Raw genomic sequence first — 109332 nt, forward strand, 5'->3', positions numbered from 1 at the left:
CACGGCGCCCGCTCAGGCTCAAAGCCGGGAGGCCGAGCAGATCCACATCAGGGGCAGCGTGGTGAGCTTCAGCGCTTCGACGCTGAGGGTCAACACGCGGGAAGGCGAGACTGTTGACGTTGTCCTGGCTGATGGCTGGAAGATCTCCGGCGTCGCTGCTGCGAAGGTGGCCGATATCAAGCCAGGCGACTTCGTCGGAATTGCCTCGCTGCCGAAGGACAAGGGCGGGGACGGCGCTCTGGAAGTCCTGATCTTCCCGCCCGCGCTGAAAGGCGCAGGTGAGGGAAGCTACGGGTGGGATCTGAAGCCTGACAGCAGCATGACCAACGCAACAGTCGCCGATGCCGTCAAGGACGTCGACGGGCGCACCGTGACTGTTTCCTACCAAGGCAAGGAAAAGAAGATCGCGATCCCGGACGGCACCCCCGTCGTGACCCTCGCTCCGGCAACCCAGGATGATCTGATCCCGGGTGCCGTCGTCTTCATAGCAGGCGAGAAGGCCGCAAGCGGAACGATCGGTCATCAGGTCGTCGTTGGCAAAGATGGCGTGGTCCCGCCCATGTGAGCCAGGTCGCCGCTCGTTCGCAGGCTGTCGACCGTCACGGCGACGCTGGCGAAAGATACGCTGAGCGGTTCGGCGCGGACGAACGCGACAGTGAAGGCCTACCGCTCGTCCGAAATGCCGGAGCATTTCCCATGCACCGGGAGCGGCGCATTCGCCGACGGCTGTGGCCTGCACCTGGCGCCGCCTCTCGGAGGAAGGCGGGCGGACAGTGAAGGCTATGAGGGTGAAACAGCCCTCTTTGACAAACGCCTCGGCCACCTGTGGTCGCCGAGGTGCATCGGACAAACATTGAACCATACCCGAAGGATATCCAATGAGACGTGATCGCGTTGAAGTTGCTTCAAATGGCCAGGACAAGTGGCTCAAGCTGTATTACCTCGCCCGCGCGGCCTTTTCCGTCGTCTGGGTCGTGGCCGCTTTGACGGTCGGCCGGCAGTCGGCGTCCATCGCGGCTGTCTTGCTTGTTGCCTATCCTGTCTGGGATGCAGCCGCCAATTATGTCGATGCTTCCCGCAACGGCGGGCTTGCCGTCAATCCTACGCAAGCATTCAACATCGCAGTCAGTTCGGTGGTCGCCCTTGCAGTCATCATGGCGCTGGCCATGAACATGAATTGGGTTCTCGGCGTTTTCGGCGCGTGGGCAATCTTCTCCGGCCTGCTGCAGCTTGGAACCGCAATCCGGCGCTGGAAAACCGCCGGAGGCCAATGGGCCATGATCTTGAGCGGAGGCCAATCGGCTGTCGCCGGCGCCTTCTTCATCGCGCAAGCGCAGATGTCCGCACCGCCCTCGATCGCCAACATCGCAGGCTACGCTAGCTTCGGCGCCTTCTATTTCCTCGTCTCAGCCCTTTGGCTCACCGTCTCGCATTCGCGGCGCCGGAAAGTGGCATCCGTTCAAGTATGATCCACATTGTCGGTCTACTGCGTATCCCATCGTGGTCCGGCGATCGACATTCATGGCGGACCATTCGAGGTCGTCGCGCGCGACGGCGAGACCATCTCCCCTTCGGCCCGCTTCCTCGCCGACACGATCAATGTCGGTCCGGGCCAGCGCTATGATGTCGTCTGGACGGCGCGGCGACCCGGAAAATGGCTCATCCACTGCCACATTCCCCACCACGCGACGAACAACAATGTCGAGGAAAAGGGCGGCGGCTGATGGTCGTCATCGACGTCAGCTGACGCGGGCGCCGGAATTGGCGCTGTTGCGGCATCAGCGCCGCACTTGGCCAGGCGACGGCTGCCCAGAGGTTGGCCTCGACGCCCAGCGACGCAGGCAGCCTCGGAACACGGGCGGGCCCTGCACGTTGATCCCGAACCGCTCGTGGAGTGCACCATGCCAGATTGGATCGGGACTTGGCGAAACCAATACGGCTCGACCGTCATCATCGAGGACGATGCGGAAGGCGTCATCCGCGGCATGTTCAGGACGGCGTTGGAAGACAGCAGTTTCTTTGGTCAGGAACTTTCGATCCATGGCGCTGCTTGCGGCGACGTAATCGGCTTCACGGCTGCGGGACAGGGCAAGGCCGGGCCTGCGGCCGTGAGCTACACCGGTATTCTGCGGGAAAGTAAGCTCGAGATGCTTTGGCATACCGTTGCAGGGCAGACCCTTACCGCATCGGCGGAAGGGGCGCCTGCCAGGATGGTCAGAGTTGGGGCATGGCGCGCCTTCGGGACCAGCCTGGATGTGTTCGAGCGCGTGGAATGACCCAGCCTCTCGGGCCGGCGTGGCTCCATGGGCGGCTACGGAAGGCCGCCAGGCCCGCATATGCGCGACTGAAGGCGGCTTGCCGATCCTGAGCGATTTCGGCGGCGCTGTGGTCGAGCCGACCGGAGGACGGATGGGATGGCGGAAGAAGGCAACGACGCGCGGGTAGTCCTGCAGTGCATGACAACCGAGCACTTCGTGCTGCAGACCGCCCGCGCGGCCACCATTCAGGAGGCGATCAGCGCGCCAATCTGTTCCTCACGTCGGTCTCAAGCGCGGCGATCGCTCTGTCATTCGTGGCGCAGGTCACGAAAATGGGCACGCCGTTCGTGCTGTTCAGCCTGATCTTGCTGCCCTGCGTTTTCTTCATCGGCCTGGTCACCTTCGTCCGCGCCGTGCAGGTCGCCATCGAGGACATGGTGCACGCCCGTGGAATGGCGCGGATCCGGCACTACTACGTCGAAGTCGCGCCCGCCATGCAAAGCTACCTCGTTCATCCCACGCATGACGATCGCTCGGCGGTGCTCGTGGACAAGGGGCTCAGCCCATCGCCGTTGCAGTATTTCATGACCACGGCCGGAATGGTGAGCGTGATCAGCAGCGCCATCGCAGGTGTCTTTACGGGCATAGCCGCCACAGCGGCAGCCGGCGCCGGAATGGCTCTCGGTGTGGCAGCCGGGATGCTCGCCTTCGCTGCAAGCGTGTTCGTGCTGCGCAGCTACCACCTGCGGGCTTGGACGGCGGCCGAGCAAAGACTGACGGTTCTTTTCCCAGGCACGCGCGGGGAATGAAGCTCTGCGGAGCCAGGGATCGCTTGGCCGAGGTCCCATATACCATGCATGCCTTGTGACATCTTCTATTGCCGCGGCCCAAAGCCTCTATATGGCCGTAGCGGAACAATGGAAACCGTTTCCTGCATGCCGCTTTTGAACAGCGGAAGGGCATCGAGCACCGAGCGAACCTCTTCCTCCGCTTCCGCCTCCATGAGAAGACAGGCGCCGCCCATGTCGCCGCGATTCCAGATTTGTCGCACGGTGCTCGCCATGAAAAGTCGGCGAACGGCTTCGGCTTCGGCCTCCAGTCTCTCGGGCGTGTAGTCCGCGTCGTTGAAGCTTTCCGTTCGCCGACGTGTCAAGACCATGAACTGCATGTTCTTTCTCCTGCTGTATGAAGGTAGGGCTTTCCGGTTTTTCCCGCCGGGTGCTTGATGCCTGTCACGGTTATTTAGCGGCCATCGGCTCGAACAGGGCGGAAATGATCGGCTTTCCAGTCTCGGCCGACAACGTCGGCACGAGAAAGACCGATGTCTTGCAATTGCGAGTCCGTGAGTTCCATCAGCATGCGGTGGCTCTGGTGCCTTTCCATACCAGCTTCGACCCAGACCAAGATCGCCGCGACGCGCGCCATCAGAATCTGTAGAGCCTCGACTCCACGCCGCTGCGGTGCACTCCTTGTTTCGGCCCGCTCCACGGCGGCGCCGTTGACGACTGCGTCCATCGCATTTCTCCTTTTTTTCGCGACCGGTCGAACCCCGAGGCGAAGGCGGCGAATGAGCTCGCTGCTTTGGGGGTTCGGCGGCCGGAGCCGGTGTCTAACGGTTGCCGAAAAGGTCCCGGCGATGCTCGACCGCCGGATCCCGCGCGATGGCCGCGTTGGAGCCCGCATTGAGCAGTTCGTAGACTGCACTATGCGCGATCGAGGACGTGTGGGTGCTGTCGAGCTGTTCCCGGGCAATCGCATTGATGTCGGAGCCGCCGACCTTCGGGTTCTCGGCGAGTGCGGCGTCAGTGATGGCCAGGAACGCGGCGGCGGCAAGAGCGATCTTTTTCATGGAAATCTCCTAAGGTTGAGTTCTGGACTTGGTTCAAGAACAGGTCCTTGCCCGTTCGCCAAGAAGATGCATCTTGGACCCACCCATGATAATCTTCGAATATTGGAAAGGATCATCCGCCAAGAGCGGATAATAGGACCATGAGCGGGCGCGCGGCCTCAGCGCTGGCCCTCCCGGATCGAGGGTTTTGCCATGTCGGTGCTGGCAATCGCTCCGGCCCTTGCCGGCATGTGGCCGGCCAGAGATCAGAAGGCACATCAGCCCGCCGACTTTCCGGCGGCGGACGGTGTAACCGTCGTTCAGTACTTCAATTCCATCCACCTGCGGTGTTCGGCAAAGCGCTCGGCCAACAGATCGATGAAAGTCCTCACCTTGGCCGAGACATGGTGACGATGCGGATAGAACGCGTTGATCGCGAACTCGACTCCTGAATATTCCTCCAGCACCCGGACAAGGCGCCCGGCGCTCAGGTCGTCGGCCACGAGGAAGGGCGGCGGTATGAACAGACCGCGGCCGTCGAGAGCAAGGCGTCTGAGCGTCTCCTGGCTGTTGGTCAATAAGTTGCCATCGACGCGGACGGAAACGGGCTCGCCGTCGGGGTCCTCGAAACGCCACTCGTTACCGAAAGGATATGACGCATGGCGCATGCAATTGTGGCGTGCGAGGTCATCGGGCCGACGCGGTGTTCCATGGCGTTCGAAATAGCCGGGCGAACCGCAGACGATGTTGCGCCATGAGGTCAGCCGCCGGACGATCAGGCTTGAATCGGGAAGCGGCAGCGAACGCACGTCAAGGTCGAAGCCCTCCTCCACCATGTCGACCATTCTTTCGCCGACGGTGAGATCGACCGAAACAGCCGGATAAAGGTTGACGAATTCGGAAACGATCGGCGCCAGAAAACGGATGACGCTCATGCTGGAATGAAGGCGAAGCGTGCCTTGCGGCGTCGCCTGAAGTGCTCCCGCGACGCGGTCCGCCTCCTCCAGATCGGCGAGGATTTGTGAGGAACGCTGGTAGTAAGCCTGGCCGATCTCGGTCAGGCTCACCTTGCGGGTGGTGCGGTTGAGAAGCCGGACGCCGAGCCTGTCCTCCAGCGCCTGGACGTGGTTGCTGACCATCGTCGTCGACATGTTGAGGCGTCGGGCTGCCGCGGAAAAGCCCCCGCATTCCACAACGCGGCCAAACACCGTCAAGCTCGTGAGCCTGTCCATTTCGATTATCCGCTCTTAATGGATGATCCTTCCGTTCTTTCCTCGATTATCACATCAAGATTGCCGTTGCATCGTCCTTGCACCAATCGGCCACTCGGCCCGACCGTGAGAGGAGATTACGATGACCGTAAGCGTCAACCCCGCCACCTTGGAATACCCGGTTGAGGTAAAACCCGCGCGGCGGTCCCGCAAGACGATGATCAAGCGCACCGTTGTCGGGTTGGGCCTGGTGGCCGGCCTGACCGCGGCTGCGCTCTACGGCTATGACTATTGGACGGTCGGGCAGTATCTGCAATCGACCGACGATGCCTATGTCAAGGCCGACTATACGACTGTCGCGCCGAAGATCTCGGGCCACATCGCCGAGGTGCTGGTCGAGGACAACACTCCCGTCAAGGCGGGCCAGGTTCTGGCCCGCATCGACGACCGCGACTTCAGGACCGCGCTCGACCAAGCGCAAGCCAATGTCGAAGCAGCCGAAGCGACGCTGCATAACCTCGACGCCCAGATCGGCCTGCAGCATTCGGTGGTCGAACAGCAAAAGGCCAACGTCGCCGCAACCGAGGCGAAGCTCAAATTCGCGCAGCAGGAGGGTGATCGCTATAAAACCTTGCTGAAAAGCGGCTACGGCACCAGCCAACGCGCCCAGCAAGCTGCGGCGTCCCTCGGCGAAAACGAAGCCCAACTGCAGAGGGATCGCGCCGCACTGGTTGCTGCCCGCAAAGCGATCGACGTGCTCACGACTGAGCGCGGCAAAGCGGAGGCCGAGCGCGACAGCAGCCAGGCCGCCCTGCGTCAGGCGGAACTCAATCTCTCCTACACCACGATCACGGCACCCGTCGACGGCACCGTCGGGGCCCGTTCGCTTCGCGTCGGCCAGTATGTGCAGGCCGGCACGCTGCTCATGGCGGTGGTGCCGCTGAATGCGGTCTATGTCGTGGCCAATTTCAAGGAAACACAGCTCACTCATGTGCAGAGCGGACAGCCGGTCGAGATCGCCGTCGACGGCTTTCCCGGCGTGGCACTCAAGGGCCGCGTCGACAGTGTGTCGCCGGCCAGCGGTCTCGAGTTCGCGCTGCTGCCCCCGGATAACGCCACCGGCAATTTCACCAAGATCGTGCAGCGCATCCCGGTGAAGATCGCGATCAACGACGGCAGGCTCGCCGGCAAGCTGCGCGCCGGCATGTCGGCGGAACCGACGATCGACACGAAGGCAACCATCCTGGCCGAACGGGGTGAACCGGACAGCGGCCGCCGGATCATCGCCGGCTGGTAACTCGTAGCGGCTGCGCGAGGTTTTCCGAGACCTCGCATGGTGGCCGCCACGCCAGTGTCTCACGCGCGCTTCGTCAAACAAGGAATTCAGCCGTGCCCGCAACCCTCACCGCCAACCCCACGCCTGCGCCGATGGCAGCCAAAGCATCGAGCCTGGCGCCGACCGATGCCTCTTCCGCCCCGCTCAAGACCTGGATCGCCGTCATTGGCTCGACGCTCGGCGCCTTCATGGCGGTCCTCAACATCCAGATCGTCAACGCATCGCTAGCCGACATTCAGGGCGCCATCGGCGCGGGCATCGATGACGGCGGCTGGATATCGACCGCCTACCTGGTGGCCGAGATCGTCGTCATTCCGCTCACCGGCTGGCTGTCGCGGGTCTTTTCCATCCGCGTCTATCTTCTGGCCAATGCAATCCTGTTTCTCGCCTTCTCGGTTGCCTGCGCCTTCGCGCAAAACCTTCAGCAGATGATTGTCCTGCGTGCTTTGCAGGGCTTTTGCGGCGGCGTGCTGATTCCGGTCGCCTTCACCATCACCATAACCCTCCTGCCCAAGGCGAAGCAGCCGATCGGATTCGCCCTGTTCGCGCTGTCGGCGACCTTCGCACCGGCCATCGGACCGACAATCGGTGGCTATCTCACCGAGAACTGGGGCTGGCAGTTCATCTTCTATGTCAACTTGGTCCCCGGCGCGCTGATGGTCGGCATGCTGTGGATGTCCCTCGAAAGGGCGCCGATGCAGCTTTCGCTGCTGCGCCAGGGCGACTGGGCCGGGATCATCACCATGGCGATCGGGCTCGGCACCTTGCAGACCGTGCTCGAGGAGGGCAACAAGGACGATTGGTTCGGCTCGCCGTTCATCGTGCGGCTGTCCTTGATCGCCCTCGTCAGCCTCTCGCTTTTCCTGTGGATCGAGTTGAGAAGCGAAAGGCCCTTGCTTAACCTCAGACTGTTCGCCCGCTGGAATTTCGGTTTCTCCATCCTGGCCAGCTTCCTGCTCGGAATTGCGCTCTACGGGGCGGTGTTCATCCTGCCCGTCTATCTCGCGCGCATCCAGGGCTACAACGCCCAGCAGATCGGCATGGTGCTGGCCTGGACAGGCCTGCCGCAACTGGTGCTGATCCCGCTGGTGCCGCAGTTGATGAAGCGTTTCGACATGCGCATTATCGTCGCCTTCGGCTTTGCGCTGTTCGCGGCGAGCAATTTCATGAACATCGAAATGACGGCGACCTACGCGTCGGAGCAGTTCTTTTGGCCGAATGTCGTCCGTGCCGTCGGTCAGGCCCTGGTCATGGTACCCCTGGCTGCGGTCGCTACGGCCGGCATCGAACAGGAGAACGCCGGCTCTGCCTCCGCATTGTTCAACATGATCCGGAATCTCGGCGGCGCCGTCGGCATCGCCATGCTGCAGACTTTTCTGACCAAGCGCGAGCAGTTCCACTCCAACGTGCTGGTGCGGTCGGTGTCGCTGTTCGAAGAGAGCACTCGCGCGCGCATCGAGCATCTGACCCGGTACTTCCTGGCGCATGGCGCCGGCGATCGCGCAGCCGCGATGCACAAGGCCGTCATCGCCATCGGACAGATGGTGCGCAAGCAGGCTTTCATCATGGCTTTCAGCGACGCGTTCTATCTACTCGGAGCAGCCCTTGTCGTCGCGTTCTTCGCCACGCTGCTGTTGCGCAACCCGGGCCATGTCGAGGCGGGTGGCGCGCACTGAAAGATCGGAAAGAAGAACTACAATGATTTCAATCCCGAACTACGCCAGCGCGGCCCCGGAATGTGAGTCTGTCACGTGCACCGCCAGGAAACTCAGCAAATTTTCGAATGCTTGGCAGAGACTGTGCCGTTCCAAGTAGGGCACTTTAGCCCATAGTGCGATTTTGGCACCGGCTGCCGCCGTCTTGCCAAAACCGGCTGAATTCCGAAAATCAAGCCAGTGGCGTCGCGCTGGAAACGCCTGGAAGTCTATTGATTTCAATAGGATAAAATGGCGCGCCCGAAGAGATTCGAACTCCTGACCCCCAGATTCGTAGTCTGGTGCTCTATCCAGCTGAGCTACGGGCGCGCATCAGGTCATGCTTTCCATGACCCCGCGATCCGATCCTCGAGGACCGGCCGCGAATGTGTGCAGTTCCCTAGCGACTGAATTCGCGAAAAGCAAGCCGATCCGGCAAAAGTTTTGTCGTCGATGCGTCATCCGCTGGATCCGGCCGGAAATCGGGTTGTTCGAAGCGGCATTCAGGGCGAAGGGGGCCGGACCGGTTTGCGGGCGAAACAGCGCCCAAGCCTGTCAGGCCGGGCGGCGCAGCCCGTTGCGGGCCTGGTCGAGCCGCACCGGCTGGTCGGGAATGGTGACGGCGAAGGTGGTGCGCCCGCCGATCGATTCGACCAGCTCCACCGTGCCGCCATGCGCGCGGATCAGTTCATGCGCGATCGCCAGACCAAGCCCGGTGCCGCCGCTGCGCGCAGAGCCGCGGAACGCCGCGAACAGGTTCTCGCGCGCCTTCGGCGGCAGGCCGGGACCGGTGTCGGTCACGACAATGCGGCTGACGCTGCCCATGCGCTCGGCCGAAACCGCCAGCCGGCGCACCACGGCGCTCTCCGTGTCCGCCGCCATCGCCTGCACGGCGTTGCGGCACAGATTGGTGAGCACGCGGAACAACTGGTCGGAATCGGCGTCCACCTCGAACGCCTTTTCGACCGCGTTGATGAACTCGATGCCTTCCTCGATGTCGAGCAGGCCGTGCACGTCCTCGACCAGCTGGCGCAGCCGCACGCGCCGGCGCGAAGGCGGCGGCTCCTGCGTACGGCCGTAATGAAGCACGCCTTCCGAGTAGGAGACCGCACGGTCGAGCGCACGCAGGAGCTTCGGCGCGAAGGCCTGCACGGTCGGATCCTTGACCTGGCGCAGGCGGTCCGAAATGAGCTGCGCCGAGGCCAGGATGTTGCGCATGTCGTGGTTGATCTTCGACACGGCGAGGCCGAGGTCGGCCAGGTGCTTCTGCTCGGTCAGCATCTTCTGCAGCCGCTCCTGCATCTGCGACAGCTCGCGCTCGGCCACCCCGATCTCATCGGCGCGAGCGGCGGGATGAATGATCCGGCTGGGGTCGTCGGGGGCCTGCGAGAAGGACAGCATGGAGCGCGTCATGTTGCGGATCGGTCCGATCATGATCAGGTCGATCGCGGCATAGACCAGCATGGCCGTGAACAGCGAGATCAGCAGCGAGACGAAGGCGACGTTGCGCGAATAGATAAGCATCGCCTTGCGCAGGCTGTAGTCCGGCATGATCAGCTCGAACTCCTTGTCGCTGTCGCCGACCGGCCCGAAGACGCGCAGCATCCGGTCGCCGCCGAAAAACAGCGTGTCGAGCGCGCCGGTCATGCCCTTGACCATGCCGACGCTGGCGAGGTCGATGTGCTCGTCGACCTGCGGCGGCATATCGGCCACCACAAGCAGCCGCGACACGCCGCCGTCGCGCACCGCGATCGCCTTGGCGCCGATCGCCATAAGCACGTCGTTCTGCGCCGTGCGCGACAGCGAGGTCGGTTCGCCCTGCACCAGCACGATCGATACGGCAGCGGCGGTACTCAGCCGCTCCTTGAGCCAGGCCAGCCGGTAGCTGGCGATCCAGGGCAGGAAGATGAGCACCTCGGCCAAAAGCACGAAAACGATGGTCAACAGCAGCAGTTTTGTCGACAGGCCGCGCGACAAGGGTACGCTGCGGACGGCGGCTGGCGCTGGTCCTGTCCCTTCCTCGGCGTGCGTGGTTTCGCTCATGCGGTCCTGTCTTCACAATCGCTTGATCAGCCCAGATTAGGCGATTGCGGCTTTTTTGCCAATTTCCCCCTTGGTCGGAGAGATATAATTGCCGCCGAAAGTGCGCATCCCGGGCCCGGCGACACCGGCCCGGCACCGGCCGGCACCGGATTGACTTCCAAAACCCTTCTTTCTATAAGCCCGCTCACGCTCGGGCCATTCGTCCCGGCGCGGTTTCGATCGCGCCAAAGCCGGCCCGGCAAAGCTCCTGTTACAGAGTGACAGAATCAAGAAGGGCCGCACCCCGCGGTATTAAAACAAATGAAGCGTACCTACCAACCGTCCAAACTCGTCCGCAAACGCCGGCACGGTTTCCGTGCCCGCATGGCCACCAAGGGTGGTCGCGGCGTCGTCGCAGCTCGCCGCAACCGCGGCCGCAAGCGGCTCAGCGCCTGAGCGAGACAAGATCGTTGCCCGCAACCGGCAAGCCAGTGGGACAAAATCCCAAGCGGCTTCTGAAACGCGCGGAATTCCTGGCCGTCCGCCGTGGTGAAAAACGTCGCGGGCGGTTTTTCCTCGTCGAGGTCCTCGACCGCGGCGACGGCGGCGCGCCGCGCGTCGGCTACACCGTCACCAAGAAGGTCGGCAACGCGGTCGTGCGCAACCGCGTCAGGCGGCGGCTGAAAGAGGCCGTGCGCACCCATGCGGCCGATGACATGATGCCCGGCAATGATTATGTCATCGTCGGGCGCGATGATGCGCTCCGCGCCCCGTTCGGCCAGTTGAAGGTCGAACTCTCCCGCCGACTTCGCGGAACACGATAGGCCAAGGGCTCTCGATGGAAAACAACCGAAACTTCTTCATCACCATCGCGCTGTCGGTGCTGATCCTGACCCTGTGGCAGGTCTTCTACATGAACCCGCGCGTCGAACAGCAGCGCGAGGCGGCGCGCGTCGAGCAGCAGCGCGTGGAAGAGCAGAAGAAGGCGGCAGAGACAGCCAATCCGGGCGCGGCAACGCCGGCGCCGGCCGGCACCGCTCCCGGTGCCATCCCCAACGCGCCCGGCGGCGACACCGTCACCGCGGCCAGCCGCGACCAGGCGCTGGCGGCTTCGAAGCGCGTCAAGATCGACACGCCGAGCCTCGAAGGCTCGATCAACCTGACCGGCGCCCGTCTCGACGACCTCAAGCTCAAGCACTACACCGAAACCGTCGACAAGGATTCGCCCGAGATCGAACTGCTCAACCCTTCGGAGTTGCCCAGCGGCTACTTCGCCGAGATCGGCTTCGTCGGCAACGACAAGACGGGTACGGTACCGGGCGCGGATACGGTGTGGAACGTCGAAGGCAATCCGACGCTGACCCCGTCGACGCCGGTGACGCTGACTTACACCAGTGACAAGGGGCTGACCTTCAAGCGCACCTTCTCTGTGGACAGCGACTACATGTTCACCGTTTCCGACGAGGTGCGCAACTCGGGTTCGGCCCCGGTTACGCTATCGAATTACGGCCGCGTCACGCGCTACGACAAGCCGGCAGTCGCCAGCACCTACGTGCTGCATGAAGGCCTGATCGGCTTCACCGGTGCGGAAGGCCTGCAGGAACACAAATACGCGTCCATCGAGAAGGACAAGGAAGTCAAGCCGGGCAAGTCGACGGACGGCTGGCTTGGCATTACCGACAAATACTGGGCGGTGACGGTGGTCCCGAGCGAGAAGCAGCCGTTCCAGCCGCGCTTCGGCTATTTCGTGGACGGCCGCCACCGCTACCAGTCCGACTTCCTCACCGACCCGATCAATGTCGAGGCCGGCCAGTCGGCAACCGTCGAGACCGAGGTCTTCGCCGGCGCCAAGGAAGTCGCCAAGATCAATGCCTATGCCGAAGACCGCCACATCAAGCGGTTCGACCTGCTGATCGACTGGGGTTGGTTCCACTTCATCACCAAGCCGATGTTCTGGCTGATCGACACGCTCTACAAATTCCTCGGCAATTTCGGCCTGGCGATCCTCGCCACCACCGTCATCGTCAAGGCCATCTTCTTCCCGCTCGCCAATAAGTCCTACGCGTCGATGGCGAACATGAAGAAGGTGCAGCCCAAGATGCTCGAGATCCGCGAGAAATACGCGGACGACAAGATGAAGCAGCAGCAGGCGATGATGGAGCTGTACAAGACCGAGAAGATCAATCCGCTCGCCGGCTGCTGGCCGGTGGCATTGCAGATCCCGGTCTTCTTCTCGCTCTACAAGGTGCTCTACATCACCATCGAGATGCGCCATGCGCCGTTCTTCGGCTGGATCCAGGATCTGGCCGCGCCCGATCCGACCTCGATCTTCAACCTGTTCGGCCTTGTTCCGATCACGCTTCCGCACATGCTGATGATCGGCGTCTGGCCGCTGATCATGGGCGTCACCATGTTCCTGCAGATGCGCATGAACCCGACGCCGCCGGATCCGACGCAGGCCGCCATCTTCACCTGGATGCCCGTCATCTTCACCTTCATGATGGCTGGGTTCCCGGCAGGCCTGGTCATCTACTGGGCCTGGAACAACACGCTGTCGATCCTCCAGCAAGGCGTGATCATGAAGCGCCAGGGCGCCAAGATCGAACTGTGGGACAATCTGCTAGCGCTGTTCCGCAAGAAACCGTCGCCAGCGGAATAGAGGCGCCGGCTCACGATTCAAAAAACCCGGCTCGTCCGGGTTTTTTCTTGTGCGCCGGCATCGGTCCACGTCCGCCCGCGATGGGCGAAACTGCAAACGCGCGGCACCGTCCGATCCGGCAAATGCGCTTGTCCACCATCGAAGACTCGCTCCCGGGGCGATTGGTGCTATACGGCGGATTACGCTACTTTGACGAGGTGTGCGCCGACGCGGGACGCGTCCGCCAGCCAATTCCCGGACGAACCGCCATGACCGGACCCAATCCCGACATCAAGCACCCGATCCCGATGCACACGCGCGTCGGCTTCCTCAAGGCGCTGGTGAGCGCGACCAACATCGAGATCGGCGACTTCACCTATTATGACGATCCGGAAGGGCCGGATAAATTCGCCGAGAAATGCGTGCTGCACCACTATCCCTTCATCGGCGACAGGCTGATCATCGGCAAGTTCTGCGCCATCGCCGAAGGTGCCCGCTTCATCATGAACGGCGCCAACCACGCCATGTCCGGTTTTTCGACCTATCCGTTCAACATTTTCGGCCATGGCTGGGAAAAGGGTTTCGACCCCGCCACATGGTCGAAGGAGGTGCGCGGCGACACGGTGGTCGGCAACGATGTCTGGATCGGCATGGAGGCAGTGATCCTGCCGGGGGTGCAAATCGGCCATGGCGCCATCGTCGCGGCGAAGTCCGTGGTCACGCACGACGTGCGTCCCTATGCCATCGTCGCCGGCAACGCGGCCAAGGTCGTCAAGATGCGTTTCGACGACAGGACGGTCCGGCGGCTGCTGGCGGTGGCCTGGTGGGACTGGCCGGTGGACAAGATCAGCCGCAACCTCGATGCCATCAGGGGCGCCGATATTTCTCTTCTGGAGACAGCAGCTTGAACGCTCAATACAGCACCACGATCGGCACGGACCTGTTTACCCGCGGGTGGATCTTCATCCGCGGCGTGCCCGCCATGAAGTTCCTGCCGCCGGAAGGGCCGCCGGAAATCGCCTTTGCCGGCCGCTCCAACGTCGGCAAGTCGTCGCTGATCAACGCTCTGGTCAACCAGAAGGGCCTGGCGCGCACCTCCAACACGCCGGGGCGCACGCAGGAACTCAATTATTTCGTGCCGGACGGATTTTCGGGGGAGGGCGCCGACCTGCCGCCAATGGCGCTGGTCGACATGCCGGGCTACGGCTATGCCACCGCGCCCAAGGAAAAGGTCGACGATTGGACGAAGCTGGTCTTCGACTATCTCAAGGGCCGTGTCACGCTGAAGCGGGTTTATGTGCTGATCGACGCCCGCCACGGCATCAAGGCCAAGGACGACGAGGTGCTGTCGCTGCTCGACAAGGCGGCGGTTTCGTACCAGGTCGTGCTGACCAAGACCGACAAGATCAAGGCCGCCGGCGTTCCGCGGCTGATTGAGGAGACGCTTGCCAAGATCAAGAAGCGACCGGCGGCGTTTCCTTTCGTGCTGGCGACGTCATCGGAAAAGGCCGAGGGCCTGGAGGAACTGCGCGCCGCGATCGTGCTCGCGGCCAATGGCGGCTAGCGGCACAAAAAGCCGGGTTAAGCCTTCGCCTCCAGGGCGATCATCTTGTGGCTTTCCTCCGCGGCAAGCATTTCGGTGCCATAGGCCTTCAGGAACATGTCGACGCCCGACCTGACGATATGGTCGATTTCGTCCTGGTTCGGAGCCTTGGCGCGATAGGCGAAGATGCACTGCCGGAAAAGACCGGCCAGGCAGAGTTCTGTGAACTGATAGGCGGCAAGGTCGACATCGTCGATCTTGAGCAGGCCACGGTCGATGGCGGCATTGAGGAAGGTCATGACCTTGTCGTGGCCGCGTTTGGGGCCGCGTTCGTAAAACCGCGCGCCCATGTCGGGTATCCTGTCGGAGGCGCCGATCACCGTGCGCTGGGCCTGGATGACCTTGGCCGAGGTGATCTTCATGGACAGGACCTTGCCGAATTTCACCAGCGTCTCGCGCAGGTCGTCGGCACGGTCGAGCACGTCATACATGTTCTTGAAGATCGTGCCGCGCTCTTCCTCGATCAGCGCCTCGAACAGCTCTTCCTTGTTGGCGAAGTAGACATAGATGGTGCCTTTCGAAACGCCGGCTTCCCGCGTGATGTCGTTCATCGAGGCCGCCTCAAAGCCCTTGTCGATAAAGACCCGGCGGGCGCCATCGATGATCTGGCTGCGCTTGACCGGATCCTGTCCGGCTGCCGGGCGGCCGCGGCGCAAGCCGTCCAGCAGGTCGCCGCAATTGTCGTTTTCGACGTCGGGCGTTGTGTCGGCCATTAAAGTCGCACCTCGAAAATAATTCGAACCAAGCGGTTCGATTGCCTCTTGATATGGTCCTCTTTAGGCGCTATGTCAACGGCCGGATCGAACCGAACGGTTCAGTATTATAACTTAGAGAGATGTCATGTCCTCGAACGCGCCGTCCACCGCCGAAGTCCGTCCCTTCCCCAACGCCAAGGTCGCCCCGGCGACGGAAGCACCGGAAGTTCCCGTCCACCCAGTCGCCGCGCCGCCTCTGGCGGAAACTCCGGCGAAGAAGAAGCGTTCCGTGCGCTCTTTCCTGCTGCCGATCATCGGCGTCGCCCTGCTCGGCGCCGGCGCCTGGTACGGCTACGATTACTGGACCACCGGCCGTTTCATGATTTCGACCGACGACGCCTATGTCCAGGCCGACATGGCTTTCATTTCGCCCAAGATCTCCGGCTATGTCGATCAGGTCAAGGTCAGCGAGAACCAGCAGGTCAAGGCCGGCGATCCCCTGCTGACGGTCGATGACGGTGATTACAAAATAGCGGTCGCCCAGGCCGAGGCGCAGATCGCCACGCTGGCCAGGACGCTCGATCGCATCGATGCGCAGACCAAGGCGGCGCAGGCCTCCTTGCAGCAGGCGCAGGCCGCCAAGACCGCCGACCAGGCCGCGGCGGCCAATGCCGCGCGCGCCCAGCAGCGCGCCGCGCAACTGCTCAAGACCCATGTCGGTACGCAGGCGCAACTCGACGACGCCCAGACGGCGCTCGACCAGGCCAACGCCGCTCTCGTCGGCGCCGACGCACAGATCGCCGCAGCACAGGCCAATATCGGCGTGCTGGAGGCGCAGCGTGCTGAATCGGCAAGCACGCTGGCATCCTTGCAGCTCAGCCGCGACAAGGCCGCGCGCGACCTTTCCTTCACGGTGCTCAAGGCGCCCTATGACGGTGTCGTCGGCAACCGTTCCGTCGAGCAGGGCGACCTCGTGAGCCCCGGCCAGAAGCTCGCCGTCATCGTCCCGATGAACAAGCTCTACATCGTCGCCAACTTCAAGGAGACCCAGCTTGCCCGGCTGGTGCCCGGCGAAAAGGTCAGGATTTCGGTCGATGCCATCGACGGCGAGCCCATCGAGGGCACCGTCTCCTCGCTGGCGCCGGCCTCGGGTGCCGTGTTCTCGCTGCTGCCGCCGGAAAACGCCACCGGCAACTTCACCAAAGTGGTGCAGCGCGTCCCGGTCCGCATCGACGTGCCGGCCGATGCCCTGAAGAGCGGCAGGCTGCGCGCCGGCTTGAGCGTCGTTGTCGCCGTCGACAGCCGCACCGCGCCGGCCGCGACCAACTGAGCGCGCTCCGGGGAGCAACGCCATGGCTACCGCAACCCTGACCGCAGGAGCGCCGCCGGCGAGGCCGGCTGTGCCTGACACCATCTCGACGCGGCGCGTCATAGCCTTCCTGGCGATGGTGTTCGGCATGTTCATGGCCATCCTGGACATCCAGATCGTCTCGGCCTCGCTGGCCGAGATCCAGGCTGGCCTGAGCATCAGTTCCGACGAGATCCCTTGGGTGCAGACGGCCTATCTGATTGCCGAGGTGGTCATGATCCCCCTGTCCGGCTTTCTCAGCCGGATGCTGTCGACGCGCGTTCTGTTCACAATTTCGGCGGCGGGTTTTACCGCCGCCAGCGCGCTCGCTGCGACCGCTACCAACATCGACCAGATGATCGTCTATCGCGCCATCCAGGGCTTTATCGGCGGCGGCATGATCCCCAGCGTCTTCGCGGCCGCCTTCACCATCTTCCCGCCGTCGCGCCGTGCCGTCGTGTCGCCGATGATCGGCCTGGTGGCCACCCTGGCGCCGACAATCGGCCCGACCGTCGGCGGCTATATCAGCCACGCAATGTCCTGGCACTGGCTGTTCCTCGTCAATGTCGTGCCCGGCATTCTGGTGACGACGGCGGCCTGGTCGCTGATCGACTTCGACAAGCCCAACCTCAAGCTGTTCTCGAAGTTCGACTGGTGGGGCCTTGCCGGCATGGCGGCGTTCCTCGGCTGCATGGAATATGTGCTCGAGGAAGGCCCGAACAATGATTGGCTGCAGGATCAGGCGGTGTTCATCTGCGCCGTCGTCATGACCTTCGGCGCGGTGCTGTTCTTCTGGCGGGTGTTCACCGCCGAGGAGCCGATCGTCGATCTCAAGGCGTTCAGCAATATCAACTTCGCCTTCGGCTCGCTGTTCTCCTTCGTCATCGGCATCGGGCTTTACGGTCTCACCTATCTCTACCCCGTGTTCCTCGGACGCATCCGCGGCTACGATTCCATGATGATCGGCGAGGCGCTGTTCGTCAGCGGCCTGGCGATGTTCTTCACCGCACCGGTCTCGGGCATCCTGTCGAACAAGATGGACCCGCGCCTGATGATGATGATCGGCTTCTTCGGCTTTGCCACCGGAACATGGTGGATGACGCATTTGACCGCCGACTGGGATTTCTACGAGCTGCTCATCCCGCAGATCCTGCGCGGCTGTTCGATGATGCTGTGCATGGTGCCGATCAACAACATCGCGCTCGGCACGCTGCCGCCCGAGCGGCTGAAGAATGCATCGGGCCTGTTCAACCTGACCCGCAATCTCGGCGGTGCCGTCGGCCTCGCCCTGATCAACACGGTGCTGATCGACCGCAACGCCTTCCACTATGCAAGGCTCTCCGAGCACGTGCAGTGGGGAAGTGCGGCCGCGCAGCAGAAGCTTCAGAACATCACGCTCAATTTCGAGCAGACCGCCGGCCTGGATGCGGCCAGCGCGGCGATCTCGAAATTGTCGGGCATGGTCCAGCAGCAGGCGGCGCTGCTGTCCTTCATGGACGTGTTCTACATGCTGACGGTGCTGTTCGCGACGCTTGGCCTGTTCACCATGATGATCCGCAAACCGGCGGCCGCCGGCGGTGGTGGCGGCGGGCACTGACACCAGGGCAATACCGGAGAAACGATTTGCGTCCTGAATCGCGCTGGAAGCAAGGAAACACGGGCAGCCATTTCGGGAAGCTCCTCCAGTCCACGCCCGAAATGACTGACCGCTAAAAAACTCCGGGTCGCAAGCCCGGAGTTTTTTCATATCGCGGCCGCATGGTCTCAGGCTGTGGCGGGCTTGAAGCTCAGCGCCACGCCGTTGATGCAGTGACGCAGCCCGGTCGGCGGCGGGCCGTCGTCGAAGACATGGCCCAGATGGCCGCCGCAGCGGCGGCAGTGGACTTCGGTGCGAGTCATGCCGAGCGACCGGTCCTGCGTCTTGCCGACGGCGTTGGCGATCTCCTGCCAGAAACTCGGCCAGCCGGTGCCGGAATCGAACTTCGTCTCGGAGGAGTAAACCGGCAGGTCGCAGCCGGCGCAGGCGAAGACGCCCTTGCGGTGCTCGTTGAGCAATGGGCTGGTGCCGGGATATTCGGTGCCTTCCTTGCGCAGCACGTCGAAGGCCGCGGGAGACAGGATCGCGCGCCATTCGGCATCGGTCTTGGTGACTTCGAAGGTCTCCGCCGCACGTGCATCCTGCGATCCGCCCATGCGCAGCAGAGATGCCGTGCCGGCGACCACGCCGATGGCGGCGGCGCCGCTCAAGAGAAAGTCGCGACGGTTCATGGCCAATCCTCCTGCTATCTGTTTGCCACATTCAACGCTCGGCTGAAAATCAAAAGCCGTTGAGGGCCGAACGTTACCCGCACCAGCCTCCTGGATGGAGCCACAGTGCGGAGCGGACGCCTGCCGGCGCAACGCGTGTACGGAGCCGCGCACCGGCAGGAGAGCCTTGCTGCCTGTTCGCCGGCAGCGAGCCGTTCGTTACATCTTCGGCAAAAGAACCTTGTCGATGACGTGGATGACGCCATTGGACTGCCTGACGTCGGCAATCGTCACATGGGCGACGTTACCGTTCTCGTCCGTGACGGTGACCTTGCCCTTGTCGGCCTTGAGCGTCAGCTCGCAGCCGCCGGCGGTCTTGACCACATGCGCGCCGCCATCGGCCTTGGCCATCTTGGCGACGTCGGCGGCCATCGCTTTCGCCGCGATCACATGGCACGTCAGGACCTTGGTCAGCTTGTCCTTGTTCTCGGGCTTGAGCAGCGTTTCGACCGTGCCGGCCGGAAGCGCTGCAAAGGCCTCGTTGGTGGGAGCGAAAACAGTAAAGGGTCCGGCGCCCTGCAGCGTGTCGACCAGGCCCGCTGCCTTGACGGCAGCGACCAGCGTCGTGTGGTCCTTCGAATTGACGGCGTTCTCGATGATGTTTTTCTTGGCGTACATGGGTGCGCCCCCGACCATCGGATTGGCGGCATAGGCGATGGTGCCGAGCGCTGAGAGGCCGATCGTACCGGCGAGCAAAAGGGTGGCGAGTTTACGCATGATGTAAGTCTCCTCGGGTTGTTTTCCCCATCATTGGGAACGCGAGGAGATACGGGCCATGCAAAACTTAGTTTCGCTCCCTATGAAAGAATTATTTTCTTCCGAATGAGGTCCAGTGATTTCGGCGGATAGGCTGATCCAACCACGAGAATTTGGTCCGTGGTTATCCATACAAAAATAGACTTAAATATTTGTAAGGCGACGGTCCGGGCGGGGAGCCATCAGATGCCCTTCAGGTCGCCTGCCGCGACCACCGGTCCCGTCGGCTGGCCGGTCGGCGAACCGCCTGAAGGCTCGAGGCTGACCGCCAGCACGGCGCCCTGCGCAAGTTTCTGCTGCACGGCCGGCGAAACCGCCACATGCGCAGCCTTCCCGGCCGGGATGACGCCCATCGAAACCGGCGCGTTCTTGCCCACGATCACCCACAGTTCGAAGTCCTTGCCGGAGGCCCGCTCACCGGAAACGTGCGACAGGCCGACTTCATGATGCGCCGCGTCATAGACGACGAGGTATCTGACGTCGCTGCCTTCGGCGGCCAGCGAGGCGACAAGCTGTGGTTGTTGGAGCGGCGGGTTGATGAAAGGCAAGGCGATGTAGATCGCCAGCGCCGCGATGGCGGCGGCGGCTAGGCCGCGCCAGAAGGCAAGGCTCGACCATAGGCCGGCGCGAGGCCGCGAGGCGAACAGCCGGCGATCGATCGCCTCCTTGACCCTGATCGGAGGTTCTGTCCCGGGATAGGCGACGGCCAAGGGCGAAAAATGGGCCTCCCAGGCATCGACAAGCCGAGCGAATGCGGCGTCGCCATCGATGCGGCGGGACGCGATCTGGCGTTCTTCCGCTGTCAGGACGCCAAGAACGTATTCGGCGGCGAACAGGTCGTCGCCTCCACGTTCCGGTCCGTCGTCGTCTACCAGCGTCATCTTTCCAGACACTCTCTGAGCTTCAGCAGGCTGCGCCGCAGCCAGGTTCGCATCGTGTTCAGCGGCACGCCATGGCGCTCCGCCAGTTCGGCATAGCTCTCGCCGTTCAGATAGGCGCCCCGGACAGCCGCTGCCCGGCCCTTCTCCAATTCCTCGAGACAATGGTAGATGCGCTCGGACTCGCCACCTGCCACGGTCATGGCCTCCGGTCCCGGCGCCGGATCGGCCACATCGAGCGCGGCATCGACATAGGCGGCAGGTTCCCGCCGCGCCCTGATACGATCGATCGCATGGTTGCGCGCGATGGCCACCAGCCAGGAAATCGGGCTTAGATCCGAGACGGCGAAACGGTCCGCCTTCGTCCATATCTTGACGAAGACCTCCTGAAGCGCCTCTTCGGCATCTCCCCGGTCCTTCAATACACGAAGGCAGACACCGAAAAGTTTCGCGCTGGTCTGCCGGTACAGCAGATCGAACGAAGCCCGGTCCTTCATCGAAGTCCGGACAATCAGATTGCTGATCTCCTGTGGCGTCATGTCGGCAAATTAGGGGATTGCGATGTATTTGCAACGGCGCAAATTTCCGAGCACCCAAAGCTTTCCGCACCGCGCCGCACTCGTTCATCGCTCGATTGCCAACGGATTGGCCGCTGGTTACCTTGCCTGGATCGGGGGAGCGCGCATGTCGGTCGAACGAGTGCTGTGGGAAGAAGACGCCACCGGCCTTGCCACGTTGGTGCGCAAGGGCGAGGTTTCGCCGGTCGAACTGGTCGACGCTGCGATCGCGCGCGCCGAGGCCAGCCGGCCTGAAATCAATGCCACGGCCGAGACACTCTACGATGCGGCGCGCAGCCGGGCGAAGGGCATCGATCGTTCCCTACCGCTGGCCGGCGTGCCCTTCGCCATCAAGGATCTCGGCATCGCCATCAAGGGCGTGCCGTCGCATGGCGGCAGCCGCATCCCCGCCTGGATGCCCGAGGTCAGTTCGGTGCTGACCGAACGCTATCTCGCCGCCGGACTGATACCCATCGTCACCTCGACATCGCCCGAACACGGGCTGCGGCTGATGACCGAATCAAAAGCCTTCGGCATCACCCGCAATCCCTGGAACACCGGCCACACCAGCGGCGGCTCGTCCGGCGGCGCTGCGGCACTGGTCGCCGCCGGCGTCGTGCCGGTGGCGCATGCCTCCGATGGCGGCGGCTCGATCCGCGTGCCTTCTGCCTGCACCGGGCTGGTCGGCCTTAAGACCTCGCGCGGCCGCGTTCCGCTGTCGCCATCGGTGAGCGAAAGCTGGTACGGCATGGTGGTCGACCATGCCGTCACCCGCTCGGTGCGAGATTGCGCCCTGCTGCTTGACCTCACCCATGGCCCCGACCCGCTCGCGCCCTATGCCGCGCCGCCGCCGAAGGGTGCGTTCGCCGCGGCTGCCGCGCGCGATCCCGGCAAGCTCAAGCTCGCAATGTACCGGAACTCTCCGCTCGGCCTGCCGATTTCGGCCGAGACGCTGAATGCGCTCGATGCCGCGGTGGCGCTCGCCCGCGAGGGCGGCCACAGCGTCGAGGAAATCGATTTGCCCTCCATCGGTCGCGATTTCTTCGCCAATTTCTGCAGAACGGTTGCCTCGGCTGTCGCAGGCATGTTGCGGGCCGAGGCGGTGCGCCTCGGCCGCACCGTCACCGGCGACATCGAGCGCGCGACGCGGGTGCTCGGCCGACTGGGCGAAATGGTCTCGGCCGGCGAGACCTATGCCGGCTTGCAGCGGCTGCATGCCGCCTCGCGGCAACTGATTGCGGAGACGGCGCGTTACGACGCCGTGCTGATGCCTGTTATCGCCCACCCGCCGCTCGCTTGCGGTGCGATGGACCCGAAGGGTGCCGACGAGCTCATCGAGAATATGCTCGACAAGCTTCGCCTCACGGCGCTGCTCAGGATCGAACCGCTGTTCGGCCAGTTGATGGACAAGAGCCTGTGGTTCACTCACTGGCCGGCGATCCAGAATGTCAGCGGCCAGCCTTCCATCGCGCTCCCTGTTTACGTCACCGAAGCCGGCCTGCCGCTCGGCGTCCAGGCCGCGGGCCGCCCCGGTGACGAGGAGACGCTTTTGTCCCTGGCCGCGCAGATGGAGAAGATCTCCGGTTGGCTTGGCCGCAGGGCGCCGCTTATGGTGCCTTAAGTGATGACGAGGTCGTGAGCCGCCCGAATATGACAGCAAAGCCGTTTGCGGCCCGCGTCAATTCCCGCTAAGACGCCGCCGTCTTTACCTGATGCATGTCGCCAAAAATGCGCAGCGGTTTTGGGGCAACGACAGGCATGAAATCAAAAGCCAGGGAACCACGCCGATGACGGACATCGCCGCCACCGCCGAAATGCAGGCCGCCCTGCTGTCGCGGGCGCTGCCCTACATGCAGCGCTACGAGAACAAGACGGTGGTGGTGAAATATGGCGGCCACGCCATGGGCGACAGCGAACTCGGCAAAGCCTTCGCGCGCGACATCGCGCTGTTGAAACAGTCCGGCGTCAACCCGATCGTCGTCCATGGCGGCGGGCCGCAGATCGGCGCCATGCTCAACAAGATGGGCATTGAATCCAAATTCGAGGGCGGCCTGCGCGTCACCGACCAGAAGACGGTCGAGATCGTCGAGATGGTGCTGGCGGGCTCTATCAACAAGGAGATCGTCGCACTCATCAACGCCGAGGGCGAATGGGCGATCGGCCTGTGCGGCAAGGACGGCAACATGGTGTTCGCCGAAAAGGCGCGCAAGACCATGATCGACCCGGACTCCAACATCGAGCGCGTGCTCGATCTCGGCTTCGTCGGCGAGCCGGTCGAGGTCGACCGCACGCTGCTCGACCTTCTGGCGCGCTCCGAGATGATCCCGGTGCTGGCACCTGTGGCGCCCGGCCGCGATGGTCACACCTACAACATCAATGCCGATACCTTTGCCGGCGCCATCGCCGGCGCCTGCAAGGCCTCGCGTCTTCTGTTCCTCACCGATGTGCCGGGCGTGCTCGACAAGGACAAGAAGCTGATCGACGAGCTGACGGTCGCCGAGGCCAAGGCGCTGATCAAGGACGGCACGGTGTCGGGCGGCATGATCCCGAAGGTCGAGACCTGCATCGAGGCGATCGAGCGCGGCGTCGAAGGCGTCGTCATCCTCAACGGCAAGACGCCGCATTCGGTGCTGCTTGAACTGTTCACCGAGCACGGCGCCGGCACGCTGATCGTGCCCTGATATTTGTGGGCTGCCGCGCCCGGCGCTAGTCCGGCAGAGCGGCGATCGCCACGATCTCGATGACGAGATCGGGATGCGCAAGTGCGGCAACCCCGATTACCTCCGAGGGCGGCGGATTGTTGTAGCTGCAGTGTTTCGGGCAGTGCGCGGCAAAGAATTCGTCCATGACGTCCAGCCGGAAATTGGGGGAACTCAGAACGCCGCCGTCCGGAAATGGTCCTTTGACATATTGGGTGATCTTGACGAGATGCTCGAGCGAGCTGCCAAGCTCCTCCAGGTCCGATTTGATGGTCGTCAAAATGGAGCGCCATTGCGTCGCCGCGTCCCCGACGGCGCCACCTTTGCCCGTCGACGGGTCGTAATTTTCGGCCGTGCCCGTATTGCCGGCGAGAAAGACATAGCCCCTGGCGCCGCTGACGACGGTGCCTTTTCCCCAAGGCATCAGCCGGCCCTCTTTCATCTTTTTATGGGTGACAAGCTCCATCGCTTCCTCCTGCCGGACACCCTCTGCTTCCAGGAAGTAGCGCGCAGCCTGGTAACGGCCAGCGTGAAAAAGTCAGGCGCGGTGCGAATGCATGGCCGCGAGCACGGCAGGTTTCCATGCCGTCCGTTCGAACACCATCGATTGCTCTTCCGCGTCTGTGGCGCGCTCCGGAAATCGGCCATCTTTCATCCGGCCATCGCGCGTCAGAAATCCCCAGACTCGCGGACCAGAGCCGCCGTCCATCTGCGTATACCAGCGCATGGAGAACGAGCTTCATGGCGGGACCTCTTCATGGGTGATCCGCCCATGCTGGCCGGCGCCATCACCGCCGCAGATGTCCGAGCGGCACGTGGCCGGGTCCCTTGATGTTCTGCAGCACGAGCTGCGTGTGGACGTCGCGCACACCGTCAAGCCGCATCAGCCGGTGCATGACGAAGGCGTTGAGTTCGTCGACCGACGGCACCATGACATGCAGCAGGAAGTCGTGGTCGCCGGTCATCGTCCAGCAGGATGATACCTCGTCCATGCGCTGGACCGCGGCGATGAAACTCTCGGGCGAACCGTCGCTGTGGCTGACCAGCCGCACCTGGATGAACACCTCGACCGTCAGGCCGACGGCACGGCGGCTGAGCACGGCGGCAAAGCCCTTGATGATGCCGGCCTCCTGCAGCGCCTCGAAGCGCCGCGCGCAAGGTGTCGTCGACAGGCCGATCTCCTGCGCCAGTTCGGAGACCGGCTTGCGTCCGTCGCGCTGGAGGATATCGAGCATCTTGATCTCGAAATCGTCGAATTGAGGCATTTTCCCTCCGCTATGGCATATTCCGAGTGGATGTTATCCAAAAATCCTCATTCCGGCCATCACCAAAACCGATTTGCCTCCGCAAGTCCGGTTAACTTCGGGCACATCCGGAATTCAAGATTGGCGAGGAGAAAACCATGACGACAATGAGCGTTGCCGAATATGCCCGCGACTGCGCGGCTCAAGGGTTGCGCGGCGACTACTCGGTCTGCCGTGCCGATTTCACCGTGGCGCAAGGCTATGACTACAGCGCCGAGGAACAGGCGGTCTGGCGCACGCTGTGCGACCGCCAGACGAAACTGACGCGCAAGCTCGCCCACCATTCCTATCTCGACGGCGTCGACAAGCTCGGCCTGCTCGACCGCATCCCGGACTTCGACGAAGTCAGTGCCAAGTTGCGCAAGCTGACTGGCTGGGAGATCGTCGCCGTGCCAGGGCTCATCCCGGCCGCGCCCTTCTTCGACCATCTCGCCAGCCGCCGTTTCCCCGTCACCAACTGGCTGCGGACGCAGCAGGAGCTCGACTACATCGTCGAACCCGATATGTTCCATGATTTCTTCGGCCATGTGCCGGTGCTATCGCAGCCGGTCTTCGCCGACTTCATGCAGATGTATGGCCAGAAGGCCGGCGACATCATCGCGCTCGGCGGCGACGAAATGATCAGCCGGCTCTACTGGTACACGGCCGAATACGGCCTCATGCAGGAAAGTGGTCAGCCGCTGAAGGCCTTCGGCGCCGGTCTGATGTCATCCTTCACGGAGTTGCAGTTCGCGGTCGAAAGCAAGGATGCGCACCATGCGTCTTTCGACCTGGAAACGGTGATGCGCACGGGCTACGAAATCGACAAGTTCCAGCGCGTCTATTTCGTGCTGCCGTCCTTCGACGCGCTGCGCGACACATTCCAGACCGCCGATTTCGCGGCGATCGTCGCTCGCCGCATGGGCGAGCCCGCACTCGACCCGGCGACTGTCTAGAGCAGTTCCAGGAAAAGTGTGCACGGTTTCCCCGGTAAAAGCGCGCAGCGCTTTCCCTGGGGAATTGCGCAAAAACAAAGAGATAGAGCAGTTCAGCGTTCCATGGAACGGTGAATTGCTCTAGCCGGATTTGGATGGGCAGGGGCGAGCGAAACCTCGCCCTTCCTACAGTGCGGCATAGATGTTGCGATTGAACTTCGTCTCCATCACCACATGCGATGCGGTTTTGACGATGCCGCTGATTTCATTCAGCGCATTCACTTCCCGGTTCAGCTTCTCGAGCGTCTCGGCCGCGACATGGATGATCAGGTCCCACTCGCCGGTTATGGCATAGACCGCCTGGATCGAAGGCATCGCCTTGATCTTCCTGGAGACGTCCGGGTAGCTCTTGTTGTTCAGGGCGGCGAAGGTGAAACAGTGGACGGAATTCTGTGCCGCCTCCTTGGTCAGCCGCACCGCGTAGCCTTCGATGACCCCGCCCGCCTCGAGCTTTTGTATGCGCTCCTGCAAGGCAGTCCGGGATACGCCGAGCTGACGCGCCAGTGATGCGACCGGCTCACGCGCGTTCTTCTGCATCAGCGCGAGCAGCTGGCGATCTTTTTCGGTCAATTCCACAATCAATCCTCTCCTTCGATCCGCCCTGGAACCCGTCCAATCGCTCGGCGCGATCCTATCGGCTGAACCACCGCCGCGACAATCCTCAGGAACCGCCGGTGCAGGCTGCGCAAGGCGCAAATATCCGGCATTTTGCCGCCTCACGGCACGTAATGACTGCATGGCTGCCATTATCCGGCATTTCGCCGGGTGGAACCCTGCTTTTCGCGACCTGAGTGTCAACTGTCACAAACGCCAGTCCATGAGGGGGAACAGCTTCGGCTGCGATGGACGCAAATCGACACCGAGCCGCGTTGGACTTGCATCCGCAAGCCGAACGCCACGGTACGCCGCGGAGACGTCGCGGACGAGGCCGATCGAAACAACCACTGGTGCCCGACGCAGGTACCGTCATTTCAGCTGCATCCATAAGGGAGGATAACTTTGAAAAAACTGCTCGATTTCGCCATTCTTGCCGTCGCGACATTCGCGATCACGACGGCGGCCATGGCCGGAGAAACTTTGGATCGCGTCACGTCGAAGAAGGCGATGGTCGTCGCCACCAACGCCGCCTGGCCGCCGCAAAGCTTTCTCAATGACAGCAACGAGCTCGCCGGCTTCGACATCGATGTCTCGCGCGAGATCGGCAAACGGCTGGGGGTCGAGGTCTCGTTCGAGACGCCCGACTGGGCGACCCTGACCGGCGGCCGCTGGCAAGGGCGCTACGACCTCGGCGTCGGCTCGGTCACGCCGACCAAGGCCCGTTCCAAGGTGATCGATTTTGTCGGCATCTATTACTACAGCCCCTATGTCTACGTCGTGCACAAGGACAGCACCGCGAAGTCGGTCGCCGATCTCAACGGCAAGGTGATCGGCGTCGAGACGGCCACCACCTCGGAGGATTTCATCCGCCGCAAGCTTGAGATCGACGCGCCCGGCCTGCCTCCCGTCGAATACAAGCTGGAGCCCGGCGAGATCCGCACCTTCGCCGATTCCATGCTTCCCTTCGATGACCTGCGGCTTGGCGACGGCGTCCGCCTGAATGCCGTGATCGCGCCGGAGCAGACGGCGCAGAACGCCATCAAGAACGGCTATCCCGTGAAGATCCTCGAAGGGGAATATGCCTTCCGGGAACCGCTCGTGGTCATCGCCGAGAAGAACGATCCCGAGTGGACCGCAAAGGTTTCGGGCATCATCGCCGAACTGAAGAAGGACGGCACGCTCGCCGCGCTGACCACGAAATGGTACGGCAAGGACTACAGCGCCAAATGACCTTGGATTGCTCGCCGGCTGCCGCTCGGCTGCCGGCGGGCAACACGCGTCAGATGCTGGAGCGGTTCAGCGTTTGAAACAATCGCCACCCCTCTCTAAACCTTTGTTCTTGCGCAATTCCCCAGGGAAAAGCGCTACGCGCTTTTCCTGACTCTGAGCGGGATGCAGTTGAAAGTCGCCGATGGCCTATCCGGACACCTATTACGCCCGCACCATGACCGACCGGAAGATCAGGCCCCCGCTCCGCGGCGAGGCGCACTGTGACGTGGCCGTCGTCGGCGGGGGACTGGCCGGCCTGACCACGGCGCTGCAGCTGTCGCGCTCCGGGCTGCGCGTCGCCGTGCTCGAAGCCCACGTCGTCGGTTTCGGCGCCTCCGGCCGCAATGGCGGCTTCGTGACGCCTGGCTTCGCCACCGGCGGCGACACCATTGCCGCGCGTGTCGGCAAGGAGGCCGCCCGGCAACTGCACCGGCTGTCGATCGAGGGCGTCGAATTCGTGCGTCACACCATCGAGGCGCTCGACATATCGGCCGCCATGCCGCGCGACGGGCTGGTCAGCGTCCTGCGCTACGACGATGGCGACGCGCTCAAGGCCTATGCCGACCAGACGGCGCGCGACCACGGATACGAGCTTCAATATCTGCGTAGAGAAGACGTCCGTTCGGTGCTTAAATCGGCTCGCTACTATCAGGGCTTGCGCGACCCGAAAGCCTTTCACATCCATCCGCTCAACTATCTGCGTTCCGTGGCCGAGGAGATCGAGCGGCTTGGCGGCAGCATCCATGAGAGCTCCGAAGTCGTGCAATGCGATCTGTCGGGGCCGCAAAAGATGCTGCGTACGCGAGAGGGCACGCTTCGGGCACCGCGCGTCGTGCTGGCTACCGGCGGCTACACCGGCCCGGTATTCACCCAGCTCCACCGCGCCTTCCTGCCCATCGCGACCTATGTGATGGTTTCCGAGCCGGCGCCGCGCCTGATCGCGCAAGCCGTTGCGACCACGGACGCGGTCGGCGACAACCGGCGGGCCGGCGACTACTATCGGCTGGTCGATGGCGGCAATCGCCTTTTGTGGGGCGGGCGCATCACCACGCGCGCCGCTTCTGCCTACGCGCTGGCGTGCGAATTGCGCCGCGAGATGGTCGGTACCTATCCGCAGCTTGCGGACCTCAAGACCGAACTGGCCTGGTCCGGATTGATGTCCTATGCCCGTCACCTGATGCCCCAGATCGGCGAATTGCAGCCGGGCGTCTGGTATTGCACGGCTTTCGGCGGCCATGGTCTCAACACGACGGCCATCGCCGGAAAAGTCGTTGCGGAAGGCATTCTGGGCGTTTCGGACCGGTACCGGCAGTTCGCGCCATTCGGATTGAGCTGGGCCGGCGGCGCCGCCGGCTTGGCGGCCGCGCAGCTCACCTACTGGAAATTGCAGGCGCAGGACTGGTGGCGAGAACGTCATGCCGCCACGAAAGACAAGGTGACGGCATGATAGGCAGGCTGATGCTCTTCTATCCGGGGATCACCCGCCGCGCAGTGGGGGCGCTCGTGCTGGCGCTGTTGGCCGCCGGCCTTTACGCGATGGGCATCAAGTCAAGCTGGATCGGCTCGGTGATTCCAGTTGCATCCGGCTGGCTGCAGGCCAACCCTGCCCTGTCGCGCGCGCTTTCCGCAGTGCTGATCGCGCTCATTGTGCTGGTGAATTGCAAGCTGCTGCTGCTTTTGCCCCGGCGGCAGCAGATCGTCGGCGTCTGGATCGAACTGTTCGTGCTCCTGATGCTGTTCTTCTATTCCTTCGACCTTTCGCTTGCCTTCATCGCCAGGAAGATCGGCTTCCTGATCACCCAGGGCGTCACCACCACGCTCTACATTTCGGCGATCTCGATCCTGATCGCGACAGCCATCGCACTTGTCGGCGCGATCGCCAAACTGACCGGAAACGGCATTGTGTACGGGCTGGCCACTTTCTACACCTCGTTGTTCCGCGGCCTTCCTTTGCTGATGCAGATCTACATCATCTATCTCGGCCTGCCGCAGGTCGGTTACGTGATCGGCGCGGTGCCGGCCGGCATTCTGGCGTTGTCGCTGTGTTATGGCGCCTACATGACCGAGATCTTCCGCGCCGGCATCGAAAGCATTCCGCGCGGACAGAGCGAAGGCGCCACCGCGCTTGGACTGAGCCCCGGCCAGACCATGGCGCTGGTCATCCTGCCGCAGGCCATGCGCGTCATCATCCCGCCGACCGGCAACCAGTTCATCGCCATGCTGAAGGACTCGTCCCTGGTGTCGGTCGTCGGCGTCTGGGAGATCATGTATCTCGCCCGCACCATGGGCCAGACGGAGTTCCGCCATATCGAGATGTTGATCACCGCCTCGATGATCTACTGGATCCTGTCGATCACGCTGGAGTTCGGCCAGGCCTATCTCGAACGGCGTTTTGGCCGGTCGGAGCGGCGGGCGTAGGACAATTCCAGGAAAGCTGCGTCGCCGCCGTGCCGGTGCGCATCTCCACGGCTTTTAAGCCGCTCCGGCGGCCGCGCCATTATGTGACGCGGCTTTGCCGGGATGAGATGATTTAGTGGGGACTGCGGAACCCTCAGGCGGCGACCACCTTGCCGAGATGCTCGCCGAGCCGGCAGGCCAACGCCGTGATCGTCGTCGTCGGGTTGCATTGGCCCGAGGTGCAGAACACCGAGGAGCCGCCGACATAGAGATTGTCCATGCCGTGCACCTTGCAATTGGCATCCACGACGCTCGTGGCGACATCGGTGCCCATGCGCGTGCCTCCCATGTGGTGGTGGCCGGCCGTCTCCTCGTCCGTCGGGTAGTCGCCGCCGTTCGAAATCCAGTCGGCTATACGCACCCGGCCCAGATTCTTCTGGGCTAGCGTCGTCCCGAAAAGCCTCAGCCCTTCGAGCAGCGTGCGGCGTTCCAGGTCCGATTTCTTCCAGTGCAGCTCGATGCGCGGCACGCCGGCGTGGTCGACCACGGTCTTCGACAGCTCGACCCGGTTCGAGGCCAGCGGCGCCTGCTCCCAGGCTACATAGAGTTGGGCCGCGCAGCGCAGGTTCTGGTTGAGCCTGCCCGATAGCCACTCCGCCATGTTGGGCGCCGTACAGGCGAGATCCGCGATCAGGTCCTTGACGCCGGGATAGGGCGTCTCGATCAGCCTGATGCCGAAATTCATGATCCGCAGCCGCTCCATCGCGGCCGGCATCGGCGAGAAGAAGGCCTCGTTCACCGCATCGACCTCGAATGCGCCATAGTCGGCCAGGATGGCGTTGCCGCCCTGGAAGGTCGGGTGTTCCATCCAGTAGCGGCCAAGTGCCGTCGCGTTCGGCACGACGCCGCCATTGAAGCGCTGGTTCGACCACAAAAGCAGCCGCGAATTCTCCAGCCCGCCGGTACAAACGATGAAATAGTCGGCGCTGAAGAAGTCGGCATCCTGCCCCTGCGACCACAGCCTGGCGCCCGTCACGCGTCTGCCGTCGCCGGCAAGCTCGGTGGCACAAGTGTTGAGCACGACAGCGATGTTCCTGCTCTTGTCGAGCTCGTCGGCGTATTTTTCAGCGAAGCGCACGGCACCGCTCTTGATCAGCTGCACCCAGCGGATGTCGTCCGAGACCGGCGCGTCCGGCCGGAAATCCGGCAGTTCCAGGATGTCGCGCACTTCGCCCAGATACGGTTCGATGTCGCTGCGCCGGATCGGCCAGCCCGTGTCCGGCACCCACGCCTTCGGCTCGAAATCCTGTTTGTCGAGCACGCGGCACCAGCCGGCCCAGTGGTTCGAGCTGCCGCCCATGAACCGCAGCCGGGTGATATCGAGATCGAAATAGAAATCGCCGACTGTGGTGCCGCGGTAGAAATCCTGCGAGGTGTCGCTGAACTCCCTGCCGCCGGCCTCCAGCACCACGACCGGTATGCCGGCGGCACCGAGCTTTCTGGCGATCGTGGTGCCGGCCGGGCCGGAGCCGAGAACGCAGACCCTAGGCGTGAAATTCGCGGCGCGAAACGCCTCATAGCTGTCGAAGATCATGCCAGGTCGCTCCGCTTCAGGATCCAGCCATTGATCTCGACGATCTCATCGGGGGCGGCTTCGGAAGAACCCGCATCGGGCAATTTGCGGAACAGCGACAGGGCAGGCACCGCGATCAGCGTCTGCATGATCATTCGGCGCGATATCTTCTTGATAAGGAAACTCATGACAGGTCTCTCGACGGGGTCTCTATCCAGGCATGTTCCCTGAACATCCAGGCATGGTCCCTGAACGGCACATGCTTCATCATCGAAGCCAGAAGCGTGCCAAAACTGGTTGCAAGCCGGAACAATGCGCAGCCGAGTGCAAACAGGGTTAGAGACTCCTTAACAGGCCGATGTGCTGGATCGGCCCGTTCAGGCCGCCTCGGAGATGTCGGTGTCGAGGATCACCAGGTTGCGTCCCCGATGTTTGGCCTGGTAGAGGCGCCGGTCGGCGGCCCGCATCAGCTCCGACACGCTGGCGCTTTCGTCGCAGAGGGTTCCGCCGATGCTGACGGTCAGCGGAATGGTCCGCTCGTCCACGGGCCGGAAGCGGATCAGCTCGACTTCGCGGCGGATGTGCTCGGCGACGCGCTTGGCTTCCCGTTCCGTGGCTCCGACCAGCAATGCGCCGAACTCCTCGCCGCCGATGCGGCCGAGGACGTCGCCGCCGCGCACCCCGCGCTTGATCGCGCTGGCGATCAGGAGCAGCGCGTCGTCGCCGGTCAGATGGCCGAAGCTGTCATTGATCATCTTGAAATGGTCGGCATCGATGATCAGCAAGGCGCCGCGATCGGGCTTGTGCCGGGAGCCGTTGAGCACGGCAAAGAAGCTTTCCCGGTTGAGCATGCCCGTCATGTCGTCGCGGCAGGCCTTTTCCGCCAGCCGGCGATGCGCTGCGGCAAGCTGGGCGTGCGTGCGGGCAAGGTCGCGATGCGCCGACTTCAGCCTGTCGCTGTGCCAGAACGTGCTTGCGCAGGCCGCCCATGCAAGAACCAGCGGACACAATGTCGAGGTCAGCCAGATCATGCGGTTGACCGGGAATCCCATGGCGGGGACGATGATCAGGGTCAGAAGGAGCGAAACCGCGACGGAGACGAAAGCAATGGTGGCGGACTTCAGAATTATACTGCTCATCGCTGGCTCCCACTGGACCGCCTCTGTGCCAGCAAGCCCTGAAGGCCACCTTTCCAGGATGCCTAAAATTTGAACGGTGAGACTGTTCTGCCACTTTCGGCGCGTAGAAGTTGTGGATAAAGCCCCTTCAAGATCGTCCGTTTCGTGCCATAAGGGGCGCATGGCTACACACCCCGACCCCGCTCGCTTCGCCCATGTCACCGACTGGGTGTTCGACCTGGACAACACGCTCTATCCGCATCATTCGAATCTGTTCTCGCAGATCGACGTCAAGATGACCGCCTATGTCGGGGAACTGCTGTCGCTGCCGCGCGAGGACGCGCGCAAGCTGCAAAAGGAACTTTATCGGGAATATGGCACGACACTGAACGGGCTGATGACGCGCCATGGCATAGACCCCGACGATTTCCTCGAGAAGGTCCACGACATCGACTATTCCTGGCTGGTGCCGGATCCCGTCCTCGGCACCGCCATTCGCCAGCTTCCCGGCCGCAAGTTCATCTTCACCAACGGCGACCGCAGGCATGCCGAGCGCACTGCGCGCCAGCTTGGCATCCTTGATCATTTCGACGACATCTTCGATATCGTCGCTGCCGGGCTCAACCCCAAGCCTGCGCGCCAGACCTACGAGAAATTCGCCGAACTTCACGCCGTCACCGGCCACAATGCGGTGATGTTCGAGGATCTCGCGCGCAACCTGTCCGTGCCGAAGTCACTGGGCATGACGACGGTCCTGGTGGTGCCGCGCAATTTCGAGCCGACATTCTCCGAAATCTGGGAGCGCGATCCGGCGCAGGAAGATGATGTCGACTTCGTCACCGACGATTTGGCCGGGTTTCTGACGGAGATAGTCGTGGGGATAAGGCAGTAGGGCAGTAGGGCAGTAGGGCAGTAGGGCAGTAGGGCAGTAGGGCAGTAGGGCAGTAGGAAGATGAGGGGCGCTCTCAGCCCTTGATTCTAGATATACTGCCTTACTGCCCTACTCCCTTACTCCCCTAACTTATAGAACCGGCTGACGATGCCCCAGGCCTCGTCGGCGGTGTCGACGAAATCGATGATGTCCTGGTCGCCGGGACTGATCGTGCCTTGCTCGGCGAGGAAGTCGAGATCGATCGCCCGTTTCCAGAAGGATTTGCCGAACAGGATCACCGGCACGCGCTCCATGCGCCCGGTCTGGATCAGCGTCAGCGTCTCGAAGAATTCGTCCATCGTGCCGAAGCCGCCGGGAAACACCGCGACGGCCTTCGCGCGCATGACGAAATGCATCTTGCGGATGGCGAAATAGTGGAAGTTGAAACAGAGTTCCGGCGTCACATAGACATTGGGCGCCTGCTCGTGCGGCAGAACGATGTTAAGGCCGATAGAGGGCGCGCCGACATCGTCGGCGCCGCGATTGCCCGCTTCCATCACGCCGGGCCCGCCGCCGGTCACCACGACATATTCGCGGTAGTATGAACTGGCCGATTGCTGCGAGCAGAGGCGGGCGAATTTGCGCGCCTCCTCGTAATATTTGCTGTTTTCCTCGAGGTTCTTCTTCTGCGTCTCGTTTTTGGCCGCCCAGGCCTCGCCGCCGGGTTCAGGCAGCCGCGCGCCCCCGAACAGGACCACGGTCGAGCGGATACCGCGCTCGGCCAGGATCATCTCCGGCTTCAGGAGTTCGAGCTGCAGCCTGACCGCGCGCAGTTCGCGCCGCGTCATGAAGTCGGGATCGTTCCACGCCAGGCGGTAGGTCTCGGCGCGCGTCTGCGGCGTGTCCGGCACGCTCCTGGCCCGCTCCAGATCCTCGTCCGAATGCGGCAGCGGCGTCCAGCCCGCCTTTTCCATGGGTGTCATGATGTCAGGTCCGTCCATTTCATTCACTTGCGCCGTCCCATGGCGCAGTCGCGATTGACCCCTACTCTGCCTTCACATAGGGTCCGCGCGATTTTCAAAACAGGTTAAGGCTCAGCCCCTTAACAGCCTGGTAATGGAGCGAATTCATGTCGAAGCCGGATCTGGCGAGCCTCGAAAAGACCATCGACAAGGCCTTCGAGGAGCGTGACGCGATTTCGACGGCGACCAGAGGCGAGACACGCGACGCCATCCAGTCGGCGCTCGATCTGCTCGACCGCGGCACCGCCCGCGTTGCCGAGCGCCAGGCCGATGGCCAGTGGCATGTCAACCAATGGCTGAAGAAAGCCGTCCTTTTGTCCTTCCGGCTGAACCCGATGGAGATCATCAAGGGCGGTCCCGGCCAGGCCGTGTGGTGGGACAAGGTGCCGTCGAAGTTCGACGGCTGGAGCGCCGTCGATTTCGAGAAGGCCGGTTTCCGCGCCGTGCCGTCGTCGATCGTGCGCCGCTCGGCCTATGTCGCGCCGGGCGCCGTGCTGATGCCGTCCTTCGTCAATGTCGGCGCCTATGTCGATTCGGGCACCATGGTCGATACCTGGGCTTCGGTGGGCTCCTGCGCCCAGATCGGCAAGAATGTGCACCTGTCGGGCGGCGTCGGCATCGGCGGCGTGCTGGAGCCGATGCAGGCCGGTCCCACCATCATCGAGGACAATTGCTTCATCGGCGCGCGCTCGGAAGTGGTCGAAGGCTGCATCGTGCGCGAGGGCTCGGTGCTCGGCATGGGCGTCTTCATTGGCCAGTCGACCAAGATCGTCGACCGCGCCACCGGCGAGATTTTCTACGGCGAAGTGCCGCCGAATTCCGTCGTCGTAGCCGGTTCGCTGCCGGGCAAGCCGTTTCCGAACAATGAGCCGGGTCCAAGCCTCTATTGCGCGGTCATCGTCAAGCGGGTCGATGCCAGGACCCGGTCCAAGACCTCGATCAACGAATTGCTGCGCGATTGATCTTTTTGGAAAGCGGGCGCACCTTCCGCCGGCGCGACGATCGGTCGCGCCGGTTCAACATGGAGGGTGGCATGGACTGGAGATGTCTGCTGACGAGCTTCGACGGCCGCATCGATCACGCCAAGTTCTGGGCCGGCATCGATATATTCATCGTCATCGGTATTGTTGCCTTCATTCTCGATGCGATTCTCGGCACGCGCTTCACGACCGCAGGCGGCGGCAGGATCGGCATCATCGGCATGCTCGTCGCGCTGGCGTCGATCTATTTCGCGATTGCTCTCTATGGAAAACGCTGGCACGACCGCGACAAGTCGGGCTGGTGGACGCTGATCGGTCTCAGCGTTCTCGAAGGCGCCCAGGGTGTCAATCAATATGGACGGGACCCGCTTGCCTGACAGATCCAACCTTACTTGGCTTTTCTTCAAGACATCGGGCCGCGTCAGCCGCGCGGCCTATTTTCTTGGTGGGCTGCTCGTGGCCATCATCCAGGCCTTCCCGCTCTATCGTTTCACGCTGGTGCCGGAAGGCTCGCCCGAGAGCAACATGTGGTCGTTCGTCTTCTTCATCGCCTTCGTCGCCTCGCTGTGGTCGAACATCGCACTGGCGGTGAAGCGGCTGCACGACCTCGACAAGCCCGGCATCGCGGCGTTGATCCTGTTCGTGCCGGTCGTCTCGATCGTCGCCTTCGTCGTGCTTTGCCTGTTTCCGGGCAAGCCCGGACCCAACCGCTATGGCAAGCGCACCAATGCACCGGCCGAACCCTGAGCGCCCATCATCGCGATGCGCTACTGACGGTATGCATGAAAATGAAGGCCTGATCCGCGTCGCCTGAATTCATTCAGACGCGACGCGCTTCAGGCGCGGCGACCTGATCCGCGCCGAAACCGGGCGATCCGCGGCCGGCCGCTTCCGCTTCACGCACCAGGGCGATGATTCGTCGGACCGTCGGCGCCGGCGTGCCCGCTTCTTGCGCCAGGCGAAGAACGGCGCCTTGCAAATCGCCGATCTCCGTCGGCCGGCCGCGCTGCAGATCGTCCCACATGGAGGAACGCGCCTCCGGGTCGATGGCCAGCATCCGCCGCGCCAGCAGCCTGAATAGCCAATCGGGGAGGCGGAGCACTATCGGCAACAGCGCCGGCCGCAAGCCGGCGATCCGCGCCGGCTCGATGCCCGACGCCTTCATGGCCTGGAGCGCCTCGTCGATCTGTCTTGCCAGGATCAGCCGCCAGCGCCGGTCGGCAAGCTCGCTCGCCAGCGGCAGGCCCGAAAGCGCCACCAGCGCATTGTTCAAATTCATCAAAAGCTTGCCCCACAGCACGGCTTTCATGTCGGCATGGACTTCAACCCGGAACCCTTCGACGCCGATAAGGCTGATCAGACCGGCATCGCTGTCCTCGATCATGACCTTGCCGTCGCTGGCGCGGTGGACACGCAGCGGTAATTCGCCGTCGGCCGATTGCACGACATTGAACGGCACCATGCCGGCCAGCACTGGTCGCCCGCCGACACCGGCGCGCAGCCTGTCGGCATTGTCGATGCCGTTCTGCAGGCTCACCACCACGGCGTCCGGCGGGGCGTGGGCGGCGATGAGCGCAGCCATCTCCCGCGTCGCGCCGCTCTTGACGGTGACCAGGATCACGTCCGCCTGCGGCAAGGCAGCGGCTGGTTCGGTGGTGACGGCAAGCGCTTGCGGCTCGAGGCCTCGATCGCGGCCCTCAAGGTCGCTGATCCGCAATCCGCCTTGCCGCAGAGCCGCCTCGACGCGCGGCCGGGCCAGCAGGATGACCTTGCGCCCGGCGAGCGCCAGACAGCCGCCGGCATAGCAGCCGATGCTGCCGGCGCCGGCAATGACGATTCTCTTGCCCCCGTTTGCCATCCTGTCGCTCCGCACCGGGCCCACGACTATACGACATGAAAACCATAATGTCGGCGGTATCGCCGGTCATAGGACTGGCCCCTACGTCTGGCCGTGACAGGCCTTCAGCTTTCGACTATCGCTTTTGCCATGACGCTGCCGACCGATCCCGCCGCAAACCTCGCCGCCCTCATCCGTTGCGCCTCCGTGACGCCGGCCGAAGGCGGTGCGCTGACCGCGTTGCAGACGATGCTGGAACCGCTCGGCTTCCTCGTCGATCGCCCGGTGTTTTCGGAAGACGGCACGCCCGATATCGAGAACCTTTATGCCAGGCGCTCCGGCAATGGCCCTCATCTGATGTTCGCCGGACACACCGACGTGGTGCCGGTCGGCGACGAAGCCGCCTGGACGCATCCGCCCTTCGGCGCCGAGATCGCCAATGGCGAGATGTATGGCCGGGGTGCGGTCGACATGAAGGGCGGCATCGCCTGTTTCATCGCCGCGGTAGCGCGCCATGTCGAGGCGAATGGCGGCCCGAAGGGCTCGGTCTCGCTGCTGATCACCGGCGACGAGGAAGGCCCGGCCATCAACGGTACCACGAAGCTGCTCGAATGGGCGGCTTCCAGGGGCGAGAAATGGGATGCATCGATCGTCGGCGAGCCGACCAACCCGGCTGCGCTCGGCGACATGATAAAAATCGGCCGGCGCGGCTCGCTGTCGGGCGACGTCATCGTCAATGGCCGCCAGGGCCATGTCGCTTACCCCTTGCTTGCCGACAATCCGGTACGCGGGCTGATGAGCCTGATCGATGCTTTGCTGCATCCCGTCTTCGATGAGGGCACGAAGGATTTCCAGCCGACCAATCTGGAGGTGACATCCATCGACGTAGGCAACCCGGCCACCAACGTCATTCCAGCAAAGGCAACCGCCACCTTCAACATCCGCTTCAATGACAGCTGGACCGCCGAGACCATACAGGCCGAAATCCACAACCGTCTCGACCAGGCGGCAGGCCGCAAGAAATACCGGCCCGGCAAGGAGATGCCGGTCGACTACGAACTCGTCTGGCGCGACAGACCGAGCCATGTCTTCCTGACCCGCGACGACAGGCTGATCGAGACATTGAGCGGCTCGGTCAAGACGGTAGTCGGCAGAGCGCCGGCGCTGTCCACCTCCGGCGGCACGTCGGATGCGCGCTTCATCAAGGACTATTGCCCGGTGGTCGAATTCGGCCTGGTCGGCAAGACCATGCACATGGTCGACGAGCGCGTCGCCCTTGCCGATCTCGAGACGCTGACGCAAATCTATCAGCGCTTCATCGAAGACTGGTTCGGACAGGACTGAGCAGCATGCTTTCGGCGGACGAGACCCAAGTTTCGCTGACCGGCGCCTGGCGACTGATGCTCGGCAGGGCCGATGGCCTGCGTCTGCTCGACCTGTCTGCCGATGGTTTCTGGAATTCCTTTTTCGCCATCGTCGTCGCGGCGCCGGCATTGATCGTCGGCTGGGTCGGCATCGCCAACGAGATCGGCGATCCCGATGCCTTCGCGGGCCGCTTCAGCATGCTGTTGCGGCTGGCGACAGTCGATATCGGTTCCTGGGTGCTGCCTCTGGTCGCACTCGCTCTGGTCGCGCCGCGCGCCGGCATCGGCGGCCGCTTCGTGCACTATGTCGTGGCCTCGAACTGGGCTTCGGCCATCACCGCCTGGCTGATGCTGCCGTCCGCGCTGATCAGGCTTTTCCTGACCTCGGCGAGCCAGATCTCCAGCCTTGTGTCGCTGCTGTTGTTCGCGCTGTCGATGGTGCTGACCTGGCGCATGACCAACGCGACCATCGGCAGGGGGGCCGCAATCGGGACCGCTGTCTTCGTTGGCATGTTCATCGCTTCGCTGATCGTGCTGTTCGGGCTGCAGGCGCTGCTTGGCATCACGGTTCCGGACACCGGAGCTCAGAGCCTTTCGGGACTCTATCCGGGATAATCGACGCCGATCAGAAAAAGCCCGTCGGGCGGCGCCACCTGGCCGCAGGCGGCGCGGTCGTGCGCCTCGAGCGCCGCCTTGAGATCGCCGGCCGTCCATGCGCCTTCGCCGACGCGCTTGAGCGAGCCGACCATCGAGCGCACCTGGTTGTGCAGGAAGGAACGCGCCGAGGCTCTGACTTCGATCATGTCGCCCGAACGGCTGACGTCAAGACGGTCGAGCGTGCGCACCGGGCTCTCGGCCTGGCATTGCGTGGAACGGAAGGTGGTGAAATCATGCCGCCCGAGCAGCACTTTGGCTGCTTCGTGCATGGCAGCGGCGCCAAGCTGCTTCGGCACCCACCATACCTTGCCCTTTTCCAGCGCCGAGGGCGCGCGCCGGTTGAGGATGCGGTAGAGGTAGTGACGGCCGATAGCCGAGAAGCGGGCATCGAAGCCGTCGACGACGGTCGTGGCTTTCAAGATCGCGATGCGATTGCCCGCGCCCTGCAGATGCGCGTTGACGGCATCGCGCACCTTGTCGTCCGGCCAAGCCTTGGCCAGGTCGACATGCGCCACCTGGGCCGTCGCATGCACGCCCGCATCGGTACGGCCGGCAGCGCGCAAGCGGACCTGCTGGCCGCAGAATTTTTCGATCGCCTGCTCGATCGCCTGCTGCACCGTAGGCTGGTCCGCCTGGTGCTGCCAGCCGGCAAACAGGCTGCCGTCATATTCGATGTCGAGGCGAAAACGCGGCATGTCGGGCGGCTATACGCCTAGGCGGCGAGTGCGGTGAAGGCTGAGGCGTAGACCAGCCGGCCGGTTTCGGGAGCGTCGCCCCAGGCCAGCGCCTGCAGCGCCTCGCCCTGGTATTCACTCTCGAATCCTTCGGCGCGCGCGTGGCTGTAGCCGAAACGGCCGTAATAGGTGGGATCGCCCAGCACCACGGCCAGCATCTCGCCGGCGTCGCGCAGGCGGATGTGAGCCTCGCGGATCAGCGCGCCACCAATGCCGGTGCCGTGAAAGGACGGCTCCACCGCCAGCGGCGCCAGTGCCACCGCCGGGCAATCCTTGCCGCCGGTGCGGACGAAAAGACGCGAAAACAGGATGTGGCCAACCACCTGCCCGTCTTCTTCCGCCACCAGTTCGACAACGGCGTCGCCGCCGGAAACCAGCGCGTCAACCAGCCCGGCTTCCGCCTGCTGGCCGAAAGCGTGTTCCTCGACGAGGCGGATGGCCTCGCGATCCCGCGGCGTCGCCGCGCGTATCGACATCATGCTCATGACAGTTTCATTCCTTTTTCGATCTTGGTCCCGCGCAGGAATTCTTGCGCGGCGGCGGGCCTTCCGCCCGCCCGTTGAACTTCGACCAGCCGGATCGCGCCCGCTCCGCAGGCGATCGTCAGGCGGTCGTCGAGAATTCCTCCCGGTTCGCCCACACCTTGCGCAAGCGTCGAGCGAAGCAGTTTCAGCCGTTCCACCCGGCCACCAATTTCAACCTCGCACCAGGCGCCGGGGAAGGGCGACAGGCCGCGAATGTTATTGTGGACTTCGGCCGCGGGTCGCGTCCAATCCACGTGCGTCTCGGATTTACCGATCTTTTTGGCATAGGTCACCCCCTCAACCGCTTGGGCGGTGAAGGCCAGGCCATTCCTTTCCAGCCGCGCCAGCGCTTCCACGATCAGTGCGGCGCTGACGCTCATCAATCGATCATGCAGATCGCCGGCGGTCATATCGGGTTCGATGACGCATTTTTCAACCAGCCCCACCGGGCCGGTGTCGAGGCCTTCTTCCATGCGCATGACCATCATGCCGGTTTCGCTGTCTCCCGCCATGATCGCCCGCTGGATGGGCGCCGCACCGCGCCACCGCGGCAACAGCGAGGCATGGCCGTTGATGCAGCCCAGTTGCGGCGCCTCAAGAACCGCCCTGGGCAGCAGCAGGCCATAAGCCACGACCACGCCGATATCGGCTTGCAGCGCGCGAAAAGCTGCCTGTTCGGCCTCGCCCTTGAGCGACGTCGGCGTGCGCGTCTCGATGCCCAGCCGTTCCGCCTCGCGCTGTACCGGCGACAGTGTCAGCTCAAGGCCGCGCCGGCCGGCGGCTCGCGGCGGCTGGGTGTAGACGGCCGCGACCTCATGTCCGGCATCGGCAATCGCGCGCAATGTCGGCACCGAAAACTCCGGCGTCCCCATGAAAATGACGCGAAGGGGCATTGTCCCCTATCCCACCAGCTTGCCCGGAGCCTTGTCCTTGGCCAGCTTCTTGAACTTCTTCACCACCATGTCGCGCTTCAGCTTCGAAATGTGGTCGATGAACAGCACGCCGTTGAGATGGTCGATCTCATGCTGCAGGCAGGTTGCCATCAGCCCCTCGGCCTCCATCTCCTGCAGCTTGCCGTCGCGGTCGAGATACTTGACCCGCACGGAAGCCGGGCGTTCGACCTCGGCATAATAGTCGGGAATCGACAGGCAGCCTTCCTCGTAGACGGAGCGCTGGTCGGCGCTTTCCAGGATTTCGGGATTGATGAAGACATGCGGCGCCGGCGTCTCGTCCTCCTTGGCGAGGTCGATCACCAGCATGCGCAGCGGCTCGCCGATCTGGATCGCGGCCAGCCCGATGCCGGGCGCGTCATACATGGTCGCCAGCATGTCGTCGGCCAGTTTGCGCAAGGGCGCGTCGACGCGCTCCACCGGCTTGGAAACCTGGCGCAGGATGGGGTCGGGAAGAATGATGAGCGGCTTGATCGGCATGGCGTCTCACCTAAGACCTTGAATAAAGGGCGTCAACCGGTACGCCGGGGGATCGTTCACGTTTTGATCTGTGCTGGCCGGCCGAATCGTCTATGCTGTGTGCATGAACGACCTGACATCCATCCTTTCGGAACCTGTCGCCCGGCTTGGCGCGACCACGATCACGCTCGGCCATGCGCTGGCGTTCGGGGCCTTTGTGTTTCTTGGCCTGTTCGTGGCGCTTGTCGTCGCGCTGTGGCGCTCGGCCAAGGCGCGCGCCGTGGCCGCTGCCGAAGCCGCCGACCATGCCCGCGACGCCGAGGCGCGGATGGCCGGCATATTGCAAAGCCAAGCCGAGATGCAGGGCCGCATGGGCGCCATCGCGGAAGTCTTCGGCGCGCGGCAGGCGGAACTGACGCAATCGATCGGCCAGCGCCTCGATGCCATGACCGGCCGCCTCGGCCAGACCATGACCGAGCAAACCAAATCCACTCATGAGAGCCTGGCCAAATTGCAGGAGCGGCTGGCCGTCATCGACACCGCGCAAGGCAACATCCAGTCGCTCGCCGGCCAGGTCGTGCAATTGCAGGCGATCCTCTCCAACAAGCAGACGCGCGGCGCCTTCGGCCAGTCGCGCATGGAAGCGATCGTCGCCGACGGTCTGCCGCACGGCGCCTACGAGTTCCAGGCGACCTTGTCCAACGGCAGCCGTCCCGATTGCCTGGTGAAGATGCCCAACGGCGCGCCGGCGCTTGCCGTCGACGCCAAGTTTCCGCTGGAAGCCTGGAACGCCATCCGCGCCGCCGAAGGCGCCGAACAGCAGAAGGTCGCGTCGCAGGCCTTCCGCCGCGACATCGAGGTGCATGTCCGCGATATCGCGGATAAATATCTGATCCAGGGCGAGACGCAGGATACCGCCTTCATGTTCGTGCCGTCGGAATCGGTGTTTGCCGAGATCCACGAAAATTTCGAGGCGGTGGTGCAGAAGGCGCACCGCGCCCGCGTCGTCATCGTCTCGCCGTCGCTCCTGATGCTGTCGATCCAGGTCATCCAGGCGATCCTGAAGGATGCCCGTATGCGCGAGCAGGCACACCTGATCCAGGGCGAGGTGATCCGGCTGATGGAGGATGTTTCGCGCGTCGACGAGCGGGTGCGCAAATTGCAGGGCCATTTTGCCCAGTCGGCCAAGGATATAGACGACATCCTCGTCTCGACGTCGAAGGTGACCAAACGCGGCCAGAAGATCGAAGCTCTGGAGTTTGGGGCGCAGCCCGGAGGCGATGCCGACCCTGACATGGCGTCACCAGCCCCTGCGAAGCCGGAACCCGGCCCGCGCGTTGTCGATTCCCCACGCGTTGCCGATTCAAAGACCGGCCAGCTCAGGCTGAGGGTCGTCGAAGGCGACGAATGAGGCGCCGCACCGGACGGCGCTACTGCTCCTCCACTGTGGTCATGCCGTGAAATTCAGGTAGCCAGTGAAGCGCCGAGCGGTGCCATTTTTGCAGTGTCGGAATCAAATCCTGGCGTTGCCGCGCGGTTCCCACTCGAATGCCGTAGACCTTTGGGCCATCTCCGACCGACGTGGCGTAAAGGTGCGAACCGCAGTCGGCGCAAAAGGCCTGGACGCGCTTGGCGCCGCTTGCCACGGTCTTGATGTAGACCTTCGGTGTACCCTTTGTGATCCGGTAGTGATCTTCAGGCGCCGGAACGGTGACGCGAAAGGCCGTACCGGTCAACTGTTGGCAATCGGTACAATGGCAGATCGAGGTCTTTTCCGGTTCGACCTCCGCCTCATAGGTGATGGCACCACAATGACAGCCGCCGTCGATCTTCATAATCAGTCCTCCAAAACTCGATCGGCTGATTTTAGCGGCGCAGCGGCGCAAGGCAACGACGCGACGCTGATCCAGAGGCATGATCCCGAGGAATGGAACGCGGGTTTCGAGGCTATGCTCAAAGTCTACTCGGATGCTGATTCGATCAGCTTGCGTCGCTGTTCCCAGGTGCCTGACGTCTGCGGCTTGACGAACAGCCGGGTGATCTCGGGCATTTCCTTCCTTAGCCGCGCTTCGAGGCGCTCGACGCAGGCTTCGATTTCCGGCGCCGACAGATGGTCCTCGAATTCGATGCTCAGGCCGGCAACGATTTCTTCCGGCCCCAGGTGGACCGTCAGGACGCCGTTCGCCCGCTGCACCGCCGGATCCTGCTGCGCGATCGCCAGCACTTCTTTCTGCACCGCGGGCGAAGCAGGCTCGCCGATGAGCAGCCCCTTGCTCTCGCGCGCCAGGAAGGCCGCGGTCGCACCCAGGATCAGCGCAATGCCGATCGAGGCGGCGCCGTCCAGTTCCGGCATCTCGAAAATCTCCGCCGCCAATATGCCGGCAAAGGCGACGATCAGGCCGAGAAGCGCGGCACTGTCCTCGAACAGCACTGTGTAGACGCTTGGATCCTTGCTCGATTGCACGGCCTGCAGCCAGCCCTGCTGGCCCTTCTGCCGGCGGAATTCCCTCAGCGCCACCAGCCATGAGCTGCCCTCGAACAGAAACGACAGGCCGAGCACGATGTAGTTGACCCTGACATTGGCGGCCGGTTCGGGCGCAATGATGTGCGTCACGCCTTCGTAGAACGATACGCCGGCGCCGAGCGCGAAGACGAGAAGCGCCACGATGAAGCTCCAGAAGTAGAGCTCGCGGCCATGGCCGAGCGGATGCGCGCGGGTGGCCGGGCGTGCGGCGCGATGCATGCCATAAAGCAGCAGGCTACCATTGCCGGTATCGACCAGCGAATGCACGCCTTCCGAAAACATCGCCGAACTGCCGGTGAAGAAGGCTGCGACGAATTTGGTCAGCGCGATCGCGAGATTGCCGGCGAGCGCCGCGTAGATGACCGTTCGAGAGCCGCCATGCCCCGCCATTGCTTCCCTGTCGTCCTGTCCGACACGCGAAGTCTAGAGTAATTGCAGGAAAAGTGGGAGCCGATTTCCTTGAGATCATGCTGCGGGCCCGCCGAAATTCCGCGGCCATCGCGACGCACCAACACCCCGTCCGTTCAAGTCGCTGCGCGCCGGTTCGGATTCATAAGGCCGCCGAAACAGGTTGCCGGTTTTCGCGGCCGTCACCGCGAACGGCCCTTGCCTACAGGCATTTCTCTTGTTTCACTTCACTTCCCGCAACTGGAGGAACGAATCATGGCAAAAGGTGCGATGAAGGCAGGCAAGGAGGCCCGCAAGCCAAAGAAGGACGCCAAGAAGCCGGCCGCTGCTCCCACGCTCAAGGCGCCGCCGGTCAAGGCAACGAGGCTCAAGGAAAAATAGTCGCGTGCCTCGGATGGAGTTCGCCGGCGGCGTTCGGAACACCGCCGGCAGTTTGTTGATCGGGCGTTAAGACACCCTATATCTGGTGCGGGGACGACCCCACATCTCCTGAAATCCGGTCGGGACGACCCGCCCACTGTCTGATAGGGCATCGGCTGCCGCGGTGCTCGGTCGATCGCGCATTGCATCGTCCTGAACGGACGTCGGTGCGATGCTTGGATGGAGCGTTCCCCATGTCATGGATTTTTCTGTTTTTCGCCGGCCTGTTCGAGATCGGCTGGGCAATCGGCCTCAAATATACCGACGGATTCACCCGCCTCGTCCCGACCGTGCTCACGGTCGCCTCGATGATCGTCAGCCTCACGCTGCTTGGACTGGCGCTGAAAGCGCTGCCCGTCGGCACCGCCTATGCGGTGTGGACCGGCATCGGCACGGTCGGCACGGCGCTGCTCGGTATCTGGCTGCTCGGCGAGCCGGCGACCGTCATCAGGCTCGCCTGCATCGCACTCATCGTCTGTGGCATTATGGGGCTGAAATTCGCGGCGTAAAGCAATCCAGGAAAGGTGCGAAGCGGTTTTCCGTCCGGAATTGCGTCGAAGCAAACAGAGCAATTCCGCGAAAGTCGCATCACGAACGGCGTCGGCAATCGCATGAATTGGCGCGCGGACAAACGCATGCAGGGCCGCTTCGCAGCGACCCTGATCCTCGAAGCAGATTGCTCCGGCGGTCTGAGGCTAGCGGCCGGTAAAGCCTGGCGGTGTCCTGCCGGTGCGCGCCTTGCGCGCCGCATAGCGCGCGTCGCGCTTCGCCTTGCGCTCGGCCTCGTCGGCCAGCAGACGCGCGATACGCTCGGCCTCTTCGGCTTCCCGAATCCTGGCTTCCGCCTGCGCCGCCTCTTCGGCCGCGATCCGCGCGGCTTCGGCTGCGGCCTCGCGCTCGGCCTTCTCGATTGCCTCGCGTGCCAGCCTTTCCTGCTTCAGCCTCGCCTTCTCGGCCTCGCGTATCTCACGCGCCGCAAGGATAGCCTTGCGTTCGGCCTGTCGCGCCAGCACTGCGGGATCGTCCGCCGCCGGTTTTGACTTGAAGCGCTCCAGAAGCGCCTTCTTTGCCTCGTTCGCGGCGTTGCGCCGCTCGAAAATGTCTTTTTCCCTGTAGATAGCCAAGTCCACTTCCCTGAAGTCAATTCGCGACGCTTACATACGCGCGAAAACCGGGAGTTCAAGCGCCAAAACGGTATGCCAGCCATGAAATTCCGTGCTGTTGCAGCCGGGAGACGCCTTCGCGGCCGAAACGGACACGCACTGTTCGCAGTCAGACCCTCTGGTGGTGATACGGGCTGATCGCTACCTCTAGCGCGAAAATCAAACGCCAGGATGACACCAGATGGAACTCGGTCTCTACACTTTCGCCGACGTCAGCCCGCAGCCGGGCCCCGGCGCAATCGGCCCGCACGAGCGGCTGCGCAACCTGATCGAGGAGATCGAACTGGCCGATCAGGTCGGCCTTGACGTTTTCGGCCTCGGCGAGCATCACCGGCCGGACTATGCCGCGTCCGCGCCTGTCGTGGCTCTGGCCGCGGCGGCCGAGCACACCAAACGCATAAAACTGACCAGCGCCGTCACTGTCCTGTCCTCGGACGATCCGGTCCGCGTCTTCCAGCAATTCGCCACGCTCGACCTTCTTTCCGGCGGCCGGGCCGAAATCATGGCCGGGCGCGGCTCGTTCATCGAGTCCTTTCCGCTGTTCGGCTACAATCTTGAGGATTATGACGAGCTGTTCGCCGAAAAGCTCGACCTGCTGCTCGCCATCCGCGATCAGGTGAAGATCACCTGGTCGGGCAATCTGCGCGCGCCGATCAACGATCGCGGCGTCTACCCGCGCCCCTTGCAGGAAAAACTGCCGATCTGGATCGCCATCGGCGGCACGCCGCAGTCCGCCGCCCGCGCGGGCGCGCTCGGCCTGCCGCTGGCGCTCGCCATCATCGGCGGCGAGCCGGCGCGGTTCGCGCCGCTGTTTGACCTCTACCGCGAGGCCGCCAGGCGCGCGGGCGCCGATCCGAAGGGTCTTGCCACCAGCATCAACGTCCACGGCTTCATCGCCGACACGACCGAGAAGGCGGCCGACGATTTCTATGGCCCACAGGCCGAGGTGATGAACCGCATCGGCTGCGAGCGCGGCTGGGGTCCGACCTCGCGGGCGCATTTCGACCAGTCACGCGGCCCGAGCGGCGCCTTGTTCGTCGGCAATCCCGAGCAGGTGGCCGAGAAGATCGTCACCCAGCACAAGATCTTCGGCAACGACCGCTTCCTGCTGCAGATGGCGATCGGCATCATGCCGCATGCCAAGATCATGAAGGCGATTGAACTCTACGGCACCAGGGTGGCGCCGATCGTGCGCAAGGAAACGGCTGACGCCGTCCCGGCCCCGGCGCCTGCCGCGTAGTGTTGCACTTCCGCGAAAAATTGCGCGGGAACAATAACCGCGACGGCGGGCCTCGTGGGCTCGCCGTCAACGCCGGCTCACGGAACCTTGGACCGGCAGGGGCGTTTTCTCAGCGGTTGCGCCAATTGCGGTGCGCCGCCGAGGGACCGTGATGAAAGCTGACCCCACCGCTTCGGTCGCGGGCGTTTCCGAAGCAGAAGAGGCGCGCATCGCCGCCCGCGCCGACACGCATCTGATACGCTCGCTGCTCGTCGGCATCTTCATCTTCATGGCCATCTACGCGCTCTATTTCGCCCGTGCCTTCTTCATGCCGGTCATACTGGCCTTTCTGCTGGCATTGACGCTGACGCCGATCGTCAGGCTTCTGCGCAAGCGCGGCATACCCGAGGTGATTTCGGCGACGCTTCTGGTGCTTCTGTCCCTCTGCCTCTTCGCCAGCGCCGGCTACCTGCTGAGCGGCCCGGTGATCGATCTCATCAACAACACTTCGTCGATCGGCCAGCGGCTGACCGAGCGGCTGGCGCATTTGCGGCCTCCGCTCGAGAGGATGATGGAGGTTACACATCAGATCGAAGGCCTCACCGAGACGTCGCAGGAACCGGGCATACAGAAAGTCGCGGTAGCCCAGTCTGGCTTCCTGTCGTCGGCGGCCTCAAACATTCTTTCGGCGGGAACAAGCCTGACCATCATCTTCGTGCTGTCGCTGTTCCTGCTCGCTTCAGGCACGATGTTCTATGAAAAGATCATCCAGTCCTTCGCCAGCCTCACCGAGAAGAAGCGGGCGCTGCGCGTCGTTTACGACGTGGAACGGGAAATCTCGCACTATCTGCTCACCGTCACCATCATCAATATCGGCCTCGGCACGATCATTGGCCTTGGTCTGTGGGCACTCGGCATGCCCAACCCGCTCGTCTGGGGCGCCACGGCCGCTCTGCTTAATTTCCTGCCCTATGTCGGCGCCATGATCACGCTCATCGTGGTCACGATCATCGCGCTGATCAGCTTCGACACGATCTCCTATGCGTTGTTGGCGCCTGCCTTCCTGCTTTTGTGCGACATCGTCGAAGGCCAATTCGTAACGCCGATGGTTGTCGGCCGGCGGCTCGAGATCAACGCCGTGGCGATCTTCATCGCCATTGCCTTCTGGTCATGGCTATGGGGCTTTGTCGGCGCGCTGATGGCGGTGCCGCTGCTGGTCCTCATCAAGGTGTTCTGCGATCACTTCGACGGTCTGAGCCATGTCGGCAACTTCCTGGCGGCACAACATCTCTCGGCGGTGGAAGATGAGGCCACCGAGGAAGGTAAGGCTCCGGCATAAAGCCGCGCGTCTGGTTTGCGGCGCCTGGCTCGAATGCCTATATCCGGCCGGTCCAATGGCCGGTGCCCTTCCCATGAGCGATGCTTCCTTCGACCTCGACGACCGTTTCGCTCGCATCGGCCATGCCGGCTTGCGCGATGCGCGGCTGGGCGCGTCGCCAACATTTGCTGTCGACAGATCCGGGCTTGCATTTCCTGTCCATCATCGCGGCAGCCCCGCCGAGCAGAAGCGCATGGCCGCGGCCAGCGGATTTGCCGATGCGCTCGGGGGCGGCTTGGCATCCACATTCCCGACCGCACGGCCTTCGAGGCAGGGTGCTTGAGATAAACCTCGTGGAGACCTGACATGGCAGTCCTTTCCGTCCTCGACCTGTCGCCGATCGTCGAAGGCAGCGATGCCTCGCAGTCGCTGGCCAATTCGCTCGATCTTGCCTGCCATGCCGAGCGGCTGGGCTACAAGCGCTATTGGCTGGCCGAGCATCATAACATGCCGGGCATCGCAAGTGCCGCCACCTCGGTCGTCATTGCCCATGTCGCGGGCGGCACCAAGACTATTCGCGTTGGCGCCGGCGGCATCATGCTGCCCAATCACTCGCCGCTGGTCATCGCCGAGCAGTTCGGCACGCTGGCCGCCTTGTTCCCCGGCCGCATCGATCTCGGCCTCGGCAGGGCGCCCGGCACGGACATGAACACGGCGCGCGCCTTGCGCCGCAATCTCGAGGCCGGTGCCGACAATTTTCCGCAGGACGTCGTCGAGCTGATGGGCTATTTCCTGCCGGCGGAAGAGGGTCAGCGGCTGCGCGCCGTGCCGGGTGAAGGCCAGACCGTGCCGGTCTGGATCCTCGGCTCCAGCCTGTATGGCGCCCAGCTTGCCGCCATGCTCGGCCTGCCCTACGCCTTCGCTTCGCATTTCGCGCCGGCCGAGCTAGACCATGCGCTGGACATCTACCGCTCGCGCTTCCAGCCGTCGGAACAGCTCGACAAGCCCTATGTCATGCTCGGCCTCAACGTCTTTGCGGCGCCCACCGACACTGAGGCGCGGCTGCTGTTCACCTCGCTGCAGCAGGCTTTCGTCAATCTGCGCACCGGCCGCCCCGGAAAATTGCCGCCACCGGTCGAGAATTATGACCGCGACCTCGATCCGATGGCCAAGTCCATGCTAGGCCAGGCGCTGTCCTGCGCCGTCGTCGGCTCGCCGGAAACGGTGCGGCAAGGCATCGACGCCTTCGTTCGCCGCACCGGCGCCGACGAATTGATGGTCACCGCGCAGATATTCGATCATGCGGCTCGGGTGAGGTCCTTCGAAATCCTGGCCGACGCCCACAAATCGCTGTCGCAAGCGGCGTGAGATTTCCAGCTCGGCGCTTGCCGATAGCGATTCAACCGCTGAACCGCTCTACGCACTCACGCTCTGCGCCACCGCTCCCAGCGGTCGGCATGAATTGCGGATCATCAGCCGGCCTTTGAGCACCAGCTTGCGCGGCGGCGCGTCGCGATTTCCGGCAAGGCGGTCGAGCAGCAAATTGGCCGCCTGTTCGCCGATCGCCTGCACCGGCTGTGCCACCGTGGTCAGTTGCGGGACAAACACGTCCGACCACGGAAAATCGTCGAAACAGGCGATCGAAACATCTTCCGGGCAGGACAGGCCGATATCGCGGATCGCCTTCATGGTGCCGATCACCATCGGATTGTTGGCGGAGAAGATCGCGCTCGGCCTGTCGTGCAGCGACAACAACTGCATGGCCGCGTTGTAGCCGTCGATCTCGTGAAAATTGCCGGAGCGTACCAGCTCTTCGGCGACCGGCAGGCCGGCTGCCTGAAGCGCTTCGCGATATCCGGCCATGCGATCATGCATCGGTGAGATATCCGACGTTCCGGTGATGTAGCCGATGCGCCGGTGCCCGAGATGGATCAGGTAGGTGATGGCGTCGAACACGGCGCGCTGGTTGTCGAGCACCACGGCATCCGTGTCGACGCCGTCGCAGATGCGGTCAAGCAGGACGACCGGCACGTTGGCGTCGTCGACGATGCGCTTGAGGATCGTCCCATCGCCGACGCGCGCCACGATCAGCCCGTCGACCATACGGTCGAGCAGCAGCCTGATCTGGTCGTCCTGGGTGTTGAGGTCCTCGTCCGTGCAGCACAGCATGACCGCATAGCCGGCGCGGTCGAAGGCCTGCTGGATGACTGACACGACATCGGTGAAGAACGGATTGGTGATGTGCGGGACAGTCAATCCGATGGTGCGCGTTGTGCCCATTTTCAGGCTGCGGGCGATCGCATTGCGCTTGTAGCCGATATCGCGGATCGCCTGCTCGATGCGCTGGCTGAGCTCCGGACTGACGGTCGCCGTGCCGTTGATCAGCGCCGAAACCGTGGCGACCGACACGCGCGCCGCTTCGGCCACGTGAAGCATGGTCGGCGCCGTCGATTTTCGCTGCCTTGTCTGCCTTGACCTTGCCATTTTCGAAACGTTTCGCCGCCTCTCTATGCATCATACCTACGGAATATCGCGGTTTTTCGCAAGAATTGAAATGAGCCAATCTCACGTCACCAGATAGAAGCTTGACAGGATCGAAACGTTTAGAATAGCGTTCATGAGGGTCAGACGACGACGGAAGGGAGGCCGCCTTTGTCATGGAGCACGGAAATTCCATCGCGCGTCGGGATGTTGCGGCGGATCGTTCGGATGTCGTCCTAAGCGCCGAGCACGTATCCAAGAGCTTCGGCGGCATTGCCGCCTTGGTCGACGTCGGTTTCGAGTTGCGACGCGGCGAAGTCCACGCCTTGATGGGCGAGAACGGCGCCGGCAAGTCGACGCTGATGAAGATCCTTTCCGGTGTCTACACGGGTTATGAAGGCACGGTTCGCGTCGACGGCGTAGCCGCGAATTTTGCCGGCGTGCGCGACGCCGAGGCCGCCGGCATTGCCATCATCCACCAGGAGCTCAATCTGGTTCCCGAACTCAGCGTCGCCGACAACATCTTTCTCGGACGCGAGAAGCTGATCGCCGGGCTGATCGTCGACCGCAAGGCGAGCAGCCGCGCCGCCAGCGCCCTTCTGCAGCGGCTGGGCATCGAGCTCGACCCGGAAGCCCGTGTCGGCACCTTGCGCGTCGGCGAACAGCAACTGGTCGAGATCGCCAAGGCGCTGTCGATGTCGGCGCGCATCCTGATCATGGACGAGCCGACCTCGGCGCTTTCTCCAGCCGAATGCCAGAGGCTGTTCCGCATCATCCGCCAGCTTGCCGACAGCGGCGTCGCCATCGTCTACATCTCGCACCGCATCGACGAGGTCATGCACCTGGCGGGCAGGGTCACTGTGTTTCGCGACGGACGCCACGTGCTGACGCGGCCGATGGGCGAGCTCGACGAGAACGCCATCATTTCGGCAATGGTCGGGCGAGACCTGCTGGCCTCCTCGGAAGAGGAGCGCCGTTCCGGCGGCGAAATCGTGCTTTCCGTCGAGAACCTGTCGCTGACGAAACCCGACGCCCATGGCTGGCGCACCGTGATCGACGGAGTCAGCCTCGAACTCGCCGAAGGCGAGATCCTTGGCATTGGCGGGCTGCTGGGTTCAGGGCGCACCGAAATCCTGGAGGCGATCTTCGGCTCGAGCGATGGCCGCACCGGCGGCGAGATCCGGCTCGACGGCGCGCCGGTCGAGATCCGCTCGCCGCGCGATGCCAGGCGCCTCGGCATTGCGCTGGTGACCGAGGACCGCAAGACCCAAGGCCTGCATCTCCAGGCTTCCATTACAGACAACGTCGCATTGCCGCTGGTCGGATCGCTGGCGCGCTTCGGCATCCGTTCGCTGGCCGGCGAACAGGAGCTGGCGCGCCACGCGGTCCGGGCGCTCGGCATACGCTGCGAGGACATCGACCAGCCAGCCGGCACGTTGTCGGGCGGCAACCAGCAGAAGGTCGTCATCGGCAAATGGCTGGCGACACGGCCGCGCGTGCTTCTTCTCGACGAGCCGACGCGCGGCATCGACGTCGGCGCCAAGCGCGAGATCTACGATCTCATCTTCAAGCTTGCGCGCGACGGGCTGGCTATTGCCGTCATCAGCTCCGAATTGCCGGAACTGCTGTACCTCTCCGACCGCATTCTGGTGATGGCCGATGGCCGCCAGACCGGCATCCTTTCCCGCGATGCGGCGAGCGAGGAGGCCATCATGCGTCTCGCCGCGCCGCGCCGCACGATTTCGAGACCTGCCGCATGACCGCCTTGAAACTCCTGTCCCGCACCAAGCTCTATTGGGGCCTCATCGCCATCTTCCTGATCGGCGTGCTGGGCTCGCCGGTCAGCTCCAAGGGCAACAACATCTTCCTGTCCTACGGCAATCTGCTCGACGTGCTGCGCCAGGTGTCGACCACCGGCCTGATCGCCACCGGCATGACGGCGGTGATCATCACCGGCGGCATCGATCTTTCGGTCGGCTCGCTGATGGCAATCTGTTCGGTGGTCTGCGCCATGCTGCTGACGGTTCCGGGCGTGACGCCGGGAGTGGTGCTTGGCGTGCCCACCGTCGCCGTGGTGGCGCTCTGTCTCGGCTTCATCGTCACCCGCTTCATTTTCCTCAATCTTGAAAAGTCGCGCGCCGGCGCCGATGCCTCGCGCGACGCAAGGCTGGACCGCGCCCGCGGCCTGGTCACGCCGGCAATCGTCGGCGTGGTCCTGTGCTGTCTTTCCCTGTGGTACCTGCTGCCGCAGGTCGAGCCCAAATTCGGCGTCCTCGGCGTGCTGCTGGTCGCGCCATGCGTGGGCCTGCTGTTCGGTGCGCTCAACGGCTTCATCATCGTTGCCGGGCGGCTGCAGCCCTTCATCGTCACCCTGGCGATGATGGTGACGGCGTTGGGCATCGCCCGGCTGACCGCCGGCCAGAACAATGCTGTGCTGCCGGTCTATACCGGCTCGAACGCCACCGAGGATTTCGAGCTGCTGCGCTCGATGGTGTTCGGCGTCATTCCGATGCCAGGCCTGTTCTTCCTCGGCGCCATCCTGATCTATGGCGCGGTGCTGCGCTTCACGCCGTTCGGCCGCTATGTCTACGCCATCGGCGGCAATGAGGAGGCGGCCAGGCTTTCCGGCATCGCCGCCGGCCGGGTCAAGATCGTCACCTACGCCGTTTCGGGCCTGCTCGCCGGCATTGCCGCGGTGCTCTATGTCGCGCAGTACCGGCAAGGCAAGCCCGATGCCGGCGCCGGCCTGGAGCTCGACGCCATCGCCGCCGTGGTCATCGGCGGCACCAGCCTGATGGGTGGGCGCGGCAGCCTCACGGGGACATTCTGCGGCGTGCTGATCTTCGGGCTGCTGTCCAACATATTGCAGCTCCACAACATCAATTCGAACCTTCAGCTGGTGCTGAAGGGGATGATCATCATCGGCACAGTGCTCGTGCAGGAGCGCAATGCCGGTGATCTCCTAGCCTATCTGCGCCTGCCCGGAGCGGCGCACAAGGAAACGGCCGCGGCAAAACGGCCGTCGCAAGAGACCCGGTCTCTCAATCTCGGAGGAAACAAGAAATGAAACGACGTGACACGCTGAAGCTTGCCGCCCTTGGCGCGGCATTGCTGACCACCACCGCGCTGCTCTCCACCGGCCACGCCATGGCCCAGGACAAGAAGTGGAAGATCGGCTTCTCGCAGGTGACGACCATCGAGCCTTGGCGCGCGCAGTTCAACAAGGACATACTGGCTGAGGCCGCCAAGCACCCCGAGGTCGAGCTAATCATCACCGACGGCGAGGATAAGACCGAGAAGCAGGTTGCCGATGTCGAGAACCTGATCCGCCAGGAGGTCGATGCGCTCTTGGTGTCGCCGAAGGAATCGGCCGGCCTGACCGGCGTCGTGCAGCAGGCGATCGACGCCAAGATCCCGGTCTTCGTGCTCGACCGCAATGTCGACACCAAGGACTACACCCAGTTCGTCGGCGGCGACAACAAGCTGATCGGCCGCGCGGCCGGCGAATATGCCGTCGAGCTGCTCGGCGGCAAGGGCAAGGCATCGGGCAATGTCGTCGAGATCTGGGGCGGCATGGGCACCCAGCCGGCGCATGACCGCCATGACGGCTTCCATGAGTTCACCGACAAGGAGCCGGGCATCAAGTACCTGCTCGACCAGCAGTCGGGCGACTGGAAGCAGGACCAGGCCTATAATCTGATGGCCAACGCGCTGAAGAGCAACGAGAAGATCGATCTCGTCTACGGCCACAACGACCCGATGGCCTATGGCGCCTATCTTGCCGCCAAGGATGTCGGCCGCGAGAAGGACATCAAGTTCATCGGCATCGACGGCCTGCCCAACGAAGGCGTGCAGATGGTGAACAAGGGCGAGCTGACGGCGACCTTCACCTATGTCACCCCGGGCGCCGAGGGCCTTCGGCAGGCGATCAAGTTCCTCAATGGCGAGAAGGTCGAAAAGACCATCACCTTGCCGACGCAGAAGATCACCAAGGAAAACGCCGCCCAGGTGCTGAAGGACAACGGCCTCTGAGATTTCGCCGGAGATAAGCGCCGGCCCAAGGTCCAGGTTCTTCGTCCCAGGACAGCTTAGCGCCTTCCTCTCCCCCGTCGATCGGGGGAGAGGTGTCGAGCGAAGCTCGACGGAGTGGGGTCGACCCTTGGCGCGGTGCAGGAAGATTCTTGCGCCCTGGTCCCCTCTCAATATCCGTCGTCGGCGGTGGCCAGGTGGTTCCCCTCCGGAGGGAGAGGAAAGGACCTCGTCGTCGGCCCCTACGCCAATTTCGCCAGCAGCCTCATGAAGGTGGCGATCTCCCTGGCCGTGAGCGGTGCCAAGGTTTCCTCGGTAATCTCGCGCGCCAGCGGGATCAGGCGTTCGATCGCCTCGCGCCCTTCGGCGGTCAAATTGACCAGCAGCCGCCTCTTGTCGCCCTCGTGCTTGGAAAGCTCGACAAGGCCGCGCGCCTTCAGCCGGTCGATCACGCCCTTCACCGTCGCCGCATCCATGGCGATCAGCGTGCCGAGCTGGTTCTGCGAAGTCTCGCCGACATCGCGCAGCTTGGCCAATGCCGCGAATTGCGGTGGCGTCAGGTCGCCGATATGGGCAGCGAAGATCGAGACGTGGCGCTGATGCGCCTTGCGCAGGATGAAGCCGACCTGCTCCTGCAGGTGGTAGTCCTGATCGTCCGCCTCCTCGACCTCGACCAGCTTCAGCAGATTGTCCTCGCCGCTCACCGCAGCCCGTCCCATGCCTTGATGTCGTCGGCGGCCAGGCCGCCCATGCGATTGTGCACGCGCGGACCGCAGGTCATGGCGAGGCAGAACAGGATCTCGTCGGGACGCGGTCCGTCGCTGACGCCGACTTCCATCGCATCGAAATGGCTGCGCACATAGGCCGCGTTGATGTGGCCGAGAGGCACATCCAGCCGCGAGCCGAAGGCGCCGACCTTCTTGGCCGACGGCACGATCGCCTTGGCGTCGCCGAGCCGCTCGCGCATGGCGTAGCCGCCCGGCACATGCCAAAGCGCGCCATGCTCGAGTTCGCCCGAGATGCCGACGAGGGCGCCTTTGCCATAGCCGTCGATCTGCTTCACGTCGCCACCCAATGCCGCGATCAGCCGGTCGGCAAGCAGCAGGCCAAGCGGCTTCAGATCGTCCATGGCGCTCTGCAACTCCTCGACATAGCGCCCGGCGAACGGGTTCTTCACCAGTGCCATGGCGGCGGCACGGCGGCGCGGCACCTTGGCCACCGGCCCGCCCTCATGAAAGATCTCTTCGGTCAGCACCACGATCTTGCGGATCGGAAACTCAGGCATGGGCAACTTCCTTCCCTGGACTTTTGTCGGGCGCGGCAAGCGCCATTGAGCCCTCGATGCGGGTCTGGCCGGCGAGGAATAGCGCCGACGCGGCGATCAGTCCCCTGCGGCGGAAATCTTCGGCGACGGCAAGTCCGCTGTCCAGCGCCGTGGCAATCTCTTTGGCAGAAAGCGGCCCGACCTCTTGCGTCACCAGCCTGTCGCCAAGGTCGTTGTCCGGCGCCAGATCACGCGCGGGCACACGCCGAATAGCGGGATGGTTGGCCAAGTCGACGGCATTGGCGATCAGGGTCGCCGCGGCATCGGCCTCTGCGCCGGTCCTCGCCAGCACGGTGACGGCGTCGGCGATGCCCAGGGAAAACGAGCGCCCGCGCCAGCCACTGGTGGCAACGCCTTGCACGCCGTCCTCGGCGCTGATGACGATGCGGTCGGCAAGGCCATGGCCGGTGCCGGCAATGGCAAGAGTGATCGACTGGCCGGCACCGAGATGAAGCGCGCTGTCGCCACCGTTGTTGACATAGGCGCGATCGAGTTTTCGCCCAGCAATCAGTGCGGCAAGTATTTCGTCGGCTACCGAACCGGCGACGGCTGCCATCGGCGTGATGAAGTCGTCCGCCAATGGGGTAACTGCCGCTTCCATGCGCCGCGCCGTCGAGCCGGCGAAGGCGCGCGGGCGCAACGTGGCCGGCCGGCGCAACTCGGGCAATTCCTCCACCAGTTCCGGCAGGATGGTCTGGAATCGCGCCACGGCCTGCTCATAAGCTCGCCGGCATTCGCCTGGTGTCCCAAAGGCCTCGACGATCAGGTCGATCGGCCCGTGATTGAGGTGTAGCCGCCTGCCATCCCCGAGCCAATGCGCTTGCGGGCCGTTCATCGTCACGCGGCCCCGTTCGCGGGCGTGCGCCGCAACTGCGCCAGCGGCGGCCATGGATTGCCGGCCGGCGCACCGCCGCCCCGGCGCGCGTTCAGGTACTCGCCGCCTTTGGCGACGACATCCTCGACGCTGCGGATCTCGGCTTCGTAGCCGCCGAGCCTGATATAGTCGTCGCGGAGCAGCGTGAATTCGATCGGCGCCACCAGCGCCGGCGTCGGCACATAGCCGAAGGCGCCTTCCGGCACACGCGTCACATCCACCATCAGCGTGATGCCGCCGCCCGGCCAGACATAGACCGGCGCGCCGCCGACCGTCACATAGGTAGTCAGGCCCTGTACGGAACGCGTCAGGTTGACGGGATTCTCGGTGACGCCGGCGCGCAGCGAACCGCCGGCGCCGCCGATGAACAGCACGGTGCACAGCGCCGGTTCGCAATTGTCCTCGATCAGCCTGACCGACTTTTGCAACCGTTCCGGGAACGGCTTTTTGACAGGCTTCAACTGGTCGTCGAGTTCGTAATAGGCGAACTGCTCGCCGGTGGTCGAAACCATCAGCAGCGACAGGCCGGGCCGCGCGCCCTTCTTGGCATTCCATTCGCCCAGGATCGACAGCGGGTCGGATATGCTGGTGCCGCCCCAGCCGAGGCCGGGCTCGGAGACCTTGAAATAGCGCCCAGGCGTCGAGCGGCGGCCGATGATCTTTATCCCCGTGTCCTGCCAGCCCAGCACCTTGCCGGCCTGATGCTCCGAGACGACGCCGGTTATGTGGTCGTCGACCACCACCACCTCGTCGACCAGCCCGCGCCATTGGGTGGCGAACATGCCGATGGTCGCCGAGCCGCAGCCGACCCGCATGCGGTGCTCCTGCTTGCCGTCGATGACGGGCGGTTTGCCGGCTTCGACTGTTATGGTGGCGCCGCCATCGATGGTCAGTTCCACCGGCTTGCGGTTGCACAGATCGAGCAGCGCATCGCAGGTGGCGCGGCCTTCGGCCTTGGAGCCGCCGGTCAGATGATGCACGCCGCCCAGCGACAGCATCTGCGAGCCATATTCGCCTGTCGTGACATGACCGATCGCCTCGCCTTGCGACCGCACGACAGCCGTTTCGGGTCCGATATGACGGTCGGTGTCGATCTTCACCTTGACGCCGCAATAGGAGAAGATGCCCTCCGTCACGACGGTGACGAGATCGACGCCCTCGACCTGCTGGCTGACGATGAAGGGCGCCGGCTTGTAGTCGGGATAGGTGGTTCCGGCGCCGATCGCCGTGACGAAGCGGCGGCCGGTGTTGACCAGTTCGCCGTCCCAGGCCTCGCCCTCTGCGATGAAGGGCACGACCGCGCCGCCGATCTCGGCGGTATGATCGAGAATGGTCATCGGGTCCATGCGCACGATCCGGCCGCCGGCATTGCCGTAGCGGTCGCAAGCGCCGGTGCGGCCATCTGATATGTAGCACATGACAGGGCAGGCATCGCAGCGGATCTTCTCCGCCACCAGCTTCTCGCCGGGATCATGGGTTTCGAAGCGTTCGGCAAGCTCGCTCATCGGCATGCCTCCTTCTCGCGGATGGCGGCGCGGATGGCGGCGCGGATGCGAGTCGGCGTCGCCGGAACTTTGGTGATCGCAATACCGGTCGCATGGCGGATGGCGTTGAGGATCGCCGGCGCGGTCGGGATCAGCACATGTTCGCCCAGGCCCTTGGCGCCGAACGGCCCCTCCGGGTCTGGCACCTCGATCAATATCGTCTCGATCGGCGGCACGTCGCCGATGGTCGGAATGAGATAATCGTGCAGATTCTCGGTGCGGCCGGGAATATACTCTTCCATCAGCGCCATGCCGATGCCTTGCGCGATGCCGCCCTCGATCTGGCCCTCGGCCAGCAGAGGGTTGATCGCCTTGCCGACATCGTGCGCGGCTGTGATCTTGACCAGCTTGACCGTGCCGAGCTTGAGGTCGACCTCGAGCTCGGCGATCTGCGCGCCGTAACCATAGACCGCATAGGGCTTGCCCTGCCCTTTGCCGTCGAGCGGCAAGGTCGGCGGGTCGTAAGTCTCCTCGGCGCGGAAGACGAAGCCGTCTGCATCCGCTTCGAGGGCGCCAAGATGGACGCGGCGGATCGCTTCGCCCTCGCATATGATAATCGTCGGCCCGTCGAGTTGAAGCGACGCCTTTTGCGAGACATTGGCAAAACGCAGGATCTCATCGCGCAAGGCACGGCCGGCCTTCTCGGCCGCCTTGCCGGTGACGAAGGTCTGGCGCGAGGCCGAGGTCTTGCCGGCATCGGGAGTGATCGCGGTGTCGGCGCCCTTGAGCCGGAAATTCTCCAATGGCAGGCCGAGCGCGTCGGCGCAGATTTGCGTGATGACGGTGTTGGAGCCCTGGCCGATGTCGACGGCGCCCTGGTGCAGGATGATCTCGCCTGACGCCGCAATGCCGACCCGGATGGTCGACGGATTGGGCAGCGAGGTGTTGCCGCAGCCGTACCAGCAGGAGGCGATGCCGACGCCGCGCTTTTTATCCGTGTTGGCACTGTTGAAGGCATCCACGTCAGCCACTGCACGCGCCCAATGCGGCCGCAGGGCATCGAGGCATTCGGCAATGCCGACGCCCGATTCCAGCCTCTGTCCGGTAACTGTTTCGGATCCGTTACGAAGGCAGTTTCTCAAGCGGAAGTCGAGCCGGTCGATGCCGAGCTTGCCGGCCAGCTCGTCGTACAAGGTCTCCTGCATGATGGTCGCTTGCGGCACGCCGAAGCCGCGGAAAGCGCCGGAAATCGGCCCATGTGTATGGATGGCGCGGCCTTCGGCGCGGTAGTTCGGGGTGGCATAGGGACCCGAGGCATGCACCGGCACACGGTTGGCGACGGTCGGTCCCCAGCTCGCGTACGCCCCGGTGTTGAAATCACCTGAGAAAATCATGCCGGTGACATGGCCCTCGGCATCGGCGCCGATGGTCGCTTTCATCTGCGCCGGGTGGCGCTTGGTGGTCGACATCATCGATTCATTGCGCGTGTAGGCAAGCGCCGCCGGCCGCCCGGTCCTCATCGCCACCAGGCCGACCAGCGGTTGCAGGGACACGTCGAGTTTGGAACCAAAACCGCCGCCCGTCGCGGTCGGCACGATGCGCACCTTGTCGACGGGCAGGCCCAGCACCTTCGCCGTGTCGTCGCGGTCCATATAGGGCGCCTGCGTGCAGGCGACGACGACCAGCGTGTCGCCATCCATATAGGCATGGCCGGCTTCCGGCTCGATATAGGCATGCTCGACATAGGACGTCTCGATCGCACCGGTCACGGTGACAGCGGCATCGGCAAGCGCCGTCTCGGGATCGCCGCGTTCGACGAAGCCCTTGGTCAGAAGGTTGGCCGGGCGGTTCACATGGATCAGCGCCGCTCCTTCGGCCTGTGCCTCGCAAGGCTGCAACAGATGTGGCAATTCGGTCCAGCGGATCGGGAAATCCGACAGGTCGAGATCGAGCATCGCCTCGCGCTCGCCGGCAACAAGCGCCACCGCCTCGCCGCGAAACCGCGCCAAGCCTTCGGCGAGAGCCGGCTGGTCGGCGAACGGACCGATGACGCCGAAACAGTTCTTTCCCGGGATATCGGCCGCCGTGAAGACGCCGGCGATGCCGGGACGAGCTTTTGCCCAGCCGTCGAGGTCGCCGAAGGCGAAGCTGGCATGGTAGTGCGGCGAGCGGATTACCAGCACCGCCAGCGCATCGGCCGGGAACGAATCGCCGCCGAATTTCTCACCGCCGGTCACCTTCGGCACGCCGTCGAGCCGGATCGGGGAGGAGCCAATGGCGTGACCGGACCGAGGCAGACGGAAATCCAGGCTTGCAGCCTGGGCGGAGGCATCCATCACAGCAGCGACGATCTTCCGGTACCCGGTGCAACGGCAGAGGACACCACCAAGCGCGTCCTGCACTTCGATCTCGCTCGGCCTGGCTTTCTTGTCCAGCAGGGCCGTCGCCGCCACCAGCAGGCCCGGCGTGCAGATGCCGCACTGCGCCGCACCATGCGCCAGGAAGGAGGCCTGTAGTGCCGACAGCCGGCCATTGGCGAGCCCTTCAACCGTCGTTACCGACGCTCCGGCGGCCGACGCCGCCGGCATCAGGCAGGCGCAGACCGGATCGCCATCGACCAGCACCGTGCAGGCGCCGCAGTCGCCGGCGTCGCAGCCGACCTTGGTCCCGGTCAGCAGCAATTCATCGCGCAGCACCGCAGACAGCCGGCGCAGCGGCGGCACGTTGACCGAGACGGCGGCGCCGTTGACCGCGAAGGTGATCTCCGCGCGTGCCAGGCCAACTGCATCACTGCCGGATAGGGCCCCGCCGGGTCGAGCCTGGCTGATGTGAGGCTGAGCTTTGTTCATGCCGCCACCCTGTCACCGCTCATCGGCCCTGCCGCCGCAAGCACGGCGCGGACAACGATTTCGCGCGCCGCGTCCTGCCGGTATTCGGCGCTGCCGCGCACGTCGCCGATCGGCGACAGCTCTTCCATCGGCGCGGCGAGGACCGCTGTGGCCAGCCCATGATCCGCCGCCAGTCCGCGCAGGGCCGCCTCGACCCCGCCGAGCCGCTTTGCAACAGCCGAGCAGGAACCGACGGCGACCGCCGCTTGCTCGACGATGCCGTCCTGCACGACCAGGCGTGCCCCCACCATGGCGATCGAGATGACGAGATAGCGCCGCGCGCCGAGCTTGACGAAAGCCGACATACCCGCGCCGGCCGCTTTCGGCACGCGGATGGCGGTTACCATCTCGCCGGGCCGCAGGTCCGTGCGGCGATTGCCGAGGATGAATTCCCGGAGCGGCAGGTGGCGCACCGCTTGCGCCGAGCGCAGTTCTATCTCGGCGTCGAGCACCAGCAGCGCCGGCACGCCATCCGCGGCCGGCGAAGCGTTGCAGAGATTGCCGGCGATCGAGGCGACATTCTGGATCTGAACGGACCCGACCTCCCGCGCGGCCGCTTTCAGCGCATCGAAGGCCGGCGGCAAGGGATGGCGAACGATATCGGTCCAGCTGGTGCGCGCCCCGATCTGCCAGTGCGTTTCCGTTTCCGCAATGCCGCGCAGCGCGGCCAGCCCGTTGATGTCGAGCACATTGTCGCGGAAAGGCTTGTTGCCTTGCGCCGGGTAGAAGTCGGTGCCGCCGGCAAGGATGCGCCACGAAGCTTCGCCAAGCAGGGCGAGCGCCTCGTCGACCGTGGTGGGTTTCGCGTAACGGATCACGCTTTGCCTTCCCAGAAAAAGGGCCTTTCCGAGGGAACTTGCCGGCGTCCGGGCCCGGCTTAAATTCATTCGTATGCAAATGATATCAAGTCGGCGGAAATTGTCAAAGCCGGAGTTTGCGCAGCACCCGCACGGCTGCCGCCGCCACGCATTTGTTCTCCGCAAAATCTAGGTGCTGGGGCGCCCTTTGCGCGTTCGGGGTTGCGCCCGGCGCTCTAATGGTTGACGCGGCCCGCCATCTGGTCAAGTTTCTCCCTCCGGTCGCGCCAGCGGCTTTCTTTCGCCGGGATCCCTCTGGGAGCCCGCGCCCGATACCGACAGGAAGGAACCCCATGGCCGAAGAAGCGCTTGTCGTCATCGATCTGCAGAACGACTTTTGCCCTGGCGGCGCGCTGGCTGTGACCGGCGGCGACGAGATCGTGCCGCTGGTCAACGACCTGATCCGGCGAACCGATCATGTCGTGCTGACGCAGGACTGGCATCCAGCCGGCCATTCGAGCTTTGCCTCAAGCCATCCAGGCGCCCAGCCTTTTGAAACCATGGAGATGCCCTACGGCCAGCAGACATTGTGGCCGGACCATTGCATCCAGGGCAGCCTCGGCTCGGATTTTCACTCGGGTCTTGCCTGGACCAAGGCCGAGCTGGTCATCCGCAAGGGATTTCGGCCTGATATCGACAGCTATTCGGCCTTCTTCGAGAACGACCACACGACGCCGACCGGCCTTGCCGGCTATCTCAGGGAGCGCGGCATCGACACGCTGACCCTGGTCGGCCTGGCGACCGATTTCTGCGTCGCCTTCTCGGCGCTCGACGCGGTCAAGCAGGGGTTCAGGACCACTGTCAGGCTCGATGCCTGCCGCGGGATCGACCTCAACGGTTCGGTCGAGACGATGTTGGCAAGGATGCGCCAAGCAGGCGTGACGCTCGAAGACCACGCGGCGGACTGACCTCATCGTGGGAGAAGAGAAGGGGTCGATAGGGGCGACGGCTTTGACGGCAAGTGCCGTGGTGGCTGTCGCGATGCTGTTACCGGGAACGGCCTTCGCCGCGGAAGAGCACGGCCTGCCAGGCCGGACGATGTCGCTGTGGTGGGCGCTGCCCTTTGCCGGGCTGTTGCTGTCGATCGCCACGGGACCGCTGCTTTTCAACCATGTCTGGGAGCATCATTACGGCAAGATTGCTGCATTTTGGGCGGCTCTCGTGGTGGTGCCGCTCGCATCGGCCTTCGGCACGACGGTGGCAACGGAAGCGGTGCTGCATGCGCTGCTCACCGAATACATGTCGTTCATCATTCTCCTGTTCGCGCTGTTCACCATTTCGGGCGGCATTCTCGTGGCCGGCAACATCCACGGCACGCCATTGGTCAATGCCGGGCTGCTGCTCATCGGCGCCCTGCTCGCTTCCGTCATCGGCACTACCGGCGCCTCGATGATCCTTATCCGGCCGCTCATCCGCGCCAATGACAACCGGCCGTTCAACGCCCATGTCATCATCTTCTTCATCTTCCTGGTGTCCAACATCGGCGGTTCGCTGACGCCGCTCGGCGACCCGCCGCTGTTCGTCGGCTTCCTGCGCGGCGTCGATTTCTTCTGGACCACCGCCAACCTCTGGCGCGAGACCCTGTTCGTCAGCGTCGTCGTGCTCGCCGTCTTCCTGGCGATCGACACCACGCTGCATCGCCGCGAAATGGGCGCGCCAAAGATCAAGGACCCGACGCCGGACACGAAAGTGCGCATCCGCGGCCTGCCCAACCTGCCGCTGCTGGCCGGCGTGATCGGCGCGATCCTGCTTTCGGCCACATGGAAGCCCGGCATCGGTCTTTCCATTCAGGGGGTGGACCTCGAGTTGCAGAACCTTGTGCGCGATGTCGTCATCCTGGCGCTTGCCTTCGTTTCGCTGGCCGTCTCGCGCAAGGAGTATCGGCAGGCGAACGGTTTCAACTGGGGGCCGATCGCGGAAGTGGCGAAACTGTTCGCCGGCATCTTCGTCTGCATCGTGCCCGTCGTCGCCATCCTGAGGGCCGGCCACGAAGGCGCGCTGGCGCCGCTGGTCGCGCTCGTCACGTCAGCGCAGGGCATGCCCAACGATCTCGCCTATTTCTGGCTGACCGGAGCGCTGTCGTCCTTCCTGGATAACGCTCCGACCTACCTGGTGTTCTTCGAGCTGGCCGGCGGCGCTCCCCGGCATCTGATGACGGAGCTCGCTTCGACCTTGGCGGCGATCTCGGCGGGTGCGGTGTTCATGGGCGCCAACACCTATATCGGCAACGCGCCGAACTTCATGGTCTACGCCATTGCCCGGCACCGCGGCGTGAACATGCCGGGTTTTTTCGGCTACATGGCATGGTCGGGCGCGGTGCTGATCCCGACGTTTTTGATCGCCGGGTTTTTGTTCTTTGGATAAGCCCACGATGGCGCCAAGCGGTTGACGCGGAACGGCTACTAGGGGAGATAGTGCTCAGCCTACGCCGACATAGCGCCTGACCGCCGACGGGTCGGCGCGCAACGCCTCGACATCGACCGTCTCGCGGTTGCGGCCGTTCTCGATGAAGGCGACGCGGTCGGCTACCGACAGCACGGCGTCGACCCGCTGCTCCACCAGGATGGTGGAAACGCCCAGTTCGCGCAGCTTCGCCACCGTTTCGCGGATTTTTGCGATCATCGACGGCATCAGCCCTTCGGTCGGCTCGTCGAGCAGTAGCACCTGCGGTTCCAGGCAGAGCGCGCGTGCCATGGCCAGCATCTGCTGCTCGCCGCCCGACAAGGTGCCCGAGCGCTGCCTGAGCCGCTGGCGCAGCAGCGGGAACAGGTTGAGCACGTTTTCGCGCACGGCCTTCCCCTTGCCGCGCGCCATCAGCCCGATCTCGATGTTCTCCGCCACCGTCATTTCGGCGAACAGCCGCCTGCCTTGCGGCACATAGGCAATGCCGGCTTTAGGCACCTCGTGGGCGGCCAGACCGGTCAATTCCTGGCCTGCGAGGCTGATCGAACCGGCACTCGCCCGGACCAGCCCCATGATGGCTTTCAGCGTCGTCGTCTTGCCGGCGCCGTTGCGGCCGAACAGGCACAGCACCTCGCCCTTGTTCAGCGCCAGGTCGAGCCCATAGAGCACCTGAACCTCGCCGTAGAAGCAGTCCAGTCCCGCGATTCGCAACGCTTGCGTCTTGCTCGTCTCGGTCATAGGGCGGTCCCCAGATAGGCTTCCTGCACCGCCGCATTTTCGCGGATCGCCTCCGGCGTGCCCTCTGCCAGGATCTTGCCGGCGTTGAAAACGGTGATGCGGTCGGCAAGCTGCATGACGACAGGCATGTTGTGCTCGATGAGGAGCACGGTGGCGTCCCTGGCGATCTCGCGCACCAGGCCGATGAAATTGTCGATCTCGCTGTCGGCGAGCCCCTGCGTCGGCTCGTCGAGGATCAGCAGGCGCGGCTTCAGCGCCAGGCCCATCGCCACCTCCAGCAGGCGCTGGTGGCCATAGGACAATTGACCGGCCGGCATATGGGCGCGGTCGGCCAGCCCGGTGCGTGCGAGCGCCGACATGACAGCGGCCTGTATCGCGCTCTTGGAATGGCCATGCCGTAGCGTCAGTTGCACGGGCAGCGCGACGTTGGCGTAAACGGACAGGTTGGCATAGATGCTGGTGATCTGGAACGTGTAGGCAATGCCTTGGCGGACCCTGACATAGGCCGGCAGGCCGGTGATGTCGGAGCCGTCGAAAACGATCGATCCGGACGAGGGCGGGATTCGGCCGCTGATCAGGCTGACGAAAGTGGTCTTCCCGGCACCGTTGGGGCCGATGACGGCGCGGATTTCGCCCGGCACCAAGGTGAAATCGACGCTGTCGACGGCGCGCAGGCCGCCGAAATTGCGCGACAGGCCTTTGGTGGTCAGAAGCGGCGTCATGGCAGCCATCCGAGCCAGCGCTGCCGGATGCTGCCCAGAATGCCTTTCGGGAAGAACAGCACCAGCAGGATCAACGCGACGCCGACGATCAACAGGTAGGCGGAGGTGAAGCCGCTGGTGACGTCGATGACATAGTACATGAACAGCGTGCCGATCAGCGGTCCGAGCGTGGTGGCGGCGCCGCCGAGCAGCACCCACAGCAGCGGCAGGATCGAGTACTGTACCGAGGCGAAGCTCGAGCCGACATAGCCGAACAGCAGCGCATAGGCAGCGCCCGACGCCGCGCAGATGGCGCCGGAGACGACCACGGCGGCGAGCTTGTTGGAGAAGGTGTCGTACCCCAGCATTTTGGTCCGTTCCTCGTTCTCGCGGATGGCGACCAGCACGCGGCCGTATCGGGAGCGGACGACGGCCAGCGTGACCAGAAGCACGAGCGAGAACAGAGCCAGCGCGCTCATGTAGCGCACCGTCGGATTGGTGAGATCGAGCGACGTCGCGCCGAAATTCAGGACGCGTGCCGGCTGCGGCACCACCATGCCCTGGTCGCCGCCGGTCCACGCGGCAAAATAGAGGATGAGGAGGTAAAAGACCTGCGCGAACATCATGGTGACGATCATGAAGGCGACACCCGTAGTGCGCAGCGCCAGCAGCCCGATCACCAGTGCCAGCACCGCGCCGCAGGCGATACCGCTCAACAAAGCCGCCGGCACGCTCCAGCCAAGCTGGATGACGGCAAGGCCGGCGCCGTAGAGGCCGGCGCCAAAGAACATGGCATGACCGAGACTGAGCAGGCCGACATAGCCGAACAGCATGTTGTAGCCCATGGCGAAGACCGCCAGCACCATGATGCGGGCGACGAGGCCGTGATGATAATCCGGCAGCACGAAGCTCAGGACAAAAAGCAGCGCGATGACGCCGAGATGCAAGCCATAGGCTTTTGCCGGCGAGGTCTCGCTCATCGCGTCGCCGTCCCGAACAGGCCCTGCGGCCGGAACACCAGCACCATGGCGACCAGCAGCGTGGCGATGATCTTGGCCAGCGTCGGCGAGAAGAACATCGAGATGATGCCGTCGGACAGGCCGATCAGCACGGCGGCGATGACGGTTCCGCGCAGCGAACCGAGGCCGCCGATGATGACGACGATGAAGGAAAGCAGCAGCGGGTCCTGCCCCATCAGATAATGCGCCTGGCTGATCGGCACGATCAGCACCGCCGCTATGGCCACCAGCATGGCGCCGAGCGCGAAGACGCCGCCATAGACTCGATCGACAGGGATGCCGAAGGCCTGTGCCGTCTCGCTGTCATACTGCGTGGCACGCATGACGAGGCCGACCCTGGTGCGCGTCAGCACCAGCCATGTCACGACGAGCAGAAGGACGGATGCCGCGATGATCGACAGCTTGTAGCCCGAATAGCCGAACCACGGCAGAAGGATGCGATAGCTGAAGGGCGGCTCTACCGGGCGCGCTTCCGGACCATAGAAGGTCAGCGCCAGCTGCTGGATAATGTAGAGCATGCCGATGGTGGCGACGATGGTGGCTTCCGGATTGTAGTTCAGCCGGCGCAGCACCAGCCGCTCGGCCACCAGTGCAAGGGCGCCGACGACCAGCGGTGCGATGATAAGTGCCGCCAGGAACCCGAGCGCCGGATGGCCTCCGATCGCAGTCGTGATCGCCCAGGCGAGCACGGCGCCCAGCATGAAGAACTCGCCATGCGCGACGTTGACCACGCGCATCACGCCGAACACCAGCGACAGGCCGAGCGCGGTCAGCGCCAGCACGGCGGATGTGACGAGCCCTTCGAGGGCGGCAAGGAGGAGGTGGGGTCCGAAATGCATGGGTTAGGCACTCACCGATAGCGCAATCGCGCCCCTTGAGGGGGGTGAGAAGTGGTCCGCGCAGCGGACGGAAAGCCAATTGCTTGGCTTTCCGAACGACGAACGCCCGGAGCGACAGCGAAGGGCCGGGTCCGGCAGGACAGAGGGGGGTGGCTTGGCGCTCACGCTTGCTGTTGAGCCGGCCTACAACGCCTGCGTCGTATAATCCCCCTCGGCCTCGTAAAGCCCGTCCTCGATCTTGGTCTTGTGCACCACCTTGAGCTTGCCGCCTTCGACCTTGGAGATGTTCTGGATGCCGAAGCACTGGTGGATCTTGCCGTTGAAGGTCTTTGGCCCTTGCGGATGCTCCGGGCCTTCGGCGAATTCGGTCAGCGCCTCGGTCGCCTCGACCAGCTTGGCGCGGTCTTCCGGGCCCTTGTAGCCGGCGTCTTCCATCGCCTTCTTGACGACGTAGAACGTCTCCCAGCAGCCGAACATATGCGCGGCGGTGGAGACATCCTTGGGGTCGCCGACGGCCGCGCCATTGTCATCGATGCCGACGGCGGCGCGATAGGCCTTCTGCGCCTCGGAATCGTCCGTCTGGGCATAACGTGGCGAGCCTTCCCAGAAATGGCTGCCGTCCAGGAATTCGAGCCCGGGGCTGTTGATGTCGACGGCTTCGAGCGAATCGATGAAGCCGAACAGCTGCGGCCGGTTGGAGCCGTAGAACTCGCCAAGCTCCTTGACGAAGGTGAGCACCGCCGGGCCGACCATGACGTGGTAGATCACCTCGGTCTCGGCCGGAATCTGCGGGAAGTATTTGGTGAAGGAGCTCTCCGTCGGCGGAATGGCGATTTGCGCGATGACCTCTGCGCCCTGCGCCTTCAGCGCCGGCGGGAGGTAGTCGCGGTGGTCGTAGCCGAAAGCGAAATCGGGGAAGATCTGCGTCACCTTCTTGCCGGCATTGGCCGCGATCCACGGCGCCATCGACTGGATCTGGCTCTTTACGTCCGTGATGCCGGGCTGGAAGACATAGCGGTTGAGCTTGGTCGAGGCGACATGGTGGCCTTCGCTGACGACGAAATAGGGCATCTTGGCTTCGCCGGCGGCGGGTGCCGAGCCGATGACGACGTGCGAAAACAAGGTGCCGAAGACGATGTCGGTCTTGTGCTGGGTGGCGAACTTGCCGACCACCTCGGCACCGCGGCCGGGATCGGTGCCGTCATCCTCGATGATGACCTCGACCGGCCGGCCATTGATGCCGCCGGCCGCGTTGATCGCCTTGACCGCCGCGGCCGTGGTCTTCTCGTACCAGCGGCCATAGGCGGCGCCGATGCCGGTTCGGTGCGACTGGAAGCCAATCTTGATCGGGGCGGAGCTTTGCGCCTGGGAGTAGCGGACGAAACCGGGCGCGACCGCCAGGCCGGCGCCGGCGGCCAGACCCTTCAGCGCGGTGCGGCGGGTGAGACCGGCCTTGGAGAGATCGAAAAACCCATTCTTGTCAGTCACGGCAGTTCCCCTGTTTTTGAGTTTTGACCAATGGCTGGAACGTAGCAGACCGCTTCCTGCGGACGGCCGAAATTGCATGTGTACAAACTAAATCACCAAAGTCCGGACACGGCAATGCCGTTTCCCCAGGGGGATCCCGGTTTATTTCCACCGCGTCTAGCCAACGGTCGGCGTGGCGAGCAGCCAGAGGCCGAAGACGGTGTAGGCGATCATCAGCAAGGTGAGCGGAAACTGGCTGAGCGCGGCGCGGGCGGGAACCGGATGCAGGCGTGCGGCGAAGCCGTGGGCGACGAGCACGGCAAGCAGATGACCGAGAATGATGGCACCGGCCTGGATGTTCCACAGCCACCATGCCGAGCCCGCGCCGGCGACGATGCCGGCTTCGATCTGCATGTCGGCGGTGCCTAAAAGGTTCCAGCCGAGCGCAAACGGATCGGACAGTGCCGCAAGCGCATACTGGCCGTCGACCAGCAGCGCCGTCAGGTAATGCGCGATGTGGTAGGCGAGCGCGATCGGCACGATCGACCAGACCAGCAGCCCCGTCGCCTCGCCAAGCCTGTGGCCGTCGCCGGCGAGCTTCTGGCCGACGACCACGGCAAGCAGGAAGACCGCCGCAAGCAGCATGAATGTCAGGACGAGGCCAAAACTGCCGCTGCCGATCACCGCCGTGCGGCCGGGGAATTCAAGCGGATTGATGCCGAACAGGCCCAGCCAGAAGAAGGTCTTCGACAGGCCGTCATAGGAAACCGAGGACAGGGCGAGCAGCAGGAAGGCCACGCCGCTTGCCGGCAAAGGCGCGGCGGTCAGCAGCTTGGCGCCCGGCCAGCATAGCGCAAGCCGGCCGCGCTCGTCGCGCACGAGCGGCGCGAAGCGTGCCACCATTGAGAAGAAGACGGTAAGGAACTCGCCGCTGCGGGCCCACGCCCCATAACCGAACGACAGCATCGCCAGCAAGGTGAACAACCAGTAGAGGCCGGCGGCCCGGGCCAGCCGTGTCGGATCGTCGGGCGCCGGATCGATGAGCTCGAACCAGGCAAAAGCGAAGAACAGGATAACAGCCAGCCAGTATCCGAGCCATGATGGAAGGCGCCTTGCCGCTTCATCGCCTCTGCCGGCCAGGCGAGACAGGAGACGCACCGGCCCGTACCAGGGATTGAGCCAGGACCAGAGGTCGCCGAGGAAACCTTGCAGCAGCGTGAAGCCGGCCCACAGCAGTGTCCAGATCACCAGAGGCAGCGGGTTGGAGAGCGGATCGCGGCTGCCGAGAAAACCCGCGGCAATGAGACATGCAAAGCCGGCAAAGGATATCAGGCTGGCAGCGGTGCGGGCATCATCACCCAGTGTGAACAGTGGCAGGCGCCGCCGCCAGAAACGATCGAGCCGATGCGCCGGCAGCAGCGCCAGCACGAGGAAGCTTGCGGCCACGGCGAAAGCGCCGCCGATCAGGTAATAGCCGGTCGGCAGGAGCAGGACGTGGCCGCGGTCCGAGGCGTGGGCGAAGGCTGGGGTGGGTGAGAGGAGCAATAGAGCGATAGGCAAAAATGCTAATGACCGACGACGGCACTCTACGGCGCCCCCCTCTGTCCTGCCGGACATCTCCCCCTCAAGGGGGGAGATTGGCGGTTTCTCTGTCGGCGCTTCCCTTGCAACGCCGGAGGTTCGCGAAGACGAAGATGACAGCATGATCTCCCCCCTTGAGGGGGAGATGTCCGGCAGGACAGAGGGGGGCGCCAAGGAACTCAGCCTATCCGACTTTGCCGTCTCGTATGGCGATGCCGGAAGCACCGGTCGTGCCCTCACACCTTGACCAACTGCTCCACCCGGTCCTTTTCACCGAAGATGCGCAGATACCGCTCGATCTCCTTGAGGTCACCCGTCGCCTTGGCTGGATTATCCGAGAGCTTCACGGCCGGCCGGCCGTTGGCCTCGGTCACCTTGCAGACCAGCGATATGGCGTCGAGGCTGTCGGTTGCCGTAGGCGCGCAGCCCTCGAAATCATTGGTCAGGTTCGTGCCCCAGCCGAAGGACATGCGCACCTTGCCCTTGAAGTGGCGGTAGGTCTCCTCGATGGTCTCGACCTCGAGCCCGTCGGAGAAGATCAGCAGCTTCTGCCTGGGGTCCTTGCCCTTCTCGCGCCACCAGGACAGGATCTTCTCGCCGCCCTCGATCGGCGGCGCGCTGTCGGGGCGAAAGCCGGTCCAGTCGGCCACCCAATCCGGCGCGTCGCGCAGGAAGGAAGCCGTGCCGAAGGCGTCGGGCAGCACGATCAGCAAATTGCCGCCATAGTAGCGCTGCCAATCCTGCAGCACCTTGTAGGGCGCCTGTTTCAATTCCTTTTCCGAATTGGCCAGCGCTCCGAACACCATCGGCAGTTCATGCGCGTTGGTGCCCAGCGCCTCGAGGTCGTTGTCCATGGCCAGAAGCACGTTGGAGGTGCCGGTGAAAGCCTCGCCGATGCCTTCCTTCAGCGCTTCCACGCACCAGCGCTGCCACAGGAAGGAATGGCGCCGGCGCGTGCCGAAGTCGGAAATACGGATGCCGGGCAGCGCCTTCAGTCGTTCGGTCTTGGCCCACATCTTGGCTTTTGCGCGGGCGTAGAGCACGTCGAGCGTGAAAGGCCCGAACGACCGCAAGGCGGCGCGCGAGCGCAATTCGTTGATGATGGCGAGCGCGGGAATCTCCCACAGCGTGGTGTACATCCACGGGCCGCTGAAGGAGAGCTCATACTGCCCGCCGCGCCTGGAAAGCTCGTACTCGGGCAACCGGAAATTTTCCAGCCAGGCCAGGAATTCCGGCTCGAAGATCTGCTTGCGGCCATAGAAATTGTTGCCCCCCAGCCAGATCATCTCCTTCTTGGAGAAGCGCAAGGTGCGGGCGTGGTCAAGCTGTTCGCGCAACTCGCCCTCGTCGATCTCCTCGGCCAGCCGCACCGAAGTGGTGCGGTTGATCAGCGAAAAGGTGGCGTCGACCTTGGGGTACATGCCCCAGATCATCTGCAGCATCAGAAGCTTGTAGAAATCCGTGTCCAGCAGGCTGCGCACGATCGGGTCGAGCTTCCAGGTATGGTTGTAGACGCGCCGCGCAATATCGGTCCTGGCCATGTCTCGTTACCGCCTTCGCTGCCTGCCGCCCATGATCGCGACAGGCCTCATAGCATCGAATTGGCAAAAGCGCTGCCCGGTTTCAGGCTGGCCCGACAAAAAGAAAGACCTGCGGCAGCCAACCCGTCCGAACGCAATTGATTTTTCCAAAGCGCTACCGGACACTCCGGAGAGACAGACAGGAGAAAACCGACATGGGTTATGACAGCGGCAAGCTCGACGCGTTGCGCCGCAAATATGGCGAGAGCCATGGCGGCGAGATGTTCGACCCGAAGTTCCGCAAGGTCGCCGACAAGATATTTTCCAAGTCGGGCACGCGGCTGGCGCCCTATTCCGGTATCCCCACCTTCCTCGCCGCGCCCTATCGCGAAATATCGGCCGACAACCCGGATTTCGGCGATTTGCAGGTGGCGATAACAGGCGTGCCGATGGATCTCGGCGTCACCAACCGGCCGGGCTCCCGCTTCGGGCCGCGGGCGCTGCGCGCCATCGAGCGCATCGGCCCCTACAATCACGTGCTGGAATGCGCGCCCACGCATGAGCTCAGGGTCGCCGACATCGGCGACGTGCCGTTCCAGAGTCGTTACCGGCTCGAGACCTGCCATGAGGACATCGAGCGCCGCACCAACCAGATCGTCGATGCCGGCGTCATTCCATTGTCGGTCGGCGGCGACCATTCGATCAGCCATCCGATCCTGAAGGCCGTCGGCAAGAAGGCCCCGGTCGGCCTCATCCACATCGACGCCCATTGCGATACAAGCGGCTTGTTCGACATGACCAAGTTCCACCATGGCGGCCCGTTCCGCAACGCGGTGCTCGATGGCGTGCTCGACCCGACGCGCACCATCCAGATCGGCATCCGTGGCTCGGCCGAATATCTGTGGGAGTTCACCTACGAATCCGGCATGACCGTGATCCATGCCGAGGAGGTGACCGGCCTCGGTATCCCCGCCATTATCGAGAAGGCGCGCAGAATAGTCGGCGACGGACCGACCTATGTCTCCTTCGACATCGACAGCGTCGATCCGGCCTTCGCGCCGGGCACCGGCACGCCGGAAGTCGGCGGCCTGACGACGCGCGAGGTGCTCGAACTGCTGCGCGGCCTCAAAGGCCTCAACATCGTCGGCGGCGACGTGGTCGAGGTGGCGCCGCAATATGATGCGACCACCAACACCGCGCATGCCGGCGCCCAGGTGCTGTTCGAAATACTGAGCCTGATGGTGTTCAGCCCGGCGCTCAAAAACAGCTGACGCCGACAATGACGGAAAGGCCACCGGACAACCCGGCGGCCCTCTGCATCAGTGTTCGAACACCAGCGGCGGCGCGAGGCGATCCCGCCGTAGCCAGCGCGCCAGAAGCAACGCCGCCACCACCGCCAGTCCGCTGGACAGCCCGATCCAGATGCCGACGCCATGGAAGCCGAAAGGGAAGGCGAGCAGCACGCCCAGCGGCAGGCCGACGCCCCAATAGCCGATCGCGGCATAGATCATCGGCACCTTGGTGTCGTGCAGGCCGCGCAGCATGCCGGCGGCAACCGCTTGCGCGCCATCGAAGACCTGGAACAGGGCCGCGAAGACCAGGAACGATACGGCAAGCGTGATCACCCTGGCATTGGCCGGATTGGCCAGGTCGATGAAGGCGCTGATCAGGAGATGCGGCCACAGGATCATTATCAGGCCCATCAGGGCCATGAACGAGACGCCGATGACGAAGGCGGTCCAGCCGGCGCGCGAGACGCCTTCCGGATTGCCGGCGCCATGCGCAAGCCCGACGCGCACCGTCACCGCTTGGTTGAGGCCGAGCGGCACCATGAAGGAGATCGACGCGATCTGGATGGCGATGGCGTGCGCGGCAAGCGAATCCGCGTCGATCAGGCCCATCAGCAGCGCCGCGGCGTTGAAGATCGTCACCTCGAAAGCGAGGATGCCCGCGATCGGCAGGCCGAGCCGCAGCAGGCCCTTGAAGCGCGGCCAGTCGGACCGCCAGAAGCGGCCGAACAGATGATAGCGCCTGAATTTCTTCTCCCACATCACCACGGCGGCCATGCCGACGAACATCAGCGTTGAGGACAGCGAGGTGGCAAGGCCCGAGCCTGATATGCCCATGGCCGCAACACCGAGATTGCCGAACATGAACACCCAGTTGAAGAGCGCGTTGCAGGCGACGGCGACAAAGACGATTATCAATGCCCAGCCCGGCCGCTCCAGCGCCGATATGAAGGAACGCAGCACGATATAGCCGTAGAAGGGCAGCACCGCCCATTCCAGCCAGCGCAGGTAGATGCCGGCGCTGTGCGCCAGAGCGGGCTCCTGGCCCATGGCGAGCAGCACGTTCTCGCCGTGCCAGAGGAAGATCCAGATCGGGATGCAGATGAGGATCGCCAGCCACAGGCCCTGGCGCACGGTGCGGCGCAGGTCGCGCACCGAATGACGGCGGCGGCCGAGCTCGGTCGCCATCATCGGCGAGGTCGCCAGCATCAGGCCCAGGCCGAAGATCAGCGGCATGAAATAGAGATTGGCGCCAAGCGCGCCGCTGGCCAGCGTGTCCGCCCCCAGCCTGCCCATCATCATGACGTCGGTGGCCGTCATGGCGGTCTGGCCGAGATTGGTCAGCACCATGGGCCAGGCGAGCGCCAAAGTCGCCCTGATTTCCTGACGCCAAAGATTTTCCGGCGCGCGAGCGCCGGCTTCGATCGCAGACATTGTTCCGCTCTTTCAAGGTCGCGGCGCGTCGGCAAAAAGCCGGAAGCCGCGTGTCAAACGGCAAAACCTTCAGTTTCGCGGCGTTTGCGCCGTCTCTTGAACGAAATGCGACATGAAGGCAAGGGAGAAGGCACCGGAAGAGATTGAGCCAGCGGCATTTCAGGGAGATGCCTGCGTCTCGTTCCCTTGCCGGCCAGGGGCTGCTACGGGATCATCAGGAGACATGAGCAGCCGGCGAATTGCCGGGAGGGAAGGATGCAGTTCAGGCGCAGGAAAAATCCGGCCGCGATCCCGCGCACGGCGCCGGCCTTCGAACATATCGTCACCGAGGCGAGCGACAGTTTCCTGTGGCGGCTGGACGACTATCCCTGGGAGCGCAATGTCTGGAATTTCCATCCGGAGTACGAAATCCACCTGTTGCGAAAATCCTCCGGCGTCGTGCTGGTCGGCGACCACATCGGCGAGTTCGGACCGGGTTACTTGACCATTGTCGGCGGCGGGCTGCCGCATGATTGGGTGACGGCGGTGCAGCCGGGCGAGCTGATCGAAGGCCGCGACATCGTCCTCCAGTTCGATGCCGAGAGGCTGCGCGGGTCGGCTGGCCTGTTGCCCGAACTGCGCGAACTGGAGCCGTTCCTGGAGCGGTCGCTGCGCGGCATGGTTTTTCATGGCCGCACGGCATTGGAAGGCGCCGAGCTGATGGAACGGATGGGGGAGGTCAGCGGGCTAACCAGGTTCTGCCTGTTCCTGAACCTCGTCGATCTCCTCGCCAGGACCGACGAATACGAGCTGTTGTCCTCGCCGGATTTCTCCCCTGTTCTGGATGCCGCCTCGCTCGACATCATCCAGCGCACGCTGACCTATCTGTTCCAGCATTTCGCCGAGGATCTGAAGCTGCCTGATGTGGCGGCGCTCGCTGGGATGACCGAGAGCACATTCTCGCGCTTCTTCCAGAAGAACACCGGCAATTCCTTCAGTGACCACCTTGCCAAGCTGAGGCTGTGGCAGGCCTGCAAGCTGCTGGCCGATACCGATATTCCGATCACCGACATCTGTTTCCAGGTCGGCTATATGAACATCTCCAATTTCAACCGCGCCTTCATGCGCAAGCACAAGATGACGCCGTCATCCTATCGCAAGCTGTCGCGGCAGCGGCTGGCGATGCGCGCGTAAGCACGCCCTAAAAACCACCGCCCCCGAGTCCGATCGATACTCATGTGAGATTGGGCGCAACCGGATGCCGGTTTTTGCGTCGCACAATGCATAAAAGTACAGGTCTTCTGCAACGGAGCTTCTAGCGCGAGCCGCTGCAACTCCGCATTTTGGCGATGGGTGGCAAGTCGCTCGGGCGATGGTGAGGATCGCGCAACCCGAGGACGTCCGCTTCCTGCGACGTGTTCCTGGAGGAGAAAATAATGAAACCAATTCGGCTCGCTGCCAGCCTTGGTGCAGCTTTCATGCTTTCCGCTACCGTTTCAACCATCGCTTTAGCGCAGGCGCCGGTCTGCTCGGCGCCGGTCAAGGTGCTGGCGCAGCCACGTGACGGCCTGACGCTTCTGGAGGACTCCAAGGCCGAGTTCGAGAAGCTTGCCGGCGCCGGCTTCCAGATCGATTACCTCAACGAGAACGACCGCCGGGCAAAATCGCGCGCCGACGCGTCCACGGTCGGCAACTACAACGTCTACTATGTCGACGAAGCCAATGTCGCGCTGTTCGCTTCCTCGAAATGGATCGTGCCGCTGGCCGACTACTATCCGGCCGACTACGACTATGCCGACTTCGACCCCGGCCGCCAGAAGGTCGCCACCTATGACGGCAAGGTCTGGTTCGCACCGCTGACCGGCGGCGGCGACCTGATGGTCTACCGCAAGGACGTGCTGGAGGCCGCCGGCATCCAGCCGCCGAAGACGCTGGACGAGCTGATCGCCGACGTGCCGAAGCTGACCAATCCGGACAAGGGCATGTATGGCATCGCGCTGCGCGGCGCGCGCGGTTCGGGCGCCAATGTCTGGCGCTGGATGCCCTTCTTCAAGGCCTATGGCGGCCAGTGGTTCGACGGTGACAAGCCGGCCTTCAATTCGGATGCCGCGGTCAAGGCGACCGAGACCTACCTGAAACTGTTCAAGGATTCGGCGCCCGGCACGCAGACCGGCAGCTGGGATGAATCGACCGGCGCCTTCCTGTCGGGCCAGGTCGCGATCCTGGTCGAATCGACGCCGCTGTCGGGCATGGCGGTCGATCCGAAGACCTCGCAGGTCGTCGGCAACATCGGCTTCATGCCGCCGCCGTCGCCACTGCCGGGCGGCGGTTACGGCCATGGCCTCGCCATCGCGACGAAGGCCAATGCCGACGACGCCTCGAAGAAATGCGCCGGCCTGTTCATCGCCTGGGCAACATCGAAGGAAAACGAGAAGCGCCGGCTCGACGCCCACCAGTTCGGCGAGCTGAACCGCACCAGCATCCTGGCCAGCAAGGAATTCGCCGATATTTACGGCGCCGATCTCGGCCAGGCACTGGCCGAAACCGGCAAAGTCACGGCGGTCAATTTCTGGCAGGACCCGCGCTGGCCCGATCTCGGCGACCGCTGGGGCATCATCCTCGAGGAACTGGTCACCGGCACCCGCACCGATATCAAGGGCGGCCTAAACGAACTCGAGGCTTATGCCAACGAGCTGGTGAAGAAATAAGCCATCCTCCCCCTGCGGCGCGCGGTCCACGGCATTCGGTGGAGCGCCGGAACCTGTGCGCCGCAGGTCTTGGTTCATCATTGCGGTTTGAGCCAGCCTTCGCGCGAAAGGTCAGTCATGCTCAATCGTTCGAGACGCAGCAGAGGTTAGACAGATGCCGCGACGCTCATCCCTGCCGGTCACCTTCGTCGTGCCGACACTCGCCATCCTTCTGGTGCTGTCGATGGTGCCGACGCTCTACGCGGTCGTCATCGCCCTGCAGAACCGTGAACTCAGCTCGACAGCCTATTCCTATGTCTGGTTCTCGAATTTCGCCGACCTGTTCGTCGACCGCCGCTTTCTCAACGCCGTCTGGGTGTCGGTGAAATGGGAATTCGTCACGGTCATCGCGACGATGACGGTCGCCATCGGACTGGGCGTCCTGATGTTCGAGGTCGCCTCGCCGCGCCTTCGCAACGTCTATTGCGTGCTGTTCATCATCCCGGTCCTGCTGCCGCGCGTCTCGGCGGCCTTCGTCTGGAAGTTCGCCTACCATCCGCTCTACGGCATCGCCACTTACCCCTACCGGCTGCTGACCGGTGGGCTGATCTTCGATCCGCTGTCCAAGCCGTCGACGGCGTTGTTGGCGGTCGCATCGGTCGATGTCTGGCAATGGGGCCTGTTCTTCGCCGTCATCGTGCTGAAGCTCCTGGAAACGCTGCCGCCGCAGCCGATCGAGGCGGCCCGGCTCGACCATGCCAAACGCTGGCAGATCCACGCCTATGTGACCTTGCCGATGCTGAAGGCGCCGCTGGTCAGCCTGACGTTCGTCAAGATGATCGAATCGCTGCGCTCCTTCGATCTGATCTATGTGATGACCCGCGGCGGCCCGGGCGTGGCGACCGAAACGCTCGACATGTACGCCTTCTCGCAAGGCTTCATCGAGTCCGGCAAGGTCTCCTACGCCTCGGCGATGGCGGTGCTCATGATGATAGCCACGGTCATCACCTTCACCATGCTGTGGAAGCGGGTGCAGGCATGAGACCATATCGCATGAGACCCGGCCGCCTGATCGGCAAGACCGTGCTGGCGTTTGCCGGCTTCATGGCCGTGTTTCCGCTGCTGTGGACGGCGCTCAATTCGCTGAAGAACAATGTCGACATCATCACCCGGGTCCCGCGCCTGGTGTTCACGCCGACGCTGGCCAACATCAGCTATATCGTCGGCCGCGACAGCGTCATGACCGGCCTCTACAATTCGGTCGTCGCCTGCGGTTGCGCGGTGCTGATCGGCGTGGTGCTCGGCCTGCCGGCGGCCTACGCGGTAGCGCGCTACCCGAACCGCTGGGCCGGCGACATCCAGTTCTTCGTTTTGTCGCTTCGCTTCCTGCCGCCGGTGGCGGTCGCCATCCCGCTGATGGTGATCTGGCTTCAGCTCGGGCTTTACGACACGCTCGCCGCGCTGATCGTCACCTATTGCCTGCTCACCATCTCGGTGATCATGTGGCTCGCCATTCCCGCCTTCCAGGCCGTGCCGAAGGAGGTCGAGGAAGCCGCCTTCGTCGATGGCTACGGCGCCTATTCGGTGTTCTGGAGGGTCGCGCTGCCGGTCGCGGCGCGCTCGCTGATCGGCGCGGTGGCTTTCAGTTTCGTGCTGGTCTGGAACGAGTTCCTGATCGCGCTGATGCTGTCGAGCTCCAATGCCAAGACCTTGCCGATCGTCGCCTCGGAACTCTCCCAGCAAGGCATGAACGTGCCGTGGGGAATCCTGAACGCCTCGGTCGTGCTTCTGTCGCTGCCGCCGCTGTTGTTTCTCGGCGTGCTCAGCGGCTTCCTGAATTCCGTTTTCCGGCAAAAAAAGACTTGAAGCGAGGACGACACGATGCGGGCACTGGTGCTTGAAAAAAAGGGCGAGCTGTCGCTGCGCGAAATCGCGTTGCCGCTCGAGGTCGGGCCGGACGACGTCAGGATCGCCATCCACACGGTCGGCGTCTGCGGTAGCGACGTGCATTATTACACCCATGGCGCCATCGGCAGTTATGTCGTGCGCGCGCCGATGGTGCTCGGCCACGAAGCGTCCGGAACGATCGTCGAGATCGGCGCCAATGTCCGGACGCTGAAGGTCGGCGATCGCGTCTGCATGGAACCGGGCGTACCGAACCTGTCGTCGCGGGCGACAAAACTCGGCATCTACAATGTCGACCCGGACGTCACCTTCTGGGCGACGCCGCCGGTGCACGGCATTCTGGCGCCGCAAGCCGTGCATCCGGCGGCGTTCACCTACAGGCTGCCCGACAACGTCTCCTTCGCCGAAGGCGCGATGGTCGAACCTTTCGCCATCGGCATGCAGGCGGCGGCGCGCGCGCGCATCGTTCCGGGTGACGTGGCGGCTGTCGCCGGCTGTGGCCCGATCGGCATCATGATAGCGCTGGCCGCCCTGGCCGGTGGTTGCTCGAAAGTGCTGATTTCCGACTTCTCCGCGCCCAAGCTCGAAATTGCCGGGCGCTATCCCGGCGTCGTTCCGGTCAACATCGGCGAGCAGTCATTGGCCGAGGCGGTGGCGGAGGCGACCGACAATTGGGGCGCGGACATCGTCTTCGAGGCCAGCGGCAGCCCCAAGGCGTTCGCCAATCTGTTCGACGTTGTGCGCCCTGGCGGCGCGGTGGTGCTCGTCGGGCTGCCGGTGGAGCCTGTGGCGCTCAACGTGCCGGCGGCCATATCGAAGGAAGTGCGCATCGAAACCGTGTTCCGCTATGCCAACATTTTCGACCGCGCTTTGCAGCTCATCGCCTCCGGCAAGGTCGATCTCAAGCCGCTGATCACTGGCACCTATGATTTCTCCGACAGCATCGAGGCTTTCGAGCGGGCGGCGGCAGCGCACCCGCAGGACGTCAAGCTGCAGATCCTGCTCAGCGGCGAAAAGGGCTGACCATGTCCGCGATCACCTGTTCTCATGTCGACAAGGCCTATGGCACCACGACGGTCATCCGCGACCTCAATCTCTCGATCGAGGAGCACGAGTTCGTCGTGTTCCTTGGCCCGTCCGGCTGTGGCAAGTCGACCTTGCTGCGCATGTTGGCGGGGCTGGAGGACATCAGCGGCGGCGAGGTCTCGATCGGCGGCAAGGTGGTCAACGATCTCGATCCGGGCGACCGCGGCATCGCCATGGTGTTCCAGAACTACGCACTCTACCCCCACATGACGATCTTCGACAACATCGCCTTCGGGCTGCGGCGCCAGAAAGTGCCGGCGGCCGAGATCCAGAAGCGGGTCGAAGCGGTGTCAAGGACGCTCGGGCTGGAACCCTATCTCGGCCGCAAGCCGGCCGAGCTTTCCGGCGGCCAGCAGCAGCGCGTGGCGATCGCGCGCGCCATGATCAAGACGCCGAAAGTCTTCCTGTTCGACGAGCCGCTGTCCAATCTCGACGCCAAGCTGCGCAACCACATGCGCGTCGAGATCGCGCGGCTGCACCAGTCGCTGAAGACCACCACCGTCTATGTCACCCATGACCAGCTCGAAGCGATGACGCTCGCCGACCGCATCGTGCTGCTCAAGGACGGCGTCATCGAGCAGGTCGGCTCGCCGGCGGAAATCTACGAGCGGCCGGGCAATCTGTTCGTCGCCGGCTTCATCGGCACGCCGAACATGAATTTTGTCGAGGTGACCGTTGGCCGAACCGGCAGCGGCTGGACACTGACTGGCGCCGGAACGGTGCTTTCGATGGACGGCTCGGGCTTCCATCTCCAGCACGGTGACCGCGCCGTGCTGGGCATCCGGCCTCCGGACCTGAAGACGGCCGGCGCCGGTGAGGCCAGCATACTGCAAGGCACCGCGGATCTCATCGAATTTCATGGCAATGACGCCTTGGTGACATTCGGGTCCGGCGGCAAGGAGATCAGCGCGCTGGTTCCGGCACGCGAATGCCCGGTGCTGCATGCCCCTGTGCGCTACGCGTTCGAGGAGGAAAGCATCCACCTGTTCGACGCGACGTCAGGGGCATCACTACGCAAACAGTAGCCGCGTTGGCCCTTGAGCAGTTCACCGGTTCCGAACGACGAACTGGTCTATCTGTTGTTTTGAGGCAAATTCCGGACGGAAACCGCTCCACTTTCCCGGGATTGCTCGAGGCGCTCTACCGTATCGCGTCGAGCGCCTGGCGTTGCCGGTGCATCTCCAGGAAAATCCGGTAGTCGCGATCGAAGCGGGCGCCGGCGGCCGGGTTGGCGGCGCGCGTCCTGCCGCCCTGCTGCATGGCCAGACAGGCCGCATTGAGGTCGGGGAAAAGCCCGGCGGCCGTCGCCGCCACCATGCCGGTGCCAAGCAACACCGCTTCGTCCGCCAGCGGCTCGACCACCGTGCAGCCGGTGGCGTCGGCATAGAGTTCCATCAAGAGCGGGTTTTTGGTGTGGCCGCCGGTGACATGCAGCGTGTCGATCAGATAGCCATTCTCGTTCAGCGCTTCCAGCACATGGCGCACGCCGAGCGCGATGCCGACGGCGGTGCGCCAGTAAAGCCGGCACAGGCTGTCGAAGGAGGAATCCAGCGTAAGGCCGCTGACCACGCCGACCGCATGTGGATCGGCGAGCGGCGAGCGGTTGCCGTGAAAGTCGGGCAGCACATGCAGCCGGCCGGCAAGTGCATCGCCCTCCGCCGTGCGCAGCTCGGCGACGCGGCTTGCAATCCTCGCATGCATGGCCGCGTTCGGCTCGCCGCCCGCGCCGTGCCAGCGGATGATGTGGTCGAGCAGGGCGCCGGTGGCCGACTGGCCGCCCTCCGACAGCCACAGCTTCGGTAGCGCGGCGCCGTAGTATGGCCCCCAGACCCCGGCGAAGGGCTGCGGATCGGGTGACATCGCCATGACGCAGGAGGATGTGCCGGCGATCAGCGCCAAATGACGGCCGATATTCCGCTCGTCGCCGGCAAACCCGCCGAGCACGCCAAGCGCACCGGCATAGGCATCGATCACCCCGGCGCCGACCCGGCATGTCTCCGTCAGGCCGAGCTCCGCCGCTGCTTGCGCGCTCAAAGAGCCGATGTAGGCGCCGACCGGACTGGCCCTTTCGGGCAGATTGCCGTGCTCGAAGAGGTCGCCGAGGCCGACGAGTTCGAAGAAATCGCGCTGCCATGCGGGTTCCCGGTGCGCCAGATAGGTCCATTTGGCGGTCAGCGTGCACTGCGAGCGGGCCAGCGACCCCGTCGCCTGCCAGGTCAGGAAGTCGGTGAGGTCGAATAGATAGCCGGCTTCATTCCAGGTCTTCGGCAGGTTTCGCTTCAGCCACATCAGCTTCGGCGTCGCCATTTCCGGCGACATCACGCCGCCGATATAGTCGAGCACCTCGTGGCCGCTCGCCGTGCATTCGTCGGCCTCGGCGATGGCGCGGTGATCGAGCCAGACGATGGTGTCCCAGCGCTCCTCTCCGGTCACCGAAACGCTGAGCTGGCCGCCTTGCCTGTCGCGCACGACCAGCGAGCAGGTGGCATCGAAGGAAATGCCGGCAATGTCCTCGGCGGCAACACCGGATTTTTCGCGGGCCGCACGCACCGCGGCGCACACGGCTGACCAGATATCGCGCGAATCATGCTCGGCGTGATCGGCCTTCGGCTGGTGCATGGCGATCGGGTGCTCGGCGCGGCCGAGCAAGGTGCCACTGGTGTCGAGAATGCCCGCGCGGGCGCTCCCGGTGCCGACATCGACCGCGCAAACGAACTGTTTCGTCAAGATGCTCTGTCTCTCGCTCCCAGGCCTGCAATCAGATCGGGCAATTGCAGCATGTCAGCGAATATAAAGTCCGGCTCACTCGACGCAAGCCGCGCTTTCAGGGCAGGGTTGCCGGCATGCGCGCCGCCGGTGAAGGCGAACACGCGCATATCAGCCGCCCGCGCCGCCGCGACGCCGGCGGGGCTGTCCTCGATCACAAGGCATTTGCGCGGATGCGCCCGCATCGAGGCGGCGGCATGAAGGAACAGGTCGGGCGCCGGCTTGCCCCTGGCCACCATGCCGGCACTGAACAGATGCGGCTCCATCAATCCGAGCAGGCCGGTGACGTCGAGCGCATAGCGGATGCGGTCGAGCGTGCCCGAGGAGGCGACGCAGAACGGCAAGCCAAGCCTCGGCAGCACTTCCTTGACGCCGGCGATTGGCTTCAGCTCCTCGCGAAATTTGCGCATCAATTCGACGCGCATCGTGGTCAGGTGCTGATCGGTGATGGGAAGGCCGAAGTCGCGGGCGAGGATCTCGCGCACGCTCTTCATGCTCTTGCCGAGGAAATGCTCGTAGGCCGTGTCTTCGCCAATGCTGCCGCCGGCAAGCGCAATCATGCCGAGCAGCGCCGAGACCGACAGCGCCTCGCTGTCCACCAGCACGCCGTCGCAGTCGAAAATGACCAGTTCCGGCGCCATGGTCCCGTTTCAGAGCTTGCCGGCGAGGTAGCGCGTCAGCGTGGCGCGCGTGCCATCCGTCCACAGCAGGTTCAATGCATGCGCGAAAGCCTCGACGAACGCGGTGGCGCGCCCGACATCGCCATAGATGTCTTCCATCGCAAGCCAGGCGGCGGGCGCGTCCTTTGCCGCCTTTGCCGTCGCCTGCAAGCGGTCCCAGTTCGGATCGTTGGGCTCGATGACCGCGCCGCTGTCCGTCGTGCCGAAGCAGTAGCGGCACCACAGCGCCGATTCCAGTGCCAGGCCGGCGACGCTCTTTCCCGCCTTCAGGCGGTCGGCGATGGTCGGGATGATGAATTTCGGCTGGCGATTGGACCCGTCGAGACAAAGCCGGCGCACCGTGTCGCCGATCTTGGGGTTGGAAAAGCGCCTTTCGATGAGCTGGTAATAATCCTCCAGGACCGTGTCTGGCACCGGCGGTACGGTCGGAATGATTTCGTCATGCTCGAGCTTGTCGAGAAAGCCGCGCACCAGCGGCTCCTGCATCGCCTCATGCACGAAATGGATGTCCATCAGCCCGGCCGGATAGGCGATGGTGGCATGGCCGCCATTGAGGATGCGGATCTTCATAAGCTCGTAGGGCGCGACGTCTTTGACGAACTGCACGCCGACCTTTTCAAGCGGCGGCCGGCCGTCGGTGAAATGGTCTTCCAGCACCCATTGCCGGAAGGGTTCGCAAAAGACAGGCCAATTGTCCTCGACGCCGAAATCCTTGGCCAGGATCGCGCGTTCGCGGTCCGACGTAGCCGGCGTGATGCGGTCGACCATCGCGTTCGGGAAAGCGACATTGCCGCCGACCCAGGCCGCCAGATCCTCGTCGATCAGGCGGGCCAACCCGATGACGCCATCCGACGTCACATGGCCGTTGTGGGGAATGTTGTCGCAGGACATCACCGTGAACGGTGCGATGCCATCGCCGCGCCGCCGCACCAGGCCGGCGAGGATGATGCCGAACACGGTCTTCGGCGTCGCGTCCGGCTGCGCATCCGCGACGATATCGGGATGCGTCGGGTTGAACACGCCGGAGGCAGGATCGATGAAATAGCCGCCTTCGGTGATGGTCAGCGACACGATCTTGATCGCCGGATCGGCCAGCCGTTCGATGATGGCGGCGGCATCGCCGGGCGTCAGGAAGTCGATCATGGCGCCGGTGACGCGGGCGCTCATATGCCCCTCATCCTGCTCGACCACCGTCGTCAGCCAGTCCTGCTCTTCCAGTTTGCCGCGGCCGGTCTTCTCGCCCTCGAACACGCCGGCGCCAACCAGCGCCCAGTCATGGCCGATGCCATGGTTGAACAGGTCGTCGAGATAGACGGCCTGGTGCGAGCGGTGGAAATTGCCGACGCCGAAATGCACGATGCCGGCCTTCAGCGCTGCGCGGTCGTATTTCGGACCTGCGACCCTGGCCGGCAGGTTGGCGAGATTGGCGGAAGAGAGTTTCACGGTCATCTGTTTACCCTTTGGCCGGGTTGCGGCCTTCGTTACCCTTCTCTCCCCTTCACCGGGAGAGGGTAGGAAGCGGCACATGCCTTCCGAGGCGATGCGGCCGCCACCTTGATGTTGGCCTCTTCTCCCCGCGGAGGCACGGGGAGAAGAGGCCGCCCCCACCTCAACTCATCCACTGGCCGCCATCGACATTGTAGGTCTGGGCGACGATATATTCGGCGTCGCTGCTGGCGAGGAAGACCGCCATGCCTGTCAGGTCCTGGGCCGTGCCCATGCGGCCATAGGGCACGCTCTCGCCGACCAGCTTCTTCTTCTCGCCCTTCGGCCGGTTTTCGAACTTGGCGAACAGCGCATCGACATGATCCCAGTGCTCACCGTCAACGACGCCGGGCGCGATGGCGTTGACGTTGATGCGGTGCTTGATCAGGTCGAGTCCCGCCGACTGGGTCAGCGAGATGACGGCGGCCTTGGTGGCGCAATAGACGCCGACCAGCGGTTCGCCGCGCCGCCCGGCCTGGCTCGCCATGTTGATGATCCTGCCGCCTTTGCCCCGCGCGATCATCGAGCGGGCGGCCGCCTGCAGCATGAACAGCGTGCCGGCGACGTTGACGGAAAACAGTTTGTCGTAGCTCGCCTTGGTAATGTCGACGATCGGCGCCAGGTCGAACAAAGCGGCGTTGTTGATCAGGATGTCGAGACCGCCGGTCCTGGTCTCGTCGGCCTTCACCGCCGCGTCGATGGAAGCGAGGTCGGTGACATCGAGCTTCACCGCATAGGCCTTGCCGCCGATCCCGGCGGCTGTCTCTTGCGCCGCCTCGAGATCGATGTCGGCAATCGCCACGATGGCGCCCTCACGGGCATAGGCTTCGGCGAAGGCCTTGCCGATGCCGCGCGCCGACCCGGTGATCAGCGCCGATTTGCCTTTCAGCCTCACGGCGCCAATGCCTTGCCGTCGGGGCCGAAGCGATGCAGCTTGGCCTTGTCGGGCGTGAGATAAATGCTGTCGCCATGGTGGACGCTGAGTTCGCCGTCGGCGCGCACCGTCAGCGGGCCGACACCGTCGGCCTGGACATGCAGGAAGGTGTCGGATCCCAGGTGTTCGGCAACGCCGACTGTTGCCTTCCAATCGCCCGCCGTGGTCGAGATCGCCATGTGCTCGGGCCGGATGCCGATGGTCTTGGCGCCGTACTTCGCCGCCGGGGCGCCTTCGATCAGGTTCATTTTCGGCGAGCCGATGAAGCCGGCGACGAACAGGTTCTTCGGCGTCTTGTAGAGCTCCATCGGCGAGCCGACCTGCTCGACATTTCCGGCATTCAGCACGACGATCTTGTCGGCCATGGTCATCGCCTCGACCTGGTCGTGGGTGACGTAGATCATCGTCGTCTTGAGCTGGTGGTGCAGTTCGCTGATCTCCAGCCGCATCGTGCCGCGGAGTGCCGCGTCGAGGTTGGACAAGGGTTCATCGAACAGGAAGGCCGAAGGCTGGCGCACGATGGCGCGGCCGATGGCGACGCGCTGGCGCTGGCCGCCGGAAAGCTGGCCGGGGCGGCGCTCCAGATAATTGGTGAGGTTGAGCACGCGCGCGGCGTCCTTCACCTTCCTGTCGATGGTCGCCTGGTCCTCGCCCGCCATTTTCAGCGGAAAGGCGATGTTCTTGGCCACCGTCATGTGCGGGTAGAGCGCATAGGACTGGAACACCATGGCAAGCTTGCGCTTGGCCGGCGCCTCGCCGGTGACGTCGCGACCGTCAATGTTGATGGTGCCGCCGCTGGTGTCCTCCAGGCCGGCGATCAGGCGCAGCAGCGTGGACTTGCCGCAGCCCGACGGGCCGACGAAGACGACGAACTCGCCGTCCTCGATGACGAGATCGATGTTCGGAATGATCGACGTCGAGCCGAAGGATTTCGAGACGTTCTTGAGCGTGATATTTCCCATGCTTTCCTCCCGGTGGATTTCCGTCCGCCGCCTGGCGCACGCTGCTACTTCACGGCGCCGCCCCTACTTCACCGCACCGAAGGTCAGGCCGCGCACCAGTTGCTTCTGGCTGAACCAGCCCATGATCAGGATCGGCGCGATCGCCAGCGTCGAGGCGGCCGAGAGCTTCGCCCAGAACAGGCCTTGCGGGCTGGAGAAGGAGCTGATGAAGGCGGTCAAGGGTGCTGCTTCCGTCGTGGTCAGCCGGATCGTCCAGAACGCTTCGTTCCAGGCCAGGATGATGTTGAGCAGCATGGTCGAGGCGATGCCCGGCACCGCCATGGGTGTGAGCACATAGATGATCTCGTTCCACAGCGAGGCGCCGTCCATGCGCGCCGCTTCCAGGATCTCGCCGGGGATTTCTCGGAAATAGGTGTAGAGCATCCACACCACGATCGGCAGGTTGATCAGCATCAGCATCACCATCAGGCCGATGCGGCTGTCGAGCAGGCCGGTGTCGCGGAAGATCAGGTAGATCGGAAACAGCACGGCCACGGCCGGCATCATCTTGGTGGACAGCATCCACATCAAAATGTCCTTGGTCCGCTTGGTCGGCGAGAACGCCATCGACCAGGCCGCCGGAATGGCGACCAGCAGGGCCAGGATGGTCGAGCCGACCGAGAGCAGCACCGAGTTCAGGAAGAACTTGAAATAGCCGTTCTGCGCCTGGACCTCGGAATAGCTCTCGAAGGTCCCGGACGGGATCAGGTTGAAGCCCTGGATCGCCTCCTGTTCCGACTTGAACGAGGTGATGATCGTGTAGAGGATCGGGAAGAAGATCAGCAAGGCGACGATCCAGGCGGCAGCCGTCGCGATCGTCTTGTGCCGGGTTGTGACTGCGCGTGCCATCTTTTCCTCCCTTATCTGTCCAGGTTCTTGCCGACGGCGCGCATGGCGAAGAAGGCGACGATGTTGGCGAGAATGACCGCGATGATGCCGCCGGCGGAGGCCTGGCCGATTTTGAATTCGAGCAGCGCCTTCTGGTAGACCAGGAAGGGCAGGTTGGTGGAGGCGTATCCCGGGCCGCCATTGGTGGTGACGAGGATCTCGGCATAGACCGAAAGCAGGAAGATCGTCTGGATCAGGATGACGACGGTGATCGCGCGCGACATGTGCGGCAGCGTCAGGTAGATGAAGCGGCTGATGAAGCCGGCGCCGTCCATCTCGGCGGCTTCCTTCTGCTCGCCGTCCAGCGACTGAAGCGAAGTCAAAAGAATGAGCGTCGCGAAAGGCAGCCACTGCCAGGCGACGATGATGATGATGGCGGTCAGCGGATATTGTCCGAACCAGTCTATGGGCTGGAGGCCAAAGAACCGCGCTATGTCGGCGAAGACGCCGTATTGCGGATGCATGATCATGTTCTTCCAGACCAGTGCCGCCACCGGCGGCATGACGAAGAACGGCGAGATGACGAGGATGCGCACGATGCCCTGGCCCCACATCGGCTGGTCGATCAAAAGCGCCAGCAGGATGCCTCCGACCACGGTGATCACAAGCACGCTGACGACGATCAGCAGCGTGTTCAGGATCGATTGCAGGAAGGCCGGGTTGGAATAGAACAACGCGTAATTGGAGAAGCCGACGAAGCCGTCGCGGATCGGATTGAGCGGATTGTACTGCTGGAAGGAGAACCAGAGCGTGAGCGCCAGCGGAACGACCATCCAGACGAGCAGCAGGACGACGGATGGCGCCATCATGAAACGGGCAAGCGAACGGGTCTGCTGAGTAGCCATGACGGTCACCCTTCAAGGATCGGACGGAATTTTCTCGAGCTGTCGGGAAGTGGCCGCCCGAACTGGGTTTCGGGCGGCCGTTGCCGGCCATGGTCGGCGACCGGCCTTAGGCACCGGGAGGAGCCTTACTGGATGTAGCCGCCCTCGGTCATCGCCGCGGTTGCGGCGTCCTGGGCCTGCTTCAGCGCGTCGTCGACGCTCGACTGGCCGGCAAGGGCTGCCGAGAACAGCTGGCCGACGGTCGTGCCGAGGCCCTGGAATTCGGGGATGGCGACGAACTGCACGCCGACATAGGGCACCGGCTTGACGGTCGGATGCGTCGGGTCGGCGGCATTGATGGAGTCCAGCGTCATCTTGGCGAACGGAGCCGCCTTCTGGTACTCTGGATTGGCATAGAGCGAGGAGCGCGTTCCCGGCGGAACGTTGGCCCAGCCTTCCTTCGAGGCGACCAGTTCTGCATAGTGCTTGCTGGTTGCCCATGACACGAACTTCTCGGCGGCATCGGCCTTCTGCGTGCCGGCGGGAATGGCCAGCGACCACGCCCACAGCCAGTTGCCGCGCTTGCCGAGCCCATTGTCAGGCGCCAATGCGTAACCGACCTTGTCGGCGACCTGCGAGGCCTTGGGATCGGAGACGAAGGAGGCGGCGACGGTGGCGTCGATCCACATGCCGCACTTGCCCTGCTGGAACAGCGCCAAATTCTCGTTGAAGCCGTTGGAGGACGCTCCCTCGGGGCCGTCGGCCTTCATCAGGTCGACATAGAACTGCAAGGTGTTCTTCCATTCGGGCTGGTCGAACTGCGGCTTCCAGTTCTCGTCGAACCAGCGCGCGCCGAAGGAGTTCGACATGGCGGTCAGGAAGGCCATGTTCTCGCCCCAGCCGGCCTTGCCGCGCAGGCAAACGCCGTTCACGCCATTGGCGCGGTCGGTCATCTTGTCGGCGGCCTGCTTGATGAAGTCCCAGGTCGGCGCGTCGGGCATCTTCAGCCCTGCCTTCTCCATCAGGTCCTTGCGGTACATGACGAAGGAGCTTTCGCCGTAGAAGGGCGCGGCATAGAGCTTGCCGTCGACCGAGAGGCCGCCGGCGATCGCCGGGATGATGTCCTTGGCGTCGTAGTCGTCGCCGAGCTTGTCGAGCGGCAACAGCCAGCTCTGCTTGGCCCAGATCGGGACCTCGTAGGTGCCGATGGTCATCACGTCATACTGGCCGCCCTTGGTGGCGATGTCGGTGGTCACGCGCTCGCGCAGCACGTTCTCTTCCAGCGTCACCCAGTTGAGCTGGATGTCGGGGTTCGCCTTGGTGAAGTCGTCGGTCAGCTTCTGCATGCGGACCATATCGCCATTGTTGACGGTGGCGATGGTGATGGATTCGGCATGTGCCGCGAACGCGAGCGCGCTGGCCGAGCACAAGCCCAGGATGAGCGTACGAAGTTTCATCAAATTCCTCCCATGGACCAAGATGAGCATTTGCCTTGGCTGTGAGCAATTACTCACTAAGAATGAATTATGTCAAGCCAGATTCGATGGTGCAGCGCACACTCGATGGAGGAGCGCCGACCTGGCGCGTTGCAAATGGCCGTCCCGCAGGTGCGGAGCGGGCGACAACGGTGATCTGGATGGAGCGCGGTTTTGATCCTGGAGTTAGCCGGTCAGCAGGCGATCTCGGCCAGGATCCAGTCGCGGAAAGCGCGGATCTTCGGCACGTTGCGGCGCGCCTCCGGATAGACCAGCCAGTAGGCGTGGCCGTCGTCGCCGACCAGGTCGAAGGGCTGGATCAGGCGGCCGTCGGCGAGTTCCGCCTTGAACAGCGCCCTGGTCAGGACCGCCACGCCATGGCCTGCGATGGCCGCATTGGCCTCATAGGCCTGCGCGCCCATGCTGCTGCCGGGGCGCTTGGCAAGGTCATGGCTTTGCACGCCCGCGGCCTCGAACCATTGCGTCCACCAGATGTCGCCGGGATCGAGGATAGGCAGCTTGAGCAGATCGGCCGGTTCCTTGACGCCGCCGATGCTCGCGGCGAGCTTGGGGCTCAGCATCGGCGTGAAATCGGCGTCGAGCAGCTTGTAGGCCTCCAGTCCCGGCCATTTGCCGCCGCCCGAGCGGATGGCAAGGTCGACATCCTCGCGGGCGAAATCGGTCAGGCGGCTGGATGTGTCGAGCCGCACGGCAAGGGCGGGATGCGCGATCTGGAACGAACCCAGATGATGCGCCAGCCAGTTGGAGGCAAAGGTCAGCACCGTGGTGACGCACAGCAGACCGTCCGCCCCGCCGCGCGCCGCCGCATAGGCCTGGCCGAGTATGGCGAAGGCCTCGCTGACCGCCGGCGCCAGGCGCTGTCCGGCTTCGGTGAGCTCGATCTGTCGCGGCCGGCGCAGGAAAAGCGGCGCGCCGACCCGCTCCTCCAGCACCTTGATCTGATAGCTGACCGCTGCCTGCGTCATCGCCAGTTCCTCGGCCGCTTTGGTGAAGGACAGATGCCGCGCCACCGCTTCGAACACCCGGATCGCCTGCAGCGGCGGAAGCTGCGCAACCTGTCGCGAGCTGAGATCCGGCATAAAGCCTCCTTATGGGTCCTTATCGACGTTCGATTGGCAAAGGCGGCCGGCAAGACCGACATTCATCCTCAGCCCGTCACTCGGGTTGAAGATAGCGAAGGTTGACGATCATGACCATGGCGCAGCAAAAATGCACTCCCGCTCCGGATCATCGCTGGATTTCATGGCTTGCGGACGGATTCGGCTGGTTCGCGACCAGGAAAAAGGCGCATCTCGACATCAGGGACCTGTCACCGCACTTGCGGCGGGACCTTGGCTTCCTCGACGGCAACGACCCCTTCGGACGGCATGGATAGCCCGCCCGGATTTTATCGCAAATCGATGTTGCCTCGAGGCTTTTGGCTCATCCGCTCGCCAGCAGGGCGGCGGCGGTTCGTTCGTCGGTGATAAGGCCGTTGACCAGCCGGCGGTTCACGGCCGCCAGGATGCCCGGCAGCTTGCGTTCACCCATGGCGAGCGCGATGACCAGCGACTTCTCGCGTGACGGCAGGGCCGCCGACGACACCCGGTCGTTGGTGATGCCCTCGATCATGCGGCCGTCGCGATCGAACACCCAGCCGACAATTTCGGCGACGCCGCCGGCCTTCTGTAGCGCCTTCAGCTCGGCGTCGGAAATGAAGCCGTCCTCATAGAGCGGCGCCTTCGGGCCGAGGTCGCCGATGCCGACGAAGGTGACGTCGGCCTCCGCGGCCAGCGCCAGCGTCGGCTGGATCATCGGCTGGCTGAGCAGCATCTCGCGCTCCTGCGGCGAGGAGGCGATGACCGGCAACGGCATCGGGAACGACCGCGCCTTGACCCTGTCGGCCATGGTGAAGATGACGTTGTAGAAAGCGGCCGAACCGTCCGGCGAGATATTGCCGGTCAGGGACACCACCTTGTGCTGCGGGCACTCCATCGGCGGCAGTTGCTCGATCGCCGCCTTCAGCGTACGGCCGGTGCCGATCGCCAGCACGATCGGCGCCGGCGATCTCAGCCGCCTCTCGATTTCCGCTGCCGCCGCCTCGGCGATACCGATCGTCGTCGACGACGAGGTCGGGTCGCTCGGCACCACCTCCACCAGGTCGAGCGCGAAGCGCGACTTCAGGCGGGCGGCGAGGTCGAGGCAGTTGGCGATCGGATGGTCGACGCGCACCTTGATCAGGCCTTCCGACACTGCCAGCGACACCAGCCGCTGTGCAGTCTGCCGCGAGATGCCGAGCGTGGCGGCGATCTGGTCCTGCGTGTTGCCGGCGACGTAATAAAGCCAGCCCGCGCGCGCGGCATCGTCCAACCTGTTGCTGCCGCCCTCCTGCCGGTTGTTCACGTCCTGCCTCCCGAAACCGCCGGTCATGGAACCGGTCGCGCCTACTTTCGCAGGGAACCGCGCGCTGCGCAATTGTCAAATCGCCAGGGCAATTGCTTGCGCATGCGGGCGTGGGATCGGCCGGATCATCGTCGGCCTGGGGATTCCACGGCAGGCAAAAGGAGGATTTCCGTTCCGACAGGTGGCACGTTCTGCCGTCCGGATGGTTTATCTCGCGGGGTAAACCCTTTAAGGGAACGCCAAAAGGAGCGTTGCATGACACCGAAAGCGGTTTTCTGGGACATGGACGGCACGCTGGTCGACAGCGAACCGCTGCACGAAGCAGCCCTGGTGGCGGCGATGCGCAATGTCGGCCTTCAGCCTCCGCCCGACCTGCATGAGCGCGTTCTCGGGGTCGCTGCCTGGCCGGTCTACCTGATGATGCGCGACGAGTTCGGCCTGGATCTGCCCTTCGACGAGTGGATCGTCCATAAATACGAGCATTATCTGCCGCTTGTCACGACATTGAAGCCGCGCCCCGGTGCGATCGAGATCTTCAACGAATTGCGCGCACTTGGCGTGCAGCAGGCCGTGGTCTCGAATTCCGACCGCATGATCGTCGACGCCAATCTGCACATGGTCGGCCTGATCTATCCAGGCATGAAGACCATCAGCCGCAACGACGTGCGCGAAGGCAAGCCGCAAGCCGAGCCGTTCCTGCGCGCCGCCTATCTGGCCGATGTCGATCCCGCGGACGCGGTGGCGGTCGACGACAGCTGGCCGGGCGCCATGGCGGGGCTGGCGGCAGGCATGAAGACGATCTTCTGGCCGGAAAAACCCATGGACGGCCCGCCCGGTGCGGTGGTCATCAACAGCGCCGAGGAATTGCGGGCTGAACTGGGGCTTTAAACCTCAGTTCCGGTAGACCGGCTCCTGCTCGTCGAGGATCGCCTTCAGCTCGCTGAGATGCCGCTCGGCCTGGCCGGGATAGTCGTCCATTTCGCTTGCCGCCTTCTCGGCGATGGCGTCGGAAAGCGTGCGTAGCGGCCGCCCTGTCCACAGCGCCTTGATGTAGGTCTCGGCGGCGCGTTCGAAATAGAACATGCGATTGAAGGCGTCGGCCACCGTGTCGCCGATGACCAGCACGCCGTGATTGCCCATCACCATTACCTTGACCTTGGGGTCGGTCAGGAGCTGCGAGCAGCGCTCGCCCTCTTCCTCGAAGGCCAGACCGCCATAATGGGCGTCGACGACGTGGCGGTTGAAGAACATCGCCGAATTCTGGTCGATCGGCGGCAGCCTAGAATCGGCGAGCGAGGCCAGCACGGTGGCGTGGATGGAATGCACATGCATGACGCAGCGCGCATGGCGGACGTTGCGGTGGATGGCGCCGTGCAGGCCCCACGCCGTCGGGTCGGGCGCATTCGGGCCGGACAGCGTCTCGGGATCGTTGGCGTCGATCATCAAAAGGTCGCTCGCCTTGATGCGCGAGAAGTGCACCTGGTTGGGGTTCATCAGGAATTTTGTGCCGTCCTCGTTGACCGCCAGCGAGAAATGGTTGGCCACCGCCTCGTGCATGTTGAGCCGCGCCGTCCAGCGGAAGGCGCAGGCAAGGTCGACGCGCTCCTCGTAGAAGGGCAGGTTGGTCAGCGGTTCCTTTTGCAGGCGGGCGATGCTCATCGAAAAATCCTCCGGGTTTTAGGAACAATGCCGTGCCCTGCTTGTGCCCGCAACCGGTTTCGGTTGGTGCAGCCGGCTCACGCCGCCGTGCTTGCGGCGGTCCCGAGCCTCAAGCCGCCATGCTCGACGATGAAATCGATCACCTCCCGCAACCCCTTGCCGCGCGACAGGTCGGTGAAGCCGAACGGCCGCTTGCCGCGCATGCGGGTGGCGTCGCTCTCCATCACGTCGAGATTGACGTTCACATAGGGCGCCAGGTCGCTCTTGTTGATGATCAGGAAATCGGAACGGGTGATCGCCGGGCCGCCTTTCCGCGGGATCTCCTCGCCCTGGCAGACGGAGATGACATAGAGCGTGAGGTCGGCGAGATCCGGCGAGAAGGTGGCGGCAAGGTTGTCGCCGCCGGATTCGATGAAGATGATGTCGAGATCGGGGAATTTGCGGTTGAGCTCCGCGATCGCCTGCAGATTGATCGAGGCGTCCTCGCGGATGGCGGTGTGCGGGCAGCCGCCGGTCTCGACGCCGACGATGCGCTCTTCCGGCAGCGCCTGCAGCCGCGCCAGCATCATGGCGTCTTCCCTTGTGTAGATGTCGTTGGTGACGACGGCGATGGAGAATTCCTCACGCAGCGCCTTGCACAGTTTCTCGGTGAGCGTCGTCTTGCCCGAACCGACGGGGCCGCCAATGCCGATGCGAAGGGGACCGTTGGGCTGCGTCATGTCGGGAACTCCGTGATGGCGAGAACTGCGAAGCCGAGCCCGATCAGCAGGCACAGCGGCGAATAAAGGCTCCTATCGAGCCGCGCGAAAGGCTGTTCCGGTGCCAGCCGGCGCCACCGGGGCGTGAAGCCGGCAATGCCGCGTCCGAGAAACACCAGCCCGATCAGCAGCGCGGTGGCGGCGAGGCCTTGCCCAGGAAAGGGCGAGGCAAACACACCCTCCAGAGCCATCGGCCAGAGCGTTGCCAGCGCCAGGCAGGCGGCGACGGCAAAGCAGGCGAACGGCGCCGGCATCTCGTCGACGCCGCGAAAGCCGACGACCGCATGCGCGCAGGACGCCGCATCCTTGCCCGGCCATATCCCGCCAATGCCCCAATAAACGTGCAACGCGGTGATCACCAGCAGGACGAATGAGAGGACGAAGGCAAGGACGATCATGAGCGGAACAATCGCGAATACTGGGTTTCGTGCTGCATCGCCACGATATCAGAGACAAAGGCGCAACCGCCGAGATCGTCCAATGTCGAGCGGGATGCGCGGGCGGCGGTCGCAAGGGCCAGCTGCTCGAAGCCGGCGAGCAAACTGGTCGCGCCGCTTTGTCCGATGACGCCCAGCCGGATCGCGGCCTGGACGAGATTGGAGAAGAAGGCCTGCAGGAAGGCGGACAGCGCGTCCTGAAGCGCGATACCATTGCCGCCGGCAACAGCGCCGACGGCGACGCAGTACGCACAATCGGCGGGCAAGCGCTCCAGCACGGGAGTGGGCCAGGCGGCGGCCGCTTTGAGGAAAGCCGCACCTTGCAGCATGGTCTCGGCATGGCGCTCACGCGACCCGGCCAACGCCTCCGCCAGTGTGGCGACTTCGGCCGGATCGCCGCCGTCGCGGGCGTTGCGCCAGCTCTCCGCGAACAGCACGGCATCGTTCCAGGCGGAGCCCATCTCGACCAGCGTTTCAAGCCAAGCGGCGAGGCTCGCCGCATCGGTCACCAGCCCATCATGCGCGGCGCGCTCGAGGCCATGGCTGTAGGAAAAGCCGCCGACCGGAAAGACCGGCGACAGCCACGCCATCAATCGCAGCAGGGCGACCCCGGATGGCTGGTCAGTCATGGTGATCATGATGATCATCGTGATGATCGTGATGGTCGTGCGAATGCGAATGGCTGTGCGAATGCGCTTCGGCGTGGCTGTGGGCGTGCGCATGGCCGTGGTCATGGCCGCCGGAATAGGCGCCCCGCACCGGTTTGAACGGTTCGGAAACCTCGCTCACCGTGGCCCCGAGCCCCTCCAGCATCGCCTTGATGACATGATCGCGCAGGATGAGGATGCGCTCCGCCTCTATCGCCGCCGCGAGATGGCGGTTGCCGATATGCCAGGCAAGCTCGGCCAGATGCACGGCGTCGCGGGCGCGGATATCATAGACCTCCTCCGGCGCCGCGATGATCTCGACGTGGCGGCCGTCTTCCAGCACCAGCCTGTCGCCGTCGTTGAGGGTGACGGGCTCCGGCAGGTCGACCAGTACCTTGCTGCCATCGGACAATTCGATCGCCCGGCGGCGCAGATGCCGCTCGTCATGGGCAAGAACCGCGCGGCCGGATGGCGCCGTGGTGCCGGCATTGCCGGAGGTCAGCACCGAGATGGCGCGCGGGAACTTCGTGAAGTCGGTGTTGAGGTTGAGCTTCATTTCATGGCTCCGCCATTGGCTTGCGCCCGGGCACGGGCAGGGCGTGAAAGCACGCGGTCGAAATAGGCGTTGACGCGGTCGGATTCTATTGGAAAGCGGCCGGCTCGGGCCCAGCCGCCCATGTCGCCGAGCAGCACGTCGACAGCCGAGAACCGGTCGCCGAGCGCGAAAGGCTTGTCGCCAAGCCGGCGGTCCAGCGCCTTGACCTCGGAGGCGAAATCGTAAGCGGCCGCGGGGCCGACGTCGACCCGGACTTCCCTGGGCAGCAGGAAGCGGTGGCGCAATTTGTTCCACAGCGGCGCCTCGAACTCGCTCTGGGCGAAATGCATCCAGGAATCCATTTCGGCGCGGCCTGCGAGGCCGGGACTGGCGCCCATGCCCTTGTCCGCGTGCTTATCGGCGAGATAGACGCAGATCGCCGCCGAATCCGTCAGCGTCAGCTCGCCGTCGATCAAGATCGGCACCTTGCCCGAGGGATTGAGCGCATAGGCTTCGGGCGAGCGCAGGGGAATTTCGACGAATTCATAGGCCTGCCCGAGTTCTTCGAGCATCCACAGAACACGGCTGACCCGGGATCCACGCGATCCGACGGCCTTGTACATGATTGAACCCTGCCTTTCCCGGTCAGCCTAGAGCATCCGCGGCCGTCATACGATCGTGTCGAACAGCCGCAGGATGAACGATACCTGGTAAATCAGCGCCGCCGCGACGAAGGCGATGTGAAACCGGCGGTCGCGCACCAGGATCGCGGCGATGCACAGCGCGACGAAGACCGGCGTGCGGAACAGATATTCGTTGCCGAAGCGGGCGAAATGCTCCGGCCCCTTCAGCAGCGTGTCGATCACGTCGAGCACGTAGGTCGCGGCCAGCAGGCCGAAGAACCAGGCGCGGCGCGAATAGAAGAAATCCTCATAGCTGGTGTAGTCGAGCATCGAATCCGGAAACAGCAGCGCGCAGAGCAGGAACAGGGTGATGGCGTAGAAGATGATGAACAGGTACTTGCCGAAGGTCCATGTTTCGATGGCGTAGAGGCCGAACTCCCACCACCAGAAATGCACCAGCATCAACAGCACCGAAGCGACCCAGGCCAGATGCACCGTATAGAGCCGGTACTGGCCGGGATGCTGGACGATGCGCGCCACCCCCGACAACAGGCGCGCGACGCCGAGCCCGATCACCATGCCCAGGACGATGCGGATATGCGGGAAGATGTCGTGGGGCGAAGCTATTTCGGTGGCCATGCCGAATGCTCGCCAGGTGATGGAACGTCCGTCAACACACCACTATCAGTCTATTCGCGCATAAGGTTGTCTGAAGACCACGGTGATCCTGGGAAATAATCATCGTCCAAGATTTCCTTGATCCCATAGGGGCAATGGACAGGGAAATCCCGATCTCTCAGGCCTGTTTCGTCCAAGGCCTTTAATCTTGCTATCTTGAACTCTCGATCGAGCACCTGCGCAGGATATTTTTTGAGGCTCGGACTTTCATCAAGCAGGCCCTCAATCCGAAGCCGTTGCTCCCGAATTGTCAGCAACCAGCCCGTTTTGCGCTGCTCAGACTGAAACTCCCATTTTAGCAAGTGAAGGACCAAAGTGCCAAGCCTGCTCGCAATTTCCCTTTTGTCGCTCCGCCCCAAGCTCTCGATCTCCTCGGCAACATTCTCACGATCGAGGTCGGAAAGACGACCTTCGCGCAGCAACGCGCCCTGCTCGGCGCACCACTGAGCATAGTCGGCCTCGTAGGGCGTCAATTGCTGTTTGCGAAATATCTTGTTCATTGAGGAGATATTGCTCCCAAAGTGCACAATTTCCAAGCCTGCGGAGAACGAGTGGGCCCATTCGGGCAGTCGGCACAACCCACTCACCGCCGCATTTAACGAGGGCAATGGCTCGCGGCGATCTTATCAAAACAGAAAATATCGCTGCGCCATCGGCAGCACCGTCGCTGGTTCGCAGGTCAAGAGTTCGCCGTCGGCACGAACCTCGTAAGTCTCGGGATCGACTTCGATATGCGGCGTGGCGTCGTTGAGCACCATGGAGTGCTTGCCGATGCCGCCACGCGTGTTTTCGACCGCGGCGAACTGCTTGTCGACGCCGAGCCGGCCGTGCAGACCGGACTCTAGTGCCGCCTTCGAGACGAAGGTTACCGACGAGTTGGTGCGCGCCTTGCCATAGGCGCCGAACATCGGCCGATAGTGCATCGGCTGCGGCGTCGGGATCGAGGCGTTGGGGTCGCCCATCGGCGCCGCCGCGATCATGCCGCCGATCAGCACCATATCAGGCTTGACGCCGAAGAAGGCCGGGTTCCACAGCACCAGGTCGGCGCGCTTGCCGACAGCGATCGAACCAATCTCCTTCGACAGCCCGTGCGCGATGGCCGGGTTGATCGTGTATTTGGCGATATAGCGGCGGACGCGGAAATTGTCGTTGTTGCCGGTCTCCTGCGGCAGCGAACCGCGCTGGCGCTTCATCTTGTCGGCGGTCTGCCAGGTCCGGATCGCCACCTCGCCGACGCGGCCCATCGCTTGTGAGTCCGAGGAGATGATCGAGAAGGCACCGATGTCGTGCAGAATGTCTTCCGCCGCGATGGTCTCCTTGCGGATGCGGCTTTCGGCGAAGGCGATGTCTTCCGGGATCGACGGCGACAGATGGTGGCAGACCATCAGCATGTCGAGATGCTCGGCCAGCGTGTTGACCGTGTAGGGCCGCGTCGGGTTGGTCGAGGACGGGATGACGTTGGGCAGGCCGCAGACCTTGATGATGTCGGGCGCATGCCCGCCGCCCGCGCCTTCGGTGTGGAAGGCGTGGATGGTGCGGCCCCCGATCGCCGCCACCGTGTTCTCGACGAAGCCGCTCTCGTTGAGCGTATCGGTATGGATCATCACCTGAACGTCATGGTCGTCGGCGACCGACAGGCAGCAGTCGATCGCGGCCGGCGTCGTGCCCCAGTCCTCGTGCAGCTTCAGCGAGCAGGCGCCGCCCAGCACCATCTCCTCGAGCGCCGCGGGCAAGGAAGCGTTGCCCTTGCCCGACAGGCCGATATTCATCGGGAAGGCGTCGAAGGACTGGATCATGCGCGCCATGTGCCATGGCCCGGGCGTGCAGGTGGTGGCGAGCGTGCCGTGCGCCGGGCCGGTGCCGCCGCCCAGCATCGTGGTGATGCCCGACATCAGCGCTTCCTCGATCTGCTGCGGGCAGATGAAATGGATATGCGCGTCGAAGCCGCCCGCGGTAAGGATCTTGCCTTCGCCGGCGATGATCTCGGTGCCGGGGCCGATGATGATGGTGACGCCATCCTGCGTGTCCGGGTTGCCGGCCTTGCCGATTGCCGCGATGCGGCCGTCCCTGAGGCCGATATCGGCCTTGAAGATGCCGGCGCTGGCGTCGATCACCAGCGCATTGGTAATGACGGTGTCGACCGCTCCTTCAGCGCGGGAAACCTGGCTCTGGCCCATGCCGTCGCGGATGACCTTGCCGCCGCCGAATTTCACCTCCTCGCCATGAATGGTGAAATCCTTCTCGACCTCGACGAAGAGTTCGGTATCGGCAAGCCGCACCCTGTCGCCGACCGTCGGGCCGTACATCTGCGCATAGGCGGCGCGGGTTATTCTGGCCATCAGTGATTGCTCCCGAATTGCGGTGCTGGTGAAACCGCGCTGCACATTGCTGCCATCCAATGGTCACGCAATGACCCGCTGGCCGACACCTTCTGATCCCATTTGGCGGTTGAGGTTGGAGGGTCACCCCAAAACGACCGTTTGCCAAATCGATGGAAGGAAAATCCATGCGCAAAACGATAGTTCTCGCCGCTGCCGCCACCCTGATGCTGGCGGGTGCCGCCATTGCCCAGCAGCAGCCCGCTCCGGCAGCGCCGGCCGCGCCCGCCCCCGGCGGGCAGCAGGCCGCGCCGACGATCCAGAGCGTCAACATCGTCGACATCACCGAACTGCCGAAGGACACGCAGACGCAGGTCAATCAGGTGATCGCCCAGCGCGGCGATGCCGGTCTGCAGAAGCTGCGCAGCTCGATCGATGCCACGCCCAAGGTCAAATCCGCTCTCGAGGCCAAGGGAATGACCTCGGCGCAGGTGGTCGCGGCCAGCATGGAGCCCAACGGCGCCCTGACCCTGATCACCAAGAAGGCGAGCTGACGGCGCGCCTGCGCGGCGGGCCGTCGTCCGGTCCGCCCGCGCTATCTGGAAGGGAACCTTGGCCGGGCAGGAGCCGTTTCGTTTTATCGGCGCTGAACGGCGCCGCGAAATGAACCCGTCCAGGAGCGAGCGATGGCGATCAACCCCGGCAAGAGACGGCTCTATGCCTTCGCCTCCATGGCATTGCTGGCGGCGGGCAGCCCCGGAGCCTCCCTTCACGCACAAGGACTCGAAAGTCCCGAGACCGTCAACCGGATCATCGGCTCGGACGTCAAGCAGGAAGAAACCAGGAGCGATGCCGAAGCGGGCAAAGTTGCCAGGGCGATCGACCGGACGCGTGAAAACATCGGCACGGTGCGCAAGACCTCCAAGCTCGACAAGGTCGACATCGTGTTCCTGACCGATGCCGCGCGCACCGAAGGCGGTCCGCCGCCGGCGATCGAAACCAAGGTCAAGCAGCATCAGGACGACATTGCGGAGCTGCGCAAGGAGATCGAGGCCAACGCGCTGCTGTTCAACGCCATCGACTCGCGACGCGTGCTTGCGCAGGACGTTCTCGCCGTGGAATTCGACGACCCCGGAAAAATCGTCATCTATGCGGCGGCCAAGCCGTCCGGTTGAGCCGAGGGCACAACTCGCTTTCGTGCTCGCCCGAAAGCCCTTTGCCCTCTTTGCACGCCGCGCATGAGACGCCCTCGGCCTCACAGCCTGCCCATCACCTTCTGCTGAAAGCCATAGACCTCGCGCTTGCCGCCCAGCGGCACCAGCGTAACGTCGCGCTCCTGTCCGGGCTCGAAGCGCATGGCGGTGCCGGCGGCGATGTCGAGGCGCATGCCGCGCGCCTGTTCGCGGTCGAATTTCAAGCCCTCATTGGTCTCGAAGAAATGATAGTGGCTGCCGACCTGGATCGGCCGGTCGCCGCTGTTGGCCACTTTGAGCGTAACCGTCGGCAGGCCTTTGTTCAGGTCGATGTCGCCGTCGGCGGGAATGATTTCACCTGGGATCATCGTTCGTCACACGGCGCCGAAGACGAGGCCGAGCCCTATCGCCGTGCAGGCGGCACCCGCGGCCCGCACGAGCACGCGAAATCGCCTGCCGAGGCCAAGCCCGGCGGCGATGCCGACGGCGTGCAGCAGCGTCGTGGCGACGGCAAAGCCGGCCATATATTCAAGCCCTGCGGCATTTTCCGGCACTTCGGTGCCATGGGCGTGGCCATGAAACAGCGCGTACGCGCCGATGATGGCGACGCCGGCCGTGACAGGAAGATCGACGGCCAGCGCCACGAACAATCCGAGCGCCACCACCGACGCCAGTATGCCCGGCTCGACGAAGGGCAGCGGCACATGCAGCATGCCGAGCGCGCCGCCGGCCAGCATGACGCCGACGAACGCGGCCGGCCATGCCCACACAGCCTCGCCGCCTTTCTGTGCCGCCCACAGGCCGACCGCGACCATTACCGTGATGTGGTCGAGGCCGGAGAGCGGATGCATGAAGCCGGCCGCGAAGGAGGAGGTCGTGCCGGCCCCGACATGGGCATAAGCGGGCATGGCGGCTGCCATGAGCAGAATCGCCGAGAGGGCTGTGCGTTTCATCTGTGCTGAGATCATCGGTGCGTCTTTCCTATCAGGATCGTCTGGCCTATCAGGGTCGTCTGGCGTTCACGCGGCCTCGCGCGGGCCACAACCCTCGGCTTTGAGGACGCGCTTGGTCGACGCCGGATATTTCTTCAGCATTGCCGCCGGACGGATCGGCCGTGCCGAAAAATTGCCGCCGCAATTGGGGCAGACGCCGCCGAGCACGTCTTCGACGCAATCGGCGCAGAAGGTGCATTCGAAGGTGCAGATTAGCGCATCCGTCGCCTCCGGCGGCAGGTCCTTGTCGCAGCATTCGCAGTTCGGGCGCAGCTCAAGCATATCTGTCTCCTCACCGTATCGGCTCATGCACGGTCACCAGCTTGGTGCCGTCGGGGAATGTCGCCTCCACCTGCACGTCATGGATCATCTCGGCGATGCCTTCCATCACCTGGGCGCGGCTGACGACATGGGCGCCGGCTTCCATCAGCTCGGCGACGGGACGGCCGTCGCGGGCGCCTTCGACGACGAAGTCGGTGATCAGCGCGATCGCCTCCGGATGATTGAGCCTGACGCCGCGCTCCAGCCGCTTGCGCGCCACGATCGCCGCCATGGCGATCAGCAGCTTGTCCTTTTCCCTCGGCGTCAGGTTCATGCGTTTCCCTGGAATGATGCGGACACGATCACAGTGACCATATTTTGGGCAGCCCCGCCTTTCCGTTGAGCAAGCCGACGAGCGGAACCAGATGCTGGCGCAGCCGGTAGCCGTCGCCGGCATAAAGCCTCGCAAGAAGCTTGCCAGATTCCTGCACGCTCCAGGTGCTGGCGCCGCCCTGGCCGCCGATGATCTCCCGAACTGGATCGAGAAGCGCTTCCGCCCGCGGCGAGATCAATAGCACCGTCGCCATGGCGACGGCGCCGCCGGCAATCGGCGGGCGCGTCAGGGTCGCGGCGATGTCGGGCCCGATGCGGAAATCCTCGGCATGGATGAGAGTCCCGCCCCGGCGGACGCGCCAGCGGTCGTGAAAGCCGCCCTGGACCGCGCGTTCGCCCATCGCCGTCCGGCCGAAGACGGTGGCTTCCAGCACCAGCGCCTCGGCGCCGGCGGCAAGATCAAGGTCGAGCGTGCGGGCAAAGGCCGATCGGTCGAAAACGATGGTCTCCTGCGGCAGCCAGGCGACGCGGCCGTTTTCGCCGACCGTTAGCCGGACGCTGACTTCGGCCCGGTCGGAAGCGGCGCGATAGATTTTCTCGCAGGCCTGCGTCGTTATCGTGGCGCTGGCATGCGCGCCGACGTCGATCTCCCAGCCGAGGCGGTCGCCTCCGGTCAGCCCGCCCGCGGTGTTGATCAGCACGGCTTCCAGCGGGCCGCCGGAAACGGCCGGCATCCTTATCTTGGCGGAACCGTCCTGATAGAGGCGGCGCAGCCGTGTGCGGCCGTCTTGACTGGCGCAGACGAGCTGCGCCAGTCCGGCCGCCCGCTGCGCCGGCGGGGCCGAAAATCCGGTATGTTCGATCGTATCCACGCCGTCAGGTTAAGCACCGCGGCGGTTTTGTCGATATATAGCTTGTTGCTTGATGGCGTTTCCGTTTCTATAGAGGGAGCCACCTTGGTACGCTCATGCGACGCCTGGCGGGGGTCCAAGGCGACGGTCGCGGCCTGATATCGAGGACAAAAAGGCGCTGTTCAGTTGGCGTCGGGAAACGACAAAGTGGGGAAGAAACCGAATGGCTGACCAACTGGCGACCGAAATCATCGAAAAGATCAAGGCTCATGCCGAGCCGGGCGGCGAGGAGATCACCACCAGCACCGAATTGACGGCGCTCGGCATCCATTCGCTGGAACTGACCGAGATCATCTTCGATCTCGAGGAGCAGTATGGCATCGAGATCGAGATGAACACGGTCGATGCCTGGAGCAACCTGAAGAATGTTGGCGACATGGTCGAGGCCGTTCGCGCGCTGATCGCGAAAAAAGCCTGACCGGATGCACAAGCGCGTCGTCATTACCGGCATCGGCGGTTTGTGCGGGCTTGGCACCGACGTGCCGGCGATCTGGACCGAGATGCGCGCCGGCCGCTCGGCGATCGGCCCCATCGATAACCCGTTCCTGCACGATTTGAAGGTCAAGATCGGCTGCGAGATCAAGGGGCTGCCCGACCATGGCATCGAGCGCAAGCAGCTGGTCTCGATGGACCGTTTCAGCCTGTTGGCGGTGATTGCCGCCCGCGAAGCCTTACAGCAGTCCGGCTTGGCCGCCCATGCGGACAATACCTACCGCATGGGTGCCGTTATCGGCATCGGCGTCTGCGGCTTCGAGACGGTCGAGGAGAACTATCGCGCCATCCTGATCGAGGGCAAGAATCGCGCCGGCATCTTCACGGTGCCGAAGGTCATGCCGGGCGCCGCCGCCGGCCAGGTCAGCATGCATCTCGGCCTGCGCGGACCGGTGTTCGGCGTCACTTCGGCCTGCTCGTCGGCCAACCACGCCATCGCATCGGCGGTCGACCAGATCAGGCTCGGCCGCGCCGACGTCATGGTCGCCGGCGGCACCGAGGCGCCGCTGGTCTGGGGCGTGCTGAAGGGGTGGGAGGCTCTGCGCGTGCTGTCGCCCGATACCTGCCGGCCGTTTTCGGCCGACCGTCAGGGCCTGGTGCTCGGCGAAGGCGCCGGCATGGCGATTCTGGAAAGCTACGACCATGCGGTGGCGCGCGGCGCAAACATCCTCGCCGAAATCGTCGGCGCCGGCCTCTCGGCCGATGCCTCCGACATCGTTGCGCCGACCATAGAAGGGCCGGAAGCGGCGATGCGTTTCTGCCTGGCGGACGCCGGGTTGAATCCCGAGGACATCGACTACCTCAATGCGCACGGCACCGGCACCAAGGCCAATGACCAGATCGAGACCGCCGCGATCAAGCGCGTCTTCGGCGAGCACGCGCGCTCGCTTTCCGTCTCCTCGACCAAGTCGATGCATGCCCATTGCCTTGGCGCCTCGGGCGGGCTGGAGATGATCGCCTGCGTGATGGCGATCCGAGAGGGCGTGGTGCCGCCCACGGCGAATTTCCGCGAGGCCGACCCCGATTGCGATCTCGACGTGACGCCGAACGTCGCGCGCGAGCGCAAGGTGCGCGCCGCCATCAGCAACGGCTTCGCCTTCGGCGGCACCAATGCGGTGCTGGCCTTCAAGGCGATCTGATCCCGGCGATCGTGTTCTGCCCCGGCAGGTCAATCTGCCGGCTCCCGATGCCGGCATCATTCGATTTGTTGACTGTGCGTGCACGGCCAAACGCCTGACGCCGCATTGATCGTGCCGGGGCGTACGCCTAATTCTTTGCCGACCCCACCCAGACCGCGCCGCTCGGTGCGAAATCCCGCCCAGGAGTTCTCGATGGCCGACCTGTCCGCCTTTCCAATCACCGCCCGCTGGCCGGCCAGGCACCCGGACCGGATCCAGCTCTATTCGGCGACGACCCCGAATGGGGTGAAGATATCGATCGCCCTGGAAGAGATCGGCCTGGCCTACGAGCCGCACTATGTGGACATCGGCAAAAACGAAAGCTGGACGCCGGAATTCCTGTCGCTCAATCCCAACGGCAAGATACCGGCGATCATCGATCCGAACGGTCCCGACGGCAAGCCGATCGGCCTGTTCGAGTCCGGCGCCATCCTGCTCTACCTCGCCGACAAGACCGGCCTGCTCGTCCCGGCGGACGCGGCGCGGCGCTACGAGACGATCCAGTGGGTGTTCTTCCAGATGGCGGCCGTCGGCCCGATCTTCGGCCAGGTCGGCTTTTTCCACAAATTCGCCGGCCGCGAGATCGCCGACAAGCGGCCGCTGGAACGCTACCGCGATGAATCGCGCCGCCTGCTCGGCGTTCTCGACGGCAGGCTGAAGGGCCGCCGATGGATCATGGACAATGACTACACCATCGCCGACATCTCGCTCATCGGCTGGGTGCGCAATCTGATCGGCTTCTATGAAGCGCGCGACCTCGTCGGCTTCGATGATTTCGCGCATGTGGCGGCATGGCTGGAGCGCGGCCTGGCTCGGCCGGCGGTGCAGAAGGGCCTGACAATCCCGGCAAAGGGCTGAAGCGGCCCGGCCGCCCTGGGGCGCGGGATATCGTAGCCTTGGCCGACTCGGCTGGGCTATTTCGCCTTGGCTTTCGGGCCGCCCTTGCCCATCACGGAAGCCGCCAGCGAAGCGGCGCCGCGTGCCGTCGCCACCACCGCGCCGGCTGCAACGCTCGCCACGGTGCGGACGGCGCCGGATTTGTCTGGCGCCGGCTTGCGCGCGCTGGCCGGCTTTGCGGCCGCGGCCGCGACCTTCCGAGGCGCGGCCTTGCCGAAGCTGGGCTTTGCGTCCTTCGAACGTTCGGCGATCGCCGAACCAGCGCCGGCTTTCGCCTGCGTCGTCTTCGTCGTCCTGGTCTTGGCGGTCGCGGGTTTTCTTGCCTTGGTTGCCATTGCAAAATCCCCTTACGCAGGACAATCGGTTCCCGGCCATAACGGTGCGAAACCCCTTAAGGTTCCCGTCGAAAAATACCGACAATTAGCAGGTTAACCAATCACCAGGTCGGCCGCCCGGCGCCGCGCCAGCACGCGTTCGATGTTGGGCATGTCGTTGGAGGCGATCCAGGCGCGCGCATCCTCCTCGGAGCGGCCATGTTCGTGCCAGCGCTCCATCAGCCGGCGCTCGAGCTCGTTGCGCGGCACCTCGACGAAGATCGAGAAATCGAACAGCGGCGCCAGCCGCGACCACGGCTCCTCGTCGAGCAGCAGGTAATTGCCCTCGACCAGGATGAATTTGGTCTCCGCGCCGATGATCGCCGCCGCCGCGCGCGACAGTTCCATGCCGCGGTCGAACACCGGGATTGCGATGTCGGGCTCTCCCGCCCGGATGCGCTTCAGAAGCGTCTCGAAGCCGCCGAAGTCGAACGTATCCGGCGCGCCCTTTCGCGCGCGCAGCCCGCGCTGGTTGAGAACGACGTCGTCATAG

At 64.0% G+C, this 109332-nt stretch carries 118 protein-coding genes, 1 tRNA gene and 1 pseudogene (2 of these 120 only partly in view); 52 read left to right on the plus strand and 68 right to left on the minus strand.

All coding sequences use genetic code 11. The features are described from left to right. From FJ959_RS04035 to FJ959_RS04055, 5 genes and pseudogenes are all read left to right on the plus strand, one after another. A protein-coding gene (locus FJ959_RS04035; RefSeq protein WP_140524248.1) for a hypothetical protein crosses the window boundary here: on the plus strand, positions 1-565 show its 3' portion. It extends 59 nt beyond the left edge of the window; 565 of the gene's 624 nt are visible here — the last part of the coding sequence; its start codon lies beyond the left edge, outside the window; the stop codon is at positions 563-565. Positions 566-878: 313 nt separating this feature from the next. Further along, on the plus strand, positions 879-1469 hold the full coding sequence (locus FJ959_RS04040; protein ID WP_140628604.1) for a DUF308 domain-containing protein: 591 nt from the start codon (positions 879-881) through the stop codon (positions 1467-1469). A 48-nt stretch (positions 1470-1517) separates the two neighbouring features. Next, positions 1518-1747: pseudogene (locus FJ959_RS04045) on the plus strand (multicopper oxidase domain-containing protein); the annotation flags it as partial. Positions 1748-1901: 154 nt separating this feature from the next. Further along, positions 1902-2276 carry an avidin/streptavidin family protein gene (locus tag FJ959_RS04050; RefSeq protein WP_140628607.1) on the plus strand — a complete coding sequence of 125 codons (375 nt, stop codon included), beginning with the start codon at positions 1902-1904 and terminating at the stop codon, positions 2274-2276. A gap of 314 nt (positions 2277-2590) precedes the next feature. Next, positions 2591-3067, plus strand: a complete 477-nt coding sequence (locus tag FJ959_RS04055; RefSeq protein ID WP_246678920.1) for a hypothetical protein — start codon at positions 2591-2593, stop codon at positions 3065-3067. Positions 3068-3132: 65 nt separating this feature from the next. Here the strand turns inward: FJ959_RS04055 and FJ959_RS04060 are convergent, their stop codons facing one another. The 4 genes from FJ959_RS04060 to FJ959_RS04070 all read right to left on the minus strand — a co-directional run bounded on the left by FJ959_RS04060 (position 3133) and on the right by FJ959_RS04070 (position 5318). Next, on the minus strand, positions 3133-3426 hold the full coding sequence (locus FJ959_RS04060) for a muconolactone Delta-isomerase family protein (RefSeq protein WP_140628610.1): 294 nt from the start codon (positions 3424-3426) through the stop codon (positions 3133-3135). Between the two features lie 74 nt (positions 3427-3500). Further along, positions 3501-3773 carry a DUF1127 domain-containing protein gene (locus FJ959_RS31545; protein ID WP_181171861.1) on the minus strand — a complete coding sequence of 91 codons (273 nt, stop codon included), beginning with the start codon at positions 3771-3773 and terminating at the stop codon, positions 3501-3503. 94 nt (positions 3774-3867) lie between these two features. Continuing rightward, the gene (locus tag FJ959_RS31550; protein WP_140559078.1) at positions 3868-4107 is read right to left on the minus strand and encodes a hypothetical protein; all 240 of its coding nucleotides are present in this window, start codon (positions 4105-4107) and stop codon (positions 3868-3870) included. A 299-nt stretch (positions 4108-4406) separates the two neighbouring features. After that, the gene (locus FJ959_RS04070; RefSeq protein WP_140514286.1) at positions 4407-5318 is read right to left on the minus strand and encodes a LysR family transcriptional regulator; all 912 of its coding nucleotides are present in this window, start codon (positions 5316-5318) and stop codon (positions 4407-4409) included. Positions 5319-5439: 121 nt separating this feature from the next. On the opposite strand from FJ959_RS04070, the gene FJ959_RS04075 reads away from it, so the two are divergent. Next, positions 5440-6594 carry an HlyD family secretion protein gene (locus FJ959_RS04075; protein ID WP_140559077.1) on the plus strand — a complete coding sequence of 385 codons (1155 nt, stop codon included), beginning with the start codon at positions 5440-5442 and terminating at the stop codon, positions 6592-6594. Between the two features lie 131 nt (positions 6595-6725). Beyond that, positions 6726-8309: an MDR family MFS transporter gene (locus tag FJ959_RS04080; protein WP_140628827.1), complete on the plus strand. Its 1584-nt coding sequence runs from the start codon at positions 6726-6728 to the stop codon at positions 8307-8309. A gap of 271 nt (positions 8310-8580) precedes the next feature. On the opposite strand, the gene FJ959_RS04085 is transcribed toward FJ959_RS04080, so the two are convergent. Together FJ959_RS04085 and FJ959_RS04090 are read right to left on the minus strand one after the other, a co-directional pair. Next, positions 8581-8657 (minus strand) — tRNA-Arg (locus tag FJ959_RS04085). A gap of 225 nt (positions 8658-8882) precedes the next feature. Beyond that, positions 8883-10370, minus strand: a complete 1488-nt coding sequence (locus FJ959_RS04090) for a HAMP domain-containing sensor histidine kinase (protein WP_140491502.1) — start codon at positions 10368-10370, stop codon at positions 8883-8885. A 300-nt stretch (positions 10371-10670) separates the two neighbouring features. Between FJ959_RS04090 and rpmH the strand changes: the two genes are divergently transcribed. From rpmH to yihA, 5 genes are all read left to right on the plus strand, one after another. After that, positions 10671-10805: a 50S ribosomal protein L34 gene (gene rpmH / locus FJ959_RS04100; RefSeq protein ID WP_008833937.1), complete on the plus strand. Its 135-nt coding sequence runs from the start codon at positions 10671-10673 to the stop codon at positions 10803-10805. A gap of 14 nt (positions 10806-10819) precedes the next feature. Further along, positions 10820-11173 carry a ribonuclease P protein component gene (gene rnpA, locus FJ959_RS04105; protein ID WP_140491500.1) on the plus strand — a complete coding sequence of 118 codons (354 nt, stop codon included), beginning with the start codon at positions 10820-10822 and terminating at the stop codon, positions 11171-11173. A 14-nt stretch (positions 11174-11187) separates the two neighbouring features. Then, complete coding sequence (gene yidC / locus FJ959_RS04110) at positions 11188-13008, plus strand: membrane protein insertase YidC (RefSeq protein ID WP_140554640.1); 1821 nt, start codon at positions 11188-11190, stop codon at positions 13006-13008. A 248-nt stretch (positions 13009-13256) separates the two neighbouring features. After that, a complete protein-coding gene (locus tag FJ959_RS04115) occupies positions 13257-13895 on the plus strand; it encodes a CatB-related O-acetyltransferase (protein ID WP_140628616.1) in 639 nt (212 codons plus the stop codon). Then, on the plus strand, positions 13892-14551 hold the full coding sequence (yihA, locus tag FJ959_RS04120) for a ribosome biogenesis GTP-binding protein YihA/YsxC (RefSeq protein WP_140491494.1): 660 nt from the start codon (positions 13892-13894) through the stop codon (positions 14549-14551). Before FJ959_RS04115 ends, yihA begins: the two co-directional genes overlap by 4 nt. Before the next feature lie 17 nt (positions 14552-14568). On the opposite strand, the gene FJ959_RS04125 is transcribed toward yihA, so the two are convergent. After that, positions 14569-15303, minus strand: coding sequence for a TetR/AcrR family transcriptional regulator (locus FJ959_RS04125; RefSeq protein WP_140628619.1), 735 nt, complete (start codon positions 15301-15303; stop codon positions 14569-14571). Positions 15304-15430: 127 nt separating this feature from the next. On the opposite strand from FJ959_RS04125, the gene FJ959_RS04130 reads away from it, so the two are divergent. Both FJ959_RS04130 and FJ959_RS04135 read left to right on the plus strand, forming a co-directional pair. Continuing rightward, positions 15431-16615: an HlyD family secretion protein gene (locus FJ959_RS04130; protein WP_140563669.1), complete on the plus strand. Its 1185-nt coding sequence runs from the start codon at positions 15431-15433 to the stop codon at positions 16613-16615. A gap of 22 nt (positions 16616-16637) precedes the next feature. Beyond that, positions 16638-18230 (plus strand): DHA2 family efflux MFS transporter permease subunit, encoded by a 1593-nt coding sequence (locus tag FJ959_RS04135; protein WP_140628621.1) that lies wholly within the window; start codon positions 16638-16640, stop codon positions 18228-18230. 167 nt (positions 18231-18397) lie between these two features. Here FJ959_RS04135 and msrB read toward each other — a convergent pair whose 3' ends face one another. The 4 genes from msrB to FJ959_RS04155 form a co-directional block, all read right to left on the minus strand. Beyond that, complete coding sequence (gene msrB, locus FJ959_RS04140) at positions 18398-18901, minus strand: peptide-methionine (R)-S-oxide reductase MsrB (protein ID WP_140491485.1); 504 nt, start codon at positions 18899-18901, stop codon at positions 18398-18400. Positions 18902-19099: 198 nt separating this feature from the next. Further along, positions 19100-19657: a fasciclin domain-containing protein gene (locus FJ959_RS04145; RefSeq protein ID WP_140551640.1), complete on the minus strand. Its 558-nt coding sequence runs from the start codon at positions 19655-19657 to the stop codon at positions 19100-19102. Positions 19658-19878: 221 nt separating this feature from the next. Next, the gene (locus FJ959_RS04150) at positions 19879-20577 is read right to left on the minus strand and encodes an anti-sigma factor (protein WP_140559076.1); all 699 of its coding nucleotides are present in this window, start codon (positions 20575-20577) and stop codon (positions 19879-19881) included. Next, on the minus strand, positions 20574-21113 hold the full coding sequence (locus FJ959_RS04155) for a sigma-70 family RNA polymerase sigma factor (RefSeq protein ID WP_140628624.1): 540 nt from the start codon (positions 21111-21113) through the stop codon (positions 20574-20576). The genes FJ959_RS04150 and FJ959_RS04155 overlap by 4 nt, the downstream gene beginning before the upstream one ends. Before the next feature lie 145 nt (positions 21114-21258). Between FJ959_RS04155 and FJ959_RS04160 the strand changes: the two genes are divergently transcribed. Both FJ959_RS04160 and argB read left to right on the plus strand, forming a co-directional pair. After that, positions 21259-22752 (plus strand): amidase, encoded by a 1494-nt coding sequence (locus FJ959_RS04160; RefSeq protein ID WP_140628627.1) that lies wholly within the window; start codon positions 21259-21261, stop codon positions 22750-22752. A gap of 166 nt (positions 22753-22918) precedes the next feature. Beyond that, positions 22919-23812 carry an acetylglutamate kinase gene (argB, locus tag FJ959_RS04165; RefSeq protein ID WP_140491474.1) on the plus strand — a complete coding sequence of 298 codons (894 nt, stop codon included), beginning with the start codon at positions 22919-22921 and terminating at the stop codon, positions 23810-23812. A 25-nt stretch (positions 23813-23837) separates the two neighbouring features. Here the strand turns inward: argB and FJ959_RS04170 are convergent, their stop codons facing one another. The 3 genes from FJ959_RS04170 to FJ959_RS04180 all read right to left on the minus strand — a co-directional run bounded on the left by FJ959_RS04170 (position 23838) and on the right by FJ959_RS04180 (position 25095). Beyond that, a complete protein-coding gene (locus FJ959_RS04170; RefSeq protein WP_140628630.1) occupies positions 23838-24296 on the minus strand; it encodes a RidA family protein in 459 nt (152 codons plus the stop codon). A 72-nt stretch (positions 24297-24368) separates the two neighbouring features. After that, positions 24369-24557: a hypothetical protein gene (locus FJ959_RS04175; RefSeq protein WP_140628632.1), complete on the minus strand. Its 189-nt coding sequence runs from the start codon at positions 24555-24557 to the stop codon at positions 24369-24371. 61 nt (positions 24558-24618) lie between these two features. Continuing rightward, on the minus strand, positions 24619-25095 hold the full coding sequence (locus FJ959_RS04180; protein WP_140491470.1) for an Lrp/AsnC family transcriptional regulator: 477 nt from the start codon (positions 25093-25095) through the stop codon (positions 24619-24621). A gap of 137 nt (positions 25096-25232) precedes the next feature. Between FJ959_RS04180 and phhA the strand changes: the two genes are divergently transcribed. Beyond that, positions 25233-26069 carry a phenylalanine 4-monooxygenase gene (phhA, locus tag FJ959_RS04185; RefSeq protein ID WP_140559072.1) on the plus strand — a complete coding sequence of 279 codons (837 nt, stop codon included), beginning with the start codon at positions 25233-25235 and terminating at the stop codon, positions 26067-26069. Positions 26070-26234: 165 nt separating this feature from the next. On the opposite strand, the gene FJ959_RS04190 is transcribed toward phhA, so the two are convergent. Further along, a complete protein-coding gene (locus FJ959_RS04190; RefSeq protein ID WP_224519054.1) occupies positions 26235-26855 on the minus strand; it encodes an Lrp/AsnC family transcriptional regulator in 621 nt (206 codons plus the stop codon). Positions 26856-27170: 315 nt separating this feature from the next. On the opposite strand from FJ959_RS04190, the gene FJ959_RS04195 reads away from it, so the two are divergent. The 3 genes from FJ959_RS04195 (at position 27171) to FJ959_RS04205 (ending at position 30392) form a co-directional block, all read left to right on the plus strand. Further along, entirely contained in the window at positions 27171-27935 is a 765-nt protein-coding gene (locus FJ959_RS04195; RefSeq protein ID WP_224519058.1) for a transporter substrate-binding domain-containing protein, read from the plus strand. A 181-nt stretch (positions 27936-28116) separates the two neighbouring features. Beyond that, complete coding sequence (locus FJ959_RS04200; RefSeq protein WP_140628635.1) at positions 28117-29421, plus strand: FAD-binding oxidoreductase; 1305 nt, start codon at positions 28117-28119, stop codon at positions 29419-29421. Continuing rightward, a complete protein-coding gene (locus tag FJ959_RS04205; protein ID WP_140559070.1) occupies positions 29418-30392 on the plus strand; it encodes an amino acid ABC transporter permease in 975 nt (324 codons plus the stop codon). The genes FJ959_RS04200 and FJ959_RS04205 overlap by 4 nt, the downstream gene beginning before the upstream one ends. A 133-nt stretch (positions 30393-30525) precedes the next feature. Here FJ959_RS04205 and FJ959_RS04210 read toward each other — a convergent pair whose 3' ends face one another. The 3 genes from FJ959_RS04210 to FJ959_RS04215 all read right to left on the minus strand — a co-directional run bounded on the left by FJ959_RS04210 (position 30526) and on the right by FJ959_RS04215 (position 33083). Continuing rightward, positions 30526-31965 carry a GMC family oxidoreductase gene (locus tag FJ959_RS04210; protein ID WP_140628638.1) on the minus strand — a complete coding sequence of 480 codons (1440 nt, stop codon included), beginning with the start codon at positions 31963-31965 and terminating at the stop codon, positions 30526-30528. Continuing rightward, complete coding sequence (locus FJ959_RS31555) at positions 31962-32132, minus strand: hypothetical protein (protein WP_181171860.1); 171 nt, start codon at positions 32130-32132, stop codon at positions 31962-31964. Before FJ959_RS31555 ends, FJ959_RS04210 begins: the two co-directional genes overlap by 4 nt. Positions 32133-32321: 189 nt before the next feature. Then, complete coding sequence (locus tag FJ959_RS04215) at positions 32322-33083, minus strand: GGDEF domain-containing protein (RefSeq protein ID WP_140628642.1); 762 nt, start codon at positions 33081-33083, stop codon at positions 32322-32324. 160 nt (positions 33084-33243) lie between these two features. On the opposite strand from FJ959_RS04215, the gene FJ959_RS04220 reads away from it, so the two are divergent. Next, positions 33244-33954 (plus strand): pyrimidine 5'-nucleotidase, encoded by a 711-nt coding sequence (locus tag FJ959_RS04220; RefSeq protein WP_140491455.1) that lies wholly within the window; start codon positions 33244-33246, stop codon positions 33952-33954. 116 nt (positions 33955-34070) lie between these two features. Here the strand turns inward: FJ959_RS04220 and FJ959_RS04225 are convergent, their stop codons facing one another. After that, positions 34071-34916: an LOG family protein gene (locus tag FJ959_RS04225; protein ID WP_140563657.1), complete on the minus strand. Its 846-nt coding sequence runs from the start codon at positions 34914-34916 to the stop codon at positions 34071-34073. A 146-nt stretch (positions 34917-35062) separates the two neighbouring features. Between FJ959_RS04225 and dapD the strand changes: the two genes are divergently transcribed. From dapD to FJ959_RS04240, 3 genes are all read left to right on the plus strand, one after another. Next, positions 35063-35917, plus strand: a complete 855-nt coding sequence (dapD, locus tag FJ959_RS04230) for a 2,3,4,5-tetrahydropyridine-2,6-dicarboxylate N-succinyltransferase (RefSeq protein ID WP_140491451.1) — start codon at positions 35063-35065, stop codon at positions 35915-35917. 71 nt (positions 35918-35988) lie between these two features. Then, complete coding sequence (locus FJ959_RS04235) at positions 35989-36312, plus strand: DUF805 domain-containing protein (RefSeq protein ID WP_140559068.1); 324 nt, start codon at positions 35989-35991, stop codon at positions 36310-36312. Continuing rightward, on the plus strand, positions 36305-36682 hold the full coding sequence (locus tag FJ959_RS04240; protein WP_224519055.1) for a DUF805 domain-containing protein: 378 nt from the start codon (positions 36305-36307) through the stop codon (positions 36680-36682). The genes FJ959_RS04235 and FJ959_RS04240 overlap by 8 nt, the downstream gene beginning before the upstream one ends. A gap of 73 nt (positions 36683-36755) precedes the next feature. Here the strand turns inward: FJ959_RS04240 and FJ959_RS04245 are convergent, their stop codons facing one another. Then, positions 36756-37793 carry a 2-dehydropantoate 2-reductase gene (locus FJ959_RS04245; protein WP_140628646.1) on the minus strand — a complete coding sequence of 346 codons (1038 nt, stop codon included), beginning with the start codon at positions 37791-37793 and terminating at the stop codon, positions 36756-36758. 129 nt (positions 37794-37922) lie between these two features. On the opposite strand from FJ959_RS04245, the gene dapE reads away from it, so the two are divergent. Together dapE and FJ959_RS04255 are read left to right on the plus strand one after the other, a co-directional pair. Beyond that, complete coding sequence (gene dapE / locus FJ959_RS04250; protein WP_140563653.1) at positions 37923-39116, plus strand: succinyl-diaminopimelate desuccinylase; 1194 nt, start codon at positions 37923-37925, stop codon at positions 39114-39116. A 5-nt stretch (positions 39117-39121) separates the two neighbouring features. Next, positions 39122-39751, plus strand: coding sequence for a transporter (locus tag FJ959_RS04255; protein ID WP_140514320.1), 630 nt, complete (start codon positions 39122-39124; stop codon positions 39749-39751). On the opposite strand, the gene truA is transcribed toward FJ959_RS04255, so the two are convergent. Genes truA through def form a run of 4 tightly spaced genes read right to left on the minus strand, consistent with a single transcriptional unit; the run spans position 39739 to position 42481 of the window. Further along, on the minus strand, positions 39739-40488 hold the full coding sequence (truA, locus tag FJ959_RS04260) for a tRNA pseudouridine(38-40) synthase TruA (protein ID WP_140628649.1): 750 nt from the start codon (positions 40486-40488) through the stop codon (positions 39739-39741). The two genes, FJ959_RS04255 and truA, sit on opposite strands and share 13 nt — an antisense overlap. A 17-nt stretch (positions 40489-40505) precedes the next feature. Next, positions 40506-41012 carry an N-acetyltransferase gene (locus tag FJ959_RS04265; RefSeq protein ID WP_140628651.1) on the minus strand — a complete coding sequence of 169 codons (507 nt, stop codon included), beginning with the start codon at positions 41010-41012 and terminating at the stop codon, positions 40506-40508. Next, positions 41009-41944 (minus strand): methionyl-tRNA formyltransferase, encoded by a 936-nt coding sequence (gene fmt, locus FJ959_RS04270; protein ID WP_140491435.1) that lies wholly within the window; start codon positions 41942-41944, stop codon positions 41009-41011. Before fmt ends, FJ959_RS04265 begins: the two co-directional genes overlap by 4 nt. Before the next feature lie 6 nt (positions 41945-41950). Further along, the gene (gene def / locus FJ959_RS04275; RefSeq protein ID WP_056573548.1) at positions 41951-42481 is read right to left on the minus strand and encodes a peptide deformylase; all 531 of its coding nucleotides are present in this window, start codon (positions 42479-42481) and stop codon (positions 41951-41953) included. A gap of 103 nt (positions 42482-42584) precedes the next feature. Between def and FJ959_RS04280 the strand changes: the two genes are divergently transcribed. Further along, positions 42585-43871, plus strand: a complete 1287-nt coding sequence (locus FJ959_RS04280) for a DNA recombination protein RmuC (protein ID WP_140491433.1) — start codon at positions 42585-42587, stop codon at positions 43869-43871. Positions 43872-43890: 19 nt separating this feature from the next. Here FJ959_RS04280 and FJ959_RS04285 read toward each other — a convergent pair whose 3' ends face one another. Continuing rightward, positions 43891-44295, minus strand: coding sequence for a GFA family protein (locus FJ959_RS04285; protein ID WP_140491431.1), 405 nt, complete (start codon positions 44293-44295; stop codon positions 43891-43893). 125 nt (positions 44296-44420) lie between these two features. Next, positions 44421-45374, minus strand: coding sequence for a cation diffusion facilitator family transporter (locus FJ959_RS04290; RefSeq protein ID WP_140628654.1), 954 nt, complete (start codon positions 45372-45374; stop codon positions 44421-44423). A gap of 273 nt (positions 45375-45647) precedes the next feature. Between FJ959_RS04290 and FJ959_RS32450 the strand changes: the two genes are divergently transcribed. Both FJ959_RS32450 and sugE read left to right on the plus strand, forming a co-directional pair. Further along, positions 45648-45773, plus strand: coding sequence for a hypothetical protein (locus FJ959_RS32450; protein WP_140491427.1), 126 nt, complete (start codon positions 45648-45650; stop codon positions 45771-45773). A 233-nt stretch (positions 45774-46006) separates the two neighbouring features. Then, entirely contained in the window at positions 46007-46321 is a 315-nt protein-coding gene (gene sugE, locus FJ959_RS04300; protein ID WP_140491423.1) for a quaternary ammonium compound efflux SMR transporter SugE, read from the plus strand. Positions 46322-46507: 186 nt separating this feature from the next. Here sugE and FJ959_RS04305 read toward each other — a convergent pair whose 3' ends face one another. Beyond that, complete coding sequence (locus FJ959_RS04305; RefSeq protein ID WP_140551615.1) at positions 46508-46936, minus strand: DUF6481 family protein; 429 nt, start codon at positions 46934-46936, stop codon at positions 46508-46510. A gap of 220 nt (positions 46937-47156) precedes the next feature. Here FJ959_RS04305 and FJ959_RS04310 point away from each other — a divergent pair, with 220 nt between their 5' ends. From FJ959_RS04310 to FJ959_RS04325, 4 genes are all read left to right on the plus strand, one after another. Further along, complete coding sequence (locus FJ959_RS04310; protein WP_140628657.1) at positions 47157-48215, plus strand: LLM class flavin-dependent oxidoreductase; 1059 nt, start codon at positions 47157-47159, stop codon at positions 48213-48215. A 151-nt stretch (positions 48216-48366) separates the two neighbouring features. Next, positions 48367-49533, plus strand: coding sequence for an AI-2E family transporter (locus tag FJ959_RS04315; RefSeq protein WP_140491417.1), 1167 nt, complete (start codon positions 48367-48369; stop codon positions 49531-49533). Positions 49534-49606: 73 nt separating this feature from the next. Continuing rightward, on the plus strand, positions 49607-49855 hold the full coding sequence (locus tag FJ959_RS04320; protein WP_140628659.1) for a hypothetical protein: 249 nt from the start codon (positions 49607-49609) through the stop codon (positions 49853-49855). 23 nt (positions 49856-49878) lie between these two features. After that, positions 49879-50880 (plus strand): LLM class flavin-dependent oxidoreductase, encoded by a 1002-nt coding sequence (locus FJ959_RS04325; protein ID WP_140628662.1) that lies wholly within the window; start codon positions 49879-49881, stop codon positions 50878-50880. A 48-nt stretch (positions 50881-50928) separates the two neighbouring features. Here FJ959_RS04325 and FJ959_RS04330 read toward each other — a convergent pair whose 3' ends face one another. Then, on the minus strand, positions 50929-51948 hold the full coding sequence (locus tag FJ959_RS04330) for a LacI family DNA-binding transcriptional regulator (protein ID WP_140491411.1): 1020 nt from the start codon (positions 51946-51948) through the stop codon (positions 50929-50931). Between the two features lie 221 nt (positions 51949-52169). Here FJ959_RS04330 and FJ959_RS04335 point away from each other — a divergent pair, with 221 nt between their 5' ends. The 3 genes from FJ959_RS04335 to FJ959_RS04345 are packed head-to-tail and all read left to right on the plus strand — an operon-like array spanning position 52170 to position 56025. Next, positions 52170-53753 carry a sugar ABC transporter ATP-binding protein gene (locus FJ959_RS04335; RefSeq protein ID WP_140628665.1) on the plus strand — a complete coding sequence of 528 codons (1584 nt, stop codon included), beginning with the start codon at positions 52170-52172 and terminating at the stop codon, positions 53751-53753. Then, complete coding sequence (locus FJ959_RS04340; RefSeq protein ID WP_140491407.1) at positions 53750-55060, plus strand: ABC transporter permease; 1311 nt, start codon at positions 53750-53752, stop codon at positions 55058-55060. Before FJ959_RS04335 ends, FJ959_RS04340 begins: the two co-directional genes overlap by 4 nt. Next, complete coding sequence (locus FJ959_RS04345; protein WP_140491405.1) at positions 55057-56025, plus strand: substrate-binding domain-containing protein; 969 nt, start codon at positions 55057-55059, stop codon at positions 56023-56025. The genes FJ959_RS04340 and FJ959_RS04345 overlap by 4 nt, the downstream gene beginning before the upstream one ends. Before the next feature lie 239 nt (positions 56026-56264). On the opposite strand, the gene FJ959_RS04350 is transcribed toward FJ959_RS04345, so the two are convergent. Genes FJ959_RS04350 through FJ959_RS04375 form a run of 6 tightly spaced genes read right to left on the minus strand, consistent with a single transcriptional unit; the run spans position 56265 to position 63410 of the window. Then, on the minus strand, positions 56265-56726 hold the full coding sequence (locus tag FJ959_RS04350) for a MarR family transcriptional regulator (RefSeq protein WP_140628830.1): 462 nt from the start codon (positions 56724-56726) through the stop codon (positions 56265-56267). Then, complete coding sequence (locus FJ959_RS04355; protein WP_140554625.1) at positions 56723-57307, minus strand: amino acid synthesis family protein; 585 nt, start codon at positions 57305-57307, stop codon at positions 56723-56725. Before FJ959_RS04355 ends, FJ959_RS04350 begins: the two co-directional genes overlap by 4 nt. Next, the gene (locus tag FJ959_RS04360) at positions 57300-58181 is read right to left on the minus strand and encodes a UPF0280 family protein (RefSeq protein ID WP_140628833.1); all 882 of its coding nucleotides are present in this window, start codon (positions 58179-58181) and stop codon (positions 57300-57302) included. Before FJ959_RS04360 ends, FJ959_RS04355 begins: the two co-directional genes overlap by 8 nt. 2 nt (positions 58182-58183) lie before the next feature. Then, positions 58184-59725 (minus strand): 6-hydroxynicotinate reductase, encoded by a 1542-nt coding sequence (locus FJ959_RS04365; RefSeq protein WP_140628668.1) that lies wholly within the window; start codon positions 59723-59725, stop codon positions 58184-58186. Next, positions 59722-62553: a molybdopterin-dependent oxidoreductase gene (locus FJ959_RS04370; RefSeq protein WP_140628670.1), complete on the minus strand. Its 2832-nt coding sequence runs from the start codon at positions 62551-62553 to the stop codon at positions 59722-59724. Before FJ959_RS04370 ends, FJ959_RS04365 begins: the two co-directional genes overlap by 4 nt. Next, a complete protein-coding gene (locus FJ959_RS04375) occupies positions 62550-63410 on the minus strand; it encodes a xanthine dehydrogenase family protein subunit M (protein WP_140628673.1) in 861 nt (286 codons plus the stop codon). The genes FJ959_RS04370 and FJ959_RS04375 overlap by 4 nt, the downstream gene beginning before the upstream one ends. 332 nt (positions 63411-63742) lie before the next feature. On the opposite strand from FJ959_RS04375, the gene pncA reads away from it, so the two are divergent. Together pncA and FJ959_RS04385 are read left to right on the plus strand one after the other, a co-directional pair. After that, positions 63743-64357 (plus strand): bifunctional nicotinamidase/pyrazinamidase, encoded by a 615-nt coding sequence (pncA, locus tag FJ959_RS04380; RefSeq protein ID WP_140628676.1) that lies wholly within the window; start codon positions 63743-63745, stop codon positions 64355-64357. A 73-nt stretch (positions 64358-64430) separates the two neighbouring features. Beyond that, positions 64431-65813 carry a sodium:proton antiporter gene (locus FJ959_RS04385; protein ID WP_140628835.1) on the plus strand — a complete coding sequence of 461 codons (1383 nt, stop codon included), beginning with the start codon at positions 64431-64433 and terminating at the stop codon, positions 65811-65813. A gap of 54 nt (positions 65814-65867) precedes the next feature. Here the strand turns inward: FJ959_RS04385 and FJ959_RS04390 are convergent, their stop codons facing one another. The 7 genes from FJ959_RS04390 to pncB all read right to left on the minus strand — a co-directional run bounded on the left by FJ959_RS04390 (position 65868) and on the right by pncB (position 73738). Further along, a complete protein-coding gene (locus FJ959_RS04390; protein ID WP_140628679.1) occupies positions 65868-66590 on the minus strand; it encodes an ABC transporter ATP-binding protein in 723 nt (240 codons plus the stop codon). Further along, positions 66587-67312, minus strand: a complete 726-nt coding sequence (locus FJ959_RS04395; RefSeq protein ID WP_140628682.1) for an ABC transporter ATP-binding protein — start codon at positions 67310-67312, stop codon at positions 66587-66589. The genes FJ959_RS04390 and FJ959_RS04395 overlap by 4 nt, the downstream gene beginning before the upstream one ends. Further along, positions 67309-68271, minus strand: coding sequence for a branched-chain amino acid ABC transporter permease (locus FJ959_RS04400; RefSeq protein ID WP_140491386.1), 963 nt, complete (start codon positions 68269-68271; stop codon positions 67309-67311). Before FJ959_RS04400 ends, FJ959_RS04395 begins: the two co-directional genes overlap by 4 nt. Continuing rightward, on the minus strand, positions 68268-69149 hold the full coding sequence (locus FJ959_RS04405; RefSeq protein ID WP_140628685.1) for a branched-chain amino acid ABC transporter permease: 882 nt from the start codon (positions 69147-69149) through the stop codon (positions 68268-68270). Before FJ959_RS04405 ends, FJ959_RS04400 begins: the two co-directional genes overlap by 4 nt. Before the next feature lie 183 nt (positions 69150-69332). Next, positions 69333-70637 (minus strand): ABC transporter substrate-binding protein, encoded by a 1305-nt coding sequence (locus tag FJ959_RS04410; protein ID WP_140628688.1) that lies wholly within the window; start codon positions 70635-70637, stop codon positions 69333-69335. Positions 70638-70793: 156 nt separating this feature from the next. Continuing rightward, positions 70794-72233 carry a hypothetical protein gene (locus FJ959_RS04415; protein ID WP_140628691.1) on the minus strand — a complete coding sequence of 480 codons (1440 nt, stop codon included), beginning with the start codon at positions 72231-72233 and terminating at the stop codon, positions 70794-70796. Between the two features lie 200 nt (positions 72234-72433). Further along, positions 72434-73738 carry a nicotinate phosphoribosyltransferase gene (gene pncB, locus FJ959_RS04425; RefSeq protein WP_140554616.1) on the minus strand — a complete coding sequence of 435 codons (1305 nt, stop codon included), beginning with the start codon at positions 73736-73738 and terminating at the stop codon, positions 72434-72436. A 194-nt stretch (positions 73739-73932) separates the two neighbouring features. Here pncB and speB point away from each other — a divergent pair, with 194 nt between their 5' ends. Then, positions 73933-74988 (plus strand): agmatinase, encoded by a 1056-nt coding sequence (gene speB, locus FJ959_RS04430; protein WP_140491375.1) that lies wholly within the window; start codon positions 73933-73935, stop codon positions 74986-74988. A gap of 48 nt (positions 74989-75036) precedes the next feature. On the opposite strand, the gene FJ959_RS04435 is transcribed toward speB, so the two are convergent. Next, complete coding sequence (locus FJ959_RS04435) at positions 75037-76440, minus strand: MATE family efflux transporter (protein WP_140582863.1); 1404 nt, start codon at positions 76438-76440, stop codon at positions 75037-75039. 255 nt (positions 76441-76695) lie between these two features. Here FJ959_RS04435 and FJ959_RS04440 point away from each other — a divergent pair, with 255 nt between their 5' ends. The 6 genes from FJ959_RS04440 (at position 76696) to ugpC (ending at position 83122) form a co-directional block, all read left to right on the plus strand. Continuing rightward, entirely contained in the window at positions 76696-77613 is a 918-nt protein-coding gene (locus FJ959_RS04440) for an AraC family transcriptional regulator (RefSeq protein ID WP_140559037.1), read from the plus strand. A 242-nt stretch (positions 77614-77855) separates the two neighbouring features. Next, positions 77856-79127, plus strand: coding sequence for an extracellular solute-binding protein (locus tag FJ959_RS04445; protein ID WP_140491369.1), 1272 nt, complete (start codon positions 77856-77858; stop codon positions 79125-79127). A gap of 154 nt (positions 79128-79281) precedes the next feature. Further along, entirely contained in the window at positions 79282-80148 is an 867-nt protein-coding gene (locus tag FJ959_RS04450; protein ID WP_140628694.1) for a sugar ABC transporter permease, read from the plus strand. A gap of 11 nt (positions 80149-80159) precedes the next feature. Further along, entirely contained in the window at positions 80160-80972 is an 813-nt protein-coding gene (locus FJ959_RS04455) for a carbohydrate ABC transporter permease (protein ID WP_140559032.1), read from the plus strand. Positions 80973-80987: 15 nt separating this feature from the next. Continuing rightward, a complete protein-coding gene (locus tag FJ959_RS04460; protein WP_140628697.1) occupies positions 80988-82034 on the plus strand; it encodes an NAD(P)-dependent alcohol dehydrogenase in 1047 nt (348 codons plus the stop codon). A gap of 2 nt (positions 82035-82036) precedes the next feature. Then, positions 82037-83122, plus strand: coding sequence for a sn-glycerol-3-phosphate ABC transporter ATP-binding protein UgpC (gene ugpC, locus FJ959_RS04465; RefSeq protein WP_140628700.1), 1086 nt, complete (start codon positions 82037-82039; stop codon positions 83120-83122). A gap of 115 nt (positions 83123-83237) precedes the next feature. On the opposite strand, the gene FJ959_RS04470 is transcribed toward ugpC, so the two are convergent. The 9 genes from FJ959_RS04470 to gcvA all read right to left on the minus strand — a co-directional run bounded on the left by FJ959_RS04470 (position 83238) and on the right by gcvA (position 93250). Next, positions 83238-84824, minus strand: a complete 1587-nt coding sequence (locus FJ959_RS04470; RefSeq protein WP_140628703.1) for an FGGY-family carbohydrate kinase — start codon at positions 84822-84824, stop codon at positions 83238-83240. Next, positions 84821-85504, minus strand: coding sequence for an HAD family hydrolase (locus FJ959_RS04475; protein ID WP_140491356.1), 684 nt, complete (start codon positions 85502-85504; stop codon positions 84821-84823). The genes FJ959_RS04470 and FJ959_RS04475 overlap by 4 nt, the downstream gene beginning before the upstream one ends. Positions 85505-85513: 9 nt before the next feature. Beyond that, complete coding sequence (locus FJ959_RS04480) at positions 85514-86992, minus strand: mannitol dehydrogenase family protein (RefSeq protein WP_140491354.1); 1479 nt, start codon at positions 86990-86992, stop codon at positions 85514-85516. A 160-nt stretch (positions 86993-87152) separates the two neighbouring features. Then, on the minus strand, positions 87153-87923 hold the full coding sequence (locus tag FJ959_RS04485; RefSeq protein ID WP_140628706.1) for an L-iditol 2-dehydrogenase: 771 nt from the start codon (positions 87921-87923) through the stop codon (positions 87153-87155). Then, positions 87920-88924 carry an ABC transporter ATP-binding protein gene (locus FJ959_RS04490; RefSeq protein ID WP_140551584.1) on the minus strand — a complete coding sequence of 335 codons (1005 nt, stop codon included), beginning with the start codon at positions 88922-88924 and terminating at the stop codon, positions 87920-87922. Before FJ959_RS04490 ends, FJ959_RS04485 begins: the two co-directional genes overlap by 4 nt. Before the next feature lie 63 nt (positions 88925-88987). Then, positions 88988-89812 carry a carbohydrate ABC transporter permease gene (locus FJ959_RS04495; RefSeq protein ID WP_140491348.1) on the minus strand — a complete coding sequence of 275 codons (825 nt, stop codon included), beginning with the start codon at positions 89810-89812 and terminating at the stop codon, positions 88988-88990. 11 nt (positions 89813-89823) lie between these two features. Then, positions 89824-90696 carry a sugar ABC transporter permease gene (locus tag FJ959_RS04500; RefSeq protein WP_140491346.1) on the minus strand — a complete coding sequence of 291 codons (873 nt, stop codon included), beginning with the start codon at positions 90694-90696 and terminating at the stop codon, positions 89824-89826. Positions 90697-90821: 125 nt separating this feature from the next. Next, positions 90822-92132, minus strand: a complete 1311-nt coding sequence (locus FJ959_RS04505; protein WP_140491344.1) for a sugar ABC transporter substrate-binding protein — start codon at positions 92130-92132, stop codon at positions 90822-90824. A 212-nt stretch (positions 92133-92344) separates the two neighbouring features. Continuing rightward, positions 92345-93250, minus strand: a complete 906-nt coding sequence (gene gcvA / locus FJ959_RS04510) for a transcriptional regulator GcvA (protein WP_140524183.1) — start codon at positions 93248-93250, stop codon at positions 92345-92347. Between the two features lie 110 nt (positions 93251-93360). Here gcvA and FJ959_RS04515 point away from each other — a divergent pair, with 110 nt between their 5' ends. Continuing rightward, entirely contained in the window at positions 93361-93546 is a 186-nt protein-coding gene (locus FJ959_RS04515) for a hypothetical protein (protein WP_140514372.1), read from the plus strand. A 47-nt stretch (positions 93547-93593) separates the two neighbouring features. Here FJ959_RS04515 and FJ959_RS04520 read toward each other — a convergent pair whose 3' ends face one another. Continuing rightward, positions 93594-94553 (minus strand): sugar-binding transcriptional regulator, encoded by a 960-nt coding sequence (locus FJ959_RS04520; protein ID WP_140491340.1) that lies wholly within the window; start codon positions 94551-94553, stop codon positions 93594-93596. A gap of 255 nt (positions 94554-94808) precedes the next feature. Here FJ959_RS04520 and FJ959_RS04525 point away from each other — a divergent pair, with 255 nt between their 5' ends. Beyond that, positions 94809-95441 carry an HAD family phosphatase gene (locus FJ959_RS04525; RefSeq protein WP_140628709.1) on the plus strand — a complete coding sequence of 211 codons (633 nt, stop codon included), beginning with the start codon at positions 94809-94811 and terminating at the stop codon, positions 95439-95441. A 3-nt stretch (positions 95442-95444) separates the two neighbouring features. Here FJ959_RS04525 and FJ959_RS04530 read toward each other — a convergent pair whose 3' ends face one another. The 9 genes from FJ959_RS04530 to ureC all read right to left on the minus strand — a co-directional run bounded on the left by FJ959_RS04530 (position 95445) and on the right by ureC (position 102232). After that, on the minus strand, positions 95445-96212 hold the full coding sequence (locus FJ959_RS04530) for a class II aldolase and adducin N-terminal domain-containing protein (RefSeq protein WP_140524180.1): 768 nt from the start codon (positions 96210-96212) through the stop codon (positions 95445-95447). Between the two features lie 77 nt (positions 96213-96289). Then, positions 96290-96931, minus strand: a complete 642-nt coding sequence (ureG, locus tag FJ959_RS04535; RefSeq protein ID WP_140491334.1) for an urease accessory protein UreG — start codon at positions 96929-96931, stop codon at positions 96290-96292. Further along, positions 96928-97368 carry a DUF3995 domain-containing protein gene (locus tag FJ959_RS04540; RefSeq protein ID WP_140491332.1) on the minus strand — a complete coding sequence of 147 codons (441 nt, stop codon included), beginning with the start codon at positions 97366-97368 and terminating at the stop codon, positions 96928-96930. Before FJ959_RS04540 ends, ureG begins: the two co-directional genes overlap by 4 nt. After that, on the minus strand, positions 97365-98036 hold the full coding sequence (locus FJ959_RS04545; RefSeq protein WP_140514382.1) for an urease accessory protein UreF: 672 nt from the start codon (positions 98034-98036) through the stop codon (positions 97365-97367). The genes FJ959_RS04540 and FJ959_RS04545 overlap by 4 nt, the downstream gene beginning before the upstream one ends. Further along, the gene (ureE, locus tag FJ959_RS04550; RefSeq protein WP_140625193.1) at positions 98029-98610 is read right to left on the minus strand and encodes an urease accessory protein UreE; all 582 of its coding nucleotides are present in this window, start codon (positions 98608-98610) and stop codon (positions 98029-98031) included. Before ureE ends, FJ959_RS04545 begins: the two co-directional genes overlap by 8 nt. Next, entirely contained in the window at positions 98607-99212 is a 606-nt protein-coding gene (locus tag FJ959_RS04555; RefSeq protein ID WP_140628712.1) for a glutathione S-transferase family protein, read from the minus strand. The genes ureE and FJ959_RS04555 overlap by 4 nt, the downstream gene beginning before the upstream one ends. Positions 99213-99257: 45 nt before the next feature. Further along, a complete protein-coding gene (locus FJ959_RS04560) occupies positions 99258-99851 on the minus strand; it encodes a hypothetical protein (RefSeq protein WP_140554597.1) in 594 nt (197 codons plus the stop codon). A 50-nt stretch (positions 99852-99901) separates the two neighbouring features. After that, positions 99902-100390 (minus strand): DUF29 domain-containing protein, encoded by a 489-nt coding sequence (locus FJ959_RS04565; protein ID WP_140491324.1) that lies wholly within the window; start codon positions 100388-100390, stop codon positions 99902-99904. Between the two features lie 126 nt (positions 100391-100516). Next, positions 100517-102232 (minus strand): urease subunit alpha, encoded by a 1716-nt coding sequence (ureC, locus tag FJ959_RS04570; protein WP_181172003.1) that lies wholly within the window; start codon positions 102230-102232, stop codon positions 100517-100519. A 164-nt stretch (positions 102233-102396) separates the two neighbouring features. Here ureC and FJ959_RS04575 point away from each other — a divergent pair, with 164 nt between their 5' ends. Next, positions 102397-102762 (plus strand): hypothetical protein, encoded by a 366-nt coding sequence (locus tag FJ959_RS04575; protein ID WP_140491321.1) that lies wholly within the window; start codon positions 102397-102399, stop codon positions 102760-102762. 132 nt (positions 102763-102894) lie between these two features. Continuing rightward, on the plus strand, positions 102895-103383 hold the full coding sequence (locus FJ959_RS04580) for a hypothetical protein (RefSeq protein ID WP_140628717.1): 489 nt from the start codon (positions 102895-102897) through the stop codon (positions 103381-103383). Positions 103384-103463: 80 nt separating this feature from the next. Here FJ959_RS04580 and FJ959_RS04585 read toward each other — a convergent pair whose 3' ends face one another. The 5 genes from FJ959_RS04585 to FJ959_RS04605 are packed head-to-tail and all read right to left on the minus strand — an operon-like array spanning position 103464 to position 105859. Beyond that, the gene (locus FJ959_RS04585; protein ID WP_140491317.1) at positions 103464-103769 is read right to left on the minus strand and encodes an urease subunit beta; all 306 of its coding nucleotides are present in this window, start codon (positions 103767-103769) and stop codon (positions 103464-103466) included. A gap of 6 nt (positions 103770-103775) precedes the next feature. Next, on the minus strand, positions 103776-104369 hold the full coding sequence (locus FJ959_RS04590) for a HupE/UreJ family protein (RefSeq protein WP_140582890.1): 594 nt from the start codon (positions 104367-104369) through the stop codon (positions 103776-103778). Between the two features lie 51 nt (positions 104370-104420). Beyond that, a complete protein-coding gene (locus FJ959_RS04595) occupies positions 104421-104675 on the minus strand; it encodes a DUF1272 domain-containing protein (RefSeq protein WP_140582892.1) in 255 nt (84 codons plus the stop codon). Positions 104676-104685: 10 nt separating this feature from the next. Next, positions 104686-104988 carry an urease subunit gamma gene (locus FJ959_RS04600; RefSeq protein WP_013891781.1) on the minus strand — a complete coding sequence of 101 codons (303 nt, stop codon included), beginning with the start codon at positions 104986-104988 and terminating at the stop codon, positions 104686-104688. Positions 104989-105016: 28 nt separating this feature from the next. After that, a complete protein-coding gene (locus tag FJ959_RS04605; protein WP_140514399.1) occupies positions 105017-105859 on the minus strand; it encodes an urease accessory protein UreD in 843 nt (280 codons plus the stop codon). Positions 105860-106061: 202 nt separating this feature from the next. On the opposite strand from FJ959_RS04605, the gene FJ959_RS04610 reads away from it, so the two are divergent. The 3 genes from FJ959_RS04610 (at position 106062) to FJ959_RS04620 (ending at position 108426) form a co-directional block, all read left to right on the plus strand. Further along, positions 106062-106316: an acyl carrier protein gene (locus FJ959_RS04610; protein WP_140491308.1), complete on the plus strand. Its 255-nt coding sequence runs from the start codon at positions 106062-106064 to the stop codon at positions 106314-106316. Between the two features lie 4 nt (positions 106317-106320). Beyond that, positions 106321-107529 carry a beta-ketoacyl-[acyl-carrier-protein] synthase family protein gene (locus FJ959_RS04615; RefSeq protein WP_140582895.1) on the plus strand — a complete coding sequence of 403 codons (1209 nt, stop codon included), beginning with the start codon at positions 106321-106323 and terminating at the stop codon, positions 107527-107529. Positions 107530-107721: 192 nt separating this feature from the next. Further along, on the plus strand, positions 107722-108426 hold the full coding sequence (locus FJ959_RS04620; protein ID WP_140491302.1) for a glutathione binding-like protein: 705 nt from the start codon (positions 107722-107724) through the stop codon (positions 108424-108426). 56 nt (positions 108427-108482) lie between these two features. On the opposite strand, the gene FJ959_RS04625 is transcribed toward FJ959_RS04620, so the two are convergent. Next, on the minus strand, positions 108483-108800 hold the full coding sequence (locus FJ959_RS04625; protein WP_140628720.1) for a hypothetical protein: 318 nt from the start codon (positions 108798-108800) through the stop codon (positions 108483-108485). A 93-nt stretch (positions 108801-108893) separates the two neighbouring features. Next, on the minus strand, positions 108894-109332 hold the 3' portion of the coding sequence (locus tag FJ959_RS04630) for a nucleoside triphosphate hydrolase (RefSeq protein WP_140491298.1). 173 nt of this gene lie beyond the right edge of the window; the window shows 439 of its 612 coding nt (coding positions 174-612); its start codon lies off the right edge, out of view; it ends in the stop codon at positions 108894-108896.

The organism is Mesorhizobium sp. B2-2-4, assembly GCF_006442375.1.
GTDB lineage: Bacteria > Pseudomonadota > Alphaproteobacteria > Rhizobiales > Rhizobiaceae > Mesorhizobium.

Excerpts from the sequence above, each read along its gene's own strand:
- FJ959_RS04355 (WP_140554625.1), bottom strand. The coding sequence starts at position 57,307 with ATGCCTGAGTTTCCGATCCGCAAGATCGTGGTGCTGACCGAAGAGATC.
- dapD (WP_140491451.1), top strand. The coding sequence starts at position 35,063 with ATGTCGAAGCCGGATCTGGCGAGCCTCGAAAAGACCATCGACAAGGCC.
- FJ959_RS04145 (WP_140551640.1), bottom strand. The coding sequence starts at position 19,657 with ATGCGTAAACTCGCCACCCTTTTGCTCGCCGGTACGATCGGCCTCTCA.
- rpmH (WP_008833937.1), top strand. The coding sequence starts at position 10,671 with ATGAAGCGTACCTACCAACCGTCCAAACTCGTCCGCAAACGCCGGCAC.
- FJ959_RS31550 (WP_140559078.1), bottom strand. The coding sequence starts at position 4,107 with ATGAAAAAGATCGCTCTTGCCGCCGCCGCGTTCCTGGCCATCACTGAC.
- FJ959_RS04625 (WP_140628720.1), bottom strand. The coding sequence starts at position 108,800 with ATGGCAACCAAGGCAAGAAAACCCGCGACCGCCAAGACCAGGACGACG.
- FJ959_RS04125 (WP_140628619.1), bottom strand. The coding sequence starts at position 15,303 with ATGGCCGACACAACGCCCGACGTCGAAAACGACAATTGCGGCGACCTG.
- FJ959_RS04055 (WP_246678920.1), top strand. The coding sequence starts at position 2,591 with ATGGGCACGCCGTTCGTGCTGTTCAGCCTGATCTTGCTGCCCTGCGTT.
- FJ959_RS04440 (WP_140559037.1), top strand. The coding sequence starts at position 76,696 with ATGCAGTTCAGGCGCAGGAAAAATCCGGCCGCGATCCCGCGCACGGCG.
- FJ959_RS04445 (WP_140491369.1), top strand. The coding sequence starts at position 77,856 with ATGAAACCAATTCGGCTCGCTGCCAGCCTTGGTGCAGCTTTCATGCTT.
- FJ959_RS04580 (WP_140628717.1), top strand. The coding sequence starts at position 102,895 with ATGGCGATCAACCCCGGCAAGAGACGGCTCTATGCCTTCGCCTCCATG.
- FJ959_RS31545 (WP_181171861.1), bottom strand. The coding sequence starts at position 3,773 with ATGGACGCAGTCGTCAACGGCGCCGCCGTGGAGCGGGCCGAAACAAGG.
- FJ959_RS04190 (WP_224519054.1), bottom strand. The coding sequence starts at position 26,855 with ATGGCAGCCATGCAGTCATTACGTGCCGTGAGGCGGCAAAATGCCGGA.
- FJ959_RS04255 (WP_140514320.1), top strand. The coding sequence starts at position 39,122 with ATGCTTTCGGCGGACGAGACCCAAGTTTCGCTGACCGGCGCCTGGCGA.
- FJ959_RS04590 (WP_140582890.1), bottom strand. The coding sequence starts at position 104,369 with ATGATCTCAGCACAGATGAAACGCACAGCCCTCTCGGCGATTCTGCTC.
- FJ959_RS04500 (WP_140491346.1), bottom strand. The coding sequence starts at position 90,696 with ATGGCTACTCAGCAGACCCGTTCGCTTGCCCGTTTCATGATGGCGCCA.
- FJ959_RS04265 (WP_140628651.1), bottom strand. The coding sequence starts at position 41,012 with ATGAGCATGATGTCGATACGCGCGGCGACGCCGCGGGATCGCGAGGCC.
- def (WP_056573548.1), bottom strand. The coding sequence starts at position 42,481 with ATGCCGATCAAGCCGCTCATCATTCTTCCCGACCCCATCCTGCGCCAG.
- FJ959_RS04280 (WP_140491433.1), top strand. The coding sequence starts at position 42,585 with ATGAACGACCTGACATCCATCCTTTCGGAACCTGTCGCCCGGCTTGGC.
- FJ959_RS04245 (WP_140628646.1), bottom strand. The coding sequence starts at position 37,793 with ATGGCAAACGGGGGCAAGAGAATCGTCATTGCCGGCGCCGGCAGCATC.
- gcvA (WP_140524183.1), bottom strand. The coding sequence starts at position 93,250 with ATGCCGGATCTCAGCTCGCGACAGGTTGCGCAGCTTCCGCCGCTGCAG.
- FJ959_RS04405 (WP_140628685.1), bottom strand. The coding sequence starts at position 69,149 with ATGCATTTCGGACCCCACCTCCTCCTTGCCGCCCTCGAAGGGCTCGTC.
- FJ959_RS04285 (WP_140491431.1), bottom strand. The coding sequence starts at position 44,295 with ATGAAGATCGACGGCGGCTGTCATTGTGGTGCCATCACCTATGAGGCG.
- FJ959_RS04475 (WP_140491356.1), bottom strand. The coding sequence starts at position 85,504 with ATGGCGCCGGAACTGGTCATTTTCGACTGCGACGGCGTGCTGGTGGAC.
- FJ959_RS04395 (WP_140628682.1), bottom strand. The coding sequence starts at position 67,312 with ATGACGCCGCTTCTGACCACCAAAGGCCTGTCGCGCAATTTCGGCGGC.
- pncB (WP_140554616.1), bottom strand. The coding sequence starts at position 73,738 with ATGGCCAGGACCGATATTGCGCGGCGCGTCTACAACCATACCTGGAAG.
- FJ959_RS04115 (WP_140628616.1), top strand. The coding sequence starts at position 13,257 with ATGACCGGACCCAATCCCGACATCAAGCACCCGATCCCGATGCACACG.
- FJ959_RS04615 (WP_140582895.1), top strand. The coding sequence starts at position 106,321 with ATGCACAAGCGCGTCGTCATTACCGGCATCGGCGGTTTGTGCGGGCTT.
- FJ959_RS04585 (WP_140491317.1), bottom strand. The coding sequence starts at position 103,769 with ATGATCCCAGGTGAAATCATTCCCGCCGACGGCGACATCGACCTGAAC.
- speB (WP_140491375.1), top strand. The coding sequence starts at position 73,933 with ATGGGTTATGACAGCGGCAAGCTCGACGCGTTGCGCCGCAAATATGGC.
- FJ959_RS04315 (WP_140491417.1), top strand. The coding sequence starts at position 48,367 with ATGAAAGCTGACCCCACCGCTTCGGTCGCGGGCGTTTCCGAAGCAGAA.
- FJ959_RS04600 (WP_013891781.1), bottom strand. The coding sequence starts at position 104,988 with ATGAACCTGACGCCGAGGGAAAAGGACAAGCTGCTGATCGCCATGGCG.
- FJ959_RS04620 (WP_140491302.1), top strand. The coding sequence starts at position 107,722 with ATGGCCGACCTGTCCGCCTTTCCAATCACCGCCCGCTGGCCGGCCAGG.
- FJ959_RS04490 (WP_140551584.1), bottom strand. The coding sequence starts at position 88,924 with ATGGGAAATATCACGCTCAAGAACGTCTCGAAATCCTTCGGCTCGACG.
- FJ959_RS04545 (WP_140514382.1), bottom strand. The coding sequence starts at position 98,036 with ATGACTGACCAGCCATCCGGGGTCGCCCTGCTGCGATTGATGGCGTGG.
- FJ959_RS04160 (WP_140628627.1), top strand. The coding sequence starts at position 21,259 with ATGTCGGTCGAACGAGTGCTGTGGGAAGAAGACGCCACCGGCCTTGCC.
- FJ959_RS04525 (WP_140628709.1), top strand. The coding sequence starts at position 94,809 with ATGACACCGAAAGCGGTTTTCTGGGACATGGACGGCACGCTGGTCGAC.
- FJ959_RS04390 (WP_140628679.1), bottom strand. The coding sequence starts at position 66,590 with ATGACCGAGACGAGCAAGACGCAAGCGTTGCGAATCGCGGGACTGGAC.
- pncA (WP_140628676.1), top strand. The coding sequence starts at position 63,743 with ATGGCCGAAGAAGCGCTTGTCGTCATCGATCTGCAGAACGACTTTTGC.
- FJ959_RS04060 (WP_140628610.1), bottom strand. The coding sequence starts at position 3,426 with ATGCAGTTCATGGTCTTGACACGTCGGCGAACGGAAAGCTTCAACGAC.
- FJ959_RS04340 (WP_140491407.1), top strand. The coding sequence starts at position 53,750 with ATGACCGCCTTGAAACTCCTGTCCCGCACCAAGCTCTATTGGGGCCTC.
- fmt (WP_140491435.1), bottom strand. The coding sequence starts at position 41,944 with ATGCCCCTTCGCGTCATTTTCATGGGGACGCCGGAGTTTTCGGTGCCG.
- FJ959_RS04195 (WP_224519058.1), top strand. The coding sequence starts at position 27,171 with ATGGCCGGAGAAACTTTGGATCGCGTCACGTCGAAGAAGGCGATGGTC.
- FJ959_RS04515 (WP_140514372.1), top strand. The coding sequence starts at position 93,361 with ATGACCATGGCGCAGCAAAAATGCACTCCCGCTCCGGATCATCGCTGG.
- FJ959_RS04415 (WP_140628691.1), bottom strand. The coding sequence starts at position 72,233 with ATGTCCGGCAGGACAGAGGGGGGCGCCGTAGAGTGCCGTCGTCGGTCA.
- FJ959_RS04345 (WP_140491405.1), top strand. The coding sequence starts at position 55,057 with ATGAAACGACGTGACACGCTGAAGCTTGCCGCCCTTGGCGCGGCATTG.
- FJ959_RS04385 (WP_140628835.1), top strand. The coding sequence starts at position 64,431 with ATGCTGTTACCGGGAACGGCCTTCGCCGCGGAAGAGCACGGCCTGCCA.
- ugpC (WP_140628700.1), top strand. The coding sequence starts at position 82,037 with ATGTCCGCGATCACCTGTTCTCATGTCGACAAGGCCTATGGCACCACG.
- yidC (WP_140554640.1), top strand. The coding sequence starts at position 11,188 with ATGGAAAACAACCGAAACTTCTTCATCACCATCGCGCTGTCGGTGCTG.
- FJ959_RS04560 (WP_140554597.1), bottom strand. The coding sequence starts at position 99,851 with ATGGCCACCGAAATAGCTTCGCCCCACGACATCTTCCCGCATATCCGC.
- FJ959_RS04290 (WP_140628654.1), bottom strand. The coding sequence starts at position 45,374 with ATGGCGGGGCATGGCGGCTCTCGAACGGTCATCTACGCGGCGCTCGCC.
- FJ959_RS04200 (WP_140628635.1), top strand. The coding sequence starts at position 28,117 with ATGGCCTATCCGGACACCTATTACGCCCGCACCATGACCGACCGGAAG.
- FJ959_RS04050 (WP_140628607.1), top strand. The coding sequence starts at position 1,902 with ATGCCAGATTGGATCGGGACTTGGCGAAACCAATACGGCTCGACCGTC.
- FJ959_RS04595 (WP_140582892.1), bottom strand. The coding sequence starts at position 104,675 with ATGCTTGAGCTGCGCCCGAACTGCGAATGCTGCGACAAGGACCTGCCG.
- FJ959_RS31555 (WP_181171860.1), bottom strand. The coding sequence starts at position 32,132 with ATGAGTTTCCTTATCAAGAAGATATCGCGCCGAATGATCATGCAGACG.
- dapE (WP_140563653.1), top strand. The coding sequence starts at position 37,923 with ATGACGCTGCCGACCGATCCCGCCGCAAACCTCGCCGCCCTCATCCGT.
- FJ959_RS04495 (WP_140491348.1), bottom strand. The coding sequence starts at position 89,812 with ATGGCACGCGCAGTCACAACCCGGCACAAGACGATCGCGACGGCTGCC.
- FJ959_RS04435 (WP_140582863.1), bottom strand. The coding sequence starts at position 76,440 with ATGTCTGCGATCGAAGCCGGCGCTCGCGCGCCGGAAAATCTTTGGCGT.
- FJ959_RS04480 (WP_140491354.1), bottom strand. The coding sequence starts at position 86,992 with ATGACCGTGAAACTCTCTTCCGCCAATCTCGCCAACCTGCCGGCCAGG.
- phhA (WP_140559072.1), top strand. The coding sequence starts at position 25,233 with ATGACGACAATGAGCGTTGCCGAATATGCCCGCGACTGCGCGGCTCAA.
- FJ959_RS04450 (WP_140628694.1), top strand. The coding sequence starts at position 79,282 with ATGCCGCGACGCTCATCCCTGCCGGTCACCTTCGTCGTGCCGACACTC.
- FJ959_RS04565 (WP_140491324.1), bottom strand. The coding sequence starts at position 100,390 with ATGAACAAGATATTTCGCAAACAGCAATTGACGCCCTACGAGGCCGAC.
- ureE (WP_140625193.1), bottom strand. The coding sequence starts at position 98,610 with ATGAAGCTCAACCTCAACACCGACTTCACGAAGTTCCCGCGCGCCATC.
- FJ959_RS04075 (WP_140559077.1), top strand. The coding sequence starts at position 5,440 with ATGACCGTAAGCGTCAACCCCGCCACCTTGGAATACCCGGTTGAGGTA.
- FJ959_RS04180 (WP_140491470.1), bottom strand. The coding sequence starts at position 25,095 with ATGCCTCAATTCGACGATTTCGAGATCAAGATGCTCGATATCCTCCAG.
- FJ959_RS04150 (WP_140559076.1), bottom strand. The coding sequence starts at position 20,577 with ATGACGCTGGTAGACGACGACGGACCGGAACGTGGAGGCGACGACCTG.
- FJ959_RS04460 (WP_140628697.1), top strand. The coding sequence starts at position 80,988 with ATGCGGGCACTGGTGCTTGAAAAAAAGGGCGAGCTGTCGCTGCGCGAA.
- FJ959_RS04370 (WP_140628670.1), bottom strand. The coding sequence starts at position 62,553 with ATGAACAAAGCTCAGCCTCACATCAGCCAGGCTCGACCCGGCGGGGCC.
- FJ959_RS04170 (WP_140628630.1), bottom strand. The coding sequence starts at position 24,296 with ATGGAGCTTGTCACCCATAAAAAGATGAAAGAGGGCCGGCTGATGCCT.
- FJ959_RS04070 (WP_140514286.1), bottom strand. The coding sequence starts at position 5,318 with ATGGACAGGCTCACGAGCTTGACGGTGTTTGGCCGCGTTGTGGAATGC.
- FJ959_RS04080 (WP_140628827.1), top strand. The coding sequence starts at position 6,726 with ATGGCAGCCAAAGCATCGAGCCTGGCGCCGACCGATGCCTCTTCCGCC.
- FJ959_RS04400 (WP_140491386.1), bottom strand. The coding sequence starts at position 68,271 with ATGAGCGAGACCTCGCCGGCAAAAGCCTATGGCTTGCATCTCGGCGTC.
- truA (WP_140628649.1), bottom strand. The coding sequence starts at position 40,488 with ATGCCGCGTTTTCGCCTCGACATCGAATATGACGGCAGCCTGTTTGCC.
- FJ959_RS04220 (WP_140491455.1), top strand. The coding sequence starts at position 33,244 with ATGGCTACACACCCCGACCCCGCTCGCTTCGCCCATGTCACCGACTGG.
- FJ959_RS04215 (WP_140628642.1), bottom strand. The coding sequence starts at position 33,083 with ATGAGCAGTATAATTCTGAAGTCCGCCACCATTGCTTTCGTCTCCGTC.
- FJ959_RS04175 (WP_140628632.1), bottom strand. The coding sequence starts at position 24,557 with ATGCGCTGGTATACGCAGATGGACGGCGGCTCTGGTCCGCGAGTCTGG.
- FJ959_RS04325 (WP_140628662.1), top strand. The coding sequence starts at position 49,879 with ATGGCAGTCCTTTCCGTCCTCGACCTGTCGCCGATCGTCGAAGGCAGC.
- FJ959_RS32450 (WP_140491427.1), top strand. The coding sequence starts at position 45,648 with ATGGCAAAAGGTGCGATGAAGGCAGGCAAGGAGGCCCGCAAGCCAAAG.
- FJ959_RS04135 (WP_140628621.1), top strand. The coding sequence starts at position 16,638 with ATGGCTACCGCAACCCTGACCGCAGGAGCGCCGCCGGCGAGGCCGGCT.
- FJ959_RS04235 (WP_140559068.1), top strand. The coding sequence starts at position 35,989 with ATGGACTGGAGATGTCTGCTGACGAGCTTCGACGGCCGCATCGATCAC.
- FJ959_RS04130 (WP_140563669.1), top strand. The coding sequence starts at position 15,431 with ATGTCCTCGAACGCGCCGTCCACCGCCGAAGTCCGTCCCTTCCCCAAC.
- FJ959_RS04310 (WP_140628657.1), top strand. The coding sequence starts at position 47,157 with ATGGAACTCGGTCTCTACACTTTCGCCGACGTCAGCCCGCAGCCGGGC.
- FJ959_RS04455 (WP_140559032.1), top strand. The coding sequence starts at position 80,160 with ATGAGACCCGGCCGCCTGATCGGCAAGACCGTGCTGGCGTTTGCCGGC.
- FJ959_RS04320 (WP_140628659.1), top strand. The coding sequence starts at position 49,607 with ATGAGCGATGCTTCCTTCGACCTCGACGACCGTTTCGCTCGCATCGGC.
- msrB (WP_140491485.1), bottom strand. The coding sequence starts at position 18,901 with ATGAACCGTCGCGACTTTCTCTTGAGCGGCGCCGCCGCCATCGGCGTG.
- FJ959_RS04365 (WP_140628668.1), bottom strand. The coding sequence starts at position 59,725 with ATGAGCGAGCTTGCCGAACGCTTCGAAACCCATGATCCCGGCGAGAAG.
- FJ959_RS04155 (WP_140628624.1), bottom strand. The coding sequence starts at position 21,113 with ATGACGCCACAGGAGATCAGCAATCTGATTGTCCGGACTTCGATGAAG.
- FJ959_RS04040 (WP_140628604.1), top strand. The coding sequence starts at position 879 with ATGAGACGTGATCGCGTTGAAGTTGCTTCAAATGGCCAGGACAAGTGG.
- FJ959_RS04205 (WP_140559070.1), top strand. The coding sequence starts at position 29,418 with ATGATAGGCAGGCTGATGCTCTTCTATCCGGGGATCACCCGCCGCGCA.
- ureG (WP_140491334.1), bottom strand. The coding sequence starts at position 96,931 with ATGACGCAGCCCAACGGTCCCCTTCGCATCGGCATTGGCGGCCCCGTC.
- FJ959_RS04530 (WP_140524180.1), bottom strand. The coding sequence starts at position 96,212 with ATGAGCATCGCCCGCCTGCAAAAGGAACCGCTGACCAACCTGCCCTTC.
- FJ959_RS04360 (WP_140628833.1), bottom strand. The coding sequence starts at position 58,181 with ATGAACGGCCCGCAAGCGCATTGGCTCGGGGATGGCAGGCGGCTACAC.
- FJ959_RS04330 (WP_140491411.1), bottom strand. The coding sequence starts at position 51,948 with ATGCTTCACGTGGCCGAAGCGGCGCGCGTGTCGGTCGCCACGGTTTCG.
- argB (WP_140491474.1), top strand. The coding sequence starts at position 22,919 with ATGACGGACATCGCCGCCACCGCCGAAATGCAGGCCGCCCTGCTGTCG.
- FJ959_RS04540 (WP_140491332.1), bottom strand. The coding sequence starts at position 97,368 with ATGATCGTCCTTGCCTTCGTCCTCTCATTCGTCCTGCTGGTGATCACC.
- FJ959_RS04555 (WP_140628712.1), bottom strand. The coding sequence starts at position 99,212 with ATGTACAAGGCCGTCGGATCGCGTGGATCCCGGGTCAGCCGTGTTCTG.
- FJ959_RS04225 (WP_140563657.1), bottom strand. The coding sequence starts at position 34,916 with ATGACACCCATGGAAAAGGCGGGCTGGACGCCGCTGCCGCATTCGGAC.
- FJ959_RS04090 (WP_140491502.1), bottom strand. The coding sequence starts at position 10,370 with ATGAGCGAAACCACGCACGCCGAGGAAGGGACAGGACCAGCGCCAGCC.
- FJ959_RS04610 (WP_140491308.1), top strand. The coding sequence starts at position 106,062 with ATGGCTGACCAACTGGCGACCGAAATCATCGAAAAGATCAAGGCTCAT.
- FJ959_RS04575 (WP_140491321.1), top strand. The coding sequence starts at position 102,397 with ATGCGCAAAACGATAGTTCTCGCCGCTGCCGCCACCCTGATGCTGGCG.
- sugE (WP_140491423.1), top strand. The coding sequence starts at position 46,007 with ATGTCATGGATTTTTCTGTTTTTCGCCGGCCTGTTCGAGATCGGCTGG.
- FJ959_RS04505 (WP_140491344.1), bottom strand. The coding sequence starts at position 92,132 with ATGAAACTTCGTACGCTCATCCTGGGCTTGTGCTCGGCCAGCGCGCTC.
- FJ959_RS04210 (WP_140628638.1), bottom strand. The coding sequence starts at position 31,965 with ATGATCTTCGACAGCTATGAGGCGTTTCGCGCCGCGAATTTCACGCCT.
- FJ959_RS04335 (WP_140628665.1), top strand. The coding sequence starts at position 52,170 with ATGGAGCACGGAAATTCCATCGCGCGTCGGGATGTTGCGGCGGATCGT.